Raw genomic sequence first — 115,343 nt, 5'->3', positions numbered from 1 at the left:
ACTGAAACCATGCGTTCTGCCAATTTAACCAAGGTTTTAGAGGCTTAAAAGATGATCTTTTCCGCTTGCTAAGGATTGGTCGCATCACCAGGTAAAATGTTGCGGTGCTGCCTAGCGGGCCGCTTGTTTCCATGCGACGATGCTGTGCTGCAATTCAAGCGGGCGGTGTTGATCCAAGAGACTTAGGAGAATCCTACGCCATGAACTTTGAAAAGTTCACTGATCGGGCGCGCGGCTTCATTGTGAATGCCGAGCAGTTGGCCAAGTCACGCCAGCACCAGCGCATCACCACCGAACATTTATTGAAAACGCTCCTCGATGATGAGGAAGGCCTGGCCGCATCGCTGATCGCCGCATCCGGCGGTAATCACAAACGTGCCCAGGAATTCACCGATGCCCAGCTGCGCAAGCTGCCTGAAGTAAAGGGCACCAGCCAATTCTACCTCGACCGTGGCCTCGCAGAAGTCTTCGACGACGCCCAGCGCCTCGCTGAGAAAGCGGGCGACAGCTATGTCACCGTTGAGCGTCTACTGCTGGCCCTCGCCCTCGCCGAGCGCGGTGAGAGCAGCCGCATCCTGACCCAGGCCGGCGTCAATGCGCAGAGCCTGGAGGGTGCCATCGGTGAGATGCGCCAGGGGCGCACCGCCGATACCTCGAATGCCGAGGCTGGCTTTGACGCACTGAAGAAGTACGCCCGCGACCTGACCGAGGTGGCGCAGAACGGCAAGCTAGATCCCGTCATTGGCCGGGACGAGGAGATCCGCCGGGTCATTCAAGTACTCTCCCGCCGGACCAAGAATAACCCAGTCCTGATCGGTGAGCCCGGCGTTGGTAAGACCGCCATTGCCGAGGGCCTCGCCCAGCGCATCATCAATGGCGATGTGCCGGAAAGCTTACGCGACCGAAAGCTCATGTCCCTCGATATGGGTGCCCTGATCGCTGGGGCGAAGTTCCGGGGCGAGTTTGAAGAGCGCCTCAAGGCTGTGCTGGCCGAGATCAGCGCCGCCGATGGTGAGATCATCCTGTTCATTGATGAGCTGCACACCCTAGTCGGCGCCGGTAAGGCCGATGGTGCGATGGATGCCTCCAACATGCTGAAACCCGCCCTGGCGCGTGGTGAGTTGCATTGTGTTGGCGCCACAACGTTGGATGAGTACCGAAAGTACATTGAGAAGGACCCGGCGCTGGCCCGACGCTTCCAACCCGTAACGGTTTCGGAGCCCACGGTGCAGGACACGATCTCGATCCTGCGCGGTCTTAAAGATAAGTATGAGGTGCATCACGGCGTGCGGATTACCGACACGGCGATTGTCTCTGCGGCCACCCTCTCTAACCGCTACATCACCGACCGCTTCCTGCCAGATAAGGCAATTGATTTGATCGATGAGGCGAGCGCGCGCCTACGCATGGCCGTGGACAGCAAGCCTGAGGATATCGACGAGGTCGACCGCCGGGTTGTGCAGCTGAAGATCGAGCGTGAGGCACTAAAGAAGGAGAGCGATAAGGCCTCCAAAGATCGCCTCGTGAAGCTTGAGGAAGAGCTGAAGGATCTTGAGAAGCAATCGGCCGATATGACCGCCGTTTGGCTGGCCGAGAAGGAAAAGCTCGCCTCCGCCCAGAAGATCAAGGAAGAGCTCGACCGCGTTCGCATCGACCTGGAACGCGCCCAGCGTGAGGGCGATTGGACCCGTGCCGGTGAGCTGACCTATGGCGTGATCCCGGAGCTGGAGCAGAAGCTGGCCGATGCCGAGGCATCAGAGAACCAGCAGATGACCCAGGAAGAGGTTACCGATAGCGATATCGCCTCCATCGTCAGCCGATGGACCGGCATCCCGGTCGACAAGATGATGGAAGGCGAACGGGAAAAGCTGCTTCAGATGGAAGATAAGCTTAAGACCCGTGTGGTTGGTCAGGACCAGGCGGTTGGCGCGGTCGCCAATGCTGTCCGCCGTGCGCGGGCTGGCCTGCAAGACCCGAACCGACCCATTGGTTCCTTCCTCTTCCTCGGCCCCACCGGGGTGGGCAAGACCGAGTTGACCAAGGCACTCGCCCAATTCCTATTTGACGATGACCAGGCCATGGTGCGCCTGGATATGTCGGAGTACATGGAGAAGCATGCGGTCAGCCGCATGATCGGCGCACCTCCTGGCTATGTCGGTTATGAAGAAGGCGGCGCCCTTACCGAAGCCGTCCGCCGCCGGCCCTATCAGGTCGTGCTGTTCGATGAGATTGAGAAGGCCCATGCCGATGTCTTCAACGTGCTGCTGCAGGTGCTCGATGATGGCCGCCTAACTGATGGTCAGGGCCGCACCGTGGACTTCCGCAACACCCTGATCATCCTTACCTCCAACCTCGGCGCCGAATTCCTGGCGCAACAGGGCGAGGGCGATGATGTGGAAGCAGTGCGCGATCAGGTGATGGAGGTGGTGCGGGGCGCGTTCCGGCCAGAGTTCCTGAACCGCCTAGACGAGACCTTGTTGTTCCGCCGCCTTGGCCGCGATCACATGGCGGGTATCGTCGATATCCAGCTGAAGCATCTGCGTGGCCTGCTTGAGGACCGTCAGATCAAACTGGATTTGGATGACAAGGCGGTCACCTGGCTTGCTAATGCTGGATATGATCCCGTCTATGGCGCGCGGCCGTTGAAACGGGTGATCCAGAAGCATCTGCAGGACCCGCTGGCCACCCGTCTGCTTGAGGGCAGGGTGAATGATGGGGAGACGGTGCCGGTAACAGCCACCGATCTCGGCCTTTTCATCGGGGCGAAATCCGAAGAGTCGGCGGCGTAGGTTTTGATCCGCCGACTTACCGCCCTTCTCTCGAATGCCAGCCCACCGGCAGATATCGGCGAAGTGCCGTCGACGCCCCTTGCCGATCGGCTCGAGACCCTGTCCCGTGACCCTTATCTCTGGGTTGCGAGGCCGCCGCTCAACATCATCTCCGTCTTTGATGATCTGAAATATGACCGCTCAGATTTGGATATGATGTCCGCCCCTATGCGTGAGCGGGTGATCAACCAAATGGCGCCCCTGGGCTTTCGCCAAACCTCTGGCCGGATACTGGAGAGCAGCGCGGATGATGTGCGCGTTATCTTTCCGAAGTTCCAAGCGCTTGGCGCCTCACCCTTTGACATTGCCCGTTACAGGGACCGCCGGCCGCAGGATTACCTTGCCCTGACACCGACCCAGACGGCTTGTCAGCTGATCGACCATTACGATCATGGCGAGGCCGTTGAGCAGGTAAAGGCGCTGATCACCAAGCAGCCGATCAACATCTACCGGCTGATGGATTACCTAGAACATAAGCCAGCCCATCGCGACTTCCTGAACGCCATCGGGCATCTGAAGTTTGTGCAGCGTGAAGCACTCGAAAGCGAGGCCCTTAAAGGGCGCCGCGCGCTCGGCTCAATTGGATAGGTTAGCGTACTGATCGACCGGGTTTAGCGGTCACGATCTTCCTGCCATGGGCGATCACGGTTCTGCCGCTCAATAAAGTCGAGTGGCAGTTCGTAAGCCTCGGTATCCCAGTACCAAGGCTCCCGGTCGTCATCATCGTTCCAATAGCTATAGGAACGCACCTGAATGCCCAGATCATCACCGAAGTAGCGAACCCCAGTCATGTTGTACCCATCAGCGATCAGGCTGTGATACTCGCGGAAAGTGATCAGACGGTCATTACGCGCGATCTGACGATCACGGTTGCGCAGATACTGGCGCCCGCCCAAATTCTCATCTGCCCGGAAGAAGAAATCGTTCGGCACTAGGAACCGGTCGTTTCCGTACCATTCGGTGCCGGTCATGTTGAAACCATAGACCTTGTAGTGGGTGTACTCTTCCCAATCGAGGGTCCGGTCCTCATCACTCAACAGCAGTTGGTCCCAGATCATTTCATCCAGGTTCAGTGGATCGCCATCGGGACCAAAGGTGCCGCTGCCCTCAACCCGTACGGGCTGAATGGCATCCGGGTTGATCCGGCCTTCCATACTCTCATCCAGCTCCACCTCTGGTTCTTCGAGGTCAGACATAGAGGTGCGGATTGGCGGCACGTTGGTTGAGGCGCCGCCTTGCTGACCTTGAACCGTCCCGGTGCTTGGGTCCCGGATATCAGTATTCAGCCCCTGCTGGAACGCTGCTTCCGTCGCCTCAAAGCTGGTGCCGCATGAGGAAGACGCCGAGGTCATCGTTGAGCAGTTCTGCTGAGTAACAGCGCCAGTGCGTTCCTGAAAATCACGAACGGTACCGGTATAGGTGGAGGCCTGATCGACCGCCTCTTGCCCCATATTGTCGATATTGCGGGCAACAATCTCATCAAGCTCTGAGCCGCCAGACCCGGCTGGGATGGCCCCGGCTTGACTGCTGCCAGCAGAGCTGACCGTGCCTTGCTGACGCTCGCGGTTTGATTCCAAGCGCTCGTTCTCTTCCTCAGAGTAGTCGAGGCCAGCGCGGATCTCCTGGGTTGAGGGGACATCGACGGTGCCCATGGAACCGCCCTGCTGCATGCCAGTCGCCGCCTGGCTCATATAGCCATTGCGGCGGCGCTCAAAGTCGCGGAGGCGCTGCTCTTCCATCTCGTCATAGGAGAGCGAGGGGTTGCGATAGTAACCGTCGTCACCAGGCTGGGCTGAGTTGATCGAGCCACCACCATAGGTGAAATCGGCACCCGGCTGTTGTTGGGCGAAGGCTGGGCCAGAAATCAGCGTTGCAACGGCCAAGGCGGTACCGGTCAACAGCGCAAAGCGCAGCGCGGACGGCCTGATGGCATAACCACGGGTTCGGATGTGCAAATCGGCGGCAGACAACATGGCTTTCCCCTCAACGATCGCCATGCCATGGCCATATCCATGGCTGACTGACAAATATCACCGGCGGTAATCCCCCACCACCAGTCCAGTGACGTGCAATTGCATTTGATGGCAAGCACCTGCCATCAGCAATAACTTATACCGCAAAACCGGCCTCACCACACGGTGTTTGGCGCATTTTGTATCAAATTCGATATATCTGACGGAGCGAGATAGGGGGTAAGCGCGCCTAAGCCACCAATTCGGTGGGTCCTAGGGCCGAGCGGCCATGGGGGGTATCAAAGCTGATATCCGGCATAACCGGCACAATTCCATGGGGATTTATGCTCGGATGGCTCTCGTAATAGTGGCGTCGAATATGGTCCATATTCACCGTCTCTGCGACACCCGGCCATTGGAACAACTCCCGGGTATAGGCCCAGAGATTTGGGTAATCGACCAACCGGGCCCGGGTACATTTGAAATGGGTCACATAGACGGCATCAAAGCGCAGCAAGGTGACGAACAGCCGCCAATCAGCCTCGGTCACCCGATTGCCGACCAAGTAACGCTGCTGGGCTAGCCGTTCCTCCAACCATTCCATGGTCTCGAACAGTGGCTCAATCGCCTCATCATAGGCGGCCTGGCTGGTCGCAAAACCAGCCTTGTACACGCCGTTATTTAGCGTTTGATAGATGCGCTCATTCACCGGGTCGATCTGCTCGCGCAGATGGGGCGGATAGTAGTCACCGGGCACCGCACCGGCGGTATCAAAGGCGCTGTTCAGCATACGGATGATGTCCGCACTCTCATTAGAGACAATGGTGCGGGTCTCCCGATCCCAAAGCGTCGGCGTGGTTACCCGACCGGTGAATTTTGGATCGGCAGCCTGATAGACCTGATGCAGGTATTGGGCGCCATGGATCGGGTCGGGGATGACCCCGTCACCGGCCTCAAAGCTCCACCCCTTATCGCCCATATACCAATGAACGGCCGACATGCTGATCAGCTCGTTCAGGCCTTTTAGCGCTCGCATGATCAGGGTTCGATGTGCCCAAGGACAGGCGAGGGAAACATAGAGGTGGTATCGATCAGCCTCGGCTTTAAAGCCACCCTCACCGGTTGGGCCGGGGGAACCATCAGCGGTAATCCATGAGCGGAACGCAGATTCCTGGCGCTCAAAGCGGCCGCCGCTCTTTTTGGTGTCGTACCACTGATCGGCCCATTCGCCGTCGATTAACAAGCCCATCGGGCCACTCCAAAAGCTTCGATTATGATCCGCTGCGGGTCGCCGACAGGTTCACGGTCACCGGGATAACCTGCGAAACCCAAGCCGCGTTGGGATCGGATTTGGTGCCCATGCCAAGTGCGATGCGATCCATCTCAACCCGGCCGGTGACGGTGGCACTATCCCCACCCATCTCAAGCGTGAAGGGCAGCACCAAGGGTATCTCCTGCCCCTTAATGGTTAGGGTGCCATTAGCCTCATACTGCCCCTCGCCCGTGCTGCGGAATTGGCTCGCCTGGAATACCGCTTCTGGGTACCCCTCAGCGTTGAACCACTCACTGTTGGGCAGGGTCTTGTCATAGAGCAGCGTACCCGTGGCCGCCGATGCGGTTCGAACGGTTACGACGACGGAGGCCTCATCGAGTGCGGCGGGATCAAAGGTGACCGTAGCGTCCCAATCCTCAAACTGACCGGTGAAATCGCGGCCCGCATGGGTGCCAGAAAATCCAATGCTGCTCGCCCCCTGATCCACAGACCAATCCATCGCCAAGGCAGAGGCACTGGCAACGCTAAGGCCGATTGCGGTGATTAATCCGGCGGCGAACCGGGATGATTGGGCGACAAGGCTCATGGTCAGTTATCTCCCGAAGGCATGGCAGGTGGGTTGATTGCAGTACGGCGCAAACGCGGCACCATGCGCAACAAGAGGCCATCCCTGGCCACAAATTGATGTTTCAACGCCGCCCCGATATGCAGCAGCAATAAGGCGATACCAAGATAGCCGAAATAGGCGTGCACATCTTTTAGTAACGCCTCTACCCCCTCTTTCGCCTCGGCGGCGAGCTGGTAGAGCCAGGGGATATGCGGCACCTCAAACAACCCAAACCAAATGGTCGGTAGGTCCCAAGGGCTGGCGGACACCATAGCCCACCCAGTTAGCGGCATGCCGATCATGAAGCCATAAAACACCCAATGGGTGGCATGGGCGGCCACACGCTCCCAAGGTTTCATCCCAAACGGCAATGGCGGTGGCGGGTTCATTAAGCGCCAGCCGAACCGCATCAGGCTTAAAATCAATACGGTGAGGCCCAGGGATTTGTGCCATTGGAAGGCATCATAGGCGAGGGCCTGGTTCGGCCCGCCCTTAATCGCCTCCACCATCCATAAGCCGCTGGCAAGCTGCAGAACAATGGCAAGCGCGATTACCCAATGCAGAATGATCGCCACAAGGTTGTAGCGATCATTGCTGTTAGCTTCGGTCGTGCTGGCCATAACGCGTTTGCTTACTGGGCCTTGAAGAACTCAGCTTCAATTAAGATCTCAACCTCATTGCCGACGGCACCCTGGCCCCAGCCCATACCCCATTCGGTACGGTCAATCGTGGTGGTGCCGGAGAAGCCAATTGCCGGAATATTGGCAAAGGGGTGGTTCTCCAAGAAGCCATTCATCGTCGTATCGAGGGCGATTTCCTTACTGACGCCAAGGAATTCGAGATTACCGCGAATGATTGCCGTCCGGTCACCCGTCACCTCAATCCCGGTGGAGGTAAAGGTGATCGCCGGGAACTGATCGGCATCGAAGAAGTCAGCCTGATAGGCCAGCTTGGCGTTGAAATCCTTGGTCTCAGCATTCGGGTAGTCGGTGTCGACCGAGGTTGGGTCGATGCTGACCTGAACCGAGCTGGCGGCCGGGTCTTCGACATTGAAATCAACCGTCGCATCGAAGCGGTTAAATCGAGCCGTGTAATCGGACAGGCCCAGATGGCTAACCTTCCAAATGATGCTGGCATGGGTAGGGTCGAGCACATAGGTGCCGCTCGGCACGGTAATCGGTTCTGCATTCGCCTTTAAGATCGGCATCGCGGTGAAGACTGCACCGGCGGCAAGGATCAGGCCGGTAAACAGGGCCAAGGCAGTGGGCCGGGTAGCCTTTCGGGCCTGGGCAGTGATCATCTGGGTCATGTCTCGTTGGTATCCCAAAGTTGATGGTTTGTCTGGCCTATGAAGATGGGCAAATGGGCCCAGGAATAAAGGCACCTGATGGAAATGATTTGTTTACCAAAGGCGAATAATCCGGCGCCCCTTCACGGCCCCTGATCACATCACCATCTGCTGGGCATCTGTTTCCTTGGCCTAACCCCTCGGCCCATGTATTCACTGTGGCCAAGTTAGCCCTTGCCGCCAAGGCGGGAAGCGGCAGCACAATACCCGATCAACCCGGCACAACCGGTCACCATGGAGCCACCCAACGATGCTCGATAAGCCCCAAAGCCCAAACCACAACGATATCCTTAAAGCCAACCATATCAGTGACTTGGTCAATGATAGCGGTGACCTCGTGGTCACCACCCCGGTTGATGGCAGCCAGATAGCCGTGCTGAAGCAGGATGATGTGGCCGCCGCCGATGCCGCGATTGCCAAGGCGCATGAGGCATTTAAAGCTTGGCGCAATGTGCCCGCGCCCCGCCGTGGTGAGCTGGTGCGCCTTCTGGGTGAAGAGCTGCGCGCTGCAAAGGATGACCTCGGCGCCCTGACTACCCTGGAATGCGGCAAGATCCTGCAAGAGGGCCTCGGCGAAGTGCAGGAGATGATCGATATCTGCGATTTCGCGGTCGGCCTCTCCCGCCAGCTTTACGGCCTGACCATCGCGTCTGAACGTCCCGGCCACGCCATGCGTGAAACCTGGCACCCACTTGGCGTGTGCGGGATCATTACTGCGTTCAACTTCCCGGTCGCGCCATGGTGCTGGAACGCTGCACTGGCGCTCGTCTGCGGTGACCCCATCATCTGGAAACCGTCTGAGAAGACACCACTGACCGCCCTCGCCGTTCAGAAGATTTGTGAACGGGCCATGGACCGGTTCGGCGACGATGCGCCAGATGGCCTGATCCAAACCCTAATCGGCGGCCGCGATATCGGTGAGACCCTGTCCCAGGACAAACGGGTGCCCCTGGTCTCTGCAACCGGTTCCGTGCCCATGGGCCGCGCGGTTGCCGAAACCGTCGCCAAACGCCTGGGCAAGAGCATCCTGGAGCTTGGCGGCAATAACGCCATGATCGTGGCGCCGTCAGCCGATCTCGAAATGGCGGTGCGCGCCATCGTCTTCTCTGCTGTCGGTACGGCGGGCCAGCGCTGCACAACCCTGCGGCGGCTGATTGTTCATAAGGACATTCATGATGAGCTGGTGGCCCGCCTGGCCAAGGTTTATGCCGGCCTGCCCATTGGCGACCCGCTTGCGAATGGCACCCTGGTTGGCCCGCTGATTGACCGGGCTGCCGCGGATCAAATGGCAAAGGCGCTGGAGCAGGCCAAGGCCGATGGCGGCAAGGTGCATGGCGGTGGCGCTGCCCTTAGCGACCAGTTCCCAAATGCGGCCTATGTCCAGCCGGCGATCGTTGAGATGCCAGGCCAGACCGAGATCGTGCAGGAAGAGACCTTCGCGCCAATCCTCTATGTGATGCAATATGCAACACTGGATGAGGCGGTTGCACTGCAAAATGGGGTACCCCAGGGCCTGTCCTCTTGCATCTTCTCAACCGATGTTCGGGAGACCGAGGCATTCCTCGCCGCCTCCGGCTCTGATTGCGGCATTGCCAATGTGAATATCGGCCCATCAGGCGCGGAAATCGGCGGTGCCTTTGGTGGTGAGAAGGATACCGGTGGCGGTCGTGAGAGTGGCTCTGACGCCTGGAAAGCGTATATGCGGCGCCAGACCGCCACGGTGAACTACTCCCGTGACCTGCCTCTCGCCCAGGGTATCCAGTTCGATATCTAAAAACGATGGCAGATCAACAGGATACATCCAGCACCGGGGTACTCTCCGGCCTCACCGTTGTGGATTGCAGCCGGGTCCTTGGCGGCCCGTTCTGCAGCCAATGGCTGGGCGATCACGGTGCCGATGTCATCAAGGTTGAGCCGCCCCAGGGTGATGAAACCCGTGGTTGGGGCCCGCCGTTCAAAGATGGTGCTGCCTCATACTTCCGTGGCGTAAACCGCTCAAAACGGGGGATTAGCCTCGACCTGCGCCAGGCGGAGGGGCAAGCCGCCCTGCGCCGCCTGCTGGCAGATGCCGATATCCTGTTGGAGAATTTTAAGCCCGGCACGATGGATAAATGGGGCATGGGCCATGCCACCTTATCCAAGGAGTTTCCGAGGCTTATCCATGCCCGTATCTCTGGCTTTGGTGCGGATGGACCGTTGGGCGGCCTGCCTGGCTATGACGCCGTGGTACAGGCCCAGGCCGGGTTGATGAGCATCAATGGTGAGGCGGATGGCCCACCGACCAGGTTGGGTATTCCCATCGTTGATATTGCGACCGGGATCAGTACCGCGTTTGGCATCATGGCCGCCGTTTATGAGCGCAGCCAGTCAGGAAAAGGCCAGTTCGTGGAGGCAAGCCTTTACGATGTCGCCTGCTCGCTTCTGCACCCTTATGCGGCGAACTATTTCCTGAACGGCAAGGTACCGGCACGCCAGGGGTCCGCCCACCCGAATATCGTCCCCTATGACATGTTCGATTGCGGCGACGGTAAGGTCTATATCGCAGCCGGAAATGACGGCCAGTTCGCCAGGCTTTGCAAGGTGTTAGGCAAGGCCGAGCTAATTGATGATGCCCGCTTTAAAACCAATGCCGACCGCATGGCGCACCGGGGCGAACTACGCACCACATTGGAAGCCATTCTAGCTAGCCATAAGGCTGAACCCATCTGCCAGGAGCTGATGGAAAATGGTGTACCGGCCGGTCCGGTAAATGACGTGTCAGCCGTCGTTAGCCACCCGCAGACCATTGCCCGCGACATGCGGATTGAGTTCGATGGCTATACCGGCCTCGGTAACCCGGTAAAGTTTAGCCGGACCCCGGCAAAGATCGACCGACTGCCGCCAAAGTTCGGCGGCGACACCCGGGCAGTGCTTGCCGATCTTGGCTATAGCGAGGCTGAGATTGAGGCCATGATCGCCGCCGGTAGCGCCATCGCTGCCGACTCTAAGGCGTAAGCCGCAGCAATACTGGGTTAAGGCCCGCTGGACTGCCGCATTCCGCAAGAAAATCTTTAAAAAAGTTTAAAATGGCACACGCCTTGCACATGACTGGCGTGATTTGTCTAAAATTTTATTGGCATTTCGTTAAACAGCGTTATACCCGCAGCCACGGCTGAGAAACTGCGCATCAACAACCATTTGCACCACCAAGTGCAGGGTCAAAGAACAAGCGCAGACGGGACCATCGCTAGCCGGAAACACGAAGGTAGTAGACCAATGTCTCAACTCTCCCCCACTGACGGCGCAGACACTCTTATTGGCACCAGTGGCCCCGATACCATCGGCGGCATGCGTGGCTCTGACCTCATTGAAGGTGGCAACGGCAATGACCTGCTTAACGGCGGTCGTCCTGGTAATACCAATATTGCCGATAACGATACGCTTAAGGGCGGCGGTGGCGACGACAAGCTTAAAGGCGGTCGCGACAATGACGAGTTGAATGGTGGCACTGGCAACGACACGCTTGACGGCGATAGCGGCGATGACACCCTAAAGGGTGGCCGTGACAACGACACGCTGAAGGGTGGCGATGGCAATGATGATTTCATCATCGATGATCGCGACGCCAACGGTGGCAACAACCATGACACCCTTTCTGATCTGCGCCTGGCTGGTGCCGGTGACGATAATGATCGCTGGGATCGCCTGGATGGTGGCGACAGCCTGAAGCTTAACATCTTCCGCCAGATTATCGGCCCAACCGCCCGTGAAAGCCTGGACGAAGGCATTGAGATCTCCGGCTCAAACAACTTCTTCATGGCGTATGAGCAGATCGATAATGTTCAGGACCTCAAAGCCCTGATCAATCTGCTGCAAGCAATCGGCTATTCAGTCAGTAGCACCACGACCCCCGGTACGTTCAACAAGGACATCATCCTCGACTTCGGCGAGGACGGTCACGTGATCAATCTGAAGGGCTGGGGTGGCTGGCTTAATGAGCAGGCGCGTAATGAGGAAGGTTTCCTCGTCGATGGCGACGGCAATGTGGTCGATCTGGACAAGAATGGTCGCCTGGCTGATATCGGCGTTCAAATTGAACCAGCCCCAGAGCCCGAGCCGGAGCCAGCACCCGAGCCATTCGCATTCGACCTGGCACTGATCAACACCCGTAATGGTGAGATCATCACCCTGCTGGAAGACGGCTCGGAAATCCCAGCCGCTGACCTTGCCGTATCTGGTGACCTCACCATCGTTGCCCTACCCAAGGATGGCGAAGACCTGCCGGGCGATCTGGAAAGTGCGATCTTCAACCTGAATGATGGTGACGTTGTTCAGACCGAGAACATTGAGCCCTATGCCCTGTTCGGCGACAGCCGCAACGATGATGGCGGGCGCGACCCCCATGGTGGCAACCTGCTGGCCGGTGACAACACAATTTCCGTGTCGTTCCATGATCAGGATGGCGGCAATGGTGAGCTGATTGAAACCATCTCCATCAGCTTTACCCTGACCGAGCCCGATGTTCCTGCGGCCCCAGCACCAGAGCCCGAGCCACTGGATGTGGATCTGGCCCTTGTCGACACCACCACCGGTGAGATCATCACCGTGCTGGAAGACGGCATCGAAGTTGAAGCCGCTGACCTGGCAGCCGATGGCAATCTGAGCATTGTTGCCATCGCCCGTGACGGTGGTGACCTGCCACGCGCCCTTGAGAGTGCGATCTTCGACCTGAATGGCGGTGCCATCGTTCAAACCGAGAACCTTGAGCCCTATGCCCTGTTCGGCGACAGCCGGAATGATGAGGGCGGCCGTGATCTGATCGGCGGTACGCTGCTTGAGGGCGACAACACCATCTCCGTCACCTTCTTTGATGGGAATGGCGGCGGCGGCGATCAGCTGGATGAGATCACCGTCTCGTTCACCCTGACCGAGCCAGAGCCCGTCCCAACCCCGGGCGACGATGTGCTGGCTGGCACCCCAGGTGATGACAGCATCCACGCCCTACAGGGTGATGACAGTGTTAGCGGCCTGAAAGGCGATGACACCCTAACCGGTGCCCAGGGCAACGACACGCTGAACGGCGGCAAAGGTGACGACACCCTTTATGGTGACGGCGATAATGACCGCCTGAGCGGCGGCCAGGGTAATGACTTCATCACCGGCGATAATGAGCGTGGGACCACCGGTTCCGGCTACCAGCCTGGTGACGACACCCTGATCGGTGGCCAGGGCGATGACACCCTGATTGGCGGCGATGAGGATGACAGCCTGCTGGGCGGTGCTGGCGAGGATAGCCTCGACGGTGGCAACGGCAACGACACCGTCAGCGGCGGTGATGATGACGACACCATCCGTGGTCAGAACGGCGATGACAGCCTGACCGGCAATGCGGGTGATGACAGCATCCATGCCGGTAAAGGTGCCGATACGGTGAAAGGCGGTAAGGGTGATGACACCCTGACCGGTGCCCAAGGCGATGACACCATTAATGGTGGTGACGGCAACGACACCCTTTACGGTGACGGCGATAACGACGGCCTGGCTGGCGGTGCGGGCAACGACTTCCTCACCGGTGATAATGAGCGCGGCACCCAGTCATCTGGTTATGTTGCGGGCGACGATACGCTGAATGGCGGCCAAGGTGATGATACCCTGATCGGCGGCAATGGCGACGATAGCCAACTTGGTGGTGTTGGTGATGATAGCCTGGATGGCGGCAACGGCAATGACACCCTGCGCGGTGGCGCCGATGACGACACCCTGCGCGGTCAAAACGGCGATGACAGCCTAGCTGGCAATGCCGGTGACGACAGCATCCATGCCGGCAAAGGCGCCGATACGATCAGCGGCGGTGATGGCAATGACACCCTGACCGGTGCCCAGGGCGACGACACCATCAATGGCGGTAAGGGCGATGACACCCTTTACGGCGATGGTGACAGCGACAGCCTCAGCGGTGGTAATGGCAACGACTTCATCACCGGCGATAATGAGCGCGGCACCCAGTCTGAAGGATACGTCCCAGGCGACGATACGCTGAAGGGCGGCAATGGCGACGACACCCTCAACGGTGGCGCTGGCAATGATGAGCTGCGCGGCGGCGCCGACAGTGACCTCCTAATCGGCGGCACTGGTGAGGACAGCCTCTATGGTGGCGCGGGCAACGATGTTGCCTATGGCGGCCAGGATAATGACCTGGTCACCGGCGCTGCTGGCAATGACACGCTCTACGGCAATAACGGTGATGACACCGTTCGCGGTGGCGCCGACGATGATGCGCTGATCGGCGGGGCGGGCAATGACAGCCTGGTTGGTGGTCAAGGTGCCGACTCCCTGTTCGGTGGTGCTGATAGCGATGTGCTGAATGGCGGCGCCGGCAATGACACCCTGGTGGGTGGCGATGGCGCCGACACCTTCTTCATCAGCCGCGGTCAGACCAATGACGGCGACACCGATGTCATCAGTGATTTCAGCCTGCTAGACGGTGACACCCTGCAGCTGAATAACTTTGCCCGCCTGTTCCGCGATGCCACGGGTCGGACCGATATCGACTTCTCAATCTACGAGACGATCGACAGCACCGGTGATGTGAAGGCCCTGATCAACCTTGCCCGGTTGAGCGGCTTTGACGTCTCGGCCGTTGATGGCGATCTGGTCATCACCTTTGGTGATACGGGTTACAGCCTGGCCTTCGACGGTTATGGCGGTTTCCTCTCACTCTGGACTGCTGGCGAGAATGGCCTGTTTGTTGACCTGAATGGCAATCTGATCGATGTGCCCGGCGGCATTCTGCAGCCACTATCGGGCCAAGAATTCAACCCAGGCACCAACACCTTCCCAGGGGCTGCCCCACTCTTCACCCAGTTCAACGATAACCGTCAGGTGTCAGAGACCGGTGATGAGGGCGCCCGCGCCAGCCAGGGCCGTGACACGGTCTATGGTGATGATGGCCACCAGCTGATCTATGGCAACCAGGACGAAGACATGCTGGCGGGCAACGCCGGTAATGACACCCTGTTTGGTGGCCAGGACGCCGATACGGTGAACGGCGATGACGGCCAGGACATCCTGTTCGGTGATAAGGGCAATGACATCGTCAATGGCGGCGATGGCGAGGACCTGTTGTTCGGCGGCCAGGATGAAGACAGCATCGATGGCGGCGATGACAATGATCAGCTCTTTGGTAACAAGGGTGATGATCTGGTTGTCGGTGGCGAGGGTGACGATGGCCTGTTCGGCAATGAAAACGACGACACCTTGCAGGGCGGCGTCGGCAATGACCTGCTGTTCGGTGGTCAGAATGACGATGTGCTGTACGGTGGTGCCAATGACGACTTCCTAAGCGGCGGTCGCGGCCAGGATACGCTGGTTGGTGGCGAAGGTGCCGACATCTTCAACTTCTTCCGCGCTGACTTCGGCGACGATGTGGTTGAGGACTTCAACGCAGCCGAGGGCGACCAACTGATCTTTGGCAACTTCGAAGAGATCACCGCCGAGGTGACCGAAGATGGCGTCCTGATCAGCGCTGGTGAAAACAGCGTGCTGCTGGTCGGCCTAACCGAAATCCCAGATGGCCTGCTGGTTTAATCCCTAGCAGCACCGACAAGCCAATAGGCTTCAAGTTCAGCACGGGCCGCCTCAGGTAATGGGGTGGCCCGTCGCGTTTCATTATCCATCAGAACGATGATCGTCTCGGCGCGGCCGGCCACCTGCCCGTCCTGCACAATGATCTGGGCAAAACGGACCGATGAGGTTCCCATCTTAATGACTGCCGTGCCCACGGTGACGGGGCTGCGCCAATCCAACTCCGACACAAAGTCGAGGTTCAGATTGGCAATGACGAACTGGGTGCCCGCCGGTGGCATCGAGGCGTCTTGATCATAGAGGATCGGCACCCGCCCACTCTCCAGCAGGGTCACAAACACCGCGTTGTTCACATGGCCCTGACGGTCCGTGTCGTTGTAGCGGAGGGTGACGGCTTGCTGACCTGGAAACGCCTCAAGCGGCGGGAGTGTGTCGGGCTTGGACATGGATTTAGATCTAGGGTTTGGGATGCGGTGGTCAGATGCCCAGCGGCAAATGAAAAAGGATGGCGTTGCCGCCATCCTGTCTACACCCGCCCAAAGCCGGTCAGCAAATGAAACGGTTTAGATAAAGAGGTCAGATGACACGTCGGCGATATCGACCCCCTGCAGGCGGATCGTTCCGCCATCATGGGTGATCACCGCATTGCCACCAACATCAGCGGCATTGGCAACCAGATCGGCCACATTGGCACCCAGGATCTGGATCTGATCTTCAGTGATGTCGAAGTTCCGGATGATGTCGTCGCCGGTTGCGGCCAATGCATCGAAGATGAAGAGGTCAGCATTGGCCCCGCCATCCATGGTGTCGTTACCCTCACCACCGATGAAGGTGTCATTGCCATCCTGACCGTTCAGGCGATCATTACCGGCGCCACCAGAAATGCTGTCATCACCGTACTCACCCCAGATGGTGTCATTGTCGGCGCCGCCATCGGCAACATCTGCACCATCACCACCGAAGATGGTGTCCTGACCGGCATCACCATTCAGGGTGTCATCACCATCATCACCACGGATGCGGTCATTATCGATGCCACCGCTAATCTGGTCGTTACCACCGGCACCGCGCAGGTCATCATGGCCTGCACCGCCGTCGATCACGTCATGATCGCCAACCTCAGCGCCGGCGTCATAGAGACCACCAATCACCAGATCGTCGTCATCACCACCATAGAGCGTGTCGGCATCTTCATAGCCGCGCAGGGTGTCAGCGCCATCAACACCATAGACAACATCATCGCCCTCACCAGCTAGGACGCTGTCATTACCACCACCACCGAAGATAGTGTCGAAGCCATCCTCACCCCAGATGGTGTCATCATCGGCGCCGCCATCGGCCATGTCATGGCCATCACCGCCGAACAGGGTGTCCTCACCCTCATCGCCGTGCAGGTCATCATCGCCATCATCGCCGCGAATTTGGTCGTTACCGATATCGCCGAGGATGCTGTCATTACCGCCAGCACCGCGCAGGTCGTCATTACCGCCCTGACCATCAATAAAGTCATGGTCACCAATCTCGGCGCCAGCATCATAGAGGCCACCAACCACATAATCGTCATCGGTGCCGCCATAGAAGGTGCTGCCATCATCAAAGTTGATGGTCTCAATGACGTTATCGGCGTCGAGGAAGAAGTTGATGACCAGGATATCATACCCATCAACATGGGTGATCACGAGATCATCGAAGTTCTTCATATAGGAGAGATCATCGGCGACCGTGGCGTCCTGGAAGATGATCCGATCCGCCCCACCGGCGCCGCCGTCATAGATCACATCGTTATCAGCGCTCACAACATAGAAGTCGTTGCCAGCGCCACCGATCATGGTGTCGGCACCCTCACCGCCATAGAGAGAGTCATTACCGGCGCCGCCCTCAATATAGTCGTCGCCCGCGCCACCATAGAGGCGGTCATTGTTCTCGCCGCCATCCAGGTTGTCATTGCCTTCACCACCGTAGAGGCGGTCATTACCGGCATCACCGGTGATGATATCGTCATCGTCACCACCGTAGAGACGGTCGCCACCGCCACCACCGGAAATCTGGTCACTGCCCTCATCACCATAAACCGTGTCGGCACTACCGCCGCCGGTTAGGACGTCATTACCCTCATTACCATTAATAAGGTCACGGCCATTACCGCCGCGGATGTCGTCATTACCCTCACCGCCGGTGATGGTATCGTTGTTGTTGTTACCGAACAGCAGGTCGTTACCGGCGCCACCATCGATCACATCATGGCTGGTACCGCCATAAGCGGTGTCATCGCCCTCACCACCGTCCAAGGTGTCGCGGCTGTTATTGCCGTAAAGAACGTCGGCGCCCTCACCACCAAAGACTTGGTCGGTGCCGCCACCGCCAACAACGGTGTCATCACCCTTATTGCCGTAGAGGATGTCTGAACCACCCTGGCCATTTACGGAATCATTATCCTGGCCGCCATATGCCGTGTCGGCCCCATTGCCACCAAGAATAGTGTCAGTGCCTAGATTGCCGTAGATGACATCGTCGTTGCTGCCAGCGTTAACAGAGTCATTGCCCTCACCAGCGATGATCAAGTCATTACCGTTAGCACCTTCGAGCGTATGGGCGCCTTTACCACCCAGCAGGGTGTCGGCGCCGTGGCCACTCGACACCCGGGTGGCTGATGCCTCAACGAGTGAGATGAACTGATCCGGCGCATTGCTTTTGCTGCGCGTGAAGATTTCCAGCTCGGCAACGCCCTCATCAATAAAGCTGGTCTCGGTGCGCAGGGTGATGTTCTCGGCCACATCATCGATGGTCACCGCGACAACATCCGTCACGGTGCTGCCATCGGACAACTCAGCCGTCACGGTCAGATCGACGGATGCACCATCAACTTCGAAATCCGTGGATTGGTTACCGCGCAGCTGCAGGACCCCACCCACAATCTCAAAGCGGCTGTCATCGACCGTGATCTGATCCACCGACACTCCAGTCGCCAGATTGTCCACGGACACGCCCGCAACAACAGCACCCCGGTCGTTTTCGACCAGGTCCTGAAGGTTGCTCACAGTGAGCGTGGTTGAAGACATAAATCACTCCCCGAACAGTCACGCAGTGATCCCCACACCAAACACGTGACTCCCGCCTGTAGGAGCAAATGGCCTGCCAACTGGCACAGTTCCGAAGCCAAAAGGTTAATTTCTCAGCGGATCAGCGGGCGCAACGAGCCGCGATCGGGGTTTATTTGAGCCCAAACAGTCTAAAATTCATCAAAAACATATATTTTTTTGTTTAATATCAATAAGTTAAGAAGATCAAATTGATAAAAATTTACCTAAAATTTATCGCTAAACCCATCCGGTTTTTTTCGCTAATAGACGGATTTCATTCAGAAAATTGGCATGCCCACATACTGCACAAAATAGTACCAACCCATTTTGCAAGAGCATAAAGCAGTAACTGCCCCAAAATGGGGCAGTTGCTTTAACGCATATTGCAATGTGTTTTATTAAATATTCAACGGCTTATAAGCCGAAAAACAGAGCTTAGCGGCACTGACCATCATAGGTCTGGAAGCCCCAATCCTCGTTCAGATTGACCAGCTCGATCTTGTTCTTCCAAGCACCGGTCGCATCGATCACGACGACACCAAAGTATTTCAGATCACCGACCCACTGGACCAACCAGATATCACCGGCTTTCTCGATCGCGGTCAGGTCAATCTCACGCCAACCATCGGCATCCTCGAGCTGCAGGGCATAGCTGCGAACCCGGTTCTCATAGCCTGGCAGTGGACGGATGGCGGCGGCCTGACCCTCGAAGGTGACTGAGAAGTCTTCAAACCGGCTGGCGCCGACATCAACCTGGCGCGGTGGGATCGTAACGTTGATGACCTGCTCGCTAAGACGATTGCCGCCAACATCGGTCGCAACAACACCAACATCAACGGTTTGCGGACCATCAATTGGCAGCATCTCATAGGCGTAAAGCGGGATGTACATCGAGCATGTACCGTTGGCACAGACGGTATCCAACGCAACGTCGTGGGCCTCTTTGTTCACGGTCTCAGGTGGGTAAACCAAAGCCGCGCGGCCATCGCGATCCTCGCTGCCCCGATCCACGGTTAGTGCAACCTGCACCGGCTCACCAGCGCCATCATTAAGGCCGTCAAAGGCAAGCCCAATGGCCGCAACATCATTCACCCGGTTCTCAGGCACGCTAGGGACGATAGTCACAGAGCTGACATAGCTGACGGTCCGAACACCGCAGGAAACCTGCTCAAAACGGTCATAGAGGGTAATCGCCTCATCCGCATCGGCAGCGGTTGCCTGGGGCGCGAGAAACGAGAAGCCAGCGGCAACACCGACGGCGGCCAGAGCCAAAAGCGGTGCGCGAACGCCCAGCTTGGTTGATGCGAAAGTCTTAACAACAGTCATGGTCTAACACCCTCCAAAATCGGGGCCGGACCAAAGGCGGCAAACAGCCCCATATGCGTGTACTCGCACCCCATAACGGATGGCCGAGCAGGAACACATAAGCAAAATCTGATGTGACCCCATTGTTATGGCATAGTTTTCTGGCCTGGCTCTAGCCAGAAATGCCAGCTTTCCACCGCTTTAGACGATTAGAGCAAGAAGCCAATGATTGCCCCCGCCTCACCCGCAACAACTGCCCCGGATCATAGGTTCTCTATTCGGCCGGCAAACATGTCGGACGCGGCTGATATTGCCAGCCTTCACGCCGCATCCTGGCGCGATGTTTACACCGCATTGATCCCAGGTGGCCTACCCAGCGGGGTTGAGGGCAACCGCACTGATTTCTGGGCGGGGCATCTGTCAGCACTGCAGGATGGATGTATCGTCTTGGCCGCGTTTGATGGCACAGAGTTGCTAGGCTTCGCCGCGAGTGAGCCATGCCCCGACGATCCGGCGGCGGCCTGCCTGGCCGCACTCCATGTGGACCCGACCTCCCGGGGGCGGCGGGTGGGTCAGGCCCTTATGGCCGCCCTTGCTAACAAGTTGATTGCCGCTGGTACCGCCCGGCTTTGGTGCCATGTGCTGGAGACCAACCATGCGGCACGGCGCTTCTACGCCCGGCTAGGCGCCGTTGAGGGCGCAGCCGAGCAAGTCCACCTGATGGATGGCCTCTATACGCGAGATTTGCGGCTGGCCTTCCCGCCGCTGGACAATCTGATGATGCTAGCGGGCAAAGGCTAGTTAGCCATCGGTGCCGGTATCGGCAGGCTTTGGCGCGCCACCGAAGGTGTGCTCTGCTGCTGGGAAGCGGCGGGCACGCACATCATCGGCATAGGCTTGGGCGGCGTCGGCAATCTGCTCACCCAACGCCGCGTAGCGTTTCACAAATCGCGGGGTGAAATCATCGAACAGGCCGAGGATGTCATCAATGACCAGGATCTGGCCGTCGCAACGCACCGAGGCACCAATGCCAATAGTGGGGATGGCGAGCGTGTTGGTCAGCTCAACCGCCAGCGGTTCAACGGTCCCCTCAATCACCACGGCGAAGGCACCGGCCTCTTGCACGGCAAGGGCATCGGCACGGATCTGATCGGCCATCTCCTGATCCCGGCCCTGGGCCTTAAACCCGCCCATCGCATGCAGGCGCTGGGGCATCAGGCCGACATGGGCCATCACCGGGATGCCATTGGCGGTCAGGTGCTTAATGGTGTCGGCGGTCTCAACACCGCCCTCAAGCTTCACCGCCGCACAGCCGGTCTCTGCCATCACGCGCGCCGCATTGTGGAACGCCTGGGCCTTACTCTCCTGGTAAGAGCCGAAGGGCATATCAACCACGACCATGGCCTGGGTCGAGGATTTAACCACCGCGCGGCCGTGACGGATCATGGTGTCCAGGTCGACGGCAAGCGTGCTGTCCTCACCATAGACAACCATGCCCAGGCTATCGCCGACCAAGAGCAGATCGACATGGGGGTCGAGCAGCCGGGCCACCGGTGCGGTATAGGCGGTCAGGCAAACAATCGCGTCCTCCCCACCCTTCATGCCACGGATATCGGGCACGGTTTTACGGCATCGCTTACCGGTTCCGGGAACGGGCTTTGGTGTCGTGCTCATGGCACCACCTCTATCTATGTTTCTTATCTACGGCTCTCTCAATGGCCCTTTAACGGGCGATCGCTTCTGTGAGCGATTGCGACAAGATATGGTGCGGTGCACCCAATCAGTGCAAGGGTTTTCAGCGTGCGTGTAACCGCCATGCCGCCAGCACGGCCCCCACAATGGCCAACACACTAAGCACCGTGACGAAGCCATAACCAACAATGTCGAAGGCAATGCCACCCGCCACGGAACCGGCCATAAAGCCAAGATAGGTAACGCCTGTGTTGAGCGAGAGGATCACGCCACGACGCTTCGCATCGGTGGCACTCATGCCCGAGACATAGCCATTGATCATCACATGGTTGATCGCGCCGAACAGGAACATCCAGACGCCAATGGGCCAAGGTTGTCCGACAAAAACCAGCTCACTCACCGGCGCCAACCCGGCATAGATGGCGAGCAGGGCAACACCGCTGATCAGGCAACTGCGCAGGGCACCCAACCGATCAATCAGCCCGCTAAACGTGCCAGCGGCGGCAAAGCCAGCGCCATAGGCGGCCGCCAGCAAGCCAATGACGGCACCACCGCCACCATGCAGCGCCCGGATATGGGCCCCAAAGAAGCCATAGGCACAGTAGAAGGCGAACATGACGGCGAAGCTGATCGCGAGGAAGGTGCCAACCGTGGGCACCCGTGCGGCGGCCTTCAGCTTACCGACCAGCCCTTCAACACTGCCGGCATCGGGCAGGGTCTCCCGGCGCCGGGTTAGGCGGCTTGTGCCCAGGGCAACAATCAGGGCGGTGGCCGCCATCACCATCAACGCACCACGCCATCCAACCGTGTCACCCAGCACCCCGCCCAGGGGGACACCGGCAATCATGGCAATCGACCAGCCCATCAGCACTTTGCCCAGATACTCGGCATTGCGGCCCGGCGGGGCCATATCGCTGGCGCTGGCATAGGCCATGGGCAACAACACACCGGCGGCAACACCGCCAATGCCCTGGGCAATGGCGAGCACAACCCAATGGGTCGCCACCGCACCAATGGTCAAACCAACCCCAAGCAGGATCAGACAGAAGGTCAGGGTGTAACGCCGTGGTAGTGGATCAAAGCGGGGGCCAAGCAGCACGGCGGCCAATCCTGTCGTCGCGCCATAGGCCCCAATCGCAATCCCAATCTCGGTCGTACCAACGGCCAGCCCGGCGGCCATATCCGGCACCAGGGCGGAAAGCATGAGCGACTGCGCCCCCACAATCGCAACCGTCAGCACCAGCAGGGTCAGGTCGAAACGGGCCTTCCAGCGCGCGGTGTTCACGCGCTCTTCAGCCAGTGACGGAATGGCATTCTCAAGATAGGCCATGACCCAACTCCACAAAAAATCATTCGGCTTGATTAAGGTTGGGCCGAATGTAATTTTGCACAAGCCTTGTATATGGCCTCGAAATCAAAAACAGACGGTATTCGGCGGAACGGGTGTGAGGACAGGCAGATGGATGCGATTGACCGAAAATTGTTAGCCGCGCTTCAGGAAGATGCGGGCCAACGCTATGCCGATTTGGCGGATCGGTTGGGCCTGTCCGCCCCCGCGCTGCATGAGCGGGTGAAGAAGCTAAAGGCCAAGGGCATTATCACCCGCACCACCATCGAATTGGATACGGCCAAGCTCGGCTATGGCATCTGCGCCTTCATCCATGTGAAGACCCGCACCCCGGCCCAGGGCGGCTGGAACAAGGATGAGATCGCGGAACTCCTCCGCCAAGAGCCAGCGGTTGAGGAAGCCCACGCCATCGCGGGCTCTGTCTGCATGATCCTAAAGGTGCGGGTGCCCACCGCGGATGATCTGGGCGACTTCCTAAAACGCCTCTTCGCCATCGACGGCGTGGTGGAAAGCGAAAGCTTCATCTCCATCGACCCCCTCATCGACCGCGGGCCGGATGCCATGGGCGCTAGCGACTAAACGCCATTCGGACCAATTGGCGGCAGGCCTCGAATTCTGCTTTGGCTTTCCCGCGATCCTTATGGGCGCGGATAGTCATGGTTACCCCCTCCACCACCGCGATGTAGAGGGTGATGAATTGCTCAAGCGGCAGGCTGAGGGTCGCACCCTCTAGCATCTCGGCCATGAGGTTACGCCAACGGTCAAATTGCTGCGCAATAACCCGCTGGGCTTGGGCATCGCTGTCGGTTACCTCAAGCGCCAGGTTGCCAAGCAGGCAACCACCCCGAAACCCATCCTTCCCGTACCAATGCTCAACCTCATCGACATAAGCGATCAGGGCATCCACCGGCTTGGCGTGATCCTTGAAGGCTTTACGCATCGGCCCGATCAGACCCTGTTCGACATAATCCTCAAGCAGGGCTGGGATCAGCGCTGGTTTATCGGCGAAATGATAGAAAAAGCTGCCCTTGGCCACCTTGGCCTTAGCGATAATCGCATCGGTCCCGGTACCGTGATAGCCGTTCAAAACCATGAGGGATTGCGCGGCCTCAAGGATCTTGGCCTTGGCTCTCGGCATTGGTTTCTGCGGACCGGATGTTGTGGCGGGGCTAACGGCCATGGCACCAGCAATCGACGAAGTGATCATTCACCATCCCCACCGCCTGCATATAGGCATAGATGATGGTGGAACCGACAAAGGTCATACCGCGCTTTTTCAAATCCTTTGAGAGGGCATCGCTCTCAACTGTAGTGGCGGGCAGCTCGCTCATATCGCGCCAGCTATTGATGATTGGCTGACCATCAACAAACCGCCAGACATAGGCATCAAAGCTGCCGAATTCGGCCTGGATATCCTCGAATACCTGGGCGTTGCGGCGGGTGCCATAAATCTTCAACCGGTTGCGAATGATGGCCGGGTTGCCCCGTGCGGCCTCTAGCTCCTCATCACTCATCCTGGCCACGCGCTCAACATCAAAGCCGTGGAAGACGGCGCGATACCCCTCCCGCTTCTTTAAGACGGTCTCCCAGTTAAGCCCGGCCTGCGCCCCCTCAAGGATCAAGCCTTCAAATAGCTGCCTATCATCATGCTTAGGCACGGCCCATTCGGTGTCGTGATAATGGGCCAGCAACTCCTGCCCCGGTTTATTGCCAAAGCAACGGGTCTTGCCATCCGGCAGGGTAAAATCAACGGGTAGCGCATCTGACATGGTAAGCGGGGACATGGGGACTAGACCGCAGCCGGTGAGGTCACGAAATGATCCATCATCACAGTCTCAGTGATCAGCGGCATCATCTTCGGCGCATTCGGGAAGGTTGGGAAAGCGGCCTGGGCGTCTTTGGCATGGGCGAGGCTGCGCCATTCAATCCGCTGGGTCAGCAGATGCGGGTCATCTAAAGACTGATATGTTTCAGCACCGATTACCCCATCATTATAGGCCTTAGCATCACCGATAACCGCCTTCGCAGCCGCCAGGCCGGCCTCCGGGTTTCTGACCTTAAACACCACCACTTCAAACACTGATTGTTCCTGCATTTCGCCTCTCTTACTGGCCTATGATTTATATACTGACCGGTCAGTATAAAATATAAATAGACCTGTCAAGCAGGCCGGGCCTTGTTCGCCCTTCCCTCCGCCTGGCCTAACTGATACCAAACAGGTATCCGCCTTGGCGGATATCAACGTTTGCGCGCCATTCCGGGCCCTGACCAGGGCCGGTGAAAAAGAGACAGCGACCCGTGCCCTTGGCACGGTTCCCAGCGCGCTGCCTGCACCAAAACAATCAGACCAATTGATCAACGCGATGACGGCGGCACTACCTCGCCGTGGCTATCGCCAATGCAAACGTGGAAGTCTTTCAACGATGACAACATCAACTCAAATCCGCCCCGTAACATCGGCGGATATCATTGGCCTTAAAACCCTTATTGAAGCGGTGGCGCTGTTCCCCACTGAGATGCTGGATGACATGATCGCTGGCTATCTGGATGGCATGGCGAACGATTTTTGGTTCACCGCCTGCGATGCCGATGACCGGCCATTAGGGTTCGGTTTTTGTGAGCCAGAGCGCATGACCGTGGGCACCTGGAACCTACTCGCCATTGGCGTCATGCCAGATCATCAAGGTACCGGTATCGGCGGTCGGATGATCAGTTACCTGGAACAACAATTACGGGCCAAGGCCGGGCGCGTTCTACTAGTGGAAACCATGGGCACGCCGGAGTTTGAGCGAACACGTCAATTCTATCACCGCAGTGGCTTTACCGAGGAGGCACGCATCCGTGACTTCTATGAGGCTGGCGGCGACAAAATCGTGTTCTGGAAACAGCTTGGATGAATAGAGGGCCCGGCAGCTTTGCCGGGCCAGTCCACTTACATCCCTAACGCACGACCGGCTGGCGGCTCGGCCTTAGGTTCGTTGACCGGTGGAGGGATCATGTCGAGCAGGCGGCTGGCGGTGTCACCGAAGCCGCGCTTTGACACGGGGCCACCAATGCGTGGCATCAGCGGGGTATCATCGGCCCGGCGCCAATCGGCGGGGCCGCCATTCACGGCAGCACCATTGGCCGGGAAGGGCAGACGCTCCGGCCCATTCTTCACCAGCATGCCATAGGGCGGGATCTTGATATCGACAAACTCACCGGGCCCCAGCAAGCGCTGGCCGGTTAGGTCCTCGATCAAATCATAATTGTGCAGGCGGAAGTTCTGCTCATCCCCCGTCATGTTGAACAGGGCGACGACCTTGCCATCCCCCTCACCCCGGCTGAAGGCGAGCAGCGGCTCATCCACCCCCTGGTAGAAGGTGATCGGCTGATCGGCCAGATCCTTATTCGCCTTGCGCCAGGCGGCGATCCGGCGGGTGTGGTTCAGTACACTGTCGGGGTCACCCTCCTGGGTGGAGACAGCGCGGTCATAATAACTCTCCGGGATCGGTAGCCAGCTATCATCGGCGGTGGTGAAACCGGCCTGATTGCCCTCTTTCTCCCAGGGCATTGGTACCCGCTCCGGGTCGCGACCGACGAGGATTGAGCCACGGTCATTGGCCGGGTCGACGATGCGATCCTCAGGGATCGGCGCATCGGGTAGGCCCAGCTCCTCCCCCTGATAGAGGAAGGCCGTGCCGGGCATCAGGGCGAGTAGCGCGTTCAACTGCTTGGCCCGTTCCGGCGCCGGGTCATCACCGCCCCAACGGCTGGCGGCGCGGCTGACATCATGGTTAGACAGGGCCCAGGACGGGAAGCCATCTCCCTCCAGCCCCTGGAAGTACTCCATCACGCCCTTGATGTAGCCGGCGGATAGGCTCTTATCGAAGAGCGAGAAGTTATAGGCGGTGTGCAGCAGCCCATCGCCTTCAGTGTATTCCTTGGCGAGGCGCATGCCGTCATCATCCCCGATCTCCCCCACCATGAAGGAGCCGGGGTAGCGGTCGGTCAGCTGGCGCAACCGACGGATGAAATCCAAAGTCTCAGGCCGGTTCTTGTCATGCAGGTGCACCTGATCGCCATAGGTCTCGCCCGAGGTGCCGTCCTTAATGGGGTTATCGCGCAGTTCCGGGTCATGGCAGGCAAAATTGATGGCATCGAGGCGCAGGCCCTTAATCCCCTTCTTCAGCCAATACTCAACCTCCCCCAACAGGGCGTCCTGAACGGCCGGGTTATGGATGTTGAGGTCGGGTTGTCCCTTATCGAAATTATGCAGGTAGTACTGCTCGCGGGTCTCATCCCACTGCCACGCACTGCCGCCGAACACACTCTTCCAATTGTTGGGCGGGTGCGGGTTGCCGTCATGGTCGCGGTGTNGATCGGCCCAGACATACCAATCCGCCTTCGGGTTATCCCGGCTCGACCGGCTTTCCTCAAACCAGGCGTGATGATCGGAGGTGTGGGACAGCACCATATCGGCAATGATCGGCAGGCCACGCTCATTCGCCGCCTCGATCATCCGGTCGGCATCGTCATTGCTGCCAAAGATCGGGTCGACCGCGCGATAATCGGCGATGTCATAGCCAAAATCCGCCATGGGGGAGGCATAGAAGGGCGACACCCAAATACCCTCAACGCCGAGGCTTTTGACGTAATCCAGCTTCTCAATGATGCCCGGCAAATCGCCGACGCCATCACCATTGCTGTCTTTAAAACTGCGGGGGTAAATCTGATAAAGCAGCGCGCCGCGCCACCAATCGGGGTCTAGGCCAGCGCTAGCATCTGGGCCTGTCTGCCCATGCGTTTTGGGGTCATCTGCACCATTGGCAATCGGACCGGACCGATTGTCGTCCACGAAGTGTTTCCTCCAGTTGAGATTTTGCGGTCGAGTTCTGGGCCGACCTGCGGGGCGTCGATGTTCTTGAAGCTTTTATGACGCCTGACACTCAACATAGAGGCTGGACACGAAAGACCGAATTGGCACCGCTGTGGGTAACCAATGGGGCTTAACTGACTGTCAGTGGACGCATTCAGGGGGCGCTAGCCGAAGGTAACCTGATCAATACTGGTGACGCCGAGCAGGATCACGGCACCACCCAGCCCATTCTCTATCTGGATGCCGCCATCAAGGGCGGTCACCGTGCTGGTCGGTCCGAAGCCAACGCCCCGGATTACATCACCCTCGATCTGTAGATAGTCGGTGATCACATCAACGCCGGTGGGCGCGAGGATGAACAGGTCGGCGCCAGTACCACCGGTTAGGGTGTCATTCCCCCGATTGCCCGCCAGCACATCGGCATCGCCGCCGCCGTACAATGCATCATCGCCCAGCCCACCGAACAGGGTATCCATACCCAGATCACCGGTCAGGATGTCATTGCCCTGATTGCCATAGGCCAGATCACCAAAGATCGACCCCTGTACCGTATCCTGCCCCGTACCAGCCATCACTGGCTCAACCTGTCCAGGCAGGTTCACGATGGCGATGACCTCGCTACCCTCAGGCAGCGGCTCGGTTGGGGTTGACGGTTGTGTCTGCTGGAACTCAACCGCGCCAATATCAACCGTACCGCCGGAGATACGGAGCGCGCCTGTCGCGTCAGTAGTTACTGTCGACGGCACCAGGGAGTTATCACCAGCATCAATCAGCAAACTGCCAGGTACTGGTGCATGAGTTGGAACTGGCCCACCATTGTCTTGAAGCGGGCCAAGAAGGTCGGCAACTGTTACATTCGGCGAGCCGATTATATTGCCACCACTATCATTGAACGGAATGCCATCGGGCAGAACTAACGGCGTACCGATGAAAGAGTGGGAGACATCTAAAGTGCTACCCGACCAAGGGTAAGCCGGTAATCCGATATCCGGGCCACCATAAATACTACTATAACTATTGTCCCCAGAGATGTTTCCAGCGACTACCGAGTTTATAACGGTAAGAGAACCGCCCCCAACAAGTATGCCCCCGACATTGTATGCTGCATTTCCAATAATGTTCGAACCACTGACATGGACAACATTGTCGGTCCCGGTCAAATAAATGGCCGCAGAGTTGGGCGCGTGATTATATGACACGCTAGAGTTACTTATATACAGCGATGATGCAAACCTAACCAGGAGCGCACCGACCTCGAGGTCAGCTGAATTATGATAAATATTTGAGTTACTTACTGAGATGCTGGAGTGGTCCCAGGCCCCTATTGCTCCAGCAACCGAGGCTGCTGAGTTATCATGGACTAGACTCCCATCAATGGAGATATCAGCGCCATAGAATACGTAAATAGCACCGCCACTCTCGGCATTGTTGCTATGGAAATCGCTGTCTTGGATACTGACATCAGTGGTCGGGCCCCAAGCAAACACGGCGCCACCAGTCGGGTCGCCAAAGAACGTGAATGAGCCATCACCGTTACCTCGCTGAAAGGTAAGGCCGCTCAGCGAAACATCGCTATCTTCACTATCTCCATCATCAACTCGAATTGAAATTATCCGACTGTTATCATTGCCATCCAGGGTAATGCGGCCATCGCCATCAATCGTCACATCTTGATTGATCACCAATTCACCCGCCGAACCCGCCGCAGCCAGTGTAATTGTGCCGTTTAGGCTGCTGTCGAACTCGATGGTGTCGGCGTCGGGGTTGGCGTTGGCGAGGGCGATGGCCTCGCGCAGGGAGAGGCCGGCACCATTGAACGGGCTGCCCGCCACTTCCGTATCGTTTTCATCCGCTAAGGTCGTAACAACAAAAGTTGCCATCTCGCCTGCCCCCAAACATTGCGGCGCTCAAAACCGCAATCCCATACCGCAAGAACCATCAATGCTACGCATCAAACGCTAATATGTCGGGGACTGTAGCAGACGGTACGCCATTATGCGAGTTAAGCCGTTATGCGCGCGATGTTTTTTGGGATGAGGTCTCCGCCGGGGAAAGAGCGGTGGGGCGCGTCCTTCTGCGCGGTTAATCCAGCCCCAGATCAACCAAGGCCGGTGATGGCCCAATCGTCAGTTTGACTGAAGGGAACCATATTGCCCGGCTCACCCAACCGGCCATGCCAACGCGGGAAGCTCCGCCGGCCCGGGGTTAGGACCAAGACACCATAGGGCGGTGCGGTGATGCGCAAACGCTCAACCCCCTCACCCACGACTTGCAGGGCAAGGCCGGGGGCGTCCACATCCACGGTGACCGGGTCTTCGCTGAGGTTAAACAGGCAGGTGACGGGCATCCGTTCCGGCCCACGGGCAAAGCCGAGCAATGGCTCTGGCAGGCCATCGAAGAACCGAATGGGCGAGGCGGTCAGGTCGATATTCATCCGCCGCCATTCGATCAGGCTGCGGGTGATGGTGAGGGTGGTGTCCCGGGTTGCCTTGGACCCGGGCTCATCCTGCTGCGTGGCACCCAAGGCGCGGTAGCAGTCGGGCATGGGTAGCCAGCTCTCACTCGCGGTGGTGAAGCCCGCCATCTCCTTATCCCGGTCCCATGGCATCGGTGCCCGGCAGGGGTCACGACCCGCAACGCCAGAGCCACGGGCGACCGCCGGGTCGACCACCTGATCCGGTGCAATCTCAGCATCTGGGAGGCCCAGCTCCTCCCCCTGATACATGAAGGCCGTGCCGGGCAGCATCATGAGCAGGGCGTTCAGCTGGCGTGCGCGGTGGCGGTTCGGCTTATACCGCTCCCCCTCCTTGGCGAACCGGCTAACAGCGCGGGAGACATCATGGTTGGAGAGCGGCCAGGACGGCCAGCTGTCATGGGGCAGGGCGTCATAAGCCTCAAAGATCTGACGCAGGCTGGCGGCGGTTTGATTGGGCGCGAAGAGGGCGAAATTATAGGCGGTATGGAGGAGGGTTTCGTCCGCGCAGTATTCCTTGGCGATTGCCATGTCGTTGTCGTCATAGACCTCACCGACAATGAACCGGCCGCGATAGCCATCGGCAAGCGTTCGTAGGCGGCGGAGGAAGTCCAACGTCTCCGGCTGGTTCTTATCATGCAGGTGGATCAGGTCATGATAGTTGCTGCCATCGGTGCCGGGCTTCAGCGGGCAATCGGTCAGCGCCTGGTCATGCATGGCGAAATTGATCGCATCCAGGCGCAGGCCCCGTACACCACGGTCGAGCCAGAACTTCGCCTCCGCAACTAGCGCGTCCTGCACTTCCATATTGTGGAGGTTGAGGTCGGGTTGCTGGGAGAGGAAATTGTGCAGGTAGAATTGCTGTCGTCCCTCATCCCACTGCCAGGCACTGCCACCGAACACGGCGCGCCAGTTATTGGGGGGGACGGGCTTGCCATCCGGGCCCGGCTTGCCGTCATGCCAAACATACCAATCGGCCTTGGCATTGGTGCGGTCGGCCCGGCTCTCGATAAACCAGGCATGCTGATCCGAGGTGTGGGACATCACCATGTCCATCACCACCGCCATGTCCCGGCGGTCGGTTTCAACAATTAGGCGTTCGGCATCTTCCAGCGTGCCAAAGATTGGATCGACATCACGGTAGTCGCTGACGTCATAACCGAAATCGGCCATGGGGGATTTGTAGAAGGGCGAGATCCAAATCGCGTCGACGCCAAGGGACTGGATGTAATCCAGCTTCTCGATGATGCCCGGCAGATCGCCGATGCCATCGCCGTTACTATCAGCGTAAGAGCGCGGATAGATCTGATAGACCACCGCGCGCCGATACCAGTCCTCGCGCCACTGCCGTGCCATGCGTCCCTCAAATTTTTTGTTTCTTTGCGGGATAGAATACGGCCCGGCACAACGCAACTATGAACTGGGTTTTTGTCCCGGTATCGGCGCGTTGGCCGTGCCGGTGTCGCCCTGACGGAACAGCCGATCGAAGAAGCCAGCGCCAGACGCAACGCCGGTTAGATCGCTCAACAGGGTCTGCTTCTCCTGGCTGCGTTTATAGACATAGATGCCGAGGACGGAGAGGCCGACGGTCCAAATCGTGCCGAGTGAGGCCATGGCGATAATCACCTGCCCCGCCTGGCCCGGATAACTGACGATGACATAGGCAATGGCCCCCATCTGCCCGGCCCAGGTCAGGGCCATCACATAACCGAAGGTTGGCCGCATGCGCCGAACATAGGGGTCGGAGGAGACGACCTCCGCGCGCAGGCTTTTGTTCACCTCCTCAATCGTGGTGCGGTACTCATCCGCCGATATCTGCGCCATGCGTTCGGTATGGCGGTTCGCCTCGGCCACCCGCTCAGGCGTGATCTGCCCGGCCGTAATCGCCTCATCCACATGGCCCAGCGCATCGGCCGCACCATCGGCGACCGGGTGATCGAGCTTCCGCAGCCCCTCCCGCACCAGCTTGATCAGCAAGGGGACGCCGAGCTGTCCAATGATGGCGGGGATCATCAATCCACCAGCCGGTAGAATAGGTGCTGGCCAATTGAGGCTTGGGCGCGTCTACCAATGGCCCAGCTCGGCATGATGCCGCGATGGTGATAGTGGGTGGCGCCCTTCTCACCGTCCCCAATGGTTGGATCAGGGGCCAGGTGATGAACGGCACGCCGGGCAATGCGCAGCGCCGTGGCGAAGTAGGGGTCGGTGGCGTCAACACTGGCGATCTGGGTGCGGTTGGGATCCCCCTCATTCCAGCATGAGAATTGCCAGGGCCGCTTACAAACTGAGATTACATCAGCGCCCCACCAGTAACGACCACCGGCGGCATCGGCGACGCCAACACGGTTCAGGACGACAGCAGCGACGGCGGTCATACCAGCGGTGCCCTCCCCTCGCGCCTCACCCCAGATGGTGCGGGCGAGCGTATCGATGGCGGCGTGGCCCGTGTTGGGATCTTCGGGGTTGGGGTCTTCGGGCACCGGCGGGTCGGCCGGTTCAACAACCGGCGTAAGCTGGGGTTTCGCAATCATGATTGGGGCTCCTTAATCGGGGGGTCATCATCGCCAAGCTGCTGAAAGACACGGCTGTCGAGCTTCGCCTCAATGCGCAGCAGATGGTGGGTCAGCCGTTTCTCAGTATCTTTGAGCAGCGCGACCGAGGCGTAGGATCGCGCCACCTCCAGCTTGAAGGCTGAGAGCTCAGCTTGGATTTGGTCGAGGGTTAGGCGCGCCCGGTCGGTGGCATTGGCCGTCGCCTTATTGGCATCGGCACGGGTGCGCCAAATGAACAGGGCGAGCGCGGTTAGGGCTGGCAGTTCAACAATCGTGATCCACCAGATCAGGTCATTGGAGAAGGTCATGGGGCTCGCTTTCAGCCGGTGGGAAAGCCGCGCCAGGCTGGGCGTGGACGTTCCGGTTGTGCCGGTCGCAATGGGCGGGTGAAGCGGACGGGCTCCGCCGACAAACAACCGGCGACAGCATCCAGCCCATCATCCCGGGCGGGGCCGCCAATGCCTGGCCGCCAATCATTCAACTCAGTGATCAGGGGCGTCGACCAAACACTCTCATGCGCCGACAGGGCACCGGCGGCGAGCACGGCATCGAATGCCTCCAAGATGCGTGTGTCTTTGGGCAAGCGGCTGCTTACCTCCACCACGGAGGCTTCAATCCCACGCTGTCGCAGCACCTGCCGCAACAGGCCGGGTAGGAAGCGACCGATGCCATTAATCTCCAGATGCACCGCGGGCAGGTAATGGGCAGAGAGGAAGTCGGCCACCTGTCGGCATTGCTGGGTCGCCTCATCGGTTTCATCCCGTGCGACGATGGTCAGGTAGCTAATCCGGTGCAGCCAGTAATGCCCCTCACTATCCGTGAAGACGCAGGCAATCACGCTGCGGTCGCGCTTTGCTCGCTTGGTAAGCAGATCATCACTTGCCGCCTGACCAAAGGCCGGGTCCCACCAACAGGCAGCAGAGATTAAACGCCGCTCCCCCAGCATTAGGACCGGGCGGCCATGGGCCTCACGGTAGTCCAGCTCCTCTGCGTATCGCCTCAATTGCTTGGCCTCTAGACGGCCAGCCTCGGTCGTCACTGGCTGCAACATCATCTGTGCGGCAAAGCGAATGGGACCGGCCTTTCGCTTCAGCCGCTCAATCTCCTCAGTTGGAAATCGCTCGGGCCAAGTGCTGTTGCCATCTTGATCCTGGATCGGCTTCACCAGCTTCTTAAAGCTGGCGAGGAAGCCGCTATTCCCCTGCCAGTCATAGAGCGTGTCGCGATGATGGGGTGTGCCGAGGTAAAGCTGGGTGCCGCCGGGGGTTAGGACAAAATCAATCTCGGCCAGGCGCTCGCGTAGTCGTTCTCGCAGTTCAGCCGTTGCCGCCGTGTTTGGCACCTCAACATCGTCACAGATGACAAGGTCGGCACGGCTGCCGGTGATGTTCGCCTCAATTCCCCGTGCCATAACGGACGGGTCTCGCAATTCCTTATCGCGCCGGATCGTGAAGCGGTCATTTGCCCATTGATCCTTTGCCCCCTCAGGCATCAGATCACCGGTGAGCGGGTGCCGCTCAATCACCCGGCGGATATTGCGGACAAGCTTACCCGCCAACGCTTCATCCGCCGACAAAACCAGAATGCGAAGATTGGGGTCGAGGGCTAAACGCCAAGCGCAGTAGAGGCCGGTTAGGGTCGACTTGCCACAACCCCGAAACGCCATGATCAACAGCCGTTGATCACCGGCGATAAGCCGTTCGTCCAACCACCGCGCAATATCGCGATGCACCGCCGGGGTCTTCAGCGCCTGGGTTTCATTCCAGGTGGCGATGAACAGGTCGAGCGGGAGGTGATCACCCATCGCCCTACCCCTGATCATCGGCAGCACCTCCGCTAATAACCGGTTCGGTTGCGGCGGGGCTATCATGGTCGAGCAGTACAAGCGTGGCCTGTGCCTTCTCAATCAGGCTGGAAAGGGTGTCGTTGTCACTTGTATCGGCGAGGCGGTCGCTCTGGCTTTGGTCTTCATGGGCAATGAACCGGCCAAGCTTCAACAGGGCCTCAAGGTGGGAAATGGCTGACTTTAGGCCAGCATGGTGGGCGGCGTAGCTCTTGGCATCGCCACCGCTGGCGGCGTCATCATCATGGTTATTGGCAAAATCTGTGTATGAGGCGAGCGCGCGATGGATTGCTTCAGGGATTGCATCAAGCAACTCACGTCGGGCGGCCACCATGAACTCATTTGGCATAATGACTGTCTCGTAATGGCAATTCTCATTTGGATCGAAATCCGATTGTTGTTTTTCGTTTCTTGGGTGCTGGTCTTGTTAGGTGTGCAGGTTAATCACCTGCCACCCGGCACCGTTGGACATGACGGTTAATGCATGCCCCTTCCCGGTCAGGTTGATCACCTGATTGTCCGGGCCACCGCCGCCCTCTTTTGTGACGGTCAGGCTGTTGGATGAATTGTCGTTTCGCTTAATGGTCACCAGCCGCCCAACAGCATGGGAGGCGGCCGGGTCTGGCAGGCGCACTTCCAAGGCACCAGAGAAGGCATCAACCAGGTAAAGACGCCGGGTCATGTCCGGGACGAACAGCCCTGGCGTGTTGTAGAAATCCGCATTCTCGGCCATGCGGTTATGGGCCGTAAGCCACCAATTGGCGCCGTTCGACACCATGGTGGCGTAGTCATAGCGGGCACCAAGGCGGATTGATTGACCATCAGGCCCAGGGCCACCCAACTCACTAATTACGATATGGTTGGGGGATGCATCGGTCTTCTTAACCGTGATCACCGCGCCATTGGCATCGACCGCGGCGGGTAGGCGCGCCGTCACCTCACCATTGAACGAGCTGACCAGGTAGAGGGAGCTCGATAGATCCACATCGAAAGTGGCCGCACCAGTAAACTCCCGAAACTCCGTATCGAAACGTAAGAGCTCGGTGGTCAGATCGGTAATCCGGGTCTTACCCATGCGGTTCTTGTCAGGGAAACCAGCATTGTAGGCCGTGCATTCACCGCCGCTATTATCCTCAATCGCAGCGCCGTTGCTGACCGAGAGCAGATTAACAATCGATGTCTCAATCGACCCAGCATCCAGCACGATGTTGGAGAGGCCACCTGATGCCTCGGTATAACAATTGACGAAGAGGTTCTTATCCGTGTCCGGACCAACCCGAATGCAGGCCTCTGCCTCCGGCCCCAGATTAACCTCAAAATCGGTAAAGCTGTTGTTGAATCGACCAGCCTCAACATAGAGGCCGACACCGGTAGAGCCCGCCGCTAGCGTATAGACGCGGCATTGAACAAAGCGGTTGGCATTCGGCGTATCACCGGCCCCGCTACGGATTAGGTGTATACCGTGGCGGGCATGACGAACCACCAACACCCGGGCGAAGTTGTTCCAATAACAGGGCTTGTTCGGATCGGTGTAGCCATCCAGGACAACACCATCCGTCGCCTCCCAAATCGTGACATCACGCACGGCGTTTTGGACGCAGGGCGCAATGCGACCGTGGAGGCGAACACCGGTGGCACCACCCTCAAGTTTCAGATCGGCAACGGTCGCGTAACCGGCTGGCAGCTCAATCAGGTCGAAGCTGTTCGTGGTCGACTTCATCACCGTTGCTTGACCATCCCCGATAAGCGACTGCCCCTCATTCACCGTGATGGTTGAACTGATGATGTAGGTGCCCGTCGGGATCAAAACCGATTGGTGACTAGCTAGGGCCGACTGAATGGCCAGGGTGTCATCGGTGACCCCATCTCCCTTCGCCCCAAAATCTTTAACCGAGATTGCATCTTGCAACTTATTGGTCAGATCACGCGGCACTGCCCCGGTTCCAGGCACGGTGATCGTGCCACCAGCGGCACCGCCGCTGACACTGTCCGCCGTCTCAATGCCGAAGACTGTTGGATCGCCATTGCTATCAAAGCCCAGCAGCATACCGGCCCTGGCATCACGACCGGGCAGCTGTGCCGAGGCCGGTTGATCGGTGGAGGCATAGCTCAACGAACGGCGGTTATCGCTATCCACCTGTTGGATACTGGCGGTTAGATAGTCCAGCTCGTTATTCAGCGTTTCGGCGGCGAAATCCCCGCCCTCTTGGAAGTCGGTGATCCGCTCCAAGGCAAGTCGCCGCTCTAGCGTAACCAGGGTGCCGCCCGCCGGGGCGGTATCGAAGTTGATCGTGCCGCCGGTGCTTTCACCCGCCCCGAAGATTGTGAAGCCACTGGTCTGCGGCGCCCCATTCATCGCAACGAACAAATCCTCTGACGCGAAGATCGCAAAGGGGTAGGTGAAGCTGGTCTGCACGCCGTCAGCCGCATATTGGATGCGCGGCGCGATCCCGCTCAGCTTGATGTGGCTGTCGGACATGGTGTCTTCCGCAATGTTTGATGGATGCTGGCGCTAGCCAACAAGGGTCAGAAGCTGGAACCGCTGCGCCTCGGCAAGGCGGGTGCGTTCCAGAAGGTTCTGTTGCCGCAGATTGGCGAGGTCTTGGGTCAAGGCCTGCTCGCGCAGCGCATCGCTGCGGCGGCGGCTATCACCCTCGGCCTCACTCTCATTAATCAGGCCGAGCAATACGGCCTCACCGGACCCGCTGGTGGTTTCGATCCCACGGGCGCCGAGGCTGGCCCGCTGCCGAGCAACAGCGCGGCGAAGACCGGACCGGCGGGCCTCTTCCGCTGTCGCCTGATCACTTTGGATCTCGGTCTGCTGTTGCGCCAGATTGGCTTGCGCTTGGGCGAAATTGAGATCTTGTTCCGCGATTAGTCCGGCCAGCTGGTTCTGTTGATCCAGTGCTAACCGGTTGCGTTCAAACTCGGCGAGGCGTTGATCATAGGCCCGCTGTTCCAACTCATATTGCTGCTGCTGAACCGCGAAGTCGTATTGCTGTTGCTGAAGGGCTTGCTGCTGCGCCAGCTCTTGTTGGCGGTACTGTTCTTCCAAGGCGCGGCGTTGCAGTTCCCATTCGCGTTCTTGCAGCGCTCGCTCATAATCCAGCTGCGCTTGCTGCTGCGCCTGCTGTTGCTGCGCCAGGATGAAATTGTTCTCTTGCTGCTGGGTGCGGACGTCTTGGTACAGGCCGACACCGGTGGTCACCAGCTCAATGGGTGACGAGGGAATGAGAGAGCCCATCAGTTATTCACCTTCAGTTCGAGGGAGACGGAAAGCAGGGTGAATGGCAGTGGCACCGACTGCTCAATCCGCCATGGTGTGGTCGATAGATCCTTGCGCCAGCCATGGGCGCGCACGCGGATATCGCCAGAGGTGGGCGGCGGCGGTTGACCCAGCACGGCGCCCTCCTCCAACTCACGCAGCGGGATTTCCCGCAAGCCCTGGCCCAGATCGACGCGCAAGCTCTGGCTGTCTTGCAGGCGGAAGGTTGCCTCAACGACCCGGTAGGCACGGCCCGCACCGGCATTGGAGATGGCGCTAACAGGCAGCGGCTCAACGATATGGGTGTATGGCAGCCCCACCTCGATTGAGAGGGCGGGCGGATCGATGGTAATCTGGCCACCGGTCACGGTCTGTGAGGCATGGACCACCCCATCGGCGAGGATGGTCACCTCCTTACCTTCGAGGTGGGTTAGGCCACTCCAGGTTGCCCGTGGGTTGCTGTCGGTTCCGGTCAGGGCCGCATCGGTGGCGGCATCATCATCGAAGAGTTCAATGGCATAGGCACCATCCCGCTCAGTCAGCAGAAACACATCATCGCCCGCAACCGCAACCGCAACCGACAGGACATTGCCCGCCGTCTGTTGGCGGGTCCAGGCCGCCACCTGCTCAGACCGGTAAAGGGTCAGCGCGGCGAGGGAACCATCAGACATGCAGCAGAACAGCAAACGCCGCCGTTGATCGAAGGCCAGCGAGACGGGACTGTTAATCAGATGTCGGGAGACCAGGGCCAGATCATTCGACTGATAGGCCTGCTCCAGATCCGTGAACAGAAACTCCCTAATCTCTTGCCCGGTGCGGGCGGCAAACAGCGTGGCGCCATCCACATCGACGGGGGAGACCCAACGCTCACTAGCGCTGCCCACCCTGGTTTGGCGCCGGATCTGAAGCGTCGCCGGGGTTAAGGGATCACCGGTCACCATCCATTCACCACCCGAGGTAAAGACCTGTAAGTGACGACCGGAGAAGACGGCCCGGATGGCGTTCACCTGATCTGACAGGATGGCGAATTCAATCGCCTCATCATCCAGGCCCTCGCCTAGATCGAAGTTCCAAATGTCACCACTCTTCGAAAGCCACAGCCGGTTGGGCAGTGACTTGGCACCGCCGATAACCAAACGGTCCTGGTGGAAAACCACCGCAACCGGCCAACCGCGTGCGTCTGAGAACGCAGCCTCTGACCAGCTTGTGGTGGCCGAGGTACCAGTGAGGGTTTGCTTCACCTCCGCCGCCGCAGTGGTCGGGCTCGAGACGGCGGTGATCACCACCTGCTTGCCACCAACCCGGAACCGCGCACCCTCATGATCCGGGGTGAAATGATCGGCTGAGGCGGTCAGCGTAATGCTGCCGCTGGTGGCGCTGGGTGTTAGCGTCACATCGGGGGCGGCGTAGCGATAGAACGGCTCACGACTGGCGCCGTCATCTTCCTCGACGAACGGCCAGTCCTCGAGCGACCAATCGGTATCGCCATTGCGCAAGATCAGCTTGGGCGGCAAATCAGGATGGGAGACGAGCAGCGTGTCCGCACTCTGGGTCCAGGCGATCTGATCCAGCTGCGCCAGGGTCCAATCAGTGTCGAAAGCCGCCCGTTCAACCCCATCACGGAACACCGTTGCCCGCCGGTCGGTGAAGACCAGCAGGTAAGTCTGTTCGGTATTGAACTCGAACGGGACCAACCGTCCAGCGCCCGCCACCTGTGCCAGGTGGTAGAGACCTGCGCGGCGGGTCACGCCGCCGGTTGGGTGGATGAACAAATTGGTGAGGTTACTGGCACCATTCTCATAGGCGCGCAGATCACCCCGGCCAAGCAGCTCTGGGCTGACCTCACCGGCGGTGAAGTTGGTCTTGGTTTGGGTTAGCCGGGTCATCGCCGCGCCTCGATCAGGCTGAAATCTTCAAAGCGCTGCGGCGTGTCTTGCTGCGCATCGATGGATTTGGCGCGACGGAACTCATCCTCGGCCAGGCGGAACATTAGGTCGGCTCGGCTTGAGCTTTCTGTGATGGGGATACAAAGCTCTGCCGCCAGCCGAGCGATCAGCGCTTGATCGAAGAAGGGCGGGATCGCCGCCTCATCAGCGCGGAAGATGTAGGTAAGGGTCAGCTCTTCGGCATCGCTATGCAGCTGCTGACCGGTGATGCGGTAGCGCAAGCCACGGCCACGACCGCCCTGCCCCGCACTCAACGCCCGCAGGAAATCGGCGGGTAGCTGGAAGGCATGGGCGAAGTCGGCGGATGGCTCCTCCACCAACAGGCCTAATGATGTTTGCGCAGTGGCAAAGCTCCATGGATGGGCCGAGAGCAGGGCATCGCGGGCGGTACCATAGAGTGAGCCGGTCAGCGCCGCCTCACTGGAGCCATCATCGAAGCCATTGATCGAGGCAGCGCCCAACCGGTTCAGCGCACGGCTAGCAATATCGACGGCGGATAGGGCCATGGATGTGGTCTCCTAAAAGGGGTGTTGGCACGGGGTAGAAGAGAAGGGCGCGGCCATGGTCAGGCCGGCATCCGGCATCAACGCTGATCGCCAGTCAAAGGCCAGCAACAGACAGCCCAGGTCGGTATGGGAGGCAGGGCCCCCAGGCGTGTCTGGGTAAAACAGCGGATGCAAGTGCTAGGGATGCGAGGCAGGAAACGACCATCGCCGCGCCCGGTTACCCGCGCCAAATCAGCTCTGAAGTCAACCTCTCCGGCCGGGGGTCGGGACGGGGAACCACCGGGGAGGTGTGACAGCTGAAATGGGCGGGTAAGGGTTTGTCGGCTTACGCCAACAGATCGGTCACCATGACATCACCGGCGGTGATGCTTGCGACACCGTAGAAGCTGGTGGCCGGGGTGCCGTCAGTATCGGTATTTGCGATAATGACGTCACCGGCGCGCAGCATGTGGGACGCACCGTTGAAGTAGTCATTGGTGGTCACATCGGCGTCGATGGTGGTGTAGTGCCAAAGCGTAAAGCCATTGGAATAGGCCAGCACGCCGAGATCGGTGGCTTCTAGTGCCATCGGTCAATCTCCTTCAATTCAAGTCTTGATGGTTTCACGTCGTGGCTGGCGGCTTAGTCGCCGTCAGGGGTCTCATCACAGCGCAGGGTGACGACACCATCGCCATCAATGATGACGGCACCTTGGCTCATCATATTGTTGACGAAGTGGGCAGCCCGATCGCCATGCCAGGTGATATCGGTTTCCACATCCGCACCCGACGCATGGCCGATCGCGGTCTTGTGGTACCAGTGGCAAAGGCGGACATCATCGGTGCCAATGGTGAGGCCCGAATGCGGGATCCACATGGTGCCGAGCCAATTCTTCGCCTGGGTCACCTGGAACGGCAGTTCCTCGGCCCCAACGTAATCGGCGCTGGCGAACTCTTTAATGGCGAGCAGCTCGGTCCACTGTTTCCAGCCAATGACCGCGTAACGCTGGCCATCATCTGGCACATCCTTCTCACCCAGCATTTCAAAGGCGGTAAGCACCTTCTCTAAGGTAAGGCCAGTGGTGTCATCACCAGCGAAGTTGGTGGATTTATCGAGCTCTTGGATAATCAATTCATCAGTCTTGCGACCGAGGGCATAGGCACCGGCATTCGCGATCACCTGACGCTCGTCGATATTGGTCTTCAGCTCATCGAGCTTATCGATCCAGTCACCAGCGTAGTAATCCTCGAGATAGGCTGTCTCATTGTCATGGACTAGATCCATAACCGGGACTTGGCCGTTCCGGGCCTTGGTTGAGGCAACGCCCTTACCGACCTTCTGAAAGACGGTGGAGGCACCCTTTACCTCATTCTTGCTACGTACCGTGGGGCGGAGTTTTGAGCCCATCCGCTGATAAGCGGCATGGACTTCGCGTTCGAACTGACGGATGAACGCCTGATCAATGGTTGTGGCCATAGGTTTAAGACCTCATTCCTAGATAAGAAAAAGGCGCCGCACAGCATTGAAACCGTGAAGGCGCCACCGGTGATGAGGATTGGTCCCGTGGTTGTCGGTCATGGCAGAGAACATGGCGGGGCCACCAAACCAGATCGGCCAACCTTTGCCCCAATTAAAAACGAGAACAGCATGACGGTTGCCGGCCAAACTGCTTGGCGGGCCATCATGGCAACGTCCCACTAAAATGGGCCGTCTTAATCTCGAATTGGGAGGTTGGGGGATATCGAGCCTTGCTGCGACAGGACGCAGCTATGGCGTTGATGGGGTAAGTATTAGGAATATTTACCTGTTACGTCAAGCAAGAAATTCAAAAGAAATTTCGACACCAGTCGTCACTTGGCCAAACAGCAAGAAATAGAAAAATGTAAGCGATCGATAATTTATTTGATCCAGATGTACACCACCGCCGTATCGCTCATAACCGCCTAATCCGACGATTGCTCGAAACCGGATGATCAGGACCGACAATCGCCCGAGCATTAAGGAGCGCGCCGCTATGGCTTACATCGATGATCCTGAGACCCAACGTGCCAACCTGGCCTATATCAAGGCCTCCATGAATGAGCCGCTGCTCAGTCGTGAACACGAACAGGATCTGGCCAAACGCTGGCGGGATAATCGCGATGAAGATGCACTGCATGAGCTGGTGCGTTCATACACCCGCCTTGTGGTCGCGACCGCATCCAAGTTCCGTAATTATGGCCTGCCCCTTGGTGATCTGATCCAAGAAGGCAATGTTGGCTTGATGCAAGCAGCAGAGCGGTTTGAGCCTGCGCGTGAAGTTCGCTTCTCAACCTATGCCAGCTGGTGGATCCGCTCAGCGATGCAAGACTATGTGCTGCGCAACTGGTCGATTGTTCGGACCGGTACAACCGCCGCACAAAAATCCCTGTTCTTCAACCTGCGCCGCCTGCGCTCGAAGATCGAGAAGACCCTGGCCATCGACGGCCTGACCGATGAGGGCCGCGAGATGATCGCGGATGAATTGAACGTCAATCTGAAGGATGTTCGGGATATGGAGCAGCGCCTTTCAGGCTCTGACCAATCCTTGAACGCACCGGTTGGCGAGAGTGGCGACGATCAGTGGCAGGATTTCCTGTCTGATGAACGCTCGAGCCCGGAAAGCGTGGTGATCGGCCTGCGCGATGCAGAAACCCGGTCCCAATGGCTAGCGGAAGCTTTGGCCCACCTGTCTGAACGTGAGCAGAAGATCATCCGCAAGCGTCGTCTGGTCGATGATGGCGCCACGCTTGAACAGCTGGGTGCCGAACTCGGCGTCAGTAAAGAGCGGGTTCGTCAGCTTGAGCATCGCGCGATGCTGAAAATTCGTGCGGCGATTGAGCGGAACGTCTCAACCCACACCGACTTGCTGTTGGAAGCGGGCGCTGGCGCCTAAGCCAAAAACTCAATCTGCTCTGGATGGCTGACATCAATGGCGGGGCCATTGTGCAGGTAAAGCCAGCCGCGCACCCGGATCCGACTGCCAGCCAGATTGGGCAGATAGGCAAACTCTTTCGGGAAACGACGGATCGTGTCGAGGCGTAAGACAGCCGTGAAATCCTCACGGTAGTCTTCACCGAAGTTGATGTACCAGCGGCTCGAGGCCCTGGTGCTTTGGGTCACAACACCCTCAACCAGCTGGAAGTAGTTAAACGGCCCAATCCGGTGCGCACCTGAGTCTCGGATCGCATAAAAATCGAGAGCCCAGATACCAATCTGCTCGATCCGCGCTGCCTGTTCCAAAGCCATCATCTCAGACACGAAGCTTCGGTTATCGGGGAAGCTGTAAACCCGCGCATGACCTTCACGAAGCATCCAACCCTGAACCCATAAGCCATCATCACGCACGAGATGCGCCAGGCCACGGCCATGTCGATCCTGGCTAGCGCCAGCATAGCCAAACCGAACGGTCTGATTGATCAGCAGCTTCTCCAAAGCCTCGCGCGCTTCCTCGCCAAGGGGCCAGGCGCGAAAGCCCGGACGCCCCAGCGGTATCTTCGGCGCCTGAATGCCAACCAGCCGGATTTCTTGTCCCGTGCTTAGGAACACGGTGTCGCCATCGACAACCTCTACCACCTCGGCTTGACCCGCGATCTGTAGTCCTTCCGGCGGGGCAATATGAAGACCAGCGGCCTGGGCCATGCTTGTCCGACCAATCCCCGCAGCGGCCATCACCCCACCCCAGGCGAGCCCCTGCTTCAGCAGATTCCGGCGCTGATTATTGAAAAACAGCGGTTTATCGGTGGTTGGCATGACTTTTCCCATGGAAAACCTTTGGCATGGATGCCCGGCCCGTTAGCTTAAATGGACTAGGCCGATTAACGAGCGGGCACGCTCAACACTAGATAAGCCGCCGGGGCGGTTGGCCTCAAGAGACCTGGCGACAAACCGGTACCAACATGAAGGCCGGTACCAACATGACAGATGGGCCCCTGGCTTTGCCGCGCGACCGCATAAAACACGATCTGTTCCCCCCGATCGAGCCCTTTGAAACTGGGTTCTTAGAGATTGAGGGTGAGACGGTTACCCATCGTTTGTATTGGGAACAGTCGGGCAACCCGGATGGCGCGCCCGTGATCTTCCTCCACGGTGGCCCGGGTGCTGGCGCCTCACCCAATCACCGCCGCTTTTTCGATCCTGAGCATTACCGCATCATCATCATGGACCAGCGCGGCGCTGGACGATCCCGCCCCCTGGGTGAGCTGCGTGAGAATGATCCAGACCACCTCATCAGCGACCTAGAGGCCGTGCGTAAGCATCTGGGTATCAATCGCTGGCATGTGTTTGGCGGCTCCTGGGGTTCAACCCTTGCGCTGATCTATGCCCAGGCCCACCCGGATCAGGTGGTCAGCCTCGTCCTGCGCGGCATTTTCCTGATGACCCGGCCAGAGATTGATTGGTTTCTCTATGGCATGCAGGCCATTTTCCCGGACCATTGGTCAGACTTTGCCAGCTTCATCCCTGAGGATGAGCGGGATAACCTGCTAGATGCCTATTACAAGCGACTGACCGATACCAACCGCGATGTGTGGTTGCCTGCTGCACGGTCTTGGAGCCGTTATGAGAGCGTGTGCTCAACCCTACTGCCCACCGATGATGGCGCTGTCAGTCTGATTGATGAGACCCATGCCCTCGGCTTGTCACGGATCGAGGCGCATTTCTTCAGGCATCACCTGTTCAAGCCAGAGCGTCGGATCCTCGAAGATATCGACCGCATTCGGCATATCCCGACCCATATCATCCAAGGTCGCTATGACATTGTCTGCCCACCGAGCGCCGCTTTTGAACTTCACCGCCATTGGCCTGAGGCCTCGTTCCTGATCGTGCCCGATGCTGGCCACTCCGCGATGGAGCCGGGCATTCGAGCAGCGCTGGTCGCGGGAACACAGGCATTTAAGAATATTGAGATTTAGTGTCCCTAAGCCGCCCTGACGGCTTCACAGCCAGGCAGACTGGCTGTATGAACACCTGCGTTATTTCGATTTCGTCCGTTTCTGCCTGCCAAGTTTATGCGTATGGCGAGGCGTGGTTTGTTGATCGGCAAGGCAACAGGCCAGCACCCGCGGTGATTTAAGGGACTCGTACTGTGACCATTCGATTTAAGACGCTTAACGGCCGTGCCCGCGTTCTTGGCACCATTGTTGCTGTTGCTGGCCTTATGAGCCTACCCGGCATCGCATCGGCGGAAGAGCCGATTGGCACCCCAATCCCAACTCAAGTTGCAGATGGTCACACCGCGGAAAGCGGCTGGGTGAACCATCGCAGTGACGCCGTCGATCACCTAGTTTTTGGCCTGTCTGATGGCAACTCTGAAACCTTCAGCATCGCCGCCCGCGATGATGATGAGGGGGCCCTGTTGTTCACCATCGAATGGCGCCCGGGCGTTCGTTACCTGTCTTATGAGAATGGCGAGGATTTCACCTTCGGTATCGCGCCATTCCTTGGCGGTTATGCCGGTACGGATGAGAGCCTCTACGGCTACGCCGGTTTCGGTCTTGAGTTTGTGATCGAAGACAACTTCGTGATCATGCCGAACACGGCCATTGGCGCCTATCACCGAGGTGAAGGCCGCCGCTTAGGCAGCACGCTAGAATTCCGCTCCGGTCTTGAGCTGGCCTATCGCTGGGATAATGACATCCAGCTGGGCCTTGCCTACCACCACCTCTCCAATGCCGATATCGGGGACAACAACCCCGGCACAGAGCATTTGAGCGTGTTCCTGAACATCCCGCTGGATGGCTCAATCTTTTAAAACAATAAGACGGCACCCAACCCATGCCCGACTTCAAGACCCTTGATGACCTGCTGAATGATGATGTCAGCGGTAAAACCGTCCTCGTGCGCGGCGATCTAAACGTGCCAATGCAAGACGGCCTGATCACCGATACGACACGGCTTGAGCGCCTGGCACCAACCCTGACCCGGCTTAGTGAGGCCGGTGCCAAGGTCGTGGTCCTGTCCCATTTCGGTCGTCCAAAGGGGGCGGCGGATTTGAAATTCAGCCTGCGCCCCGTGGCCAAAGGTTTGGCCGAATGGGTTGGCGGTGATGTGGCTTTTGGCCCGGATTGTGTTGGTCCCGATGCTGAGAACGCGATTGCTGATCTGCCTGCCGGTGGCATCCTGGTTCTTGAAAATCTGCGCTTCTACCCTGGCGAAACCGACAATGATGACGGCTTTGCTGACCGGTTGGCCGCCCTTGGCGATATCTACGTTAATGACGCCTTCTCCGCCGCGCACCGCGCGCACGCGTCAACCACCGCCTTGGCGAAGCGCTTGCCCGCATATGCAGGCCTGTTGATGGCCGCTGAGCTATCGGCACTTGGCCAGGCGCTGGAACAGCCAGAGCGCCCCGTGGTCGCCCTGGTTGGCGGTGCCAAGGTCTCCACTAAGCTCGACCTGCTGCAGAACCTGGTGACCAAGGTGGATGTCCTGGTTCTAGGTGGCGGTATGGCTAATACCTTCATCGCGGCAGAGGGCGGCTCTATCGGTAAGTCACTGTTTGAACCAGATAAGCTGGACGCCGCCCGCGCTGTCCAGACGGCTGCCGACCAGGCTGGCTGCCGCATCCTACTGCCACGCGATGGGGTGATCGCCGCCGCCTTGGCGCCCGATCAAGAAACCGCCGTGGTGCCAAGTGACCAGGTGCCAGAGGGCCAGATGATCCTAGATATCGGCCCAGACAGCATCGCGGATATTGATGCGGCACTGCGCGCGGCGAAAACCGTGGTGTGGAACGGCCCGATGGGTGCATTCGAAACGGTACCGTTTGATCAGGCCACCGTTGCCGTTGGCAAAACGGTCGCCGAGCTCACCAATTCTGGCGCGATTCTGAGCGTTGCGGGTGGAGGTGACACCGTTGCCGCCCTCGCCCATGCTGGGATAGAGGATGACATCTCCTACGTCTCCGCCGCTGGCGGTGCGTTCTTGGAGTGGCTTGAGGGTAAAGAGCTACCAGGCGTTGCTGCCCTCGCCGCCTAACGGCCTTCCGCCGTTTCAACGACCGGGTTTGACCCACCCATGAGGAAGTGTGGCTCCTGCTGCCATTGCGACAGGATATGCCGCGCCGTCTCTGGCTTCAGCTGCTCGTAATACTCAAGGGCGTGGGCCAGTTCACGGGGGTTGGCGAGGTTTGCCCCCTTACCCGAGGCACGGGTCAGCATCAGGATCGTCGAGAAGCTGTCGCGGTCGATATTGCTAGCCTTACTCGCCACCGCCATATGCCGCGCATTCTCAGCATCCAGCATCGCCGTTACGGCACTGTGGCTGAGGCCCGTCAGCTGCATGAACAGGGCGGTGAAGGCGGTCAGATTGTAGTTCCGCAAGGTCATAATCAGATGGCCCGGCGAGAGCTTACCGCTGGTGGAGAGGCGATCGGCCAACCCCTCCATATCAATCTCTTTGGGGCCGCCATGGCGCTTCATTATCTCGTTAAACGACTGTTCAAGCGCGCGGTCTAAGATCTCATCCGGGATCTCAAAGCGCCGGTGGATATGGGTCTTAAGCTCGCTTGATACCCACCAGTAAAGATCAAGGGCGAGATCGGCTGGCACCTCCTGCCGCTGCACCAGCGGTCGGCGCAATACCGGCTCATCCTTTGCTAACTCGCCAGCGCGGCTTAACAAATCCTCATCCAGCGCGATCTGTGGGTTGTAAAGCAGGCTCGCAACCGCATCGGCATCGCCGGTGTCGACCAAGGCGGTGGCAATGGAGCGGGTCACATCAGGGCGGCGGGCAATGATCTTGCGGTGACCGGTTGATCGGTGATCGATCACATAGATCAAATCCTGATCGGTCAGCCGTTTGCTAAGCGACAAGATCGGCCGGGCAACATCAATTTTATCGTGGGCGAGCGCCACAACGAGGCGACGCGGTGCCAGTGAGTTGGCGGCGATCTGACCAGACAAAACCTGGCGCTCTGGTAAATCAACCTGATCCAACAGGGAAACCAAGATATCGGCCACCAACTCCCGCTCACCATCATTCAGGGTCTTATTGAGCAGGGCAGAACATGTCTGCAGCATCTGCGCGCGCCCTTCGGGCGTGCGGTCATTTGCCAATTCGTGGAGGGTTTGGACTTCGCCTAAGGATTTCATCAAAACTCAATCAGAAGCAGTCGTGGTGACAGGCTATTTGGACTGGCGTGAACCAACCGCCTGAAACCAAGTTAATCATCATTGGGCGCTGCTTTGCGTGCGTGCTATCACGCTGCCTCGAGCCCCCCATCATCCTGCCGCCACCATAGCGTGAAGCAGGCCATTGCGGAAGGCCTACACCGAACACCCTGCCCTGCGCCTAGCTGAGACACCCATGCCAACGCTTTTTCCCCACCATCTCAAAGCCTTGGCGACATTGTTCGTGATCCTTAGCTTTGCCGGCCATGCTAAGGCCGATGATGTTCAGTCGCGGCAGGTGCCTGGCGCCTTCCATGAGGTGAAGCCAAGCAACCTGCCGGCACCAACAGCCAGCCCATTCATAAACAACCCACCGCTGAAGATTGAGCGGCCGTTGCGGGCAACGCTTGCAGTACCGGAGGGGTTTGAGGCGACCTTGTTCGCCCAGGGGCTAGATAACCCGCGCAATCTGGCGGTCAGCCCCTCAGGTGATGTGTATGTGGCCGATAGCCGGACCGGCAGGATCCTTGCTTTGCGCGACAGTGATCGCAACGGCCGCGCTGATCGTCAGGCCGTCATCGCCAGCGGTCTCGCACGGCCCCATGGCCTGACCTTCCAGGGCAACAATCTCTATATTGCCGACACCCATGCCGTGTGGCGCATCCCCTTCGTTAACGGCTCCCCCCGCAGTGCCCGGCCAGAGAGAATTACCGAACGCGGTGCGTTGGGCCCGGCCGATGGGCATTGGTCCCGCAACATCATCTTTCAACCCGATGGGGAGCGGTTCTTTGTCAGCATTGGCTCACGTACCAATGTGGAAGAAGACCCAACGCCCCGTGGCACAATCCAGGTTTTCAACGCCGACGGTACCAATCAGCAAAGCTTTGCCAGCGGCCTACGCAACCCGGTTGGCATGGCGATCTATCCAGGCAGTGACAGCCTGTTCACCGTGGTCCAGGAACGAACCGGCCTCGGTGATGGTCTAGTGCCTGACTTCCTCACCGAGGTTGTTGAGGATGGCTTTTACGGCTGGCCATACGCCTATATCGGCACCAACCCGCAACCCGGCTTGGCAGATACGCGACCGGATAAGGTGGCCAGCAGCCTGACCCCCGACCTGTTGTTTGCAACCCAATCCTCGCCCACGGGTCTGACCTTCTACACCGGCACACAGTTCCCAGTTCGCTATCGCGGTGGGGCGTTTGTCACCTTACGTGGATCATCAGCAAAGACAGAGCCAACCGGCTACAAGGTGGTTTTTGTGCCGTTTAACCGCGGAACGCCAAGCGGTGGGTATGAAACATTCATCAGTGGCTGGTGGCAGTTAGGGCCCCAGGCCCTACCCCGATCCGGGCGGTTTCAAGCCCGTATTTGGGGGCGCCCAACCGGGATCGCTGAGACGCCAGATGGCAGCCTGCTGATCGCCGATGACACGGGCGGTGATATCTGGCTAATCCGCTATATTGGGGGCTAATGGCCCCAGCGATCAAAACCGTTAATAGCACCGTGATTACAAGCGATTAGCAATTAGCCCCGACAATCGCTATATTAGGGGTAGTCCAGACAGCGAAGGCAGTCATTTCCGATGGTCGTACAACCATCACAAACGCAGGTTACGCCGGGCACAACAAATGTGCCGGGTAACAACACGACCTCCCGGCCGAGCGAGTATCGCGCCGATGGTCTTGGGCTGACGGGTGCCACCGCACCGGTTGAGCGCCTGCTAGATATCGCCGTTGGCGAAGTCCGCAATGATGACCGCCCACAGGCCCGCGCCCGCCGCGATCAGGCCGAAACGCTGGAGCGTCCAGAGCGGTTTTTCCAAGCCGATGACGAGCAGGTGATTGAAGCACTGATCGCCGAGGACCGCTTTGTCCCGCGTGGCACCTTCGTTAACGTCGTCATCTAACTTTCCACATCTTTGAGTGATCACCCCGGCTGGCAGTCAGCGCGGAATGGTTTAGCTTGTCTTGTCATGAGTGAGAGCAACCAGACACTGCGCGGCCCGGTTAACCGGCGTGTACCCGAGGGCGATGATCGCGAACGGCTTGTTTGCGATGATTGCGGCTTCATCAATTACGAGAACCCAAAGATCGTTGTTGGGTCCGTCGCAACCTGGGGGGAGCAAATCCTCCTGTGTAAGCGTGCGATTGAGCCACGGCTTGGCTTTTGGACCCTTCCCGCCGGTTATATGGAATTGGGTGAAAACCCCGCTGAGGGCGCCCGTCGGGAAGCCTGGGAAGAAGCCCGCGCCAGGCTCACCATCCGCGACCTACTTGCCGTCTATTCGATTGAACGGATCAGTCAGGTACAGCTGATCTATCGTGCCACCCTAGACACCCCAGAGATTGATGTCGGGCCGGAAAGCCAGGAAGTTAGGCTTTTCGACTGGGCAGATATTCCGTGGAAGGACCTTGCCTTCCCGACGGTGCATTGGGCCCTAACCCACCATCGCGCAGCACTGGGCCAGGACACGATTGCGCCCGCTGGCAACCTGCCAAGCGGCGTTTAAGCTAGACTGATTGGTTTAGCCAGGCAGGCGTGCGGGCAAAGCCTGCCGCACCAAACTATCGGCCGAAACCTGTCCGAAACATGGGTTCAGTTCCCGAATGGTGCTGATGATGTCGGGGGTCCAATCACTGCCGATGCGGGAGGCGAGCTCCAAATCCACCTCATCGATCACGCACCAGAAAACCGCATCTAGCCAGGCGGTCAGCGCGATAAGGTCACCACCGCAAACCTGGTCATGCAGATACCAAAGGCGGTTTGCCGTCACCCGGTCCTGCAACAGGCGCAGATAGGGAACAGCATGCAGGTCATCAACACCCGTAATGGCATGCAGATTGGTTGCCAGATCGGCGGCGATACGGCCCGCCCCCTCATCACCCATGGCCAGTTTATGGATGGCGGCGGCAATGGTCTCATCGCCATCAATCGCATAGCCATGGCGGGTGGCCGCCATAAAGTCGTGGGGGTTATGGAGCGAGCGGTTGAGATCAGCCGACCAGCGTCGCGCCATATGGTGGTTGCGACTGGTCAGACTGCCATTTTGGTTGCCGCCAAAAGGTGGACAGTCCGTTGCCTGAAGCCGCCGATGCGCGGCCAGGTCGATAATCGTGGCAGATGCCATGGTCCCGTAACCTCATCTGTACACAACAAACGGTAGCAGGAATCCACGGTCGATTCAGCGCTAAGCGGATTAACCTTCCCATTGACAGGGCCGGATACAGCAAGATTCAACACGCTGCGGCGCAGCAATTTTGGCCTAGGCTCGCCGCTCCACGTGGCTAAATTCAGTCGCGCTCTGCGATGAACAGGGTGCGCCCTGTGGCCGACACCTTCTCACTGCCCACAATGCGGCCGCGGCGCTCCAAACATCCGCGCACCGTCTCTTCAGCGTAGTCAGAGAAGACATCCTTACGGTTCAGCAAAAGCTGCTTCACCATCGGATCATCCTTGGGCANCCATTCCACAATCAGACGTGGCGCCAGATCGAACAGGTAATCAATGACCTGGGCCAGTGGGACATTACCGCTGATGGCCAGATGGTGGATTAGTGCCAGGGCCAAAACACAATCTGGATTTGCGCGGCCGCGCAGGCCCATCCGCTCCGCCTGGTTCCAGCCGAGGTCGGGGCTAGGGTTCAGCAGATCCTGCTGCAGAACCAAGACATTCTTCTCAGCCGCAGCCTCATTTGCTGCGAGCGCACCTTCCAGGGCCCCGAAATCCTGCTCAAAACCCACGACGTAGTCTGCGCCCGCCTCAATCGACAGGCGGCTAAACTCGGCGGCATTGCAGCCCAAATCATAAACCAAGCCCGGCTGCCATTTGCCGACCCATTCGCGGACGACCTGGGATTTCGCAGAAACCTCGGCATCGCTATAGGTTCGGGTGGCCTCATAATCACGCCATACCGAGACGACATCCGGCGCTGGCAATGCCTCAATCCACGCAACAAGCTGCTTCAGGATGAACTCAAAACCGGTCTTAGGCAGCTTGCCCTTAATGGCCTTTTGCTGCCCAGGGGCCGTGCGGTCGTATCGCCGCTCAAGCCGTGCCGGCAGGGAAATATAGTTGAGATAGCGAAGCGAGATCTTCCGCCACCAGGGGGTTAACCTGGCAACCAAATCGGTGGGCACACCCTTAAAACGACCGCGATAGAGGGCGTTTGGTGGCATCTGACCGTTCGACCAAAGCAGAAGCGGCGCCAAAAACTGGTCCGTGAACTGCTGCTGCCCTAACCAGAAATCACCCTCATTGTAGATCTCAAACGACAGTGTATCGATGAAGACCGGGCGCCCACCTTCAAACTGGATATTGAAGGCCGTGGCGTCGCTTAAGGTAACGCCGGCATCTAAGGCCGCCAGATGAACCTTCAAATGGTGAAGTGCGGCGGCTTTCAGTTGCGAGAAGCCCCACTCATAAGGGTAGCTGATGTAGCGCAAGCGCGGATGGGCCAGCAGGCGATCACCATCTTGCAGTTCGCCCGCCTTAACGGCACTATCGACGATGTCTTGGTCGGCAGGCTGATGGGAAACAAGCCAGCCCTTTTCATGCAACTTATCGAACAAGCCTGTAGCGGCAACTTGGTCAAATTCCTCGACCTTGCCTGCCCGGATTACCCTTAAGATCTGACCGTCAGCACCTTGGATAAGGTGGCCGGCCGGGTCGCGGAATGATCCTGCGATACGCTCGATACTTGTCATGGTAAGCTCTTATGGGCTTAAGGGTAACGTCACCGCCGGGTTGTCCCCGTGAATGGGTGACGATGATAGGGAATTAAGAAGCCATGGGATGGATGGGGCAAAATCGACAAAACGGCAAGTCCACGCCGACGACGCGGGCAAAATTGGCATGGGCCGATTACAGCCGTGTCCTGGCTTTGGCGCTGGTCTACAGCGCGGTTGCGGGACCTGCCTACGCTTATATTGATCCCGGTACCGGCACCCTACTGTTACAGCTACTGATCGCCGCCATCGCAACCGGCCTCGCGACGGTTAAGCTTTGGTACTACAAGGTTGTCAGCCTTTTCCGTCCGACCCCGCCTGAGGCGGAGAGTGAAGAAGCCAAATCTGAAGACAGCTGATAAGCGCGGCTGAACCAGATGACCTCCGATACCGATGCAGCAACTGAGGCTGATGGCCCAGCAAATGCGAATGCCGAAAAGCCGCATGTGAGCGGGCTCGCATGGCTGTCGCTTTTAATTGCGGCAGCTATCGTGACCAGCCATTTCCTGCAGTATGCGCAGCAGAATGTTTTCTATTTCCAACTAAAGGAACTCGGCCGCTTCGCCATGTTCATGGGCGCCGTAGCCGTGCCGATATGGTTAATCATCGGCTGGCGGCTTGGGTTAATCGCTGCGGGCAATAGTGCGCTCGCTGCGGCTGCCTTTTGGGTTATTAGCCCTTATCTAGACGGCACGTTTCGAACGGTAAGCTCAACCCTGTCACTGGGGGTTAACGCGGCCCTCTTAATGATGTCAGCGTTCACCCTGCTGATCTGGTTGGTGGCCATCTGCTTCAACCGCAAGACCCTGCCCAAGGGCGGCCTGATAGCGCTCGGCATTTTCACACTGGTATTCAGTGCCCAAAATTTGGGGGCCTTTAGCGTTATCGCCGAGGCAAACATCGATCTGAGCGATACTGTTGGGCCTGAGGTCGTTTCACCGAATGCGATATCGGTGAACCCAAGCGAACTGCCCCATGTGGTCTATATCGTACCTGACCGCTATGCCAGTCCTCGGACACTGCGAAAGCGCTACGACCTGGACATTAGCGAGTTTGCCGACAGACTACGCGACCGGGGGTTTCACGTCTGGGATCATCAGTCGGCGAATTACACAGCAACGTTTCAATCAGTCGCTGCTGTCATGAACATGACCTATCTGACTGAAGCGGCGGAGCGCATGGGTACGCGTGGGCAGAGCTTTGCCCCAACACTGCGGTTGATGGCCGATCACCGAAGCTTTCGAGCACTGAAGGCGAGTGGCTACCGGTCACTTCACATGGCCAGTTGGTGGGATGGAAATCGCCTAAACCCCCATGCGGATGAGGTGGTCAGCCCATATAGCCTGTCCGGAGAGTTTCTCTGGCGATACCTTTTCCGCTCACCCATCGCGATGTTCGCCCCCTTTCTTATTGAGTCCAGCGCTCCGGCAGTTTGTGCGCTCTATCGAGAGCAAGCAGAAGCAGCAATGACCAAAGCCACCGCAGATGAACCACACTTCATTTACTGGCACCTATTCTCCGTTCACGACCCTTACGTTTATGGTGCCGACGGTAGCTGTCGTGAGTATCCCTCGGCGCCTGGCGTAGATTGGGAGGAACGCAAGCGGGTCTATGCCGAACAGATCGAACCAACAAACCAGATGTTGGTGGAGGTGTTTGACCACTTCCAAGGGCAGAGTGATCGTCCATTCATTTTTGTCATTCAGTCTGATGAAGGCCCGTATCCCCATGGCATGCTGGTAAATCGCAAGAGTTACAGCCACTGGCATGCCGAAGCATCGGATACTCAGCTTAAGTTCTCGATCTTCAATGCCATGTATCTTCCCTCTGGTGACTACCCCGACGCGGGGCAGCAGACCTCCCCCATCAATAACATGCGCTATGTTTTGAACGAGGCTTTGGGGCTGGATTTACCGTTCATGGAACATCGGCATTACAGCTTTGACAACGGATACAAGTACCCATTCGAGTTCCAGAGAATTGATGACCGCCTCACCCAGATTGACCCGCTGACAGCAGTAACTCCAGACTCAAGCGCAACGGAGTAGCCGCGCCGCCGCATCACTGCCTGGGAAACTGAGGCGTGAGGCAATCAGCATGGAAAAACTACTCAAGACCGATGGTATCCTTGGCGTCTAACTCTTGTAGAGATTACGCGACGTAACCAGGGTTTCCGCCACCATGGTCCAATTCTCCATCCGCAACCGCCTCGCTGTCAGTGAGCCTGGCCTCCCCCTGCTGCCACCGACCGTGACGGCGGCGTTGCGAAAGCTTGGTGAGCGCCTGCTGGGCGTTGCCGTGGTATTGGCTGGCGTTGTCTTGGCCGTCGCCCTCGCCAGCTACGATCCCAATGACCCATCCTGGAATACGGCTGTAACCACACCAACGGACAGTGCGGTTGCTTATGCCAACTGGTTGGGGGCCAGCGGCGCAACAATCACCGATATGTTGCTGCAATGGGCTGGCAGCGTTGCCAGCTGGCTGATCTCGCTCTTCATTATTATGCGCGGGCTTCAAATGGTTGGCCGGTTCAAGCAGGTGACCTGGCGGTCATCCCTGATCCTGCTACCCGTAGTCCTTGTCATCACCGCTATCGCCTTTGGCACCGCCTTGATGCAGGTGCAGGGCAATCTGCCTTTTGAAACCATCCGGATTGGTGCCGTCTGGCAGCTGATGGCAGAGACCGGCAATCCGATTATCACCACCCAGCTGGGCGCCAGCATTGCCTTCTTCATCGCCATCGCCCTCGTAACCGTGGGTTTGATCGCCTATGCGGTGTTGGCCGGGTTCCGCCGCGAACAGGCTGCGGCCACTGGACGTTTCGTTGGTCGAGTGGCCAAGGGCGGACTGAACCGCATAGCAGCCCGACGCCAACGCCTGGCGGAAGACCGGGAGGTTGAAGAAGCCGAGGCTGATGAAGCGAGCGTTGAGACTGAGGCTGAAGAGGTTGAGGCGAAGGAGGAGACCAAGGGTCCACGCCTGAAACTACCCGGCAAGAAGCCAGCCACCATTGAGATCGATGAGGAAGAGGCACCGCGCCGCGCCGCCAAGGCTGAGCAAACGGCACAGCCAAGTCTTGGCCTCGCCAGCACGGCGAAGACCAGTAAGGTCGAGGATTATGAGGCGCCATCGCTCTCGCTCCTCTACGCCCCAACCGCCGCCGAACTGGCCGACCAACCGACCGAGGATGGCCTGCAAGCCAATGCCGGCCTGCTTGAGGGTGTGCTGTCCGATTTCGGGGTGAAAGGTGAAATCCAGAAGGTGCGACCAGGCCCGGTCGTCACGCTTTATGAGCTTGAACCGGCACCTGGCACTAAGTCACAGCGTGTGATCGGCATCGCCGACGACATCGCCCGCTCCATGTCCGCCATCTCTGCCCGGGTTGCCGTGGTTGCGGGGAAGAACGCCATCGGTATTGAGCTGCCGAATGAGACGCGCCAGACGGTCTGGCTGCATGAGGTACTGGCCGACCGCACCTACACCAGCACGAGATGCAAGCTACCCCTTGCCCTCGGCAAGGATATTGGCGGGGAGCCGGTGATCGCTGACCTTGCCCGCATGCCACACCTGTTGGTGGCTGGTACCACCGGCTCCGGTAAGTCGGTGGCGGTGAACACCATGATCCTGTCCCTGCTCTACCGCCTAAGCCCTGAGCAGTGCCGTTTCATCATGATCGATCCGAAGATGCTGGAACTCTCGGTCTATGCCGATATCCCGCATCTACTCTGCCCGGTTGTAACCGAGCCGAAGAAGGCCGTTGTCGCCCTGAAATGGGTGGTGCGTGAGATGGAGGATCGCTACCGCGCGATGTCCAAACTCTCAGTGCGGAACATCGATGGCTACAACCAACGGATCGTGGAAGCCCGTAAGAAAGGCGAGGTGTTGAGCCGTAAGGTTCAAACCGGCTTTGACCCCGATACCGGCAAGCCGATCATTGAAGATGAGCCGATTGAGCTGGTGGAGCTGCCCTATATCGTCGTTATCGTCGATGAATTCGCCGACCTCATGCTGGTCGCGGGTAAGGAAATTGAGGCCGCCATCCAGCGCCTGGCACAGATGGCCCGGGCCGCCGGCATCCACCTCATCATGGCCACCCAGCGCCCATCGGTGGATGTGATCACCGGTACGATTAAGGCGAACTTCCCGACCCGTATTTCCTTCGCTGTCACCTCCAAGATCGACAGCCGAACCATCCTGGGTGAGCAGGGCGCAGAACAGCTGCTGGGTATGGGCGACATGCTGTATATGGCCGCTGGCGGACGCATCAACCGGGTCCATGGCCCGTTTGTGAAGGACGAGGAAGTCGAAGGCATCGTCAAACACCTCCGCAGCCTGTCACCGCCCGACTATATCGATGCGGTCACGGATGATACCGGCTTTGAGGATAGTGAGATGCTGCAAGCCGCCATCGGTGAGGGCGGTGGCGGTGAGCCGGGCGAGAGTGGTGATGAGCTGTTCGATAAAGCCGTCGACCTGGTCGCCCGGGAGCGTAAAGCCTCCACCAGCTTCATCCAGCGCCACCTCCAGATCGGCTACAACCGTGCTGCGCGTATCATCGAAGAGATGGAAAAGCAGGGCATGGTCTCAGCCGCCAACCATGTCGGCAAGCGCGAGGTGCTACTGCCAGACCGGCGGAGTGAAGAGGTTTGACGGTAAAGGGGTCATACCGCCCCTTCATTCAGAAGCTCGCGCAACTCTCCTTAGCAATATTGCTGCTGCCCAGCCTGCTGGCACTGGGTGAAGCGCAATTCTGGCTCCTTGAGTTAGCAGCCCATTTCCGGCTTCAGGCCGTTCTGGCTGCCATCGTACTGGCGCTTATCTTTGGCCCGTTAAAGGCATGGCGATCACTCGTGGTCGCACTCTGCTTAATCACCCTGAATGGGTGGTTTGTGGGCCATGCCCATATGACCTCACAGCCCCTCGCAGAACCACAAGCTGATGCCCAGACGCTGCGAGTTTTACAGTTCAACATGAACCTGTTTCATCCGGACCCGGATGGTCTGGCCACGTCACTGCTTGAAACAGATGCCGACTTAATCGTCCTACAAGAACTATCGCCGGACGCCGCCACTAGGATTAGTGCAGCGCTCGCCGACGACTATCAGCATCAGCTGACACTGCCTCAAACCAACGCGTTTGGAATGGGCGTGTTTAGCCGTTTTGAGATTACTGAGCTGCAGCGGTTAAGCGCAACCAGTCTTGATGCGGTAAGTGTCCGGCTCTCGATCAATACAGCGAGGCATGGAGATATCTCCCTCGCCGCCATCCATCCGCCACCACCCATTACTCGACAGCTGGCAGCACTTCGCAATGAAGAGATTGGGCTCGCTGCTGATTGGCTAGCAGGCCGCGACGGGCCGAAGCTGTTGATGGGTGACCTAAACCTAACCCCCTACTCAATCTGGTTCAGAGAGTTGGTTCGGCAAAGCGGGTTGCAACCCGTTCAGAAATTGCTGCCGTTCAGCAATGTGACTTGGCCAGATCGCATGATCCACTGGCTATTCAGTATCCCGATTGACCACGTCATGATCTCAGAAGATCTCGAATTCGTGTCATGGCGGGCTGAGTATGGGCACGGCTCAGACCACGCGATGATCGTGGCTGACCTCCAACTGGCAACGCCCTGAAAGGGGATCAACGCCCACCCAGTTTCGGGAGGCGGGAATCTGGCTCGGGTGGTTTATCCGGCGCGATGCTGGCCTCTGCGGCCCGTTTGGCACGCCAGCCATCGAGGTCAACGACAATCCCGTCGCCGGGGCCGTTGTAGTCAACGCCATCCAAGCCGCGATCGGCCGCCTCAAGTTGCTTGCCCCGTTCAATGCCGTGATCCGCAGCGAGCCCCAGTTCGAGATTTTTTGCGACCTTCCGGGATAGCTCAAAGGTTTTAGGCAATTCCTCGGCCAGGTCGGTTCCCTTTACACCGCCCGTCTCCTTGCCGCTACCAATCGCCGAGCCCATAAGCTCTGCGAACCGTTCTTTCTTGTGATACCGGCTATCACCGATGAAGTCGCCAAACGCCTTTTTCAGCCCCTCGGCATCAGGATGGTCGGCCATATCCTGTTGGTACGCTTTATCAAATGCTTCGCTTAATGACAGCCGATCACCGAGATGGTCGATGACATGGCCCACCTCATGCCGGACAACACCGCCCGGATTTGGCGCTTCCCGCCGCTGACCGGTCCTCTGACTGACGACCATTTCTTGAAGCAGAACAGACTTTGTGGGGCTGAAATCTGAATTCGCCCCAACCGTAACACCGCGCACAAATTCCCACTCTTGAACCCTGACGCCGACATCGGTCATTCGGGTGCCGGGGAACATCTCCTTATAATCGTCGGTGATGTATGGGAACTGGCCTGCCGCCTTAAACTCCCATCCGTCATTGGCCATGGCTTGCCGGATCTTGGGATGGATGGCGGCAAACGCGGAATTTACCTTGCCGGTGTATTTCTCAGTCGCGGATTGGTCGAACTCAACAGCCATCGGCGATCAGCGCCGCATGGGTGAAAGGACAGTGCGGGCATCTGGAGTTCGCCGGCCAGCGAAGACCATCGAGATACTAGCGGACCGCCGCTCTTCATCGATGGATAAGACACCACGCCGGGCCTCCTTCAACTGATCGAAGGATACGCCGTAATAATCCTCGCCGGGCTTAACAACCTCAACGTCATGGCGGCCGGAAAGTGCCTCATCCGGTGGCTCACTATAAAGGCTGACCTCAACCTGGTCTTCGCCAGTATCGTAGCGAAATGGTGCTTCCATTAATGCTCCCGCCCCCAACTAGGCGCAAATCATACCGGATTATTGATCCGATGACCATTTAGCGCCTGATCGGCAGTGCCGCCCATGCGGTCAGAACCGGATCAAATCTTGATCCAACGCAGGATTGTTGGCGGGTGTTTCGTGCTAGGGTCAAATCATCCGAATTGCCGGATCGGGATCGAAACACCGGGTAAGAGCATGGCGAAGCGTCTGGGTATCTTTGTTATTGTTTTGGCCGTCGTGGGCTTTGGCATCGCGCTGATCAGCCTGCGCGAAATGCCCTTGGTGGAGACGGCGACCATTACCACCGGTCAGGCGATTGAGGCGGTCTATGCCACCGGCACGGTGGAGCCGACCATCATGTTGCCAATCTCGGCCCGGCGAACTGCCCGGCTGCTCGACCTGCGGGTTGATGAGGGCGCAGCGGTTGAAGCTGGGCAAATCCTGGCCCAGCTGGACGACAGTGATATGCGTGCGGTTTTAAGTGAGCTGCGCGCCCAGGGTGAGCTGGCCCAGCAGGCCTATGACCGACAGAACAGTATCCGTAACAGCGCGGCGTTCAACCGAGCCAACTACGATGCCGCCCTTGCTGAGCTGCGCGCGACTAAGGCGGCGATTGAACGGGCGGAAAGCGATGTTGCCGAACTCAAACTGACCGCCCCCAATGATGGCCAGATCATCCGCCGCGACGGTGAGGTTGGTGAGATGATCAATTCCGGCCAAGCGGTATTCTGGTTTACCTGCTGCGCACCGTTGCGCATCTCAGCTGAGGTCGATGAAGAGGACATCCCGCAGGTCACCGCCGGCCAGCAGACCCTAATCCGCGCCGATGCTTTTCCCGGTCAGGTCTTCGACGGCAAGGTCCAGTCCATCACCCCCATGGGTGATGCCACCGCCCGCAGCTTCCGTGTCCGGGTGGAGCTTGAGCCCGATACCCCGTTAATGATCGGCATGACGGTGGAGACCAATGTCGTCTTGAGGGAGGAGCCAAGCGCAATTCTAGCGCCCCGTAGTGCCGTTATCGATGGCCAGGTCTGGGTCCTCGATAGTGATGATCGACTTCAATCCGTCGCGGTCACAACCGGTACCCGCTCCAGTAGCCATGTGGAGATCCTTAGCGGTCTGCAAGATGGTGATGAAGTTGTTACCAACCCGAGCACCGACTGGAGCGATGGCCAAGCTGCGCGCCGAGACTGGCGCCTACGCAACCTGGCCCGGGTGCCAGTGAGTGAGTGGCTCGGCTCATGAAACTGCTACTGCGCATTGCACTGCGTCAGCTTCTGGACCGCAAACGCCAGAGCTTGGTGTCGCTCGCCGGGATCGTGTTGGGCGTTGCCTTCTTCCTCGCCATCGCCTCCCTGATGCAGGGGTCGGAGAACGACTTCGTCAAACGGCTGATCGACAACTCTCCCCATATCTCTGTCTCTGATGAGTTTCGCAATCCGCACCCGCAACCGGTGGAAACCCGCTACCCGGATGCGGTGATCCAAGTGCATAGCGTGAAGCCGCAATTTGAGATCCGCGGCATTCGCCATCATGAGCGGATGGTTGATTTCCTGAATGGCCAAGAAAGCGTCGAGGCGGCCTCGGTCCTCCTCGGCCAGGCTCTGATCAGCTTTGCCGGGCGCGATGTGTCGATCACCCTCAACGGCATGCATCCGGAAGATGTGACGACGGTCACAACGATCCAGGACTACATGATTGATGGCGGTATTGAAGAGCTGATTATCAACCCGGATGGCCTAATCGTGGGGGCAGAATTACTGCACAAGCTTGCCCTCTCAATCGGTGAGAATGTGACCGTTGCCACCACCACGGGTGAGCTTAAGACCTTCAAGATCGTCGGCGTGTTCCGCACGGGCCGGGCAAGCTATGACGAGCAGCAGGTCTTTGCCGACCTTAAACGGGTGCAGGCCCTGCTCGACCGACCAAACCGGGCGAACAGCGTGATCGTGAAGATGGACGATCCGAATGAGGCACTATCCTTGGCAAGCCAGATCGAGGCCGAATACGGCTACAAATCAGTATCCTGGCAGGAGTCCTCAGAAGATATTCTAAGCACCTTCGTGGTTCGCAACATCATCATGTACACGGTGGTGAGCGCCGTGCTGATCGTGGCTGCATTTGGCATCTATAATGTCATCTCCACCGTTGTGCTGGAGAAGCATCGCGATATCGCGATCCTGAAATCCATGGGCTTTCGTGCGGGTGACATCCGCTCGGTCTTCCTTATCCAGGGCCTGATCCTGGGCGCCATCGGCAATATGATCGGCATCCCGCTTGGCTGCCTCTTCATGCTGGCCCTTGGGCAGGTTGAGATTAATCCACCTGGCGCCACCGACCCGATTAACCTGCCCCTGGATTGGAGCTGGCCGCAATTCGCCATTGCCGCATCATTTGCCATGCTGGCCGCGTTGTTCGCCGCTTTCCTGCCCGCGCGTAAAGCCGCACAGGTGCACCCGGTTGATATCCTGCGAGGTGGGTTATGAGTGAGGTCATTACCAAACCGGTCGAGCTGGAAGCCGAGCCCTCACCACCGCTACTCTCGGCCCGTGGCATCACCCGGATCATCGATGGCGAAGTACCAGCCACCCTGGTTAAGTATGCCGATCTCGACATCAAGGCGGGTGAGTTTGTTGCGATTATGGGCCCGTCAGGTTCCGGCAAATCTTCACTTCTCTACCTCCTCGGCCTGCTCGATATGCCGACCAGCGGACACCTCTATCTGGAAGGACATGATGTGGCGGGTCTGGCACCCAGCCGCCTTGCCCATATCCGGTTGGAGAAGCTGGGCTTTGTCTTCCAGTTCCACTTCCTGCTGCCAGAATTCTCAGCGCTAGAGAATGTGATGCTGCCAATGCAGCGCCTGGGGCGCCTGACCGATCATGGGGAGATTGAGGCCCGGGCCACCAACCTGCTAACCGATTTGGATCTGGCCGACCACATCCATAAGCGGCCCGGACAGATGTCCGGTGGCCAGCGGCAGCGGGTTGCCATCGCCCGCGCCCTAGCCAATGAAGCGCCAATCATCCTGGCCGATGAACCAACCGGTAATCTCGACACCGCATCAAGCGAGACGGTCCGAAACATCCTAAGACGGATCGTTGATGAGGAGGGCCGCACCGTCATCGCCGTCACCCATGAACCCGACTTTGCCGAGGCGGCGGACCGGATCATCCGCATCGTCGATGGCGAGATTGCCAGTTAGGCCGAGCTACAGCTCAAGCGTTGGCACCGGATTGCTCTCTCTTCGAGTAGAGATAGGAGGCAACCAGAGGCACCACACTGACCACAGTCATGATCAGGATCATGATAATGGTGGGAACAATACCCTGAACCGTCAGACCAATCGCAGCGACAAGCAAACCACCAGCAACCCATAAGCGGCCAGCAAGCCGGTGAGTCTTATCCCAAACCGCATCGCTCGAGAGCGTCCAAGGCGTCCTAAAGCCTAGATGATGATTACTGCGGGCTTTACCAAACAAGTTCCCGACAACGGCAAACAACAGCCCAACTGAGCAGAACACCAATTTCATCATCGGCACTGCAACGCCCATTGCTATTAGCCCGAGGCCAAAATGGATGACGGCTAGCAAGGTTGTGGTCGCCACCCATGTTACCTGCAGCAACCCAAAAGACTGGGCGAGGTTCTCTTTGCGTTTCTCGAGCGTTGGAATAATCAGGATAAGCGCGGAAGTCAGAATGACGACGACCGGCATGACCAGAAAACTGAACAAGGGACTAGCATAGCCATCCACCTCACCTAGGGCGTTCCAGTGGATGGGAACGGCCGTGTCGGCTGGCAATACCGAGATTAGGTAAATACTGAAGCCCACCATTGAGACGAGAATAACTAGGTTGATCCAAAGACCGAGTTTCCACTTGCCCATTTTTCCACCTCTTATTGTTGTTCTTCTGATGGTTCGTTCAGATTGAAAAATGCCATCAGCGCAGACATGGATTCCTCAAGCACCGACAGGTTCACCCGGTAGATCAGCGTGGTGCCCTTTCGATCAACATTGATCAGGTTGGCATCTTTGAGCTGAGCGAAATGCCCTGACATGGTCGATGCCGACAACTCAAAGCGTGCAGCCAAGTCACCAGCGGACAGGTCTCCCTCCCTCAATAGCTTGAGAATCTCCCGCCTAACGGGGTGAGCCAGCGCTTTGTATACCTTGTCCATCTATATTTCGGTATATCCCGAAATAGATTTAGGAACAAGCATTATTTCGGCATATCCCGAAATATACTTGGCGCAATTAGATGCCAAGCAGTGCAAACCACTTGCTGACTCTGAGTTTTGCGCCAAGCTTTTGCCCCTAGGATTTTGCAGTGCAACACTGTAAGACCTTTAGCAATCGCTGTTTTACGGCGGCTTCCCATAATTCCGTTTCGATAAAGAGTGGCCGTTTCCGCCATGGATTTCTTCACGACCTACCGCGACCAGTGGGTGGGCAATATTCGCCGTGACCTGCTGGCTGGCCTTGTTGTTGCCCTAGCCCTGATCCCGGAGGCTATTGCCTTCTCCATCATTGCCGGCGTTGACCCGAAGGTTGGCCTCTATGCCTCCTTCTCCATTGCTGTGATCACCGCCATTGCCGGTGGCCGCCCGGGTATGATTTCCGCCGCCACCGCCGCGACCGCGGTCCTCATGGTGACCTTGGTTAAGGAACATGGGCTGGAGTATCTGCTGGCCGCGACGGTGTTGGCTGGCTTGCTGCAGATTGGGGCGGGCCTGTTGAAACTGGGCATGGTGATGCGCTTCGTCTCCCGCTCGGTCATGACAGGTTTTGTGAACGCGCTGGCCATCCTGATCTTCATGGCGCAACTGCCAGAGTTGAACCCATCACTGCTTGATGCGCCGGTCCTGACCTACGGTATGGTCGCGGCTGGTTTGGCGATCATTTACCTATTCCCCTACATCACCAAGGCAGTGCCATCGCCCTTGGTCTGTATCATCGTGCTAACCGCCCTGACGCTTTATCTCGGGCTGGATGTACGCAATGTCGCCGATATGGGTGAGCTGCCCTCAACCCTGCCGGTCTTCTTGATCCCCGACATTCCGCTGACCTTTGAAACGCTGATGATTATCCTGCCTTACTCGGCAGCGGTCGCGGCGGTGGGCCTGCTTGAGAGCTTGATGACCCAGAACTTGGTCGATGACCTGACCGATACCAACAGCGATAAGAACCAAGAATGCATCGGCCAGGGCCTGGCCAACACCGCCACTGGCTTTATCGGCGGGATGGCGGGTTGTGCCATGATCGGCCAATCGATGATCAATGTGAAATCCGGGGGCCGTGGCCGCCTCTCCTGTTTCGCGGCTGGCGTCCTGCTGTTGTTCATGATCGTCGTACTCGGTGATTTGGTCGGCCAAATCCCCATGCCGGCGCTCGTGGCCATTATGATCATGGTCTCCGTCGGTACTTTCAGCTGGTCATCGATTAAGGATCTGCGCACCCACCCGCGCTCCTCCTCCATCGTGATGGTCGCGACCGTGATCGGCGTTGTGTTTACCCATAACCTAGCCATCGGCGTGCTAATCGGTGTCCTGCTATCCGGTCTATTTTTCGCCTGGAAGATCGCGCAGATCATGCGGGTCACCTCAACCCTGTCCGCCGACGGCAAGCATCGGACCTATGTGGTTGAGGGGCAGGTATTCTTTGCCTCCGCCGATGATTTCACCGCCTCCTTCGACTTTAAGGAGGCGCTGGAGCAGGTCACGATTGATGTCAGCCAGGCCCATATCTGGGATATTTCATCGGTTGCCGCGCTTGATATGATTGTCTTGAAGTTCCGTCGTGATGGCGCCCAGGTTGATCTGGTGGGTATGAACGCCGCGAGTGAAACCATCGTCGACAAGCTGGGCATTCATGATAAGCCTGGTGCCATGGACCAACTGCTAAGCCATTAACAAAAGGCGCGCCGGATAAGGCACCGCCCCTAGGGACGCCCACTCATGAATGAAGCAGAACCAAAAATGGCTGATCCGCAGCAGCTCGTCGTCTTTGTTGATGGCTCCGTCTACTCACCAAGCGTCTGTGATCATGCCGCCTGGATCGCTGAGCGCACCGGCGACACGGTTGAGCTGGTCCATGTTATCGATCGCCGTAAGCTTGCCTCCCCACCCAGCGATTTAAGCGGGACCATTGCCCTTGGCGCCCGCACCGCGCTGCTGGAAGAGTTGGCGGATCTGGATGAGCGGCGGTCTCGCCTGGCCCAGGTTCATGGCCGGGCCATCCTGGACGATGCGAAGGCCCTGCTGGAGAAGGCGGGCATCGAGAATGTGACCACCAAACTGCGGATCGAAGACGTGGTCGAGGCGGTGACCGAGATTGAAGAGAACGCCGATATGCTGGTGATCGGTAAGCGGGGTGAAGCTGCCGATTTCGCGACCCTACATCTGGGCTCAAACCTTGAGCGCATTGCCCGGCATAGCGACCGTCCCGTCTTCGTTGCCTCTCGCGCGTTTAAGCCGATTAATCGGGTTCTGCTCGCCTATGATGGTGGACGCAGTGCGATGAAGGCCGCAGACCACATGGCACGTTCCCGCCTGTTTGAGGGCCTGGAATGCCATGTCTTGATCATTGGTTCGGACAATGCCGAAAACCAACAGCGCCTAGCCGATGCCAAGGCACTGCTTGAGGCTGGCGGCCATAAAACCACCGGCGAGATCATGCCCGGTGTCGCGGAGAAGACCATTGGCCGTGTCGTGGAAGAGCAAGAGTTCGACATGGTGGTGATGGGCGCTTACGGCCATTCCCGCATTCGCAACATGCTTATCGGCTCAACGACCAGTGAGATGATCCGCTCTTGCCTCGTCCCGATCATGCTATTCCGCTGATTGGGCCGCGCGGGCGACAACCTAGCCCCCACGCCCTTTAAAGACGCTGGATATCCTGGCGCTGCGCTTGTCCGGGGCGACGGTCAGAACACCGTTTTTGGCCTGCTTCAACGCCTCAAAAGGTATGCCGTAGTAATCCTCACCCGGCTCCACCACTTCAACCGAGTGGCTGCCAGACAAATCCTCTGAGGCAGGCTCAATATAGAAGCTGACCTCAACCACATTTTCGTCTGGTGAGTATCTGAACGAGTTGGTTACTTCAGCATCGTCTGACATCACCGCTTACCCTGCAGAGCTGCCCGCATTGTTGGCTTGCTCTCGTTTCCAAAAAGCGTAGGAAGCGACCAGCGGTATGATGCTGACTAAAACGATAATCACAATCATTGCGATCGTTGAAATCAGGCCCTGCGACATCAAGCCGATCAACGCGACAGCGATACCTCCAGCAACCCAGAGGCGACCGGCCAAGCGATGGGTTTTGTCCCATACGGCGTCACTAGAAAGGGTCCACGGGGTTCTGAAACCCAGGTGATGGTTGCTACGCGCTTTGCCAAACAAGTTGCCAATAACGGCAAACAACAACCCCATTGAGCAGAAGATCAGCTTCATCATCGGAACCGCAAAACCAAGTGCGAGTAGACCGATCCCAACATGGATAACGGCCAATAGCAGCGATGAAGCCACCCAGGTTACCTGGAGCAGGCCAAAGGACTGCGCCAAATGCTCCTTCCGCTTCTCAAACTTGGGAATAACCATAATCAGGAGAGAGGTTAGAATGACCGCGACGGGCACACCAGGAAGGCAAACAGAGGGCTGGCATATCCATCCACCTGGCCTTCAATATTCCAATGAATGGGAACAGCCGTGTCTGCCGGCAAAACCGCGATGAGATAGATGCTGAAGCCCGCCATTAGGGCCAAAATAGCGATATTGATCAAAAGACCCGATTTCAGTTTGCCCATTGGTCCACCTCCTATTCTTATTTTCCTGATGGGTCGTTCAGGCTGAACAACGCCATGAGGGCGGACATTGACTCCTCCAGCACCGACAGATTAACGCGATAAATCAGGGTCGTGCCCTGTCGATCAACACTGATTAGGTTGGCATCCCTTAGCTGCGCGAAATGCCCTGACATCGTCGAAGCTGACAATTCAAACCGCGCTGCCAATTCACCCGCTGAGAGATCACCGCCCCTCAAGAGCTTGAGAATCTCCCGTCTCACTGGGTGTGCTAGTGCTTTATAGACCTTATCCATCTATATTTCGGTATATCCCGAAATATAAGGCCGAGCAAGCCACATTTCGGGATATACCGAATTAAACCTGACTAATAAAACGAATATCAGCCGCCAGGACGCTTGCCTGGTGCCCCTGGACCAGCCCTTGTGCGGTTAGGCGAGCGCGGCGGCGGCCCACCCTCTTGGCCAGCGACCAACCGCGGGCGTTGGCCGCGAATTCGACCGCCCTGCGGTCCGGTGCCATCAGTCTGCCCCTGTGCACGACGGTTACGGCCCCAGTCGCGCAAGGCTTGGTCACCGTCACCTGCCGCCAGGAACTGGCCCAGGGTGCGGGCGCGATCAGCCTCACGGTGTCGGGCCAATTCAACAGCATCCGTCGTACCTGCCTGCTGAATTCTGCGGGCAAGGTCTAGCAACTCTTCTTTGGCAAAATCTTCTGGGGAGCGGTCAGCCAGACGGGCCGCTTCATCCATGGAAGCTGCATCCTCATCGTCTAGAATTAGAACTATCCGTTTGACCATCTGTCCGGGGCTTTCCTTGCCCTGTCACTCTTAACTGTCGCGGGTCATGACATGATCCTGACCCTAATCGCCAGCACAAATATGTTACATCTTCGGTTTGACAACCTCTGCGGCCAAACCTTGGGCAACCGATGGACCGGAGATGCCAGCATCTTTAGCGGCTTTCCGCTCGGCAAGGCGTTCGCGCCAACCTTCGAAATTCATCACATTCGACTTGGCCGCAATACGATCGAGCGCTGGCTCAATCGCCTCCGCCTTCATCGTCATCGTTACACCGCCCTCAGCACCGGTATCGGCGGCACTCTCAAAGCCGACATGCTCATACATCGAGCGCAGATGGTCTTTATTATGCTTCGGATCAATCGAAACGCCGTCGAGCCCCTGAATGGCAGCAGCACGGGACAGGGCAGATGCCATCATGGCGGTGCCCAGGCCCTTGCCCTGATGCTTCTCATCCACACCAACCTTGCCGATCAGCAAGGCGTTTGCATCGCGCCCCTCAACGCCCAGGCGTTCGGCGGGGCCTGTACCCTCACGGTAGGTAACGGGTAATACGGTTACGTAGCCAAGTATCTCAGCCTTCATACGGTTAGGATCATGGGCAACGGCAACCATGGTAAGGCTGTCGCCACGGGCCATTGATTGGCGGGCGTTCTTTTTCAGGTAGTTATCAATTTCGGGATCGCCAGAGCTGAAGTTGAGCCGGTCGTGCTTGGACTTCTCCAACTTCTCGAAGGTTACGCCTTCGCTCGCAGTTTTAACCTCCACGTCAACGGCGCTTGCCTCGTAATCGAGAGAGGCAGATTGCCCGTCCGAAATACCTGGACGTGGAAAACTGGTTCCGACTATTTCATCTGGCTTTTTGTCTTTAGCCACACACCCTCAACACCCCAAAACGAACGGCCCCCACGACCGTCACTTTCCTTGTTGTGTTAAGCCTATCGGAAAAGCACCAAAACCCAAAGCCTTGAGTGGTTTATTTCGAGATAGCTGCGTTTTGGGTAATTTCAGACCGAAATAAGCCCGGTTCTAAGACTTCTTTTCCTTTTGCCGCATGGCCCATTGTTCGACCTGGTCATCCTTGCCCTCAGCGGCAGAAAACTGCTCAAAAAACGCAGCATTCTTAGCCTGGCGGTGACGGGCGAGGGTTACGGTGGTCAGGTTGCCATGGGTGTTGATCAGATCAGCAATGGAGATCATTTCCTCTGAGATGAAGTCCTCGATGCTGCGCTCAGCCACTTTGGCAGCGGCGACGAGGTCTTCATAATCCTCCTCATCCAACTCCAGGGTAATCTTGGTCATGGCTTATTCTGCCTCCATCACGGCAAACGGGTAGTTGGGTGGATGCTAACACCGACCCAGGGCACCGGGCGACAAGGATCACCAAAGATGGCTAAGGAAGCTGATCAGACATTCAGTATCGATGCGATCCTGCCAGCGCTCTCTCCCGGCTTATCGCCAGGCTACTTCATCTTTGGCACAACGGCAGTGCTGGCCGGCATGGATAAGCAGGACCTACCAGCCTCAGCCTATCGCCTTGATTATCGTACCATCAGCTTCATCCCCGACCTTTCCGTCGCTGGTGAGCTACTCACCAGCAACGCAGCCGAGCGCGTTTCCTTCGACCGCTTTGCAGAGCAGGTTCGAGCGCTGATCAATAACCAGCGACAGCAGCAATCTAGCCACTAACCTCGCTTATCGATTGGTGAGCCCATCACGATGTAGCTAGTAATACCTGCAACCCCCTGCACCGTGCCCAGCACCTCAGTATGAAACTGCTTGTAGGCTTTAAGGTCTGAGACCTCGACCCGCAGCAGGTATTCGATTGTGCCGGTCACGTTATGGCATTCGAGGACGGCGGGTTCGTCAGCCATCTGTTGCTCAAAATTCGCCTGGCTGTCCTTGTTATGGCTGGATAGCCGCACCGCCACATAGGCCAGAAAATCCCCGCCCAGCTTGGTGCGATCCAGCACCGCCCGGTAGCCCAGAATGATGCCACTCTCCTCCAACGCCTGAACCCGCCTTAGGCAGGCAGAGGGGGAGAGCGAGACCCGATTGGCCAGCTCGGCATTGCTAATCCGGCCATCGTTGGAGAGCTCGGCCAATATCTTCTGATCGATCTTATCCAACCCTGCCGCACTGCGATCATCGGCCTTCATGATGGGGTGCCCTGCTGTTTTGCGAACCAGTCCAACAGGCGCTGCTTGGTAGCATCCGGGTAAAACTGCTCGGCTGCTTGGTGGGCTTGCGTTACGGCCTGGTCATAGGCCTGCGCATCATCCCAGAGGGACACCATCCGATCCCACCAGGGCTCAAGCTCATCGGGTGTTGGAAACCGATTGAAATCCTCAAGACAGCTGGGCGGCGCCGGCAAAGGCGGGACGCCGCCAAGCGCCTCGGGCAGGCCCCCGCGATCACTGGCCAAAACCGGCACGCCGGACAAATGGGCCTCAACCACCGTGCGGCCAAAACCCTCGGCCCAGTAAGAGGGCATCAACAACATCGCAGTGCGGGCATAGACCGCGCCCATATCCTGCTGCTCTGGAATTAACCAAACATTTGGCCATGCCCCCAAATCCAACCCACGCGCCTGCAAGGTACTGCGTGGCATTCGCCCCTCAATCACCAGGAAGCGAACATCCGGCCGCTCTGCTGCCGCCCTGGCGGCAAGCTTGGCGAATAGGGCCAGCCCCTTATGCGGCATGGGGTTGATCAAGGTGACAAAGCCCAAGGCCTGCCTAGAGCCGACGTCTAGCTTGGCCAGATGGCTCTCACGCTGATGCTCTGGGGCGATGATCGGGTTAATGACCGCCGTCTCAAGCCCATATGTCTTGCGGTAGTGTTCGGCCAGAAACGCCGACGGGCAGATTGCTGAGTATCCCGGCGCGAACATCGCCTCATCATCAACCTCCGCATTGCCGAGGTAGAGCACCACCTTCGCCCCGGCATCGGCCGCCATCTTACGCATGCTCTTGGCCAGATTGCTCCTGCTGAAGCTCAAGATCAGGTCCGGCTTATTGGTCGCAAGGAAGTCGCGCCAACGCTCAATCATCGCTTGCTGTTCGGCGTCGGTGAAGTACCGGCCCCGACTGCGCTGCGTCCGGTATATGTAGTGGTTCACGCCGTTGCGTTGGATCGACACGATCTTGCCAGCGGCGGCATCACTACCCGCCTCTGGGCCAAAGGCTTGAGCAAAGGATACATCGCGCTTCGCATCAAATACCGAAGCGGTGTACGAGGTCGCCGTGCAACCATTCGCCTGCAGGGTTTCGAGGATGGCGCGCACGGAATGCATCGCCCCACTGACCGGGTCGAGGGCGCACATGCTGGCGGCAAAAGTGATGTGCATGGCCAGGCCTTTCTCAAAATCCGCAGTTGCGCAATTATAATCGAACACAAACCATTATTACCGCATTTTATTGCAGAACTGCAGGTTTTGACACTGATATTTGCAACCATTTTCCAGGTTTTTTCGCGTAACCTTGTGTTGCGTTTTGAACAAGGAACGGTCTGGATATGACCATGGATGTAGTCATCGCTTTGGCGGCCTTCGCCTTCGTTAGCTCCATAACCCCGGGGCCCAACAACCTCATGTTGTTGGCCTCAGGTACCAATTTCGGCCTGCGCCGGACTGTGCCCCATATGCTGGGCATTTCCATTGGTTTTGGCGTGATGGTGCTGGGTGTTGGTGCGGGCCTGATGCAGCTGTTTGAAGCCGTTCCAGCAAGCTACACCGTGCTACAAGTGTTAAGCGCCTGCTACCTCACTTACCTGGCTTGGAAGATTGCGAATGCAAAGCCAATCTCCGATAGCGAAGACACGGCAGGCGCTGAAGGTAAGCCGCTCACCTTCCTGCAGGCGGCCGCCTTCCAATGGGTGAACCCAAAGGCACTCGGCATGGCAATCACGGCGATCACCGCCTATGCACCGCAAGAGAGTGGGTTCCTGGGCATCGCCCTGGTTGCGGTTATCTTCTCCATCGTCAACTTGCCTAGCATCACGACCTGGGCCGTGCTGGGCACGCAGATGAAGCGGTTTTTGACCAACCCACGGCGCTTACGCATCTTCAATATTACCGCTGCGCTGACCCTGATGGCCTGCCTCTATCCAATTCTGATGAGTTAACGGCAACTAGCTTTGGCCGGGTTGTGCCCTACCTATCAGGGCATGACTGAGTTACCCGACAAACAAGCCCTCACCCAGTATTTGGCCCAACACCGCAACTGGCCGCCGGGACCACCACCAGGGGTGACACCGGAACCCGTCGGCGAGGGTGAAGAGAGTGTCTGGGATTTCCCGCGCCCACCGAGACTGGAGGACGTTGCGAGCACACTGAAGGTGGTTTTCGCGGGCCAGGTTATTGCTGAAACAACCAGCGGCCACCGCATGCGTGAAACCGCTGGTGCACCCGTCTATCTGTTCCCACCAGAGGATGTGCAGATGGCAGCGCTAAAGCTGATCGATGGCAAGGTCAGCGTCTGCGAGTGGAAGGGCGCTTGCCTCTATTACGACCTGGAGCTGGACGGTCAGCACAGCGCAGAAGCCGCCTTCACCTACCCAGACCCCATTGATGATCTGAACCAGGGCTATGAGAAAATCGGCGGCCATATCGCCTTCTATGCAAGCCGGGTCGATGCCGCATTCATTGGTGATGAGCAGGTAACCCCGCAACCGGGCGGGTTTTACGCTGGTTGGGTCACCAAAAACCTGCGCGGGCCGATCAAAGGGGCACCAGGTAGCAACAGCTGGTAGCGATCAGTTTTTCCCCGAAAACCTGGGCGGGAAGCTCAGGACAGCCCCTAAATCAAGAAATCGGAACATGGCTTTGTGAAATCCTGCTCTCCGAGGGCATGATAAATAAAAATACTTCTCTAATATAAGGCTAATCTTATTATTTTAATTAACGCAAAAAATATCGTGAAAAATAAGATCGACCTCTATTTTTGCATCAATAAATTATGGGCTGCAAATCATTCAAATATTCAGGTGTGAAATATTTAACACAAAACGGCCTACCCCAAAAGACGGGGCACCAAGAGCACCAATCCGGGCATTAGCAGCAGCAGGCCGACCCGCAACACCTCAACCAGGACAAAGGGCAAAACACCGGTAAAGATTGTGCCGATAGGGATTTGCGGCGCCTGCGCCTTAATCACGAAGACATTCAAGCCGACCGGTGGTGTGATCAAGCCCAGCTCAACCACCACCAGGGCCAAGATGCCGAACCAGATCTTTAGCTCATCCGTGGTCATACCGAAGCCAGCCTGATCCGCGCTGACGAAATCACCACCATTTAGGCTGACCAACACCGGCCAGAGAAACGGCACCACGACCAAGATCATGGACAGTGATTCCAAAAAGCAGCCGAGCAGGATCAGCAGCAACAGCATGGAGAAGAGCAGCAGATAAGGATCGATGCCGGCATTGGCGGCCCAGCTGCTTAACGCCAGGGGCAGACCGGTTCGGGCAAAGAACCCCTTCAGCACATCGGCTGCGAAGAGGATGAAGAAGATCATTGCCGTGGTTTTAGCGGTCGCCAGCAAAGCCCGGCGCAAACCGGGCCAGGCAATACCGGTCGACTGGCCCATACCGCGCCACAAACCGAAGGCAAGGACGACAAAGACTCCAATCGCAGCAGCCGGGGTTGGGGTGAATAGCCCAAGCCCAAGCCCCAAGATTAAACCGCCAAAGATCAGTGAGACCGGCAGCAATCGACGAAAGGCCGCCCGATATTCCTCCCCTGTTGGAAGGGCCTGCCCAGCTGCTGGGGCTGATTGGCGACGCAGCTGCCACCACACAACCCCCATAAAGAACAGCACAGCCATCAAACCGGGTAGCAAGGCCGCCCGAAACATGGAGATGATCGAGGCCTCAACCACGATCGCATAGACGACTAACGCCACCGATGGCGGGATCAGTATGCCCAGCGTACCACCAGCAGCCAGCACCCCTGTCGCCAGACCTTGATCGTAGCTAAGGCGCTTAAGCTCCGGCAGTGCCACCTGGCTCATCGTGCCTGCAGTGGCAACGGAGGAGCCACTAACCGCGCCAAAGCCAGCGCAAGCAGCAATGGTGGCATAGGCAGCACCACCACGAAGCCTGGCCGTTAGCACATTTAGGCCATGAAACAGGTCACGGCTTAACCCAGCTTCCCCCGCCAGATATCCCATCAGGATAAACAGCGGAATGATCGACAAATCATAGTTGGCCACCAGCCCCCAGAGGCCGGTTTTAAACTGCAGCAGATAGGGGACGAACTTCACCACCGGTGCCACCAGGCTTAACACCCAGGTGCCGATAATCGCGATCAACAACATGGCAAGTGCTACCGGCATCCTGATGGCAATCATCAGGAACAAGGCCAGTAGTGCGACAACGCCGATCAGCTCACGCTCACCCATCGGTCTGCCCTTCCTCATCGGCAGGCGGCATCAGCGCGGCAATGGCCCAGAGTAAGCAAGAGAAGATGCCCGGGATCAGGAATGGCCAGATGACCCAGCCCAGCACCGGCGTCAACGCACCATCGGCGCGCAACTCACCCAGCCCCAGCACCATCATCCCGGCCAGCCCCAACGCCACGACGCTGGTCGCAATGGCGGCCAGGGGCGCCATCAAACGCGGCCACCAGGCGGGCAAAAAACCAGCAAAGCTATCCACGGTGATGTGCCCACCATGGCGCTGGCAGTAGGGGAAGAGGGCAAGGACGGCGACACCGACCAACATGGTGACGGCATCCTCATATCCCGGCAGGCCAGGCACGGAGCCGCCGAACAACCCGGCGATACGGTCGGCAATAAATCCGCCAGCATTCACCGCCGTGATCAGAACAATCAGCAGCAGGGTCATACCACCAGCCAAGGCCCAGCCGGCGATCAACCGATCGAGGAAAAGGCTGATGCGCTGACCCACGGTGGCTTAGTGACCTTGATCCGGCTCGGCAGTGTGATCGGCAATGGCGGCCTTAGCAGCATCGACGAGCGCCTGACCATCTAGATCGCGCGCGGCCATATCATCGAGCCAACGCTTGGTGATCGCGGCGTTCAAGGCATCAAATTCAGCCGTGCGCGCATCATCCAGGGTGATAACCTCAACGCCGTTCTCACGGGCCAGTTCAACGCCCTTCGGCTCTACCGCATCCCAGGCCTTACCCATGGCGGCGGCGAATTCAGCGCCCGAATGCTCATCAATAATCGCCTGAAGGTCGGCTGGCAGGCTCTCATACGCATCCTTGTTCATGGCGAACAGGAAGGTCGAGGTGCCAAAGCGACGGCCATTGGCAAGCTCGGTGCCATGCTCGGTCAGTTCAGCAAGCTTCAGCGGCATGGCCACCTCAAACGGGACCAGCGCACCATCGACGGTTTGCTTAGCCAGCGCTTGCGGTAGGGCCGGCACTGGCATGCCGACGGGCTCCGCGCCCCAGGCCTCAAGCATCCAGGCGCCAGTGCGCGATGGGCTGCGGATCTTCATACCCTTCACATCGGCGAGGCTGCCAACGGGCTTGGACGCCAGATGCAGGGCGTTCCCGCTATGCACATGGACCAGCAGCGGATGCAGATCATCAAAGTCATCAGCGATCATCGGCATCATGGATTGGCTGGCCATATTGGTCGCGAGGGCAGAACCGCCATGGACGCCGGACAGCTCAAAAACCTCAACCCGTGGGAATACCCCTGGTGTGTAACCCGGCAAGGTCCAGGCAATGTCCACCACACCGTCGCGCACCTGGCGATACAGCTCCGGCGGCTTACCACCCAGGGCCATGGCCGGATAAATCTCAAACTTGATGCGGCCGTTTGAGGCTTCCTCAATCCGCTTTGCCCAAGGCTCAATCATCTGGGTGTGGGTCAGAGCCCGGGCACTCAGGAAGTGATGAACGGAGAAGGTAAACTCTGCCGACTTCGCGGTTTGTGGCGCGGTTACGCTGAAGGTGACCAGCACGGTCACTGCGATGGTGAGGCGAGTAAGCAAGTGAAGGATGGACATGTGCTTCAATCCAAAAGATGGGGCCGCGGCCCGGGTTTTAGCCCGCCTGCACGCTAAAGGCCAGTAACCGCGTGACCTGATCGCCTATTCGGCCTTATCCGCCGGTTTGGCGAACCACCCGGCAACCCGCTTCCACAGGCGGTCAAGCCAGGTCAGGGCCAGGAAACTGCCCATGACCCAAAGCAGGATGTCGAGATTACCAAGGGCACCAAATCCGCTGCCACGCAAGAGCTGGCCTAGTTCACGACCCACAATGTTGCCTTGGGGGCGAAGCCATTCGAGGCCGAACAGCCCCTCCCGGCCCCATAGCCTGAACTGCCAGAATTCAGAGAGGTAAAGCAGCAGCACGGTAATGCTGGCCACAATCAGAAACCCGACGAGCCCAGCCAGGACCAAACGCCATGACGGTAGAATGGGCTGCTCACTCATGGCGCCACGCTCGCTTGATCAAGGTCAGTGAGGAAGATCAGCATATTGCCCCGGCGCTTCAGCTGCCCCTCCATGGTCGCCAGCCGACCGGTCAGATCGTAAAGGCGATCACCAACCGGGCCGCCATCGGGCGCACCAACCAGCATGAACCCAGACCCTTCCACCGGCTCTGTCGTCACCAAGACCGGCGGCGCACCGCCAACTAGGCAGAGATTGGCGCAGGCCTTGTGGGACAGGCCGGTGCCCGGACGCATGGCGCCGGACAGGCATTTGCCGTCACACAGCTCGCCAGTTAGACGCCAAGTGCCCAAATCGGTCTCCACCGGCGGTGCGATGTCTTGATCCGTCTCGGCGGCCTTAAGCCCATTGCGGCCAACGCGCGCCTGCATCATCTGCAGCTCACCCCGGTTCAGCATAATGCCCTCGGCCCGCACGTAGCTGCCGTCCAGCGGCGTTGCCTGTGCCTGCACACCGCGCTTACCCGGTCCGGCGAGTAGGATGGTTTCACCGGCGGCAACCCGCTCGCTGCCCACCGCCACGGTCAGGGTTGGATAGGGTTCGGCGACCAACACGCCCTCAAGGGTTTGGCGCCCCCAACCGAACTGAAACTGACCAGGACCGGGATCGGGCTTGGTGGCAGCGATGAGCGTCGCCAGGCCAGTAAAGCCAAGGACGAGCAGCAGACCAATTACGACCAGAAACCGCTTTAGGTAGCCAGGCGTTGGGGCCCAGCCGATGAAGAAATCTTTCTCCCCGGGCGGCTTCAGCGGATCGGTCAGGCGGCTCATGATGCCACCTCCGGCGCTGGAATGGCCTCGGTCGGTGTGCCCGGCGGGTTGGGCGTTGGATCGATCAGGAGTTGCCCGTCATGAAGCGCCAGATTGTAGGTGGGGATCATCTCAGTAAACGGCGCCGGCGACCGCCCATTGCGCACATCGTACTGAAACCCATGCCATGGACAGGTGACGCAGCCTTTAAGGATACGCCCCTCACCCAACGGCCCATTCTGGTGCGCACAGGCGTTGGAAATGGCAGAAAACGCCCCCTCATGCCGGAATATGGCGGCACGACCACCACTGGTAAGGCGTACGACCTTGGCCTCCCCCTCAGCGATCTCAGCCGGTGCGCCGACGATTTGCCAGGTTGAGAAATCCGCCACGCCATTGGCGGCCAGTGCCCCGCGCTTCGCCTCAGCAAACGCCGCAAGTGCATGCAGCGCACAAACGGTAAAGGCGCAGATCACCACCACAATGGCAAACGCGGTATCCGTCTCATCCTGCAGCGCGCCGAGGGCTACATGCCCGACCAGCGCAGCATAGGCCGGGTAGATTGAGAAGTGGATCGCCTTCCAAATCAGCGGGGTCAGGAACTTCAGCCAGAAATCATGGCTGGTGAAAGCCAGTGCTGCGAGGGACAGCAGGGTGAACATCCCCAACACCTCAAACGGGAAGCCCAGATATTGGCGATAGCTGGTGTTCGATGACAGCATCGCCTCCAGCATCGGTGTTGGGCTGAATGCAAAGTACCAATTGCTGACCGCCATCACATGGGTCATCGCCACAACAAAGGTCAGCACGCCAAAATGGCGACGGTTGTAGAGCAGTGGCAGAAACCGCTGATCCAGCCGCGCCAAGGGCCCGATGCACAGGATCACCGTCAGCATCAGGAACGCGCAGCTGCCAAAGGCGCGCGCCGTATGGATCGCCCCATCGGGGGTCAGGGCATGACCTGCCAGATCATTGCCAAAGCCAAGGAAGATGCCGAGATAGGCAAACACCATGGCCAGCACGACGGCGTTGTATCGGTTCTTAAACCGGTTCCATTGGACGGGTTGGTACTTAACGCTCACCGCGTCACCTCCCCTTGAGAGGCAGAAGCTTCTGGTGGGGCCAGTTGCACCGGTGCGGTGGCCGATTGCTTGTCCTCTTTCAGCAAAAGGGCGGTTACCAGCACGACAGGGATCAACACCGCTAACACGGCCCAAACCACACCATGGGCCTTACGCGGTGGCAGGTAACGGGCACGCCAATTCTGCGCCTTTGCCTCATGCCCCGTTTCCAGTGCCCACCAGCGATAAAGCACCAAGGGCCAGAGCAAAATCAGGCCGGGCACCAATAGGACGCGGAAGATCACTGTGCCCCGGGCATCCTCATCCACCCGGTCGAGGCCAAAAATCAGGAAGGCAGCACCAACAGCGAGGCCCAGATAGATCCAGCCCCAGCCAACCATCACCAATTGTGCGGCGATATTCGCCATTCACGTAACTTCCGCTGCGATCTGGTCTGATCACGTTTGCTAACGACCCAAAGACCGACCAATGACAGGCAATCGCCAATGGTCTTTATTAGGGCATGATGATACTGGCATTCGGTCTAAACGATCGAACCAAGGCCAGCAACCGGCGCGCTTGCCCCGGTGACCCGCAATACCGCAAGGAAACTTAAAGCCATGGGTGAGCGTAAGCCCCGCCACGCCAAAACCGTCAATCTCGCCCTGCAAGGCGGCGGCGCCCATGGTGCCTTTACCTGGGGTGTGCTCGACCGGTTATTTGAGATTGATAATCTCTGGATTGAGGCAATCTCCGGCACCTCCGCCGGTGCGATGAACGCCGTTGTCGCGGCGGAAGGCATGTATGAGGGGGCGGCCGAGGGGGCCCGTGTCGCGCTTGAGAAGTTCTGGCGCGCGGTGAGCGAGGCCGCCCGAACCAGCCCATTCAAGCGGACGCCGCTGGACCAGATGCTGGGGGTTTGGAGTTTGGATAACTCCCCCGCCTATATCCTGATGGATCTGATGGGGCGCCTCACCTCGCCCTATGACCTCAACCCCTTCGATATCAACCCACTGCGCGACCTGGTTGATGAGAATGTAGATTTTGAGAAGGTGCGCGCCTCACGCTCACTTCAGGTCTACATCTCCGCCACCAATGTTGAGACGGGTAAGGTCCGCGTCTTCTCTCGGGATGAGATTGACCTGAATGTGGTCATGGCGTCGGCCTGCCTGCCCTTCCTGTTTAAGGCGGTGGAGATTGACGGCGAGCCCTACTGGGATGGCGGCTATATGGGCAACCCGGTGCTGTTCCCGTTCTATAACAGCTCAGAATCCGATGACATCGTGATCGTCCAGATCAACCCGATCTTCCGGGAGGGGACGCCAACCACCGCGCGGGACATCCTAAACCGGGTCAATGAGATTACCTTCAACGGCTCCTTGCTGCGGGATCTGCGCGCGATTGAGTTCGTTAATCGCCTGAATGCGGAGGGTAAACTCAAAGATACCCATCACCGCACCAAGCATGTGCACATGATTGAGGCCCGCAAAGAAATGCGGCCGCTTAGCGCCTCATCTAAGCTGAACGCCGAGTGGGATTTCCTCGTCCACCTCCGCGATATCGGGCGGGAGGCCGCCGATAAATGGCTTAAAGCCAATTACGATGATATCGGCGAGACCTCGACCGTCGACCTGACCGAGATGTTCTCAACCATGGGCGCCGAAAACCACGGTTGATCACCAACCCTATGCCGCCCTTAGCGGTTGTCGGGGAGATGCGATCGGGCCTCGAGACTGGGCCCATTGGCTGAACCAGATACTGCCCAAAACAAGCGCCACGCCAATGGTTTGAAGCACGGTGAAACTTTCGTCGGCAATACCCCAGCCCAGTAGTAAGGCTGACACCGGGCTCAACAAGCCAAGTGGTGCGACGGCCGCCGGCCCAAGAACGGCAATGCCGCGGAACCAGAGCACATAGGTCAAAGCACCACCAATCAGCCCCAGATAGGTAAAGCCACCAACGTTCTCAATTGAGAGTGCGGGCAAGGAGGGCTCGAAAATCAGGGCGGCTGGCAACAGCAGCAAACCACCCGCCACCAACTGCCAAGCGGTGAAGGTAAGTGCGGAGACCGGCGGTTGCCATTTGCGGGTCAGAACAGTGCCGACAGCCATGGAAAACGCGCCACCGGCGGCGGCCAGAACCCCGGTCGCGTTCAACGCGGCTGCTGGGGTCAGGACGAGCAACGCCACCCCCACCACACCGGCCAGACCAGCGGCAACCGCCGCAAACCGGACCTGCTGATCCAGCAGAAGTTTAGCGAGGTAGAGAACGATCAATGGCTGGATCGCGCCAATCGTAGCGGCCACCCCACCGGGCAGCTCATAGGCAGCCACGAACAATAGCCACCAAAAGATAGAGAAGTTCAGCGCTCCCAAAATGGCGACACGCAGCAACCAAACCCCCTTGGGTAAGACACGAGTAAGCAACAGCAAAAGTAACCCCGCAGGCAAGGCGCGCAGCATTGCTGCGGTGAGCGGATAGCCATCTGGCAGGAACTCTGTCGTGACCAGATAGGTGCTGCCCCAAATGGCTGGGGCAAGACCTGTGAGCATGAGGGCGAGTGATCGGTTCATGGCGAAAAATCCTTTATCTTGATCTCAAGATATCCATCTCGCTAAAACCATGACCTATGGATGCCGTTGATAAAATTCTGGCCCAATGGGCCGCTGAACGCCCCGATCTGGACACGACGGCCATGGGCCCCATCGGCCGATTTAGCCGGGTGGCGCATGGCTTCTCTCGACGAATGGGGGAGACGTTTGCCAAGTATGAACTGAATGCTTCCAGCTTCGATGTGCTGGCCACATTGCGCCGCTCCCCACCGCCCCATGCGCTATCAGCTGGGGAGTTGATGGGGTCGATGATGATCACCTCGGGCACAATGACCAATAGGATCGACCAGCTGGTCAAAGCGGGCCTGGTGAGCCGTTCACCCGACCCAGAGGACGCTAGGCGTGCGGTTGTTAAGCTAACCGCTGAGGGCTTCAAACTGATTGACGCGGTCATGGCTGATCATGTTCAGACCCAGGGAGCGATCCTGTCTGATCTAAACCAAGATGAGGTTGCGCAGCTGGATGCGCTGTTGCGCAAGCTGATGACCTCAATGGAAGGGAAATCAGCCGACTGAATTGCTGGGGATCAGCGCTCTTCCGGCGGGATATCCTTAATCCGGGCGACGAATTGGGCGATGTCTTCTTTTGAGAATAGGAGCCCCTCACGCTCGGTCGTGGCGGGGTGATGTTCTAGGCCCACCTGGCGTTCTGGCCGCCAGGATTTGCGCGGGCGAATGGGGCGGGGCACGAAGCCACCGCCGCAGGTTGGGCAAACATTCTGAAGCTCACCATCAACGCAATCAGAGCAATAGGTGCATTCGTAAGAGCAAATGCGCGCCTTGGTGCTGTCCGGTGGCAGGTCGCAGCCGCAAAGGCGGCAATTTGGTCGAAGAACGAGCATATCGGCCCCTCTCATCAGCTAGAGGATGATTGATACCGCACGGCCCAATTGGCATAAATGACATTATGCCCATAATTTCTGCCACCCCGATCCGCATTGCTATCATTCTGTTTGAGCGCACAAAGCTGATCGATGTGTGTGGACCGCTTCAGGTGTTCAGTGACGCCCGTACTGCCGCAGGCGATGCCGCCTATCAGATTGATTTGGTTTCAATCACCGGCGGCCTGGTCGGCACAGACACCGTCACGCCGCTACAAACCCGCCCATTCAGCGATTTCCCAGCCTACCCCTGGGATACGGTGCTGGTCTCAGGTGGCAATAGCGCCTTTGCGGCGGCGATGGATCAAGAACTCCTTGCCCACCTCCAAACCCTGGCCACGACAACGCGACGCCTGGGCTCCATCTGCCTTGGCGCCTTTGTCCTGGCCGCCGCAGGGTTGTTGGACGGCAGGCAGGCCACCACCCATTGGGAGGGATGCGAGCAATTGGCCGCCGACTACCCCCATATCAACGTCCAGGAGGATGCCATTTTTACGCATGATGACGGCATCTGGACATCGGCGGGCGTGACCTCTGGCATCGATATGGCCCTGGCCATGGTTGAAGAGGATCTAGGTCAGGCGGAGACCTTAAGGCTGGCGAAGTCTCTGGTGCTGCCGACCAAGCGTGGCGGTGGGCAACGGCAGTTCAGCGCGGCGCTGGAACTACAAACGACCAGTAGTGGGACCCGCTTTGCCGGGCTCGTCTCGGACATTCTGGCTGACCCCGCCCAACCTCTGACCGTGCCTGAAATGGCGGCCAAGGTTGGGATGAGTGAGCGGCATTTCTCACGCCTCTTCACAGCCAAGCTGGGGGTTAGTCCGGCCCGGTTCGTTGAGCGGCTGCGGGTTGAGCAGGCTTGTGACCTGATGCACCAATCAACCCTGGGCCTGCAGACCATCCAAGCACAGGTTGGCTTTAGCAATGGAGAACAGATGCGGCGTGCGTTTCAGCGGGTGCGCGGCGTCTCACCATCCGCCTATCGACAGAAGTTTGGCGCAGGCCCATCGGCTGTACCGGTATCTGTCGATTAATCATCACAAACCAAGCGATCAGAACTTGTCGCCAATGGTCCGGCACTCTACATCTCAAAACGTAACCGTTGGGGTGCCGCAGATTGGCGGCTGAGAGGTGCAGACGCATCAACCCATCGAACCTGATCCGGGCAGTGCCGGCGTAGGGAACGGGATCAATCAGCAGCAGCGATCCATGCCCAGGCCGCCTCCCCTTGAGAGCGGCTTTTTTCATGGCTGTTGATGGGCCAATTGAAATCCTAGGCGCCGGTGTTGCCGGGCTTTGCATGGCGGTCGAGTTGACCGGCCGTGGCCTGCTGGTGCGCCTTGTCGATCCCGCTGGCGGGCCGGGTGACCACCATTGTTCCTGGTGGGCGGGCGGCATGCTGGCCCCCTTCTGTGAGGGCGAAAGCGCGGAAGAACCCGTCATCAGATATGGTCAGGCGGCAGCCGCTTGGTGGTCGCAATACACATCATGCGTTGAGCAGGCTGGCAGCCTCGTCGTGACGCTGGAGCGGGATACGCGCGAGCTCGACCGTTTTGCCCGGCAAACCGAGCGATGGACCCAAATCGACGCCGACCGGATTGGTGAATTGGAACCCGATTTGGCAGGACGCTATCGCAAGACCCTGTTCTTTGAAGGGGAGGCCCACCTAACGCCACGCCAGGCCCTGGCCGAATTGCTAGCTTGGTTGCAGGAGCGCGGTATTACGATTGAGGCTGAGCCCTCGAACAACCCGGCCCTTACCATCGATTGCCGGGGCCTTGCGGCGCAGGACAACCTTACCGACCTTCGCGGTGTGAAGGGGGAGATGCTGGTCCTGCATTGCCCTGACGTAACCCTCAACCGGCCGATCCGGCTGCTACACCCACGCTATCCGCTCTACATCGTGCCGCGTGGCAATGGCGTGTTCATGTTGGGCGCCACACAGATTGAAGCGCAAGACCGCAGCCGCATCACGGCCCGCTCCATGCTTGAGCTGCTCTCGGCTGCCTATGCCCTACACCCTGGATTTGGTGAGGCGTCGGTGATCGAGATTGGTGTCGATGCCCGCCCCGCCTTCCCAGATAACCTGCCCCGGATCCGGCGTAGGGCCCGGACCGATGGTAGTGAGATCATCTTTGCCAATGGCCTGTTCCGCCATGGCTACCTGCTGGCACCAACACTGGCCTGCATGGTGGCCGACTGGATTACCCAAGACACAACCCCGGAGTTCGCTGATGAAGATCACCGTCAACGGCAATCCGCATGAGGTGAGCGACGGCAACCTGGCCAAGGCTCTAATCACGCTCGGCTATGGGGATGCCACCGTGGCAACCGCCGTGAATGGCCAGTTTGTGCCCGGCCCAGCCCGTGCTGCCCACACGCTTAACGATGGTGACAGCATTGAGGTGCTGGCACCGATGCAAGGGGGCTGAGCGATGCGTGCCTTCTATGATTACACGCCAACCCTGCCGCTGATGCTGGGCACGGCGCAGTATCCGTCACCCGCCATCATGGCCGATGCCTTCCGTCAATCCGGGGCAGAGATCGCGACCGTGTCCCTGAGGCGGGAGAGCAGTGTGAGTAAGGATGGCCAGGCCTTCTGGCAGCTGGTGCAAGAGCTGGGCGTCCACATCCTCCCTAACACGGCGGGCTGCCATACGGTTAAGGAAGCGGTCACCACAGCCGAGATGGCGCGGGAGGTGTTCGGCACCGATTGGATCAAGCTTGAGGTGATCGGCCATACCGACACCCTGCAGCCGGATGTCTATGGATTGGTTGAGGCCACACGCATCCTGGCTGAACAGGGGTTCAAGGTCTTCCCCTACACCACCGAAGATCTGGTGGTGGCGGAGCGGTTGCTTGAGGCGGGTTGCGAGCTACTGATGCCCTGGGGTTCCCCGATTGGGTCGGGGCTTGGCCTCAACAATGAATACGGCCTGCGCAGCTTGCGCGCCCATTTCCCAGAGGTGCCGTTGATTATCGATGCAGGGCTTGGCCTCCCTTCCCACGCCGCCCGGGCGATGGAGTTGGGCATGGATGGTGTGCTGCTGAACACCGCGGTTGCCAAGGCCGGTGATCCCGTGGCCATGGCCCAAGGTTTCGCAAAGGCAGTTGAGGCCGGGATGCTGGCCGCGAAGGCCGATCCGATTGAGCCGCGGGATATGGCCGCCCCCTCCACCCCCGTTATCGGTAAAGCTTTCCTGACATGAGTACGCTCGACGCGTTCTATCCCATCTTTGACAGCAGCGACTGGCTGCGCCGAACCCTGCCGCTTGGGGTGAAGCTGGTGCAGTTACGGGTGAAAGACCGAAGTGATGAAGAAACCCGGGATGAGATTACGGTGGCCAGGGATCTTTGTGCCCAGAATGGCGCCCAATTGATCGTGAATGACTACTGGCAGATCGCCATCGACACGGGCTGTGATTATGTCCATCTGGGCCAGGAGGATTTGGATGACGCCGACGTCCCCGCGATCCGCCAGGCAGGCATCAAGCTTGGCATCTCAACCCACAGCCATGAAGAGTTAGACCGCGCCCTATCCTTTGATCCCGATTATGTCGCCCTGGGTCCCATCTACCCGACGATCTTGAAACAAATGCCCTGGGATCCGCAGGGGTTGGACCGGGTGGGTGAGTGGAAACGCCTGATCGGTGATCGCCCGCTGATTGCCATTGGCGGCATGACGGTTGAGCGTGCGGCAGGCGCCCTCGCCGCCGGGGCAGACGTTGTCTCTGTCGTAACGGACATCACGCTCAATAATGATCCCGAGGCACGGGTTCACGCTTGGATCGAGGCAACGCGATGAGTGATGAGCAGGGGGCCACGGATCGCTATGCCCGCCAATCCATTTTGCCCGCCATAGGTGCAGAAGGGCAGGCCAAGATACGGGTAGCTCATGCATTGATCGTTGGCGCGGGCGGCCTGGGCGTGCCCGTCCTCCAATACCTTGCCGGTGCCGGTATTGGCCGCCTCACCATCATTGATCCGGATGCTGTGGCACTCAGCAATCTGCATCGTCAACCCCTCTACCGCGAGGATCAGATCGGCCGACCAAAGGTTAAGGCAGCGGCCCCATCTTTGCGTGGTTTGAACGACGATGTTGAGTTGGTGGCGATCCAAGGACGCCTCAGCCCAGCCAATGCAGCGCGACTGGTTGCCGAGGCCGATATCGTCATCGATTGCGCCGACAGTTTTGCCGTCAGCTACACCCTCTCTGACATCTGCTTCAAAACCAAGATACCGCTGGTCACCGGATCAGCCTTGGGCCTTGAGGGCTATGCCGCCGGTGTTTGCGGTGGTGCCCCCTCACTCCGTGCCGTTTTCCCTGACCTGCCAGCCAGGGCACAGAACTGCGCCACCGCCGGTGTTCTGGGGCCCGTTGTGGGGATCATTGGCAGTCTGCAGGCGCAGATGGCGCTGGCCATCCTGGTCGAGCTCACACCATCGCCGCTCGGGCAGATGGTGACCGTTGATGCGGCGAGCTATCGCTTTGGTGGCTTCCGGTTTGATAACGCACCAGAACCTGCGCAAGCGGGTTTTCAATTCATTGCCCCGGACCAGGCCACAGATGCTGATTTCCTCGTCGAGCTGCGCGGTGGCATGGAAGCACCAGCGCCATTTCATGCGGCGGCCATGCGCGCTGAAGTTGGCGATTTCGGTGCGGATGGCCCGGCCCCATCCGGCAAGCAGCGCGCGGTGTTTTGCTGCCGATCTGGCTTACGCGCCTGGCAGGCTGCCAGCCGACTGGCCCCCCATACAGATTGCGAAATCGTCCTGATCGCCGCTGGCTAACTAGCCTTTTTGAACCCCATGGAGAGACCAATGACCACGCCCCCAACATATGGTTCCGCATTCGCCGCCTGGCGCCAGGCTGCCGGTGATGTTTGGCAGGCCTATACCCGCCATACCTTTGTTGAGGGGTTGCGCGATGGCAGCCTGCCGCGTGAGGCATTCATCCATTACCTGGTCCAGGATTACGTCTTCCTGGTGCATTTCTCCCGGGCCTGGGCGCTGGCTGTCACCAAGGCAGACACACTGGATGAAATGAAGGCCGCCGCCGCCACGGTGAACGCGCTGGTTAATCACGAAATGCAGCTGCATATCGAGACCTGCGCCAAAGAAGGGATCCGCGAGGCCGAGTTGTTCAATGCCAGTGAGGAGGCGGCCAACCTCGCCTATACCCGCTATGTGCTTGAGGCCGGTTACTCCGGCGATTTCCTCGACCTCATGGCAGCCCTGGCGCCCTGTGTTCTGGGCTATGGTGAGATCGGTGCGCGGTTAGCTGACGAGGCAGCCCCGACAACCAGCTATCGGCCTTGGATCGATGTTTATGCTGGTGAGGAATACCAGCAGGTGTGCCGGGATGTCGGCGCGCTGATCGACAATGCCCTCACCCACCGGCTAGGTGAGAACTACCAGACCTTGCCGCGCTGGTCGCAGTTGCAGGCTCGGTTCGATACGGCCACTGCGCTCGAGGTTGATTTCTGGTCGATGGGTTTAATCGGCGCAAAAGCTGCTGCTTAAGGACTGCCGCTAAGGACTGCCGCCTGGCTTTCTTTCTGGACCCATCTTCGGTCCGGCATCGGGGCCCGGCCCCACCTGCATGATGGGGCGTGCTTGGGTTGCCCGCTTATCGATCAGCTGCTGCCAGCGCATGGCGGTTGGCCGGTCGATCACCTTGGTGACCGCCAGCTTATAGACCTGCAACCGGGCAAAGTCGGCGACACGCTCAACCGCCGCTTGTTCATCCCGCCCATCGGGCGAACCAAGGATGGCCATGGTCTTCTCTGCCGGGTCAATCTCCCCGGTTTCGTGTAGCGCCTCGCCAGCCTCATGCAGTGAGCGGCGGGCGATCACCTTTAAATCTTCGGTCATCTGCTTGGCCGCATCGGCCTGGCTCTCATCCAGACCAAGGGCAGCCGCACCGGCGGCCAGATCCGCCAGATGATGCGCAGCCTGTGCCGCGACCAGCTTTGGTGGTTCATCATCGAACTTACCGATGAAGCCGCGGGCTGGCTGATCCGGACTGCGGGCATCATTAACGATGCCGGGCAGGACCGTGTCAGGGAATGCCGGGACCCCGCCAGGTTCGGCCAAAGTCGCCGCCTCTTGCGCACGTAGGGTCCGCTCCCCAGCTTGGGCAATCATCAGGGCATCTTTCACACCCGGCTTGATCAGGCCGAAATTCACCGCCACATCGCCACCGCGTGGCACCGACCAGGGCATGTGCCCCTCACCACGGATATGCTCTTCAGCCTCGGCGATATGGTCGTTACTGACATCCGCCTTGCGCAACGCCTTCTGTAGGTCGGGCAAGTTGCGGATGGCCTTGATGTTTTGCTGCGCTTCCCTGGGCAGGTCGGCCTGGGCCTTATCGATCGCAAACAGCCGTGCCTGCAGCATAAGCGCGATTGTCTTGTCATACGGGATGACAGCGGACAGCAGCGAATGCGTCGGCAGGTTCAACGTGTTGCGGAATTCCATCATTTGGTCGCGCTTTGGCCCATCCCCATGGGGCCTCCCAAACACCCAATTAGTAGCGTTTACTATGCCGAAAACCCAAGAAAGAGCGGTACTTAACCTAGTGATTCAGCCCTTTTTATCCTTCAGGGTCGATCCTGTAGCATCCCTGGGCTGAACCGGTTCAGCTTGCCCGGCGCGGCTGGTTTTCATAATCTTGCGATGGTGTGGCAAGGAGAAAATCCGCGGCCGCCGCTGGCAATAGCGTGCAGGCCCAACCATATCCACCTTGCCGTTCGATGAGGTTTGAGCAGGAAACTCACTATGTTGGGAAGTCGGCAGGAAACGCCCCGCGACGTACCGATTTTGAAAGCGATTAAGGGTCGGCTCGGTGGCCGTGACGGCCGTCAGCGTGACCGCCATCGCGACCGCAAGATGGACGGCATGTCCGCGCGTGAGATCAGCTACGCTTTTGCTGCCCGCTCCAAGGCTGGGCGCGCGATGATCCGCAGCATTGAGAACCTGACCGGTCGCCCACGGCTGATTAAGATGGCCGATGGCTATGACGTGGAAGTCGAGCAGGGCCGTGATTTCTGGGAAGTGATGCAGGAGCGGTATTCAATCCATTTGGATATCCCACCTGAAGAACTCTCCCGTATCCCATCCGAAGGGCCAGTCGTGGTGGTCGCCAATCACCCATTTGGTATCTTGGACGGCTTGGTGCTGGGCCGCCTGCTCTCAATGGCCCGGCCAGACTTCAAGATTGTCGCGAACAAGGTGTTCCACAAAGCTAAGGATCTGGAGGAGATCATCCTGCCGATCAGCTTTGATGAGGATCGGGAAGCGCTCCAGACCAATATCCAGGCCCGACGGTCAGCGATTAGCTTCCTCGGTGCTGGTGGTTGTATCGGCATCTTCCCCGGCGGCACGGTCTCAACCAGCTCTAAGCTGTTTAACCGCCCAATGGACCCGGCCTGGAAGACCTTCACCGCCCGGATGATCCAGAAATCCGACGCGGCGATCGTGCCGGTCTATTTCGAGGGTCATAACAGCCGCCTGTTCCAGATCGCCAGCCACCTGAATGAGAACCTACGCGTGGCCTTGCTGATCAAAGAGTTCGACAAATGGGTTGGCGAAGACGTGCGGGTGCGCATCGGCAATCCATTGCCGCAAGAAGAGATCCAGTCGAAGAAAGGCGATCCAAAGATCCTGATGGATTACCTGCGGACCGAGACCTACAAGCTCTCGCCCACGCCGATCCACGATTTCAGCTACGGCCACAATTTCGATTAAGCGATCTGTGGGTTAATCAGCAGCTCGGCTGATCCACTTATGACATGTCGATCAGCACTTCGCTGCCGGTTGCCATCGCATCCAATGCCGCCTGCACCGCGTTGAGCAGTGTGGACTTATCGAACGGCTTCGGCACATAGCCCTGGATCGGCAGCTTGGTGTAATCAATCCGGCCATCGGCGACCACATCAGCGGTGACCGCAAGGATTGGGGTGTGATCACCAATCATCGGTAGATCACGAAGCCGCTCCAACGTCTCCGGCCCATCCATCACTGGCATCCGCATATCCAGTAGGATTGCGTCCAGTTTCTCAGTTTCCGCCTGGGCCAGGGCGTCCATGCCGTTCTCAGCATGGATGGTCTCCACCCCCTCACTCTCAAGGAAGGCGGCGGCAACCTCGCGGTTAATCGCGTTATCATCGCAAACCATGATCCGCTTACCGCGCAGGCCGGGCCAGCTCAACGGCTTGGCCTTAGCTTCGGGCGCTTGGGTTGGGGCGATACTCAGCCCACTGTTCAGCACCGCCTCGGCGATAAAGGTGAAGATGAAGGTTGAGCCACCATCCGGGTTGTTCCGGGCACGCACATCACCATCCATCAACCTCGCCAGGCGGCGGGTTATGGCGAGGCCTAGGCCAGCGCCGTCATAGACCCGGTCGGTACTGTTATCGAGCTGGTAAAAATCATCGAAGATGGCTTCTTCCTCGCCTTGGGCGATGCCGATCCCGGTGTCGATCACCTCAATTGTGGCCAGGAACTGCCCGTCGAGCCGACGTTCTGCGCTAGCACTCACAAGGATTTCCCCCTCATGGGTGAATTTGGCAGCGTTGGAGACCAGATTGCCGACCACCTGGTTCACCCGAACCTGATCGAACACCATCATCTCAGGCAAGCCGGGCGCCACCTCGACCTCCATTCGAAGGCCCTTTTGCTCAACCTGCTCGCGCCATAGATCCTCTACCATCTCCAACAGATGACCGAGTGAGGCTGGTTGGCGTTTAAGCTCAATTCCGCCCGCATCGATTTTCGATAGGTCGAGTACGTCGGCCAGGATCGCCAATAGTGTCTCGCCTGAGGAGACGATGGTAGAGGCGCGGCGCTGCTGCTCCCCCTCAAGTTTGTCGTCCAACATCATCCGCGCCATGCCTAAAAGGCTGTTAAGCGGGGTGCGGATTTCATGGCTCATGGTCGCTAAGAACCGGCTCTTCGCATCGGCGGCGCCTAGCGCCTTCTCTGCCATCTCGCGGGCATCCCGTTCAGTATCGCGGAGCGCGGCAATCGCGTGGGTGCGCTCAATAATCAGGCCGCGATAAGCGTGGGAGACATAGAAGATAAAACCAAGGAAACCGATAATGGCCGCCACGAAAAGCTGGCCATTCTCCTGCATCAGATTGGTCAGGATAAACGGCACCAGCATGGGCACCGCATAGAGGATGTATGTGGTCTGAAAAATCGAGAAGGAGATAGCGCCACCAACCGCCATGCCAGCGATCACCACCAGCAGCTCATAGTAACCAACGGTGCCGTACTCAACCGCCAAGACCCAGGGGGTCAGCCCCCAGCAGAGACCGCCGAGGCCAGCAGCAACGGCCAAAACGGGCTGGGCAAACCGGATATTGCCCGGCTCTTTAAAGAAAAAGCGGTGATGCATGACGAGGCGGAAAACCACCAACGCCAACATAATGCCGAACCAGCCCAAGATGATTGGCGCCCGTTCAGGATCCCAGAAGCGCAAGGCCACCAATCCACCAATCAACACATTGAATGGCGCTGCCTTTGAACTCTGTTCAACCGCAATGCGGCCGAGTTCGCGTTGGTGGAATGAGATATCGGACATCGATCCAGGGGCCTTACATGCCGCGGGTTCTACCCCGTTCTTTTCTCTAGCCTAGCGCCCAGCCCGGCCGAACGCGAGTCACGTGAGATTACGAGATCATGAGCCGCTCGTCCGCAGGCTTAGCCCTGTTAACCAAGATGAAACCGGCGCGGCATCTGGCTACCGCCTAGTTCTGGGCAAAAAACTTGTGAATTGAGGGGGATACGTCTGGCCAGGCCAGATCAACACCGTCCGACAGATGATCGGCAATCGCGGTTAGGCCACGCACCCGTGCCTCATGCTTACTGTCGGTTTTCAGGCGATGCCAGGGGGCGAAATCGCTGCTTGTCCGCTCAATCATCTCCTCATAAGCGGCAGCATAATCATCCCAACGCGCCCTGTTGCGGAGGTCGTCTTCAGTAATCTTCCAGCGCTTGGCCGGGTTGTCATAACGGTCGCGGAACCTGTTCAACTGCTCTTCCGGTGTAATGTCGAGGAACAGCTTCACCAGCCGGTAGCCCTCACCACAGAGTGATTGTTCCCAATGGTTGATCTCATCATAGGCGCGGCGCCATTCATCCTCACTCGCGAACCCTTCAATACGCTCAACCAGAACCCTGCCATACCAAGAGCGATCGAAGACCGCGATCTCACCGCCCGCCGGTACCTTGACCCAGAAGCGACGCAACCAATGGGCCCCCTCCTCGGTCTCCGCCGGGGGACCGATGCGCCAGACCTTTAATGGCCGGGGGTCGAGCCCGGCGGCAAAGCGGCGGATTAACCCCCCCTTACCGGCGGCATCCCAGCCCTCCAGCACGATCATCGCCTTGCGACCATCCCGGGTATAGGCATGCTGGATCTGGAGCAAATGCCGCTGCAGGCGCTTGATCTCTTCTTTTTGTTGTTTCTTATCCATGGTTTCCTGCCAACCAATCCAAGCCTGCGGCCCATTACGATCAACCCGATCAGGAATAGCACCAAAACATGGCCACCAAGAAACTACTGATCATCGCCACCGACCCGTCGCCGAACACCAAACGGCTGCGGGAGGCCGCCGCCGAGGCTGCCCGCGACCCGATGTTCGATGCCGTTGAGGTACGGCTGCAAACCCCGCAAGAGACCCAAGCCGAAGACGTGTTAGGGAGCCAGGCGGTGCTGTTCGGCACAACCGAGAACCTTGGCTATATGGCCGGTCTTACCAAGGATCTGTTTGATCGCAGTTTCTATGAGTGGGAGGGCAAAACCGATGGCCTGCCCGTGGCGCTTTATGTGCGGGCCGGCAGTGATGGCACCGGTACCCGCCGGGCTTTGGAGAGTATCTTCACCGGCCTAAACTGGCGCCTGGTTCAACCACCTCTGACCCTGCAGGGTGATTGGGATGAAGCCTTTAAGGATGCCGTGGCCGAACTCGCCCAAACCCTCGCCGCCGGGCTCGATGCCGGGATCTATTGAGCAAGTCATCACAAGGTTTCGCTTTAACCAGGGGGCTGGACACGCCATGTGTATCGCGACCTGTGCTGGCAATCGATCCAGCAACACGCCCAAAATATGAACGGATAAGAAGCTATGAGCGACGTTTATGAACCGCCCAAAGTCTGGACCCCAGACGCTGAGAATGGCGGCAAGTTTGCCAATATCAATCGCCCAACCGCCGGCGCGCGGGAGGAGAAAGAACTGCCGGTCGGTGAGCACCCGCTGCAGCTTTACTCCATGGGTACGCCCAACGGGGTGAAGGTAACCATCATGCTCGAAGAGCTCCTGGCCCTCGGCCATAAGGGGGCGGAGTATGATGCCTGGATGATCAATATCGGCGATGCTGATCAGTTCGGCAGTGGCTTTGTCGATATCAACCCGAACTCGAAAATCCCCGCCCTGCTTGACCGCAGCGGGCCATCCCCAGTCCGCGTGTTTGAGTCAGGGTCAATCCTGACCTACCTCGCTGAGAAGTTCGGCGCGTTCCTACCCACGGATCCAGCGAAACGAGCGGAGACGTTCAACTGGTTGTTCTGGCAGATGGGCAGCGCGCCCTATCTGGGCGGTGGCTTTGGCCATTTCTATGCCTATGCGCCAGAGAAGTTCCGTTACCCAATCGACCGCTTCACCATGGAAACCAAGCGTCAGCTAGATGTGCTCGACCAGCGTTTGGCAGCCTCCAAATTCATTGCGGGTGATGAGTACACCGTCGCCGATATCGCGATCTGGCCATGGTATGGCGTGCTGGCCCAGGGCAAGATTTACGATGCTGGCGAGTTCCTAGATGTCGACAGCTACAAGCACCTGCAACGCTGGACAGCTGAGATCGCTGAGCGCAAAGCCGTTCAGCGCGGCCGTCTCGTCAATCGCACCTGGGGCGAGGACAATGAGAAGGTGCCAGAGCGGCACTCTGAAGCTGACTTTGCCCATACCGGGCTTGGTGGCTAAGAATTGGATTGTCAGAGCGGGCGGCCGAACCGGCTAACCGCTCTGCTATCCAATCATGACGATCCGGCCGTGATACTGGTCAGTTTTGCGAAAACACCTTCGCAAACACCTGCCTTCTGCCTATCCGTCGCGTAGATGAAAAACGGCCCTTTGTTAAGCGGGTGCCATTCTTCGGTAAGCTTCAGATGGCGATCATTGAACGGACTATGCAATCGCGGCCCGTTCACATCGCAATCCAACGCAATCATCGCGATTGGACTGAAGGTAACCGCACTCCCTTTGGGCTGGGCGCTCGTACCAGGAATTCGCACATATCCATTCACGATAGAGGCCTCTAACCGCTCGATAGCGCGATCACCCATGGCCTCAACCTCTTCATCGCTAAGCCGTGGTTTGAACGCGGCGGAGCTTAGGGACTCACCATTTGGGAGCACCTCAGGCAGCGGTAAATCAGGCAGTGGAATTTGATTTACCCAGGCCTCCCCCTCCTTGGCATCCAGCTCACCCAGAGAGGTTGATTGCGCCAAGGCCAGTGGCATGCCAGCGGTCAGCATCACCACCCCGATAAGGGCGGCAAGTGGAAACACGGCGAAAAGCCTGACCCCAGCAAGGTCGATAACAGTGTTGGAATTCCGATCCTGAGACATAGACAGACCCCCACATTTGCTAGCCACCGCATAAGCGGCAATCGGAGGTTGAGCGTAACTCAACCCGGCCAAGAGGGCAAAAACGCTAGATTTTGGGGCGAACTGCCAGGGTCAGCCGCCGAGCGCGTGCAGCCATTAATCTATCCCGATACTTGGCTGTAATAGGCTAGGCCGAATAGACCTCGGTAGCGGGTGAAGGGAAGCTCATCACCCTCGCCCAACCGTTGGCATCTGCGGGTATCTTCCCTGAGACTAATCGCATCGCCATTGGCGAACTCAACAGCGACCAGACAGTACTGCGTGCTGGTGGCGCTGCCGCTGGTGCTCGAGCTTTCGGTTCGAATAAAGGCGCTGGTTACTAGGCCGACCTCTTCCGCCTGGAGACTGGCACCAGCCTTGTTCAGCAAGAGCATACTGGCGGCACCTAGATAACTTAGCAGTAGACCGCCCGCGACCACGCCGAGCAACACGCCGTTCAGGCGCTTGATCTCGTCGTTCATCTTCTCGGCACGTCGATCATCCGGGGCGTCTTGAACCTTCTCTTTTAGGTCTGAAAGATCCTCAGCAACGCGCAGGCACTTCTTCACAAAATAATAAGCAATAGGCCCGGAGCCAATCAAACCGAGTGCATATAGGATCGGCAGGCCGCTAAAGGGGATAAAGGCATTCAGCAGGTTCTGCGCGTGGGTCATGGTCATGAACAACGACGCCAGCAATGCGATCAAAACAATAGCGAGCACAAACAGCTCAGCCTTGTTCAGGCCATAGGATGAGTTTTTAGACATGGGAAAATATTGAGCCGAGCTGAGGGCTGGACCCACCGACAAGGTAAGGGCCAACCACCGAACGCCCAAGCAAGGTATCATCGCGGCCAGAGCACGCTCTAGAAACAAATCAGGGCTTAGTGAGTTTCTCACTAAGCCCTTGATTTTGTTGGTTGCGGGGGCAGGATTTGAACCTGCGACCTTCAGGTTATGAGCCTGACGAGCTACCGGGCTGCTCCACCCCGCGCCAATCGCCGATGACCGAATTCCGCCGCCCGAAGGTCTGGCGGGGCGCACCGGGAGCGTTGGTCTACCAATCTATATGGTAGATGCCAAGTGTTACCTTCAAGAAAACAACGGAGAAAACACCCGTTGTCACCGGTACCTCAAGGATTGAGCGGTTTTAGGCCCCACCAATCCGCCGCCCGGTCAAACCATCCCGGCGGGCGGATATGGCCGCCATCATGGAGGCAAAGCTGAATGCCGCCGCCATTGCCACAGCCACTCCAATCCTGACAGCTCAACTCGCTATCGGCCGGGGTTATCTGCCGCGCCGCTGGGCATTGGTTGGCCTGGGCTAGGGTATCAATGCTGTAGCGGACATCCCCTTGGCGGTAGGCGCTGCCGATCGGGCGTCCGGTCATGGGCACAACGCCATCTCCGGTGCCATGGTAGTGCACCACGGGTGCCCTTCCACCGCCATCGCATTCAACTGGCTGCGGATGCCAGAATGCGCCGGCGATTGGGGCGAACCCGGCAAAGCGTTCCGGGCGTCGACAGATCAGATCCCATACCATCGACCCACCCTGTGAGAAGCCAGCCGCATAGATCCGCCGCGGATCCACATTGTGGTCGTCGATAATGTCTTCCAACACGGTATCGATGAAGGCCAGATCATCGCGCGCCTGGCTGGGTGATCCATTATGGGCCCAGGTGCGGTTGCGGCCATTGGGGGCAACCAATAAGAGGTCATAGCGGGTCGCAATCTCTTGCAGCCCCTTATTGCCAATCACACCTGCGCCCGTGCCGCGCCAGCCGTGGAAATAGACCAGCGCCTTCACCTTGCCATCACGCGGCAAAGTTAGGGGTGAGAAGAGTTGATAGCTGCCATCGGCGACCGCGCAGGGTCGTTCGGCCGCCCCACATTCCTGTTGGGCGTTAACGCCGTCGGGCACCATTAGCGTGAAAAGAGCCATCGCAAGCGCGAGACTGGATAAAATAGAGCGGCTTGTCATCGGTTTAACTTTCCCAACATTAAGCCTGGCAGACAGCGCGCTTGGCTTCTGTTTTGCAAGGCTCTCCACATCACGCTTGCGCGAAGATGCCGAAAGAAGTGGATTTGGATTAGACCTAACACGCTGAATATGCGACGGCAGATTAACCAAAGACGTTTGATACCTCTGAGCGCAGACCCAACAGATAAAACCGGAGCCGAGCAATGGCCGATCAAAACGGACAGACCACCATCGACAAACTACTGAGCGACCATCCCTTCCTATTGATGGATGGCGGTATGGGCCAGGAGTTGATTAAGCGCGGTGTTTCCGATCGCTCAAAGCTTTGGTCGGCACAGGCGCTTGTTGACGATCCAGATATGGTGCTCGGCGTACACCGGGATTTCGTCTCGGCCGGGGCTGATCTTTTGATCACCAATAGCTATGCCACCAACCCGAACCGTTTGCGGGATTTCGGCATGGCAGATCAAATCGGCCCAATGAACCGCCAAGCTGGTGAACTGGCGCAAAAAGCCGCGAATGAGGTTGACCGCCCTGTCTTGGTGGCAGCGTCATTGCCGCCGCTTAATGGCAGCTATCGTCCAGACCATACATTACCGACAGAGACGACTATCCCACTCTATCAAGAGATGCTGGAGCATTTGGGCCCCTATGTAGACCTTGTCTTGATCGAGACCATGTCGACGGCTGAGGAAGCCCGCGGTGCTGCCATCGCAAGCCAAGACTGCGGCTTGCCTGTCTGGGTTTCTTGGACCCTGCGCGATGATCTGAGCGCGAAACTAAGAAGCGGTGAGACAATCTTTGAAGCGGTTAGCCACCTAGAGGGCTTGAAGGTGGATGGCTTAATCTTCAACTGCTCATCGCCGGAAACCCTGACCGCCGCCATGCCTGCGCTAGCTGCCGTGGAAGGTCGTAATGACCGGCCATTTGGTGGCTATGCCAATGGCTTTACCGAGATTCCCAGTGATTGGCGTTTCCGCGACGGTGTTCACCAGTTGAGCGCCCGACGCGATCTTGATCCGGCAGCTTACGCCGAACATATCGCATCCTGGTACGATCAGGGCGCACGCTTACTTGGTGGCTGCTGTGAGGTTGGCCCGGACCATATTCGTCACTTGGCAGATTGGCGCGACCAGATGGCCAAAGCTGCCTGAGCGATACTATGAGCCGTATTGAGGCGTTGGATGGCCGGTGCCATGAATTGGCACTCGCCGCGTGAGCGAAAAAGCAAACAGCAGAAATCTAACCGAGGGCCCCGTCGCCCGCGCCCTGTTCCGGATGAGCGCGCCAATGACGCTCGGCATCCTGGCCGTCATCAGTGTTGGCGTCGCCGATGCCTACTTTCTGGGTCAGTACGGGCCGGATGAGCTTGCGGCCGTCGGCTTTATATACCCGGTTACCATCGCGGTTCTTAGCCTATCAATCGGCCTTAGTGCCGGCCTTAACACCGTGGTGTCTCAAGCGATTGGCAAGGGGGACAGAGAGTTTGCCGCGCGTGCGGCAGCCCATGGCCTAGGCTTTGCCCTGTTGCTTGGCATTGTGGTTGGTGGCCTGCTGATCCTGGGTGGTGAGTTTATCTTCAGCCTGATGGGGGCCAAGGGCGCCACCAAACAGGCGGTGATGGACTACATTTTCTACTGGGCCGTTAGCTTTCCCGGCCTGGTCCTCATGATGGCGGCGAATGCCGTTGTGCGGGCGAACGGATCCAGCGTTGTGCCCGCCGGAGTCATGGTTGCCGTTGCGATCTTTAACGTGGTGGTGAACCCGCTGCTGATCTTTGGCTATGGACCGATACCAGAGATGGGTGCCGCTGGTGCGGGTTTGGCAACCGCCCTTGCCCGGGTCCTTGGGACCATCGGTGTGTTGGCCTATGTGCTGACACAGCGGTTCTTAAATACTGCGTGCCTAACGCTCCAAGACATGGATAAAACGCTGCGCCGGATTGCGCGGGTGGGTGGCCCCGCCGCCCTGTCGAATTCCATTAACCCTGCAGGCATGGCGATTGTGACTGGCTTTGTCGCCAGCTTTGGCGATGCGGCGGTGGCCGGGTTCGGTGCCGCAGGTCGGATTGAAGCTGTCATCATGGTGCCAATGCTGGCCCTATCCAGTGGCATTGGACCCGTCGTGGGTCAGAACTGGGGTGCAGAAAAGCGTGATCGCGCAGAGCTTGCTACCCATCTCTCTTTCATGGCGTGCCTCGCCTATGGCGTGGTGGCGGGTGCCACCCTACTGCTGTTTGCGCAGCCCATTGCCGGGTTGATTGCCCAGGGCGATGAGGCGATCCGCCATGCCGCGCTATACCTTCAATTTGTTGGGCTGACCCTGTTTGGCTATGGCGTGCTGGTGGTTGCGAATGCCGCCAATAACGCCCGCGACCGCGCTGTGTTTTCGCTCGCCACCAGTGTTACCCGCATCGCCGCCGTCTATATCCCCGCCACCATTATAGGCCAATGGCTGTTCGGCTATTTTGGGATTGTGCTAGCCGCGGTTTTGGCGAACCTTATGGGTGCCTATCTTGCCATTATCGCCTGCCGCGCGACCCGCCTCATAAGCAAACCAATGCCAGCGCCGGTTGAGATACCAGCGCAGTATCTCGCGGTTCGAAACTAATCCGCCCTAGCTTTCAACATCACAATGTCAGCCGACCCACAGCCCCAGGACATCTCAGAGAGCCCATCACTGCCATTGCCGAACTTGGCAGATGCGTCGCTATTCCTGGATTTTGATGGGACCTTGGTGGATATCGCCCCACGGCCAGATGCCATCGCGGTACCCGCATCGCTAAAGGACCTTCTGGCCAATCTGGGCGACCAGACCAATGGTAGGATTGCCCTCGTCTCCGGTCGGGCGATTGCCGATATTCAATCCATTCTGCCCTATTACGACGGCATCCTTGCCGGTGGCCATGGGGCAGAGCTGTTCCAGAACGGTGAGATCGAACGGGTAACCGGCCAGATCGAGGCAGCCCTGACCAACACAATCAGTGCCTTGGAACGCTTTGCCGACAGCCTGCCCGGCATTCTCTGTGAACCGAAGGCGACCGGTGTGGTCCTTCATTACCGTGGACGGCCAGAGGCGGAAGCCGCGGTGCGAGAGGCCGCCGCCATGGCCCTCTCCTCCCTACCCGACTTCGAACTGCATGACGCCAAGATGGCAGTTGAGTTGAAGCATCGGGAGGCATCAAAGGGTGCAGCGGTTGCCAAGTTGATGGCCCAATTCAGTGCCGGAACGCCCGTCGCCATCGGCGATGACACCACCGATGAGGACATGTTCAAGGTGGCGCTCGCCCAGGGTGGCACCGCCATCAAGGTGGGGGATGGGCCGACGATGGCCCCGTTCAGATGTCAGAATCCTGCCGCCGTCCATGAGATGCTCGCCCGCTGGCAACGGCAATCATGCTAAGCTTCTTTCGGGGGCCTGGTGTTATATTGGGCCGAGGAGAGATTTACGTGATTGGACTTGAAAAATGGGGCGCTTAATCGTCGTCTCTAACCGAATTCCGGTTGGCGACGAGCTGTCGGGCGGGCTGGTTGTTGCCCTCCATGAGTGCCTTCAGGAGCTTGGTGGTATCTGGCTTGGCGCCAACCCAGAGCTTGTGGAAGACCCGCAGCCGGCCGTTCGCCTATTAGGTGCCGATNGCTACACCAAGATGGGCTTCGACCTGTCTGAGGAAGACCAAGAAAACTACTATTTCGGTTACGCGAACTCCGTCCTTTGGCCCCTCTGCCATCGCCGCAGTGATCTGATGGATCTGCAGCCCGACTACCTGGATGGGTATCTGCGGGTGAATGAGCGGGTCGCCGAGGGCATTGCCTCCCTGATCGAACCAGACGATCTAATCTGGATCCATGACTACCACTTCTTCCCGCTGGCCAAGGCCCTGCGCGCCCGTGGTGTGACCGCGCGGATTGGCTTCTTTCTGCATATCCCGTTTCCGACCATCCAGGATGTGGATGCACTGCCGGATAAGGATCAGTTTGTTGAATGGCTCTCCGCCTATGACCTGATCGGCCTGCAGACCGAGGCCGATGTGGCCACGTGTTTTGAGGTGTTCCGCCGGATTGAGAGCACGGAGATCTTCAGCCATGGCCGCGTTGGCTATCAGGGCAAGATCGTTTCAATCGCCAGCTTCCCGATCGGTATTGATCCCGAAAGCTTTGTGCATACGGCCAAGCAACACGATGGTCGCGCGGCGGTAAACCTGCTGCCTGGTGATCAGTTTGTCCTGGGCATTGATCGCCTGGACTATTCCAAGGGCCTGCCCCAACGGATGGAAGGGTTCGGCGAATGGCTGAACCGACGGGGTGAGGGCGACCCGCGCGCCAGCTTTGTCCAGATCGCCACCCCCTCGCGTGAAGCGGTTGAGGCGTATCAGAACCTACGGGATGAGCTCGCCATGCTGGCGGGCAAGCAGAACGGCAGGCACTCCGCACTGGATTGGACACCGATCCGCTACATCAACAGCTATGTTGACCGGGACACGCTGGCCGGGCTCTACCGGGCCGCCGATGTCTGCCTGGTTACTCCACTGGCCGACGGCATGAACCTGGTGGCGAAGGAGTTCGTGGCCGCCCAGGACCCATCGGATCCGGGCGTGCTCGTCCTCTCACGTTTTGCCGGTGCAGCAGAGCAGCTGACCGAGGCGCTGATCGTGAACCCCTATGATATCGCCAGCATCGCCGATGCTATCGATCAGGGGCTGAAGATGCCCCGGGAAGAACGGGTTGAGCGCTATGAAGCGATGGCAGAGGTTGTCTTCGGGCAAACCGTGGATGCCTGGGCGCGCGACTTCATCAAGCGGCTGGAAGGTTTCCAGGCGGTCGGCAATATCGCGAATATCTCTCTAGTCAGCTAATCAGGCCCCTCAGGCCACAGCGGAAGATGGGTCAGCCTTAACCCGCGCTGCCTCATAGGCCGATAGATGCATTTCAAACAGCGTCTGCACATCGGCGGATATCTTCTTCGCGCGCTCACTATCCAATGGGATATCGGCGAGATCACCCTGAAGGGCCCGCCAATCATTGGTATCAATGCGAGATGACATGTAACGGCCGGCCTGCTGAACCCTTGGGTCCGTACTCTTCGCCCAATGCTTTGCCATCATCGCCGTGCCAAGACGCGAGCCCTGGACTACATAGCCAATGGCCAATGGATCGAGCGATCCCTGAACACCAGCCCGCCAACCAATATCGGCATCAGGGTGGCCCAAGGCACGTAAATCGCCCCTTAGATCATCGACCAGTTCTGGCACCAAGCTGACCGTTGGATCACTGGCGAGACCATCACGTTTAATGATCTGATTAAGGTGATCCATCACTGCATAGATCGTCATCATGAAGATTGAGAGATCCTGCCGAGTGGTTAGGTCTAAAGCGGCAAAGGTCTTATCGGCCTTGGCATGAATATCCGCCGTCTCTGCCCGCAAATGCTCTCGATATGAGGCTATATCCCGCGCCATCGAACCAAACCCCCGCCATGATTGTCACCGCCCGTTCCAGCGCAAAGAGCGGAGCGGGTGGTCGATCGGCGGGAAGTTTAGCAAGTTCTAATGGATTGCTAAATGCCCTACCCCGTTACGGGGCCATCCAACCTTCCGTGGGGATATAGGCCGCCTCTTGGCAGTGCTGGATTTCCGCCGCCATGGAGGTACGGAATGCGGCAATGTCAGCCGGGGGAATTGTCTCAACCTCTCTCGCATCAACATGGGTGGCTTGACGCAAACGGTCCTTCAGGCCCTGCGGCAGTACCCGCTTAACCAACCTATGCAGCTGTTTGTTCGACTTAAGCGCCGCGACAAAAGAATTGCGTGGCAGCAGGGATGGATTGCGTGCCGTCGCGTCACCCACCGGGCGGGATGGCAGGCCCAGAAACCCACTGACCTGGTCCAGGATGGCTTGCGGGTTGCTCAATTGATCATAGCTTAGAACCAAGAGGTCACCGCCAAACGCCGCATGGAACCGTGCCAGGTCACCGGCGACCTCACTACGTCGGCGGTGATAGAAAAGCGGATGGTAATGATCCGCCATCCGGTCTCCCTCTGCTGCGAGGGCGTCTGCGAAAGATAGTGGCTCCCACCCCTCACGAAGGGTGTGATTATATTCAGAGATGGCCCGATCAACCGGGTCACGAACCAGACAGATAAGCTTTACCCGCGCCTTCTGCCCATACTGCTTCAGCAACTCGCATGCTGGCTCATGCCAAAGGTAATCAGTGGAGGCATCAATCGCCCATTGATCGTCTTTGAGGTGCGGGAAGTTGGCCCGATAGGCCTGCTCATCACTGATCAACGTGTCGGCGAAGGCGTCACCGCCGGGCCCCGACCACTTGGTTTTCGCAAACTCAGTGAAAAATCGCGGCTCTTTCTCCACACCCAGCACGAACTCGGGGCGATTTCCGAGCCAATGGGCCAGCGAGGTTGTGCCAGCCTTTGGGGTTCCGATAATGGCCAGTAGTTGGTTCAAAACGAAGGAGCGCTCTCGTTTGTGACGGTCTCTTCATGCCTAACAAAGACAAAGAGACCGACCTAGCGATATTGGCCCTGCCATGGGCCATAACGGCGTGACGGTGATGTATGTTGGTCCCACAACGGCTCCGCGACAAGCTAGGCGGGCGTTTTCGCGGCGGTGGCGTGCTGGTCACCGGGCGCCTTGGGATTGCCCTCGCTAAATTTGGGCGAAACATCATCCTTGCCCGCCTTATCGGCGCTGAACAGTTTGGCATCGCCTCAACCTTCATCATTGCCCTGTCCTTCGTTGAGCTGCTCTCCGATCTAGGGCTGGAGAAGCTGGTTGTTCAGGATCGGCGGGGTGAAGACCCTCGGTTTATTGGCGCCATTCAGGGGCTCGCCCTACTGCGCGCAGCCCTGATATCAGTGCTACTGCTTGTCCTGGCAGGTCCAGCGGCAGCCCTGTTCAACCAGCCTGATCTGGTTTGGGCGTATCAGCTCTTTGCTATCCTGCCCCTGCTGCGCGGGGTTCTGCACCTTGATGTCTATCGACAGGAGCGGAGCTTACGGTACCAGGCCAATATCTTGCCGGAGAGTATCGGCGTCATTGTCTCGCTCTTGGCGTTGTGGCCGTTATCCCTATGGCTTGGTGACTTCCGCATTGTGTTGGTGATCTTCGCGATTGAGATCGCGATCTACGCAATCGGCACCCATCTAACGGCAGAACGACGATTTAACATTGGCTGGGATACATCAATTCTGAAGCACAGCCTTCGCTTTGGTTTGCCGCTCATTGCCTCCGGCTTCTTGACCTTCCTCGCCTTGCAAGGGGATCGGGTGATCGTCGCCAACCAGTTCAACGCGGTAGAGCTTGGCCTCTTCAGCGCCGCATTGGTTCTGGGCATGACCCCGTTTCTGGTGCTGATCCGGATCTCAAACAGCCTGCTGCTGCCGCTATTCTCTGAGTTGCGGGATGATCCCGCTGCCATGGCTGGCCGCATTTGGAAGGCCATTGCCTGCCTGGCAGCCATGGCACTGGCGGCCAGTATCGGTGCCTGGCTCTTAGGGTCACCTATATACCAGCTGGTTTATGGGAAGGACTTCGCCACCGGTGCTGCACTCCTGCTGCCTGTGGTTCTGATCTTTGCGTGCCGTTTTGCCCGCTCTGCCATGACAACGGCGAGCCTAGCCCTGGGGCGTACCCAGGACATTATGTGGGCCAATATGACGAGGGTGATCGCATTGCCTGTCGCCTTCTACTGGATCACCCAGAAGGGCGGCTCGATAGAAGACCTCTTAATGATCGCGCTTGTTGGTGAGGTTGCAGCCTACATCCTAGCGATGGCTCTGCTGACGATGCGCCTTAGACAGCGCTGACAGTCAGACAACAAAAAACCGCCAGTAAAAACTGACGGCTTAAGCGGAAAATATAGGGTGATCCTAAATCAGCGCGGTTACCGATGGGTTTGGGCAACCTGGCAGCGACCGACTTTCCCACGCCTTAAGACGCAGTATCATAGGCGCTAAGAGGTTTCACGGCCGAGTTCGGGATGGGATCGGGTGTTTCGCTCTTGCTAGAGCCACCAGGTTGCCCAAAACCATTCGGTTACGCGCTAATTCTAGTGTCTGGTTGATCAACCAGTGCGATGTTCTGATTAATACCATGAACATCATCGTAAGTGGACGCGGGCTTTAATCGAGATCAAGCCCTCGAGCGATTAGTACAGCTTAGCTTCACGTGTTGCCACGCTTCCACACGCTGCCTATCAACGTGGTGGTCTTCCACGACTCTCAACGATACCTGGTTTTGAGGACGGCTTCCCGCTTAGATGCTTTCAGCGGTTATCCGGTCCATACATAGCTACTCGGCTGTGCCACTGGCGTGACAACCGATCCACCAGAGGTACGTCCATCCCGGTCCTCTCGTACTAGGGACAGATCCTCTCAAGTATCAACACCTACGGCAGATAGGGACCGAACTGTCTCACGACGTTCTAAACCCAGCTCACGTACCTCTTTAAACGGCGAACAGCCGTACCCTTGGGACCTGCTCCAGCCCCAGGATGAGATGAGCCGACATCGAGGTGCCAAACACCGCCGTCGATGTGGACTCTTGGGCGGTATCAGCCTGTTATCCCCGGAGTACCTTTTATCCGTTGAGCGATGGCCCTTCCACGCGGGACCACCGGATCACTATGACCGACTTTCGTCTCTGTTCGACTTGTGAGTCTCACAGTCAGGCAGGCTTATGCCATTGCACTCGAAGACCGATTTCCGACCGGCCTGAGCCTACCATCGCGCGCCTCCGTTACTCTTTGGGAGGCGACCGCCCCAGTCAAACTACCCACCATACAGGGTCCCAGACCCGGGTTCACGGGCCATGGTTAGACGACAGAAGCAACAAGGGTGGTATTTCAAGGATGGCTCCACGAAAGCTGGCGCTATCGCTTCAAAGCCTCCCACCTATCCTACACATGTCACCTCTGGCGCCACTGTAAAGCTATAGTAAAGGTTCACGGGGTCTTTCCGTCTGACCGCAGGACCCCCGCATCTTCACGGGGAATTCAATTTCGCTGAGTTGATGTTGGAGACAGTGGGGAAGTCGTTACGCCATTCGTGCAGGTCGGAACTTACCCGACAAGGAATTTCGCTACCTTAGGACCGTTATAGTTACGGCCGCCGTTTACTGGGGCTTCAATTCAAGGCTCTCACCTCTCCTTTTAACCTTCCAGCACCGGGCAGGCGTCAGACCCTATACGTCGTCTTGAGACTTCGCAGAGTCCTATGTTTTTAGTAAACAGTCGCCACCCCCTGGTCTGTGCCCCCCACACGCGGTTGCCCGCGCATAGGGCCCCCTTCTCCCGAAGTTACGGGGGCAATTTGCCGAGTTCCTTCAACATCATTCTCTCAAACNCCTGGGTATACTCTACCAGTCCACCTGTGTCGGTTTAGGGTACGGTTTATACGGTGGAGCTATTTCCTGGACGTCCTTCGCAGCCCATCCAATCCGATAAGGATGAACTACAGCTAGACGCCGTCACTACCACCAAGTTCAGGAATATTAACCTGATTCCCATCGACTACGCTTTTCAGCCTCGCCTTAGGGGCCGACTAACCCTGCGCGGAATAGCCTGGCGCAGGAACCCTTGGACTTTCGGCGGGCATGTTTCTCACATGCCTTATCGCTACTCATGTCAGCATTCTCACTTCTGATATCTCCAGGCAACCTCACGGTTACCCTTCGCAGACTTACAGAACGCTCCGCTACCATCTCCAAAAGGAGATCCGCAGCTTCGGTGTATGGCTTGAGCCCCGGTACATCTTCGGCGCAGGACGACTTATTTAGATCAGTGAGCTATTACGCTTTCTTTAAAGGATGGCTGCTTCTAAGCCAACCTCCTGATTGTCTTGGTCTTCCCACATCCTTTCCCACTTAGCCATAACTTTGGGACCTTAGCTGGCGGTCTGGGCTGTTTCCCTCTTGTCCTTGGACCTTATCACCCAAGGACTGTCTGCCGTGCTTTACTCAACGGTATTCGGAGTTTGGTTAGGTTTGGTAAGGCTCGCGCCCCCCTAGCCCATCCAGTGCTCTACCCCCGTTGGTCACCACACGACGCGCTACCTAAATAGCTTTCGCGGAGAACCAGCTATTGCCGAGTTTGATTGGCCTTTCACCCCTAGCCACAGGTCATCCCGTTCTTTTTCAACAGAAGTGGGTTCGGTCCTTCAGTGCGTGTTACCGCACCTGCAACCTGCCCATGGCTAGATCACTCGGCTTCGGGTCTAATACAACTAACTCAATCGCCCTATTCAGACTCGCTTTCGCTACGCCTCCACCTACCGGCTTAAGCTTGCTAGGTATACTAAGTCGCTGACCCATTATACAAAAGGTACGCCGTCACCCCACAAGGGGGCTCCGACTGATTGTAGGCATCCGGTTTCAGGAACTGTTTCACTCCCCTTATCGGGGTGCTTTTCACCTTTCCCTCACGGTACTGGTTCACTATCGGTCGCATGCGAGTACTTAGGCTTGGAGGGTGGTCCCCCCACGTTCAGACAGGGTTTCACGTGCCCCGCCCTACTCGAGGACCTGACCTTTGCTTACCCGTACGGGCCTATCACCCTCTATGGGTCGCCTTTCCAGACGATTTCGGTTGCTCAAGTCAGGCCACTGGCCTGGTCCGCGTTCGCTCGTCACTACTAGCGGAGTCTCGGTTGATGTCCTTTCCTCCGGGTACTGAGATATTTCAATTCCCCGGGTTTGCCTCCCTCACCTATGAATTCAGTGAGGGATAACCTTACGGTTGGGTTGCCCCATTCGGATATCTTCGGATCAAAGTTTGTTCGCAACTCCCCGAAGCTTTTCGCAGCGTACCACGTCCTTCATCGCCTGCATGCGCCAAGGCATCCACCAGATGCCCTTCCAGACGCTTGATCTCAGCCCACGCCCACGCACGATGATAGTCACGGTATCCCCTGATGTCGGTCAGGGGCGCTTAACCATCGACGCGTCTGGGCTACGATCAGCATTCAGACACTAGAATCTCTACAATGATCATCAGGTTGCCTACACCAAAAGCGAGGTGCGGTTTCCACGATAAGAGTTGCCTAAGTGAGCCCCTCAAACCGCGCATCTGCCAGTTTTGACCCTAGTTCCGCAGAACCAATAGCGGGACAACTTTGCGATGCGATCATCGAAGTGATGTTTGGTTCGTCTTTTATATCCAGCAGATGAATCCATCTCCTGGCGTCAACTATGACGAACCGATCACCCTATATACAATTTCCAACAACGAGTGGTTGAGGCCGGAGCCTCGAACCTGCGCCGGACGTCTTACAGACATCTGACGAAACTCTCAAATGATAACAACCAATGTTATGAGCAGATGGTGGAGCCTAGCGGGATCGAACCGCTGACCTCCTGCGTGCAAAGCAGGCGCTCTCCCAGCTGAGCTAAGGCCCCATCTGGAACCGGCGCAACGAACTAAAAGAGATTAGCGAACCTAATCTACCGAATGTCGCGCCGATAAAATCTGGTGGGCCTGGGAAGACTTGAACTTCCGACCTCACGCTTATCAAGCGCGCGCTCTAACCAACTGAGCTACAAGCCCGGATACCCATGACGATGGACCCACACTTAGGATCCGAGCGAACACGTAAAACGGCTCGCCACGCCTTTAAGGTACCTATCACTCAATGGTTGTTTGCTGTGCGTCTTCTCAACTCGGAAAACCAGACCTTACGGTCGATCCCGAGGAGATACGGAGCCGGCGACCTAACAGTCGCGGGATATCCTGATTACTTGCCAAGCTTCCTTAGAAAGGAGGTGATCCAGCCGCAGGTTCCCCTACGGCTACCTTGTTACGACTTCACCCCAGTCGCTGACCCTACCGTGGTCGGCTGCCTCCTAAAAGGTTAGCGCACCGGCTTCGGGTAGAGCCAACTCCCATGGTGTGACGGGCGGTGTGTACAAGGCCCGGGAACGGATTCACCGTGGCATGCTGATCCACGATTACTAGCGATTCCAACTTCATGCCCTCGAGTTGCAGAGGACAATCCGAACTGAGACGGTTTTTGGAGATTAGCTTGGGGTTGCCCCTTCGCTGCCCACTGTCACCGCCATTGTAGCACGTGTGTAGCCCAGCCCATAAGGGCCATGAGGACTTGACGTCATCCCCGCCTTCCTCCGGCTTATCACCGGCAGTCCCATTAGAGTGCCCAACTAAATGCTGGCAACTAACAGTAAGGGTTGCGCTCGTTGCGGGACTTAACCCAACATCTCACGACACGAGCTGACGACAGCCATGCAGCACCTGTCACCGGTCCAGCCGAACTGAAGAAATACGTCTCCGTAAATCGCGACCGGGATGTCAAGAGCTGGTAAGGTTCTGCGCGTTGCTTCGAATTAAACCACATGCTCCACCGCTTGTGCGGGCCCCCGTCAATTCCTTTGAGTTTTAATCTTGCGACCGTACTCCCCAGGCGGTGTGCTTAACGCGTTAACTTACGCCACCGAACAGTAAACTGCCCGACGGCCAGCACACATCGTTTACGGCGTGGACTACCAGGGTATCTAATCCTGTTTGCTCCCCACGNTTTCGCGCCTCAGCGTCAGAAATTGGCCAGTGTGCCGCCTTCGCCACCGGTGTTCTTCCTAATATCTACGAATTTCACCTCTACACTAGGAATTCCACACACCTCTCCAATTCTCAAGACTACCAGTATCAAAGGCAGTTCCGGGGTTGAGCCCCGGGCTTTCACCTCTGACTTAATAGTCCGCCTACACGCCCTTTACGCCCAGTAATTCCGAACAACGCTCGCCCCCTCCGTATTACCGCGGCTGCTGGCACGGAGTTAGCCGGGGCTTCTTCTACGGCTACCGTCATCATCTTCACCGTTGAAAGAGCTTTACAACCCGAAGGCCTTCATCACTCACGCGGCATGGCTGGATCAGGGTTTCCCCCATTGTCCAATATTCCCCACTGCTGCCTCCCGTAGGAGTCTGGTCCGTGTCTCAGTACCAGTGTGGCTGATCTTCCTCTCAGAACAGCTACCAATCGTCGACTTGGTGGGCCGTTACCCCACCAACTATCTAATTGGACGCGGGCTCATCTCTGAGCGATAAATCTTTCTCCCGAAGGACGTATTGGGTATTAGCTACCGTTTCCAGTAGTTATTCCCAACTCAAAGGTAGATTCCCACGTGTTACTCACCCGTGCGCCACTCACCCGAAGGTGCGTTCGACTTGCATGTGTTAGGCCTGCCGCCAGCGTTCGTTCTGAGCCAGGATCAAACTCTCAAGTTTGATGCGCCAGTTTCAAAAAGTTTAAAAACCGAAGTCTTTAAATTTTATCGCTGACGTTTGGCTCAAGTCATCTTGTCGTTTCTCAAAAAACAAACAAGGGTTTGCTTGGCTATTAATATAACAAGCATCCCAAGAAGATTTCTGAATGAGACCAGAGACTTGGCTGATGTTTGCCTGGCAAAAACCTAGGCCACGATCATCAAGCCGCCGGCCGCGTATCTCCTCGAAGATGCACAGCACTTCACGATGTCCAACAACGAACAATCTCAAAAACAACAATGAGAAGGTCACGACCCACTCGAACCGGGATCGGTCGAGCAGAATAACCAAACTGTCTTGGAGACTGCAACCCTAAATCAGCGTCGCTGACTTTTTGGATTGAGCGCCCGGCGTTTCCGTCGGGGCGAGCGGTGGTATAGGCCCCTGCCGTCGGCATGTCAAAGGTAAAAATGATCAAAGATGCATTTTTTTTGAATCGCCGTCGGCAACCGTCCCAAGGTGCCGCCCACAACCATTATATAAAGCAAGGGAACGCCCCAACAAGGGGTCAGCACCATCCAAATGGGCAAGGCTTGGGGTCAACGAATCCGATTCGCCCAGTTTTGCACCCGCGAGCAATCCCATGGTCCCTGGCTTTGATTTTTTGGCCAGCAGCACCGACGGCCTTATCCACGAGCATTCACAAGGGACAACGGCGAGGAAGGCCCAGCCGCCTAGCCCGCTAAATCCCTAAGGCCCGGGCCAAATTTTGACGACTGCTCACAAACTCTGTAAGACAGCGCCGCTTAATCCGGTGGAAAGGTGGGTTTTAACCAAGCTTTTAGCCGAATTATATATGTTGACACTTACGGGGCCCGGCTTAAACCTGCTGGGGTAACGTCACAGATATAGCGGGTCTTAGAGTTCTATATCCCTATATCTTGATTAAAGGTCTGGCAGACCCCACTAAGTTTGGTGGTGTTGTCAGGATAGTTGATCAGCGCTAACAACGCGTTTTGGTACATCGCAAGCGGCCTGCCTTTGAGCAATCCCCCCGCATTTAAGAGCCGCTGCGACCCGATTGGTTGGTTTCTATGAAGTTTCGCCCCCTGCCCACTGTGAGCTTGTGCTGTTGTGCTGTTGGCTTCGCCGCGATTGGCGCCAACGGCCTACCACCAGGCGCACAAGCACCAGCAGAGGCGCGCGAGAGTGTTGTCTGGGATCTGCCAGAGCACGATGAACCACTGGCCATGATCTCCCGCCCCGATGTGGATGTGACTGAGATTGGTGAGGGCCCCTTTGAGGTTGCCGCCCTCCATAGCGGTCAACCGGTCGATGTGAGCTTTGGCGCTGACTTCCTTACCGATGGACCATCCACGCTAAGTGCTATGGCTGAGGCGCTCACTGAAGTGCTGCCTAGCCTGAATGCACAGCCGCTCGGCCTACTTGATGATCAGGTGCCTGACATCCTCAGCCCGGACATGGTGGTGCCAAACGCGAAGCCAACGGCGGCTGAGACAGTCGCTGCACTGGCCAAGAACCTCGCGGATAATGAGCCAGGCGACCGGCTGATTGAGCGCGCGGTTAAAGTTGGCAGCGGCGATACGCTGATGAAGCTTCTGGTTGGTGAGGCGGTGCCGCGCCAGGAAGCGCATGAGGCAATCGACGCCCTGCGTGAGCATTATAATCCACGTCGCCTGCGTGTTGGTCAGACCTTCTCAGTACTGTTTGAGCCTGAGATGGGCCCACAGGGCATCAAGCCAACCTTTGTTGGCCTGCGCATCAATCCCGATCTGGACCAGCGGGTCGAAGTTTCCCGCGGCGATGATGGTGGCTTCCAAGCAGAGCTGCATGAGCGCCAGTTCGAAATGGTCTCTAGCTGGGCCATGGCGAAGATCGAGGGCAATATGATGTCCTCCGGTCGCAATGCCGGTGTCCCATCCGGTGTCTTGGCCGAAGTGATCCGCGCCTTCTCTTACGATGTCGACTTCCAGCGCGATCTGCAGCCTGGTGATCGCTTCATCGTTCAGTATGAGCAGAAGATGTACGAAGACGGCCGCGTCACCGGCGCTGGCAACCTTCGTTATGCAGCCCTGATCATTGGCGAGCGCCGCCTAGAGGTGTTCCGCCATCAGTTCGCTGACGGCACCCTCGAATACTACAATAGCGACGGCAATAGCGTGCGTAAGGCACTGCTGCGGACCCCGGTTGAGGGCGCACGCATCTCCTCCCGCTATGGAATGCGCCGCCACCCAATTCTTGGCTATTCCAAGATGCACCGCGGCGTTGACTTCGCTGCGCCACGTGGCACCCCAATCTATGCCGCCGGTGATGGTGTGGTTGAGCGTTCCGGCCGGTTCGGCGCCTATGGCAAGTATGTCCGGGTGCGTCATGGCGGTTCCATGGCCACGGCCTATGCCCACATGCATCGGATCGCTAAAGGCATCAAGCCAGGCACCCGCGTGCGTCAGGGTCAGATCATTGGCTATGTCGGGTCCACCGGTCGTTCCACCGGCCCGCACCTCCATTATGAGGTCTTGGTCAATGGCAGCCAGGTGAACCCGCTGTCGATCGAGCTACCGGTTGGTAAGGCCCTTGCAGGCATGGAGCGGCAGCGCTTCGATGCCATGGCTGAGGCCGTGCGCCGGGAAGCCCAGGACGTGGCCACCAGCCGTGGCTTCGGCATCCAGCTGGCGCAAGTCGCCGAGTAATCGAATTTCATTGAAGCTGTAGGGGTTTGAGGCCCTTAAGGGGTTGCCATCTTGCGTGGCGGCTCACCCTTGGCCTTACGGCAATCATCGGCAGAGGGTGGCGGCAAAAGCTTCACATCCGGCTTCTTGCCGTCCTCAACCCAGTCCAGCACCGCGCCAAAGTTGAAGCGCTCCTCCGTCACTGAGTTGATGGAGACCATCAAACGCCTGGATAAGGTGCGGAGGCTATCGGCCATCCCGCTATCGTCGAGCAGAACCGCGTGATAGCTGATGAGGCTATCCAGCCCCTTACGCAGCGTTGGACGGGCATCCTCCAACCGGCGGCGCACATCCTCACGAAGGCAGGGGTCGGCCTCTTCGCCGCCGGCAACGACGGTCGCCAAATCATCCTGAAGCTCGCCAGCAGCCTCAATCGCCGCATTGATGCGCTTCAGGCCACCACGCCTAATCATGCGATAGAATGGGCCCATCAGGCCGGAGGGGGCTTTACCTGGGGGATTGTCAGCGATGGCTTTAAGCGCGCTAACCGTCTCGGTTAGGTGGCGGGCCACGGGTTCAAAATCATTAGAAGGTGGCAGGCGCAAATCGTCATCGGACAAACCACGACCAAAACCAAACCGATCTAACATCCTTGAACAACACCATGAGCTACGAAATGGGTAAGCGGCGATAACCGCTTATCCAATCATAGAAGGCTAATGTGAAAGCCTACAGGGCAACCGCCGCCAAAGCTGGCGCGGCTAGTTTAGTGGTGATCGGTGGCGTCATCATCGGTTGGGCGGCTGGAGACCTTCGCCACGGCGCGCTCCTTCTCCTCTTCAGAGATCGGCACGACGGTGTCATCGCCATCGGCCTCACGCGGCCCTTCCGAATTGACGATATAGGCTGGCGGTGCGGTGCCGTCCTTGAGCTCGCCGAAATACATCGTCTGATGCGGGAATGGGATTTCGATGTTGTGCTCATCAAAGCGCAGCTTCGCCAGGCGAAGATAGGCTCGCTTCACCGACCATTGCATCATTGGTGCGGTCTTCAGGCGGCCCCGAATGACAACCGCGCTGTCGCCCAGCTCGTTCACCCCGAAGATGGCAATCGGCTCAAGGATGTTGGGGCCGTGATCAGGATCGGCCTGAAGCTCCTCACCGATCCGCTCCATCAGCGCCATCACCTCATCAACATTCTCGCGGTAGGCGACGCCCATATCGATCACGGCATAGCCAAACTCGCGGCTGAAGTTCTTCACCGAGGCAACCTCAGAGAACGGCACGATATGGACCGTCCCGCTTAAATCCCTCAGGCGAATGGTGCGCAGATTGATCTTCTCAACCGTACCGCCATGGCTGCCGGTGTCGATGTAATCGCCGACCGAGACCTGATCCTCGATCAGGATAAACAGACCCGTAATCACATCCTGCACCAGCTTTTGAGAGCCGAAACCAACGGCGACACCGACGATACCGGCACCGGCGAGCAGCGGTGCGATATTCACCCCAATCTCAGATAAGAAGATCAGACCAACCACCACGGCCAACACGCCGGAGAAAACGGTACGGATCAGCGGCAGCAGCGTGCGCAGCCTGGCCGCCCGCTCAAGATGGCCAACCTTGCCCTCCAGCTTCTGTAGCTTGCGCTCAATGGCACTGCTGACCAGCTCCCAAACCGCGACCGCGATAAGGCTGATGATCAGCAACGAAACCAAGCTACGGATCAGGCCGAGGCCGCCGCTGGATAAGAGCCAGGCAGCAAAGTCGGTGCCCCAGGTGCTGAGCACACCAAGAACAACGCCAATCCAGATAATGCCGCCAAAGATTGCCTTCAGTGCCGGCAGGTAGCGGTTGGCCCGCACCTCAAGATTGGGCAGGCCGTCGGATAAATCCTTCGGAATAGCGAACAGCCGCTCAAGCAATCTGGTTTTAAGCCGGGTCACAAGGAAGCCAAGGCCAACCAGGATGACGGTCTGGGCACTGGCAAAGGCGAGGAACCTGAACTGTCCCGTATGTTCGAGCGACCAGGTGCCGAACACCAGCACCACATAGAAGATCGCAAAGATATGCCAAAGATCGGCCACCCAGATCTGAAGCACCCTCAGGGCATTGCGCTTCTTATCCTTCTCAGCCGCCGGGGCGGGTTCAGTGCTGGCGGTGACTGCCGGTTGATCATCGCCATCGCCCAGACCCGGGAGCACATCCTGGTTCTCATCCTCACCATCGGTTTCTGACTTGCGATAGCCGAGGCCACGGATCCAATCCTCAACNGATTGTTGGTTCTGCAGGATGATCAGGATCACCATGATGGCGACCAGTAACCCGACGAGCTTGTTCCAGGTGACATATCCCTCGGCCGGCATGCCGTTGACGGCGAACAGGCCACCAATGAAATGCCCATAGATCGCGACGATGGC

At 58.2% G+C, this 115,343-nt stretch carries 106 protein-coding genes, 3 tRNA genes, 3 rRNA genes, 1 pseudogene and 1 riboswitch (1 of these 114 cut by a window edge); of the genes and pseudogenes, 45 read left to right on the top strand and 68 right to left on the bottom strand.

Annotated elements, in window-relative coordinates:
• Window positions 1-200 precede the first annotated feature (200 nt).
• Both clpB and KI792_10015 read left to right on the top strand, forming a co-directional pair.
• Window positions 201-2,789 carry an ATP-dependent chaperone ClpB gene (gene clpB, locus KI792_10020; GenBank protein MBV6633349.1) on the top strand — a complete coding sequence of 863 codons (2,589 nt, stop codon included), beginning with the start codon at window positions 201-203 and terminating at the stop codon, window positions 2,787-2,789.
• 3 nt (window positions 2,790-2,792) lie between these two features.
• Window positions 2,793-3,416 carry a hypothetical protein gene (locus tag KI792_10015; GenBank protein ID MBV6633348.1) on the top strand — a complete coding sequence of 208 codons (624 nt, stop codon included), beginning with the start codon at window positions 2,793-2,795 and terminating at the stop codon, window positions 3,414-3,416.
• Between the two features lie 23 nt (window positions 3,417-3,439).
• On the opposite strand, the gene KI792_10010 is transcribed toward KI792_10015, so the two are convergent.
• From KI792_10010 to KI792_09990, 5 genes are all read right to left on the bottom strand, one after another.
• A complete protein-coding gene (locus tag KI792_10010) occupies window positions 3,440-4,825 on the bottom strand; it encodes a hypothetical protein (GenBank protein MBV6633347.1) in 1,386 nt (461 codons plus the stop codon).
• Window positions 4,826-5,030: 205 nt separating this feature from the next.
• A complete protein-coding gene (locus KI792_10005) occupies window positions 5,031-6,029 on the bottom strand; it encodes a glutathione S-transferase family protein (protein ID MBV6633346.1) in 999 nt (332 codons plus the stop codon).
• Window positions 6,030-6,051: 22 nt separating this feature from the next.
• Window positions 6,052-6,639, bottom strand: a complete 588-nt coding sequence (locus KI792_10000) for a YceI family protein (protein ID MBV6633345.1) — start codon at window positions 6,637-6,639, stop codon at window positions 6,052-6,054.
• Between the two features lie 2 nt (window positions 6,640-6,641).
• Window positions 6,642-7,280: a cytochrome b gene (locus KI792_09995; protein ID MBV6633344.1), complete on the bottom strand. Its 639-nt coding sequence runs from the start codon at window positions 7,278-7,280 to the stop codon at window positions 6,642-6,644.
• A gap of 11 nt (window positions 7,281-7,291) precedes the next feature.
• Window positions 7,292-7,969, bottom strand: coding sequence for a YceI family protein (locus KI792_09990; GenBank protein ID MBV6633343.1), 678 nt, complete (start codon window positions 7,967-7,969; stop codon window positions 7,292-7,294).
• Window positions 7,970-8,258: 289 nt separating this feature from the next.
• On the opposite strand from KI792_09990, the gene KI792_09985 reads away from it, so the two are divergent.
• The 3 genes from KI792_09985 to KI792_09975 all read left to right on the top strand — a co-directional run bounded on the left by KI792_09985 (window position 8,259) and on the right by KI792_09975 (window position 15,574).
• On the top strand, window positions 8,259-9,782 hold the full coding sequence (locus KI792_09985; protein MBV6633342.1) for an aldehyde dehydrogenase family protein: 1,524 nt from the start codon (window positions 8,259-8,261) through the stop codon (window positions 9,780-9,782).
• Window positions 9,783-9,787: 5 nt separating this feature from the next.
• Window positions 9,788-11,002 carry a CoA transferase gene (locus KI792_09980; protein MBV6633341.1) on the top strand — a complete coding sequence of 405 codons (1,215 nt, stop codon included), beginning with the start codon at window positions 9,788-9,790 and terminating at the stop codon, window positions 11,000-11,002.
• Window positions 11,003-11,263: 261 nt separating this feature from the next.
• A complete protein-coding gene (locus KI792_09975; GenBank protein MBV6633340.1) occupies window positions 11,264-15,574 on the top strand; it encodes a hypothetical protein in 4,311 nt (1,436 codons plus the stop codon).
• Here the strand turns inward: KI792_09975 and KI792_09970 are convergent.
• From KI792_09970 to KI792_09960, 3 genes are all read right to left on the bottom strand, one after another.
• The gene (locus KI792_09970) at window positions 15,571-16,017 is read right to left on the bottom strand and encodes an acyl-CoA thioesterase (GenBank protein ID MBV6633339.1); all 447 of its coding nucleotides are present in this window, start codon (window positions 16,015-16,017) and stop codon (window positions 15,571-15,573) included. The genes KI792_09975 and KI792_09970 overlap by 4 nt on opposite strands.
• A 117-nt stretch (window positions 16,018-16,134) precedes the next feature.
• Window positions 16,135-18,630: a hypothetical protein gene (locus tag KI792_09965; protein MBV6633338.1), complete on the bottom strand. Its 2,496-nt coding sequence runs from the start codon at window positions 18,628-18,630 to the stop codon at window positions 16,135-16,137.
• A 456-nt stretch (window positions 18,631-19,086) separates the two neighbouring features.
• Window positions 19,087-19,977, bottom strand: coding sequence for a hypothetical protein (locus KI792_09960; GenBank protein MBV6633337.1), 891 nt, complete (start codon window positions 19,975-19,977; stop codon window positions 19,087-19,089).
• 270 nt (window positions 19,978-20,247) lie between these two features.
• Here KI792_09960 and KI792_09955 point away from each other — a divergent pair, with 270 nt between their 5' ends.
• Complete coding sequence (locus tag KI792_09955; protein MBV6633336.1) at window positions 20,248-20,757, top strand: GNAT family N-acetyltransferase; 510 nt, start codon at window positions 20,248-20,250, stop codon at window positions 20,755-20,757.
• Here the strand turns inward: KI792_09955 and panB are convergent, their stop codons facing one another.
• Together panB and KI792_09945 are read right to left on the bottom strand one after the other, a co-directional pair.
• Window positions 20,758-21,630, bottom strand: a complete 873-nt coding sequence (gene panB / locus KI792_09950; protein MBV6633335.1) for a 3-methyl-2-oxobutanoate hydroxymethyltransferase — start codon at window positions 21,628-21,630, stop codon at window positions 20,758-20,760.
• Between the two features lie 121 nt (window positions 21,631-21,751).
• Window positions 21,752-22,978 carry an MFS transporter gene (locus tag KI792_09945; GenBank protein ID MBV6633334.1) on the bottom strand — a complete coding sequence of 409 codons (1,227 nt, stop codon included), beginning with the start codon at window positions 22,976-22,978 and terminating at the stop codon, window positions 21,752-21,754.
• 72 nt (window positions 22,979-23,050) lie between these two features.
• Between KI792_09945 and KI792_09940 the strand changes: the two genes are divergently transcribed.
• On the top strand, window positions 23,051-23,575 hold the full coding sequence (locus KI792_09940; protein ID MBV6633333.1) for an Lrp/AsnC family transcriptional regulator: 525 nt from the start codon (window positions 23,051-23,053) through the stop codon (window positions 23,573-23,575).
• Here KI792_09940 and KI792_09935 read toward each other — a convergent pair.
• From KI792_09935 to KI792_09925, 3 genes are read right to left on the bottom strand one after another with little or no spacing between them, the layout of a single operon-like run.
• Window positions 23,565-24,203 carry a TetR/AcrR family transcriptional regulator gene (locus KI792_09935; protein ID MBV6633332.1) on the bottom strand — a complete coding sequence of 213 codons (639 nt, stop codon included), beginning with the start codon at window positions 24,201-24,203 and terminating at the stop codon, window positions 23,565-23,567. The two genes, KI792_09940 and KI792_09935, sit on opposite strands and share 11 nt — an antisense overlap.
• Complete coding sequence (locus KI792_09930; protein MBV6633331.1) at window positions 24,166-24,765, bottom strand: DNA-3-methyladenine glycosylase I; 600 nt, start codon at window positions 24,763-24,765, stop codon at window positions 24,166-24,168. The genes KI792_09935 and KI792_09930 overlap by 38 nt, the downstream gene beginning before the upstream one ends.
• 20 nt (window positions 24,766-24,785) lie before the next feature.
• Window positions 24,786-25,091, bottom strand: coding sequence for a hypothetical protein (locus KI792_09925; protein MBV6633330.1), 306 nt, complete (start codon window positions 25,089-25,091; stop codon window positions 24,786-24,788).
• Window positions 25,092-25,419: 328 nt separating this feature from the next.
• Here KI792_09925 and KI792_09920 point away from each other — a divergent pair, with 328 nt between their 5' ends.
• On the top strand, window positions 25,420-25,893 hold the full coding sequence (locus tag KI792_09920) for a GNAT family N-acetyltransferase (protein ID MBV6633329.1): 474 nt from the start codon (window positions 25,420-25,422) through the stop codon (window positions 25,891-25,893).
• 35 nt (window positions 25,894-25,928) lie between these two features.
• Here the strand turns inward: KI792_09920 and KI792_09915 are convergent, their stop codons facing one another.
• From KI792_09915 to KI792_09850, 14 genes are all read right to left on the bottom strand, one after another.
• Entirely contained in the window at window positions 25,929-27,833 is a 1,905-nt protein-coding gene (locus tag KI792_09915) for an alpha-glucosidase (GenBank protein ID MBV6633328.1), read from the bottom strand.
• Between the two features lie 185 nt (window positions 27,834-28,018).
• Window positions 28,019-29,734, bottom strand: coding sequence for a hypothetical protein (locus KI792_09910; GenBank protein ID MBV6633327.1), 1,716 nt, complete (start codon window positions 29,732-29,734; stop codon window positions 28,019-28,021).
• 218 nt (window positions 29,735-29,952) lie between these two features.
• Entirely contained in the window at window positions 29,953-31,683 is a 1,731-nt protein-coding gene (locus KI792_09905; GenBank protein MBV6633326.1) for an alpha-glucosidase, read from the bottom strand.
• 57 nt (window positions 31,684-31,740) lie between these two features.
• Entirely contained in the window at window positions 31,741-32,340 is a 600-nt protein-coding gene (locus tag KI792_09900) for a ribokinase (protein ID MBV6633325.1), read from the bottom strand.
• Window positions 32,340-32,858: a cell wall hydrolase gene (locus KI792_09895; protein ID MBV6633324.1), complete on the bottom strand. Its 519-nt coding sequence runs from the start codon at window positions 32,856-32,858 to the stop codon at window positions 32,340-32,342. The genes KI792_09900 and KI792_09895 overlap by 1 nt, the downstream gene beginning before the upstream one ends.
• Window positions 32,855-33,187, bottom strand: a complete 333-nt coding sequence (locus tag KI792_09890; protein MBV6633323.1) for a hypothetical protein — start codon at window positions 33,185-33,187, stop codon at window positions 32,855-32,857. The genes KI792_09895 and KI792_09890 overlap by 4 nt, the downstream gene beginning before the upstream one ends.
• Window positions 33,188-33,198: 11 nt before the next feature.
• Window positions 33,199-34,683, bottom strand: coding sequence for a phage terminase large subunit (gene terL, locus KI792_09885; GenBank protein ID MBV6633322.1), 1,485 nt, complete (start codon window positions 34,681-34,683; stop codon window positions 33,199-33,201).
• Between the two features lie 4 nt (window positions 34,684-34,687).
• Window positions 34,688-35,071, bottom strand: a complete 384-nt coding sequence (locus tag KI792_09880) for a hypothetical protein (protein MBV6633321.1) — start codon at window positions 35,069-35,071, stop codon at window positions 34,688-34,690.
• 78 nt (window positions 35,072-35,149) lie between these two features.
• Window positions 35,150-37,201: a hypothetical protein gene (locus tag KI792_09875; protein MBV6633320.1), complete on the bottom strand. Its 2,052-nt coding sequence runs from the start codon at window positions 37,199-37,201 to the stop codon at window positions 35,150-35,152.
• Window positions 37,202-37,234: 33 nt separating this feature from the next.
• On the bottom strand, window positions 37,235-37,966 hold the full coding sequence (locus KI792_09870) for a hypothetical protein (GenBank protein ID MBV6633319.1): 732 nt from the start codon (window positions 37,964-37,966) through the stop codon (window positions 37,235-37,237).
• The gene (locus KI792_09865) at window positions 37,966-39,873 is read right to left on the bottom strand and encodes a hypothetical protein (protein MBV6633318.1); all 1,908 of its coding nucleotides are present in this window, start codon (window positions 39,871-39,873) and stop codon (window positions 37,966-37,968) included. The genes KI792_09870 and KI792_09865 overlap by 1 nt, the downstream gene beginning before the upstream one ends.
• Window positions 39,870-40,439: a hypothetical protein gene (locus tag KI792_09860; protein ID MBV6633317.1), complete on the bottom strand. Its 570-nt coding sequence runs from the start codon at window positions 40,437-40,439 to the stop codon at window positions 39,870-39,872. Before KI792_09860 ends, KI792_09865 begins: the two co-directional genes overlap by 4 nt.
• A gap of 325 nt (window positions 40,440-40,764) precedes the next feature.
• Window positions 40,765-41,007 (bottom strand): hypothetical protein, encoded by a 243-nt coding sequence (locus tag KI792_09855; protein ID MBV6633316.1) that lies wholly within the window; start codon window positions 41,005-41,007, stop codon window positions 40,765-40,767.
• A 53-nt stretch (window positions 41,008-41,060) separates the two neighbouring features.
• Window positions 41,061-41,894 (bottom strand): hypothetical protein, encoded by an 834-nt coding sequence (locus tag KI792_09850; protein MBV6633315.1) that lies wholly within the window; start codon window positions 41,892-41,894, stop codon window positions 41,061-41,063.
• Window positions 41,895-42,432: 538 nt separating this feature from the next.
• On the opposite strand from KI792_09850, the gene KI792_09845 reads away from it, so the two are divergent.
• Window positions 42,433-43,332 (top strand): RNA polymerase factor sigma-32, encoded by a 900-nt coding sequence (locus KI792_09845; protein ID MBV6633314.1) that lies wholly within the window; start codon window positions 42,433-42,435, stop codon window positions 43,330-43,332.
• On the opposite strand, the gene KI792_09840 is transcribed toward KI792_09845, so the two are convergent.
• On the bottom strand, window positions 43,329-44,189 hold the full coding sequence (locus tag KI792_09840) for a thermonuclease family protein (protein MBV6633313.1): 861 nt from the start codon (window positions 44,187-44,189) through the stop codon (window positions 43,329-43,331). The genes KI792_09845 and KI792_09840 overlap by 4 nt on opposite strands.
• A gap of 164 nt (window positions 44,190-44,353) precedes the next feature.
• On the opposite strand from KI792_09840, the gene pip reads away from it, so the two are divergent.
• The 3 genes from pip to KI792_09825 all read left to right on the top strand — a co-directional run bounded on the left by pip (window position 44,354) and on the right by KI792_09825 (window position 47,414).
• Window positions 44,354-45,349 carry a prolyl aminopeptidase gene (gene pip / locus KI792_09835; GenBank protein MBV6633312.1) on the top strand — a complete coding sequence of 332 codons (996 nt, stop codon included), beginning with the start codon at window positions 44,354-44,356 and terminating at the stop codon, window positions 45,347-45,349.
• A 173-nt stretch (window positions 45,350-45,522) separates the two neighbouring features.
• Window positions 45,523-46,188 (top strand): acyloxyacyl hydrolase, encoded by a 666-nt coding sequence (locus KI792_09830; protein ID MBV6633311.1) that lies wholly within the window; start codon window positions 45,523-45,525, stop codon window positions 46,186-46,188.
• 23 nt (window positions 46,189-46,211) lie between these two features.
• Window positions 46,212-47,414 (top strand): phosphoglycerate kinase, encoded by a 1,203-nt coding sequence (locus KI792_09825; GenBank protein MBV6633310.1) that lies wholly within the window; start codon window positions 46,212-46,214, stop codon window positions 47,412-47,414.
• Here KI792_09825 and KI792_09820 read toward each other — a convergent pair.
• Window positions 47,411-48,529: a DUF2336 domain-containing protein gene (locus KI792_09820; GenBank protein MBV6633309.1), complete on the bottom strand. Its 1,119-nt coding sequence runs from the start codon at window positions 48,527-48,529 to the stop codon at window positions 47,411-47,413. The two genes, KI792_09825 and KI792_09820, sit on opposite strands and share 4 nt — an antisense overlap.
• 214 nt (window positions 48,530-48,743) lie before the next feature.
• Between KI792_09820 and KI792_09815 the strand changes: the two genes are divergently transcribed.
• The 3 genes from KI792_09815 (at window position 48,744) to KI792_09805 (ending at window position 51,059) form a co-directional block, all read left to right on the top strand.
• Window positions 48,744-50,021: a PQQ-dependent sugar dehydrogenase gene (locus tag KI792_09815; GenBank protein MBV6633308.1), complete on the top strand. Its 1,278-nt coding sequence runs from the start codon at window positions 48,744-48,746 to the stop codon at window positions 50,019-50,021.
• A gap of 111 nt (window positions 50,022-50,132) precedes the next feature.
• A complete protein-coding gene (locus KI792_09810) occupies window positions 50,133-50,456 on the top strand; it encodes a hypothetical protein (protein ID MBV6633307.1) in 324 nt (107 codons plus the stop codon).
• Between the two features lie 66 nt (window positions 50,457-50,522).
• Window positions 50,523-51,059: an NUDIX hydrolase gene (locus KI792_09805; GenBank protein MBV6633306.1), complete on the top strand. Its 537-nt coding sequence runs from the start codon at window positions 50,523-50,525 to the stop codon at window positions 51,057-51,059.
• A 15-nt stretch (window positions 51,060-51,074) separates the two neighbouring features.
• Here the strand turns inward: KI792_09805 and KI792_09800 are convergent, their stop codons facing one another.
• On the bottom strand, window positions 51,075-51,677 hold the full coding sequence (locus KI792_09800) for a hypothetical protein (protein MBV6633305.1): 603 nt from the start codon (window positions 51,675-51,677) through the stop codon (window positions 51,075-51,077).
• 1,746 nt (window positions 51,678-53,423) lie between these two features.
• Between KI792_09800 and KI792_09795 the strand changes: the two genes are divergently transcribed.
• The 4 genes from KI792_09795 (at window position 53,424) to KI792_09780 (ending at window position 58,901) form a co-directional block, all read left to right on the top strand.
• Entirely contained in the window at window positions 53,424-53,633 is a 210-nt protein-coding gene (locus KI792_09795) for a hypothetical protein (protein MBV6633304.1), read from the top strand.
• Window positions 53,634-53,651: 18 nt separating this feature from the next.
• Complete coding sequence (locus KI792_09790; protein MBV6633303.1) at window positions 53,652-55,322, top strand: sulfatase-like hydrolase/transferase; 1,671 nt, start codon at window positions 53,652-53,654, stop codon at window positions 55,320-55,322.
• 133 nt (window positions 55,323-55,455) lie between these two features.
• Window positions 55,456-57,924: a DNA translocase FtsK 4TM domain-containing protein gene (locus tag KI792_09785; protein ID MBV6633302.1), complete on the top strand. Its 2,469-nt coding sequence runs from the start codon at window positions 55,456-55,458 to the stop codon at window positions 57,922-57,924.
• Complete coding sequence (locus tag KI792_09780) at window positions 57,921-58,901, top strand: endonuclease/exonuclease/phosphatase family protein (protein MBV6633301.1); 981 nt, start codon at window positions 57,921-57,923, stop codon at window positions 58,899-58,901. The genes KI792_09785 and KI792_09780 overlap by 4 nt, the downstream gene beginning before the upstream one ends.
• A gap of 7 nt (window positions 58,902-58,908) precedes the next feature.
• Here KI792_09780 and KI792_09775 read toward each other — a convergent pair whose 3' ends face one another.
• A complete protein-coding gene (locus KI792_09775) occupies window positions 58,909-59,757 on the bottom strand; it encodes a hypothetical protein (protein ID MBV6633300.1) in 849 nt (282 codons plus the stop codon).
• Window positions 59,758-59,763: 6 nt separating this feature from the next.
• On the bottom strand, window positions 59,764-60,036 hold the full coding sequence (locus KI792_09770) for a hypothetical protein (GenBank protein ID MBV6633299.1): 273 nt from the start codon (window positions 60,034-60,036) through the stop codon (window positions 59,764-59,766).
• A 198-nt stretch (window positions 60,037-60,234) separates the two neighbouring features.
• On the opposite strand from KI792_09770, the gene KI792_09765 reads away from it, so the two are divergent.
• Genes KI792_09765 through KI792_09755 form a run of 3 tightly spaced genes read left to right on the top strand, consistent with a single transcriptional unit; the run spans window position 60,235 to window position 63,244 of the window.
• Window positions 60,235-61,284, top strand: coding sequence for an efflux RND transporter periplasmic adaptor subunit (locus KI792_09765; GenBank protein MBV6633298.1), 1,050 nt, complete (start codon window positions 60,235-60,237; stop codon window positions 61,282-61,284).
• Window positions 61,281-62,525, top strand: coding sequence for an ABC transporter permease (locus KI792_09760; GenBank protein ID MBV6633297.1), 1,245 nt, complete (start codon window positions 61,281-61,283; stop codon window positions 62,523-62,525). The genes KI792_09765 and KI792_09760 overlap by 4 nt, the downstream gene beginning before the upstream one ends.
• Complete coding sequence (locus tag KI792_09755) at window positions 62,522-63,244, top strand: ABC transporter ATP-binding protein (GenBank protein MBV6633296.1); 723 nt, start codon at window positions 62,522-62,524, stop codon at window positions 63,242-63,244. Before KI792_09760 ends, KI792_09755 begins: the two co-directional genes overlap by 4 nt.
• Window positions 63,245-63,257: 13 nt before the next feature.
• On the opposite strand, the gene KI792_09750 is transcribed toward KI792_09755, so the two are convergent.
• Entirely contained in the window at window positions 63,258-63,926 is a 669-nt protein-coding gene (locus KI792_09750; protein MBV6633295.1) for an SdpI family protein, read from the bottom strand.
• Between the two features lie 11 nt (window positions 63,927-63,937).
• Window positions 63,938-64,219, bottom strand: coding sequence for a winged helix-turn-helix transcriptional regulator (locus tag KI792_09745; protein MBV6633294.1), 282 nt, complete (start codon window positions 64,217-64,219; stop codon window positions 63,938-63,940).
• Between the two features lie 234 nt (window positions 64,220-64,453).
• Here KI792_09745 and KI792_09740 point away from each other — a divergent pair, with 234 nt between their 5' ends.
• Window positions 64,454-65,950, top strand: a complete 1,497-nt coding sequence (locus tag KI792_09740; protein MBV6633293.1) for a SulP family inorganic anion transporter — start codon at window positions 64,454-64,456, stop codon at window positions 65,948-65,950.
• Between the two features lie 66 nt (window positions 65,951-66,016).
• Entirely contained in the window at window positions 66,017-66,880 is an 864-nt protein-coding gene (locus KI792_09735; protein MBV6633292.1) for a universal stress protein, read from the top strand.
• A gap of 21 nt (window positions 66,881-66,901) precedes the next feature.
• Here the strand turns inward: KI792_09735 and KI792_09730 are convergent, their stop codons facing one another.
• The 7 genes from KI792_09730 to KI792_09700 form a co-directional block, all read right to left on the bottom strand.
• Complete coding sequence (locus KI792_09730; protein MBV6633291.1) at window positions 66,902-67,156, bottom strand: hypothetical protein; 255 nt, start codon at window positions 67,154-67,156, stop codon at window positions 66,902-66,904.
• A gap of 6 nt (window positions 67,157-67,162) precedes the next feature.
• Window positions 67,163-67,636, bottom strand: coding sequence for an SdpI family protein (locus KI792_09725; protein ID MBV6633290.1), 474 nt, complete (start codon window positions 67,634-67,636; stop codon window positions 67,163-67,165).
• A 14-nt stretch (window positions 67,637-67,650) separates the two neighbouring features.
• A complete protein-coding gene (locus KI792_09720) occupies window positions 67,651-67,842 on the bottom strand; it encodes a DUF1648 domain-containing protein (GenBank protein MBV6633289.1) in 192 nt (63 codons plus the stop codon).
• 17 nt (window positions 67,843-67,859) lie between these two features.
• Window positions 67,860-68,135: a winged helix-turn-helix transcriptional regulator gene (locus tag KI792_09715; GenBank protein MBV6633288.1), complete on the bottom strand. Its 276-nt coding sequence runs from the start codon at window positions 68,133-68,135 to the stop codon at window positions 67,860-67,862.
• A gap of 86 nt (window positions 68,136-68,221) precedes the next feature.
• The gene (locus tag KI792_09710; GenBank protein ID MBV6633287.1) at window positions 68,222-68,638 is read right to left on the bottom strand and encodes a hypothetical protein; all 417 of its coding nucleotides are present in this window, start codon (window positions 68,636-68,638) and stop codon (window positions 68,222-68,224) included.
• Window positions 68,639-68,722: 84 nt separating this feature from the next.
• A complete protein-coding gene (locus KI792_09705) occupies window positions 68,723-69,514 on the bottom strand; it encodes a GNAT family N-acetyltransferase (protein MBV6633286.1) in 792 nt (263 codons plus the stop codon).
• 153 nt (window positions 69,515-69,667) lie between these two features.
• Window positions 69,668-69,940: a hypothetical protein gene (locus tag KI792_09700; GenBank protein ID MBV6633285.1), complete on the bottom strand. Its 273-nt coding sequence runs from the start codon at window positions 69,938-69,940 to the stop codon at window positions 69,668-69,670.
• A gap of 87 nt (window positions 69,941-70,027) precedes the next feature.
• On the opposite strand from KI792_09700, the gene KI792_09695 reads away from it, so the two are divergent.
• Window positions 70,028-70,327 (top strand): hypothetical protein, encoded by a 300-nt coding sequence (locus tag KI792_09695; protein MBV6633284.1) that lies wholly within the window; start codon window positions 70,028-70,030, stop codon window positions 70,325-70,327.
• Here the strand turns inward: KI792_09695 and KI792_09690 are convergent.
• On the bottom strand, window positions 70,324-70,797 hold the full coding sequence (locus KI792_09690) for an Lrp/AsnC family transcriptional regulator (GenBank protein ID MBV6633283.1): 474 nt from the start codon (window positions 70,795-70,797) through the stop codon (window positions 70,324-70,326). The genes KI792_09695 and KI792_09690 overlap by 4 nt on opposite strands.
• The gene (locus tag KI792_09685) at window positions 70,794-71,987 is read right to left on the bottom strand and encodes a glycosyltransferase (GenBank protein MBV6633282.1); all 1,194 of its coding nucleotides are present in this window, start codon (window positions 71,985-71,987) and stop codon (window positions 70,794-70,796) included. Before KI792_09685 ends, KI792_09690 begins: the two co-directional genes overlap by 4 nt.
• Before the next feature lie 167 nt (window positions 71,988-72,154).
• Here KI792_09685 and KI792_09680 point away from each other — a divergent pair, with 167 nt between their 5' ends.
• Both KI792_09680 and KI792_09675 read left to right on the top strand, forming a co-directional pair.
• The gene (locus KI792_09680) at window positions 72,155-72,763 is read left to right on the top strand and encodes a LysE family translocator (GenBank protein MBV6633281.1); all 609 of its coding nucleotides are present in this window, start codon (window positions 72,155-72,157) and stop codon (window positions 72,761-72,763) included.
• Window positions 72,764-72,805: 42 nt separating this feature from the next.
• Window positions 72,806-73,390: a DUF427 domain-containing protein gene (locus KI792_09675; GenBank protein MBV6633280.1), complete on the top strand. Its 585-nt coding sequence runs from the start codon at window positions 72,806-72,808 to the stop codon at window positions 73,388-73,390.
• A gap of 260 nt (window positions 73,391-73,650) precedes the next feature.
• On the opposite strand, the gene KI792_09670 is transcribed toward KI792_09675, so the two are convergent.
• The 7 genes and pseudogenes from KI792_09670 to KI792_09640 form a co-directional block, all read right to left on the bottom strand.
• Window positions 73,651-75,039 (bottom strand): TRAP transporter large permease subunit, encoded by a 1,389-nt coding sequence (locus tag KI792_09670; protein MBV6633279.1) that lies wholly within the window; start codon window positions 75,037-75,039, stop codon window positions 73,651-73,653.
• Window positions 75,032-75,484 carry a TRAP transporter small permease subunit gene (locus KI792_09665; GenBank protein MBV6633278.1) on the bottom strand — a complete coding sequence of 151 codons (453 nt, stop codon included), beginning with the start codon at window positions 75,482-75,484 and terminating at the stop codon, window positions 75,032-75,034. Before KI792_09665 ends, KI792_09670 begins: the two co-directional genes overlap by 8 nt.
• Before the next feature lie 69 nt (window positions 75,485-75,553).
• Complete coding sequence (locus KI792_09660) at window positions 75,554-76,621, bottom strand: TRAP transporter substrate-binding protein (GenBank protein MBV6633277.1); 1,068 nt, start codon at window positions 76,619-76,621, stop codon at window positions 75,554-75,556.
• Window positions 76,622-76,705: 84 nt separating this feature from the next.
• Window positions 76,706-76,990: a hypothetical protein gene (locus tag KI792_09655; GenBank protein ID MBV6633276.1), complete on the bottom strand. Its 285-nt coding sequence runs from the start codon at window positions 76,988-76,990 to the stop codon at window positions 76,706-76,708.
• Window positions 76,991-77,046: 56 nt separating this feature from the next.
• Window positions 77,047-77,733 (bottom strand): hypothetical protein, encoded by a 687-nt coding sequence (locus tag KI792_09650; GenBank protein ID MBV6633275.1) that lies wholly within the window; start codon window positions 77,731-77,733, stop codon window positions 77,047-77,049.
• Between the two features lie 101 nt (window positions 77,734-77,834).
• Window positions 77,835-78,899, bottom strand: coding sequence for a ferric reductase-like transmembrane domain-containing protein (locus KI792_09645; GenBank protein MBV6633274.1), 1,065 nt, complete (start codon window positions 78,897-78,899; stop codon window positions 77,835-77,837).
• Window positions 78,900-79,117: 218 nt separating this feature from the next.
• Window positions 79,118-79,306: pseudogene (locus KI792_09640) on the bottom strand (hypothetical protein).
• Window positions 79,307-79,498: 192 nt separating this feature from the next.
• Here KI792_09640 and KI792_09635 point away from each other — a divergent pair.
• Window positions 79,499-80,554, top strand: a complete 1,056-nt coding sequence (locus KI792_09635) for a patatin-like phospholipase family protein (GenBank protein MBV6633273.1) — start codon at window positions 79,499-79,501, stop codon at window positions 80,552-80,554.
• Between the two features lie 9 nt (window positions 80,555-80,563).
• Here the strand turns inward: KI792_09635 and KI792_09630 are convergent, their stop codons facing one another.
• On the bottom strand, window positions 80,564-81,451 hold the full coding sequence (locus tag KI792_09630) for an EamA family transporter (protein MBV6633272.1): 888 nt from the start codon (window positions 81,449-81,451) through the stop codon (window positions 80,564-80,566).
• A 56-nt stretch (window positions 81,452-81,507) separates the two neighbouring features.
• Here KI792_09630 and KI792_09625 point away from each other — a divergent pair, with 56 nt between their 5' ends.
• Entirely contained in the window at window positions 81,508-82,005 is a 498-nt protein-coding gene (locus tag KI792_09625; GenBank protein MBV6633271.1) for a MarR family transcriptional regulator, read from the top strand.
• An 11-nt stretch (window positions 82,006-82,016) separates the two neighbouring features.
• On the opposite strand, the gene KI792_09620 is transcribed toward KI792_09625, so the two are convergent.
• The gene (locus tag KI792_09620; protein MBV6633270.1) at window positions 82,017-82,331 is read right to left on the bottom strand and encodes a DUF1272 domain-containing protein; all 315 of its coding nucleotides are present in this window, start codon (window positions 82,329-82,331) and stop codon (window positions 82,017-82,019) included.
• 65 nt (window positions 82,332-82,396) lie between these two features.
• Here KI792_09620 and KI792_09615 point away from each other — a divergent pair, with 65 nt between their 5' ends.
• The 7 genes from KI792_09615 to tenA all read left to right on the top strand — a co-directional run bounded on the left by KI792_09615 (window position 82,397) and on the right by tenA (window position 87,893).
• Window positions 82,397-83,404 carry a helix-turn-helix domain-containing protein gene (locus tag KI792_09615; GenBank protein ID MBV6633269.1) on the top strand — a complete coding sequence of 336 codons (1,008 nt, stop codon included), beginning with the start codon at window positions 82,397-82,399 and terminating at the stop codon, window positions 83,402-83,404.
• A gap of 59 nt (window positions 83,405-83,463) precedes the next feature.
• Window positions 83,464-83,570, top strand: a riboswitch (TPP riboswitch).
• A 46-nt stretch (window positions 83,571-83,616) separates the two neighbouring features.
• Window positions 83,617-84,636, top strand: a complete 1,020-nt coding sequence (locus KI792_09610; protein MBV6633268.1) for an FAD-dependent oxidoreductase — start codon at window positions 83,617-83,619, stop codon at window positions 84,634-84,636.
• A complete protein-coding gene (gene thiS / locus KI792_09605) occupies window positions 84,605-84,802 on the top strand; it encodes a sulfur carrier protein ThiS (GenBank protein MBV6633267.1) in 198 nt (65 codons plus the stop codon). Before KI792_09610 ends, thiS begins: the two co-directional genes overlap by 32 nt.
• A gap of 3 nt (window positions 84,803-84,805) precedes the next feature.
• Window positions 84,806-85,579: a thiazole synthase gene (locus tag KI792_09600; protein ID MBV6633266.1), complete on the top strand. Its 774-nt coding sequence runs from the start codon at window positions 84,806-84,808 to the stop codon at window positions 85,577-85,579.
• The gene (locus tag KI792_09595) at window positions 85,576-86,175 is read left to right on the top strand and encodes a thiamine phosphate synthase (protein ID MBV6633265.1); all 600 of its coding nucleotides are present in this window, start codon (window positions 85,576-85,578) and stop codon (window positions 86,173-86,175) included. The genes KI792_09600 and KI792_09595 overlap by 4 nt, the downstream gene beginning before the upstream one ends.
• Window positions 86,172-87,161: a HesA/MoeB/ThiF family protein gene (locus KI792_09590; GenBank protein MBV6633264.1), complete on the top strand. Its 990-nt coding sequence runs from the start codon at window positions 86,172-86,174 to the stop codon at window positions 87,159-87,161. Before KI792_09595 ends, KI792_09590 begins: the two co-directional genes overlap by 4 nt.
• A 30-nt stretch (window positions 87,162-87,191) precedes the next feature.
• Entirely contained in the window at window positions 87,192-87,893 is a 702-nt protein-coding gene (tenA, locus tag KI792_09585; GenBank protein ID MBV6633263.1) for a thiaminase II, read from the top strand.
• Window positions 87,894-87,902: 9 nt separating this feature from the next.
• Here tenA and KI792_09580 read toward each other — a convergent pair whose 3' ends face one another.
• Window positions 87,903-88,853, bottom strand: a complete 951-nt coding sequence (locus KI792_09580; protein MBV6633262.1) for a hypothetical protein — start codon at window positions 88,851-88,853, stop codon at window positions 87,903-87,905.
• A gap of 411 nt (window positions 88,854-89,264) precedes the next feature.
• On the opposite strand from KI792_09580, the gene KI792_09575 reads away from it, so the two are divergent.
• Entirely contained in the window at window positions 89,265-90,122 is an 858-nt protein-coding gene (locus KI792_09575; GenBank protein MBV6633261.1) for a lysophospholipid acyltransferase family protein, read from the top strand.
• A gap of 37 nt (window positions 90,123-90,159) precedes the next feature.
• Here KI792_09575 and KI792_09570 read toward each other — a convergent pair whose 3' ends face one another.
• Together KI792_09570 and KI792_09565 are read right to left on the bottom strand one after the other, a co-directional pair.
• On the bottom strand, window positions 90,160-91,959 hold the full coding sequence (locus KI792_09570) for a response regulator (GenBank protein ID MBV6633260.1): 1,800 nt from the start codon (window positions 91,957-91,959) through the stop codon (window positions 90,160-90,162).
• Window positions 91,960-92,125: 166 nt separating this feature from the next.
• Entirely contained in the window at window positions 92,126-92,854 is a 729-nt protein-coding gene (locus KI792_09565) for an AMP phosphotransferase (GenBank protein MBV6633259.1), read from the bottom strand.
• 68 nt (window positions 92,855-92,922) lie between these two features.
• Between KI792_09565 and KI792_09560 the strand changes: the two genes are divergently transcribed.
• Window positions 92,923-93,390: a flavodoxin family protein gene (locus KI792_09560; protein ID MBV6633258.1), complete on the top strand. Its 468-nt coding sequence runs from the start codon at window positions 92,923-92,925 to the stop codon at window positions 93,388-93,390.
• Window positions 93,391-93,504: 114 nt separating this feature from the next.
• The gene (gene yghU / locus KI792_09555; protein ID MBV6633257.1) at window positions 93,505-94,359 is read left to right on the top strand and encodes a glutathione-dependent disulfide-bond oxidoreductase; all 855 of its coding nucleotides are present in this window, start codon (window positions 93,505-93,507) and stop codon (window positions 94,357-94,359) included.
• A gap of 53 nt (window positions 94,360-94,412) precedes the next feature.
• Here yghU and KI792_09550 read toward each other — a convergent pair whose 3' ends face one another.
• The 4 genes from KI792_09550 to KI792_09535 form a co-directional block, all read right to left on the bottom strand.
• On the bottom strand, window positions 94,413-95,006 hold the full coding sequence (locus tag KI792_09550; protein ID MBV6633256.1) for a hypothetical protein: 594 nt from the start codon (window positions 95,004-95,006) through the stop codon (window positions 94,413-94,415).
• 140 nt (window positions 95,007-95,146) lie between these two features.
• On the bottom strand, window positions 95,147-95,791 hold the full coding sequence (locus KI792_09545) for a hypothetical protein (protein ID MBV6633255.1): 645 nt from the start codon (window positions 95,789-95,791) through the stop codon (window positions 95,147-95,149).
• A gap of 149 nt (window positions 95,792-95,940) precedes the next feature.
• Window positions 95,941-96,017 (bottom strand) — tRNA-Met (locus KI792_09540).
• Window positions 96,018-96,156: 139 nt separating this feature from the next.
• The gene (locus tag KI792_09535; GenBank protein ID MBV6633254.1) at window positions 96,157-96,966 is read right to left on the bottom strand and encodes a hypothetical protein; all 810 of its coding nucleotides are present in this window, start codon (window positions 96,964-96,966) and stop codon (window positions 96,157-96,159) included.
• Window positions 96,967-97,208: 242 nt separating this feature from the next.
• Between KI792_09535 and KI792_09530 the strand changes: the two genes are divergently transcribed.
• The 4 genes from KI792_09530 to KI792_09515 all read left to right on the top strand — a co-directional run bounded on the left by KI792_09530 (window position 97,209) and on the right by KI792_09515 (window position 101,860).
• Window positions 97,209-98,159: a homocysteine S-methyltransferase family protein gene (locus KI792_09530; GenBank protein MBV6633253.1), complete on the top strand. Its 951-nt coding sequence runs from the start codon at window positions 97,209-97,211 to the stop codon at window positions 98,157-98,159.
• Window positions 98,160-98,283: 124 nt separating this feature from the next.
• Window positions 98,284-99,615 (top strand): MATE family efflux transporter, encoded by a 1,332-nt coding sequence (locus tag KI792_09525; protein ID MBV6633252.1) that lies wholly within the window; start codon window positions 98,284-98,286, stop codon window positions 99,613-99,615.
• 24 nt (window positions 99,616-99,639) lie between these two features.
• Window positions 99,640-100,407, top strand: coding sequence for a trehalose-phosphatase (gene otsB, locus KI792_09520; protein ID MBV6633251.1), 768 nt, complete (start codon window positions 99,640-99,642; stop codon window positions 100,405-100,407).
• A gap of 64 nt (window positions 100,408-100,471) precedes the next feature.
• Entirely contained in the window at window positions 100,472-101,860 is a 1,389-nt protein-coding gene (locus KI792_09515; GenBank protein MBV6633250.1) for a trehalose-6-phosphate synthase, read from the top strand.
• A gap of 9 nt (window positions 101,861-101,869) precedes the next feature.
• Here KI792_09515 and KI792_09510 read toward each other — a convergent pair whose 3' ends face one another.
• Window positions 101,870-102,463, bottom strand: a complete 594-nt coding sequence (locus tag KI792_09510; GenBank protein ID MBV6633249.1) for a hypothetical protein — start codon at window positions 102,461-102,463, stop codon at window positions 101,870-101,872.
• A gap of 115 nt (window positions 102,464-102,578) precedes the next feature.
• Window positions 102,579-103,466: a sulfotransferase gene (locus KI792_09505; protein MBV6633248.1), complete on the bottom strand. Its 888-nt coding sequence runs from the start codon at window positions 103,464-103,466 to the stop codon at window positions 102,579-102,581.
• 110 nt (window positions 103,467-103,576) lie between these two features.
• Between KI792_09505 and KI792_09500 the strand changes: the two genes are divergently transcribed.
• Window positions 103,577-104,827, top strand: coding sequence for an oligosaccharide flippase family protein (locus KI792_09500; GenBank protein MBV6633247.1), 1,251 nt, complete (start codon window positions 103,577-103,579; stop codon window positions 104,825-104,827).
• A 96-nt stretch (window positions 104,828-104,923) separates the two neighbouring features.
• Here KI792_09500 and rrf read toward each other — a convergent pair.
• The 5 genes from rrf to KI792_09475 form a co-directional block, all read right to left on the bottom strand.
• Window positions 104,924-105,038 (bottom strand): 5S ribosomal RNA (gene rrf, locus KI792_09495).
• Between the two features lie 110 nt (window positions 105,039-105,148).
• Window positions 105,149-107,887, bottom strand: a 23S ribosomal RNA gene (locus KI792_09490).
• A 450-nt stretch (window positions 107,888-108,337) separates the two neighbouring features.
• A tRNA-Ala gene (locus KI792_09485) sits at window positions 108,338-108,413 on the bottom strand.
• Between the two features lie 71 nt (window positions 108,414-108,484).
• A tRNA-Ile gene (locus KI792_09480) sits at window positions 108,485-108,561 on the bottom strand.
• Window positions 108,562-108,769: 208 nt separating this feature from the next.
• Window positions 108,770-110,255 (bottom strand): 16S ribosomal RNA (locus KI792_09475).
• The 16S, 23S and 5S rRNA genes sit together here with 2 tRNA genes alongside, the layout of an rRNA operon.
• Window positions 110,256-111,328: 1,073 nt before the next feature.
• Here KI792_09475 and KI792_09470 point away from each other — a divergent pair.
• Window positions 111,329-112,945 carry a peptidoglycan DD-metalloendopeptidase family protein gene (locus KI792_09470; protein MBV6633246.1) on the top strand — a complete coding sequence of 539 codons (1,617 nt, stop codon included), beginning with the start codon at window positions 111,329-111,331 and terminating at the stop codon, window positions 112,943-112,945.
• A gap of 35 nt (window positions 112,946-112,980) precedes the next feature.
• On the opposite strand, the gene KI792_09465 is transcribed toward KI792_09470, so the two are convergent.
• Window positions 112,981-113,574, bottom strand: coding sequence for a hypothetical protein (locus KI792_09465; GenBank protein ID MBV6633245.1), 594 nt, complete (start codon window positions 113,572-113,574; stop codon window positions 112,981-112,983).
• A gap of 116 nt (window positions 113,575-113,690) precedes the next feature.
• A protein-coding gene (locus tag KI792_09460; protein ID MBV6633244.1) for a mechanosensitive ion channel crosses the window boundary here: on the bottom strand, window positions 113,691-115,343 show its 3' portion. It continues 882 nt past the right edge of the window; the window shows 1,653 of its 2,535 coding nt (coding positions 883-2,535); its start codon lies beyond the right edge, outside the window; its stop codon occupies window positions 113,691-113,693.

It is taken from the genome of Alphaproteobacteria bacterium SS10 (genome assembly GCA_019192455.1).
GTDB lineage: Bacteria > Pseudomonadota > Alphaproteobacteria > TMED2 > TMED2 > TMED2.
This window is presented reverse-complemented; position numbering and strand designations above follow the sequence as displayed.

Coding starts and splice junctions, on each gene's coding strand:
- clpB (MBV6633349.1), top strand. CDS start 201: ATGAACTTTGAAAAGTTCACTGATCGGGCGCGCGGCTTCATTGTGAAT.
- KI792_10010 (MBV6633347.1), bottom strand. CDS start 4,825: ATGGCGATCGTTGAGGGGAAAGCCATGTTGTCTGCCGCCGATTTGCAC.
- KI792_10005 (MBV6633346.1), bottom strand. CDS start 6,029: ATGGGCTTGTTAATCGACGGCGAATGGGCCGATCAGTGGTACGACACC.
- KI792_10000 (MBV6633345.1), bottom strand. CDS start 6,639: ATGAGCCTTGTCGCCCAATCATCCCGGTTCGCCGCCGGATTAATCACC.
- KI792_09995 (MBV6633344.1), bottom strand. CDS start 7,280: ATGGCCAGCACGACCGAAGCTAACAGCAATGATCGCTACAACCTTGTG.
- KI792_09990 (MBV6633343.1), bottom strand. CDS start 7,969: ATGACCCAGATGATCACTGCCCAGGCCCGAAAGGCTACCCGGCCCACT.
- KI792_09985 (MBV6633342.1), top strand. CDS start 8,259: ATGCTCGATAAGCCCCAAAGCCCAAACCACAACGATATCCTTAAAGCC.
- KI792_09980 (MBV6633341.1), top strand. CDS start 9,788: ATGGCAGATCAACAGGATACATCCAGCACCGGGGTACTCTCCGGCCTC.
- KI792_09975 (MBV6633340.1), top strand. CDS start 11,264: ATGTCTCAACTCTCCCCCACTGACGGCGCAGACACTCTTATTGGCACC.
- KI792_09970 (MBV6633339.1), bottom strand. CDS start 16,017: ATGTCCAAGCCCGACACACTCCCGCCGCTTGAGGCGTTTCCAGGTCAG.
- KI792_09965 (MBV6633338.1), bottom strand. CDS start 18,630: ATGTCTTCAACCACGCTCACTGTGAGCAACCTTCAGGACCTGGTCGAA.
- KI792_09960 (MBV6633337.1), bottom strand. CDS start 19,977: ATGACTGTTGTTAAGACTTTCGCATCAACCAAGCTGGGCGTTCGCGCA.
- KI792_09955 (MBV6633336.1), top strand. CDS start 20,248: ATGTCGGACGCGGCTGATATTGCCAGCCTTCACGCCGCATCCTGGCGC.
- panB (MBV6633335.1), bottom strand. CDS start 21,630: ATGAGCACGACACCAAAGCCCGTTCCCGGAACCGGTAAGCGATGCCGT.
- KI792_09945 (MBV6633334.1), bottom strand. CDS start 22,978: ATGGCCTATCTTGAGAATGCCATTCCGTCACTGGCTGAAGAGCGCGTG.
- KI792_09940 (MBV6633333.1), top strand. CDS start 23,051: ATGGCCTCGAAATCAAAAACAGACGGTATTCGGCGGAACGGGTGTGAG.
- KI792_09935 (MBV6633332.1), bottom strand. CDS start 24,203: ATGATCACTTCGTCGATTGCTGGTGCCATGGCCGTTAGCCCCGCCACA.
- KI792_09930 (MBV6633331.1), bottom strand. CDS start 24,765: ATGTCAGATGCGCTACCCGTTGATTTTACCCTGCCGGATGGCAAGACC.
- KI792_09925 (MBV6633330.1), bottom strand. CDS start 25,091: ATGCAGGAACAATCAGTGTTTGAAGTGGTGGTGTTTAAGGTCAGAAAC.
- KI792_09920 (MBV6633329.1), top strand. CDS start 25,420: ATGACAACATCAACTCAAATCCGCCCCGTAACATCGGCGGATATCATT.
- KI792_09910 (MBV6633327.1), bottom strand. CDS start 29,734: ATGGCAACTTTTGTTGTTACGACCTTAGCGGATGAAAACGATACGGAA.
- KI792_09905 (MBV6633326.1), bottom strand. CDS start 31,683: ATGGCACGGCAGTGGCGCGAGGACTGGTATCGGCGCGCGGTGGTCTAT.
- KI792_09900 (MBV6633325.1), bottom strand. CDS start 32,340: ATGATCCCCGCCATCATTGGACAGCTCGGCGTCCCCTTGCTGATCAAG.
- KI792_09895 (MBV6633324.1), bottom strand. CDS start 32,858: ATGATTGCGAAACCCCAGCTTACGCCGGTTGTTGAACCGGCCGACCCG.
- KI792_09890 (MBV6633323.1), bottom strand. CDS start 33,187: ATGACCTTCTCCAATGACCTGATCTGGTGGATCACGATTGTTGAACTG.
- terL (MBV6633322.1), bottom strand. CDS start 34,683: ATGGGTGATCACCTCCCGCTCGACCTGTTCATCGCCACCTGGAATGAA.
- KI792_09880 (MBV6633321.1), bottom strand. CDS start 35,071: ATGCCAAATGAGTTCATGGTGGCCGCCCGACGTGAGTTGCTTGATGCA.
- KI792_09875 (MBV6633320.1), bottom strand. CDS start 37,201: ATGTCCGACAGCCACATCAAGCTGAGCGGGATCGCGCCGCGCATCCAA.
- KI792_09870 (MBV6633319.1), bottom strand. CDS start 37,966: ATGGGCTCTCTCATTCCCTCGTCACCCATTGAGCTGGTGACCACCGGT.
- KI792_09865 (MBV6633318.1), bottom strand. CDS start 39,873: ATGACCCGGCTAACCCAAACCAAGACCAACTTCACCGCCGGTGAGGTC.
- KI792_09860 (MBV6633317.1), bottom strand. CDS start 40,439: ATGGCCCTATCCGCCGTCGATATTGCTAGCCGTGCGCTGAACCGGTTG.
- KI792_09855 (MBV6633316.1), bottom strand. CDS start 41,007: ATGGCACTAGAAGCCACCGATCTCGGCGTGCTGGCCTATTCCAATGGC.
- KI792_09850 (MBV6633315.1), bottom strand. CDS start 41,894: ATGGCCACAACCATTGATCAGGCGTTCATCCGTCAGTTCGAACGCGAA.
- KI792_09845 (MBV6633314.1), top strand. CDS start 42,433: ATGGCTTACATCGATGATCCTGAGACCCAACGTGCCAACCTGGCCTAT.
- KI792_09840 (MBV6633313.1), bottom strand. CDS start 44,189: ATGCCAACCACCGATAAACCGCTGTTTTTCAATAATCAGCGCCGGAAT.
- pip (MBV6633312.1), top strand. CDS start 44,354: ATGACAGATGGGCCCCTGGCTTTGCCGCGCGACCGCATAAAACACGAT.
- KI792_09825 (MBV6633310.1), top strand. CDS start 46,212: ATGCCCGACTTCAAGACCCTTGATGACCTGCTGAATGATGATGTCAGC.
- KI792_09820 (MBV6633309.1), bottom strand. CDS start 48,529: ATGAAATCCTTAGGCGAAGTCCAAACCCTCCACGAATTGGCAAATGAC.
- KI792_09815 (MBV6633308.1), top strand. CDS start 48,744: ATGCCAACGCTTTTTCCCCACCATCTCAAAGCCTTGGCGACATTGTTC.
- KI792_09810 (MBV6633307.1), top strand. CDS start 50,133: ATGGTCGTACAACCATCACAAACGCAGGTTACGCCGGGCACAACAAAT.
- KI792_09805 (MBV6633306.1), top strand. CDS start 50,523: ATGAGTGAGAGCAACCAGACACTGCGCGGCCCGGTTAACCGGCGTGTA.
- KI792_09800 (MBV6633305.1), bottom strand. CDS start 51,677: ATGGCATCTGCCACGATTATCGACCTGGCCGCGCATCGGCGGCTTCAG.
- KI792_09790 (MBV6633303.1), top strand. CDS start 53,652: ATGACCTCCGATACCGATGCAGCAACTGAGGCTGATGGCCCAGCAAAT.
- KI792_09785 (MBV6633302.1), top strand. CDS start 55,456: ATGGTCCAATTCTCCATCCGCAACCGCCTCGCTGTCAGTGAGCCTGGC.
- KI792_09775 (MBV6633300.1), bottom strand. CDS start 59,757: ATGGCTGTTGAGTTCGACCAATCCGCGACTGAGAAATACACCGGCAAG.
- KI792_09770 (MBV6633299.1), bottom strand. CDS start 60,036: ATGGAAGCACCATTTCGCTACGATACTGGCGAAGACCAGGTTGAGGTC.
- KI792_09765 (MBV6633298.1), top strand. CDS start 60,235: ATGGCGAAGCGTCTGGGTATCTTTGTTATTGTTTTGGCCGTCGTGGGC.
- KI792_09760 (MBV6633297.1), top strand. CDS start 61,281: ATGAAACTGCTACTGCGCATTGCACTGCGTCAGCTTCTGGACCGCAAA.
- KI792_09755 (MBV6633296.1), top strand. CDS start 62,522: ATGAGTGAGGTCATTACCAAACCGGTCGAGCTGGAAGCCGAGCCCTCA.
- KI792_09750 (MBV6633295.1), bottom strand. CDS start 63,926: ATGGGCAAGTGGAAACTCGGTCTTTGGATCAACCTAGTTATTCTCGTC.
- KI792_09745 (MBV6633294.1), bottom strand. CDS start 64,219: ATGGACAAGGTATACAAAGCGCTGGCTCACCCCGTTAGGCGGGAGATT.
- KI792_09740 (MBV6633293.1), top strand. CDS start 64,454: ATGGATTTCTTCACGACCTACCGCGACCAGTGGGTGGGCAATATTCGC.
- KI792_09735 (MBV6633292.1), top strand. CDS start 66,017: ATGGCTGATCCGCAGCAGCTCGTCGTCTTTGTTGATGGCTCCGTCTAC.
- KI792_09730 (MBV6633291.1), bottom strand. CDS start 67,156: ATGTCAGACGATGCTGAAGTAACCAACTCGTTCAGATACTCACCAGAC.
- KI792_09725 (MBV6633290.1), bottom strand. CDS start 67,636: ATGGTTATTCCCAAGTTTGAGAAGCGGAAGGAGCATTTGGCGCAGTCC.
- KI792_09720 (MBV6633289.1), bottom strand. CDS start 67,842: ATGGGCAAACTGAAATCGGGTCTTTTGATCAATATCGCTATTTTGGCC.
- KI792_09715 (MBV6633288.1), bottom strand. CDS start 68,135: ATGGATAAGGTCTATAAAGCACTAGCACACCCAGTGAGACGGGAGATT.
- KI792_09710 (MBV6633287.1), bottom strand. CDS start 68,638: ATGGTCAAACGGATAGTTCTAATTCTAGACGATGAGGATGCAGCTTCC.
- KI792_09700 (MBV6633285.1), bottom strand. CDS start 69,940: ATGACCAAGATTACCCTGGAGTTGGATGAGGAGGATTATGAAGACCTC.
- KI792_09695 (MBV6633284.1), top strand. CDS start 70,028: ATGGCTAAGGAAGCTGATCAGACATTCAGTATCGATGCGATCCTGCCA.
- KI792_09690 (MBV6633283.1), bottom strand. CDS start 70,797: ATGAAGGCCGATGATCGCAGTGCGGCAGGGTTGGATAAGATCGATCAG.
- KI792_09685 (MBV6633282.1), bottom strand. CDS start 71,987: ATGCACATCACTTTTGCCGCCAGCATGTGCGCCCTCGACCCGGTCAGT.
- KI792_09680 (MBV6633281.1), top strand. CDS start 72,155: ATGACCATGGATGTAGTCATCGCTTTGGCGGCCTTCGCCTTCGTTAGC.
- KI792_09675 (MBV6633280.1), top strand. CDS start 72,806: ATGACTGAGTTACCCGACAAACAAGCCCTCACCCAGTATTTGGCCCAA.
- KI792_09670 (MBV6633279.1), bottom strand. CDS start 75,039: ATGGGTGAGCGTGAGCTGATCGGCGTTGTCGCACTACTGGCCTTGTTC.
- KI792_09665 (MBV6633278.1), bottom strand. CDS start 75,484: ATGACCCTGCTGCTGATTGTTCTGATCACGGCGGTGAATGCTGGCGGA.
- KI792_09660 (MBV6633277.1), bottom strand. CDS start 76,621: ATGTCCATCCTTCACTTGCTTACTCGCCTCACCATCGCAGTGACCGTG.
- KI792_09635 (MBV6633273.1), top strand. CDS start 79,499: ATGGGTGAGCGTAAGCCCCGCCACGCCAAAACCGTCAATCTCGCCCTG.
- KI792_09630 (MBV6633272.1), bottom strand. CDS start 81,451: ATGAACCGATCACTCGCCCTCATGCTCACAGGTCTTGCCCCAGCCATT.
- KI792_09625 (MBV6633271.1), top strand. CDS start 81,508: ATGGATGCCGTTGATAAAATTCTGGCCCAATGGGCCGCTGAACGCCCC.
- KI792_09620 (MBV6633270.1), bottom strand. CDS start 82,331: ATGCTCGTTCTTCGACCAAATTGCCGCCTTTGCGGCTGCGACCTGCCA.
- KI792_09615 (MBV6633269.1), top strand. CDS start 82,397: ATGCCCATAATTTCTGCCACCCCGATCCGCATTGCTATCATTCTGTTT.
- KI792_09610 (MBV6633268.1), top strand. CDS start 83,617: ATGGCTGTTGATGGGCCAATTGAAATCCTAGGCGCCGGTGTTGCCGGG.
- thiS (MBV6633267.1), top strand. CDS start 84,605: ATGAAGATCACCGTCAACGGCAATCCGCATGAGGTGAGCGACGGCAAC.
- KI792_09600 (MBV6633266.1), top strand. CDS start 84,806: ATGCGTGCCTTCTATGATTACACGCCAACCCTGCCGCTGATGCTGGGC.
- KI792_09595 (MBV6633265.1), top strand. CDS start 85,576: ATGAGTACGCTCGACGCGTTCTATCCCATCTTTGACAGCAGCGACTGG.
- KI792_09590 (MBV6633264.1), top strand. CDS start 86,172: ATGAGTGATGAGCAGGGGGCCACGGATCGCTATGCCCGCCAATCCATT.
- tenA (MBV6633263.1), top strand. CDS start 87,192: ATGACCACGCCCCCAACATATGGTTCCGCATTCGCCGCCTGGCGCCAG.
- KI792_09580 (MBV6633262.1), bottom strand. CDS start 88,853: ATGGAATTCCGCAACACGTTGAACCTGCCGACGCATTCGCTGCTGTCC.
- KI792_09575 (MBV6633261.1), top strand. CDS start 89,265: ATGGACGGCATGTCCGCGCGTGAGATCAGCTACGCTTTTGCTGCCCGC.
- KI792_09570 (MBV6633260.1), bottom strand. CDS start 91,959: ATGTCCGATATCTCATTCCACCAACGCGAACTCGGCCGCATTGCGGTT.
- KI792_09565 (MBV6633259.1), bottom strand. CDS start 92,854: ATGGATAAGAAACAACAAAAAGAAGAGATCAAGCGCCTGCAGCGGCAT.
- KI792_09560 (MBV6633258.1), top strand. CDS start 92,923: ATGGCCACCAAGAAACTACTGATCATCGCCACCGACCCGTCGCCGAAC.
- yghU (MBV6633257.1), top strand. CDS start 93,505: ATGAGCGACGTTTATGAACCGCCCAAAGTCTGGACCCCAGACGCTGAG.
- KI792_09550 (MBV6633256.1), bottom strand. CDS start 95,006: ATGTCTCAGGATCGGAATTCCAACACTGTTATCGACCTTGCTGGGGTC.
- KI792_09545 (MBV6633255.1), bottom strand. CDS start 95,791: ATGTCTAAAAACTCATCCTATGGCCTGAACAAGGCTGAGCTGTTTGTG.
- KI792_09535 (MBV6633254.1), bottom strand. CDS start 96,966: ATGGCTCTTTTCACGCTAATGGTGCCCGACGGCGTTAACGCCCAACAG.
- KI792_09530 (MBV6633253.1), top strand. CDS start 97,209: ATGGCCGATCAAAACGGACAGACCACCATCGACAAACTACTGAGCGAC.
- KI792_09525 (MBV6633252.1), top strand. CDS start 98,284: ATGAGCGCGCCAATGACGCTCGGCATCCTGGCCGTCATCAGTGTTGGC.
- otsB (MBV6633251.1), top strand. CDS start 99,640: ATGTCAGCCGACCCACAGCCCCAGGACATCTCAGAGAGCCCATCACTG.
- KI792_09510 (MBV6633249.1), bottom strand. CDS start 102,463: ATGGCGCGGGATATAGCCTCATATCGAGAGCATTTGCGGGCAGAGACG.
- KI792_09500 (MBV6633247.1), top strand. CDS start 103,577: ATGTTGGTCCCACAACGGCTCCGCGACAAGCTAGGCGGGCGTTTTCGC.
- KI792_09470 (MBV6633246.1), top strand. CDS start 111,329: ATGAAGTTTCGCCCCCTGCCCACTGTGAGCTTGTGCTGTTGTGCTGTT.
- KI792_09465 (MBV6633245.1), bottom strand. CDS start 113,574: ATGTTAGATCGGTTTGGTTTTGGTCGTGGTTTGTCCGATGACGATTTG.